The sequence below is a fragment of the Pradoshia sp. Z3_51 genome (assembly GCF_058215915.1).
In genome coordinates this window covers 288,358-403,700 of sequence record NZ_JBZAJC010000002.1, presented here as the reverse complement: position 1 = coordinate 403,700, position 115,343 = coordinate 288,358, and the positions used below count along the sequence as shown (strand labels likewise).

Annotated in this window: 118 protein-coding genes, 1 pseudogene and 1 other annotated feature (1 of these 120 running past the window's edge); of the genes and pseudogenes, 2 read left to right on the top strand and 117 right to left on the bottom strand. The window is 39.1% G+C overall.

Annotation, left to right across the window (positions count from 1 at the left end):
• Positions 1-51 precede the first annotated feature (51 nt).
• The 80 genes and pseudogenes from rseP to AC4BHA_RS05220 all read right to left on the bottom strand — a co-directional run bounded on the left by rseP (position 52) and on the right by AC4BHA_RS05220 (position 73,327).
• Positions 52-1,311, bottom strand: a complete 1,260-nt coding sequence (rseP, locus tag AC4BHA_RS05615; protein WP_140461282.1) for an RIP metalloprotease RseP — start codon at positions 1,309-1,311, stop codon at positions 52-54.
• A gap of 17 nt (positions 1,312-1,328) precedes the next feature.
• A complete protein-coding gene (gene dxr / locus AC4BHA_RS05610; protein WP_490558271.1) occupies positions 1,329-2,471 on the bottom strand; it encodes a 1-deoxy-D-xylulose-5-phosphate reductoisomerase in 1,143 nt (380 codons plus the stop codon).
• Between the two features lie 36 nt (positions 2,472-2,507).
• Entirely contained in the window at positions 2,508-3,299 is a 792-nt protein-coding gene (locus AC4BHA_RS05605) for a phosphatidate cytidylyltransferase (protein WP_490558270.1), read from the bottom strand.
• 22 nt (positions 3,300-3,321) lie between these two features.
• Positions 3,322-4,095 carry an undecaprenyl pyrophosphate synthase gene (gene uppS, locus AC4BHA_RS05600; protein ID WP_490558269.1) on the bottom strand — a complete coding sequence of 258 codons (774 nt, stop codon included), beginning with the start codon at positions 4,093-4,095 and terminating at the stop codon, positions 3,322-3,324.
• Between the two features lie 269 nt (positions 4,096-4,364).
• Complete coding sequence (frr, locus tag AC4BHA_RS05595) at positions 4,365-4,922, bottom strand: ribosome recycling factor (protein WP_066100363.1); 558 nt, start codon at positions 4,920-4,922, stop codon at positions 4,365-4,367.
• A complete protein-coding gene (gene pyrH / locus AC4BHA_RS05590) occupies positions 4,922-5,647 on the bottom strand; it encodes a UMP kinase (RefSeq protein ID WP_066100364.1) in 726 nt (241 codons plus the stop codon). Before pyrH ends, frr begins: the two co-directional genes overlap by 1 nt.
• A 152-nt stretch (positions 5,648-5,799) precedes the next feature.
• Entirely contained in the window at positions 5,800-6,684 is an 885-nt protein-coding gene (tsf, locus tag AC4BHA_RS05585) for a translation elongation factor Ts (RefSeq protein ID WP_066100367.1), read from the bottom strand.
• 131 nt (positions 6,685-6,815) lie between these two features.
• Positions 6,816-7,580, bottom strand: coding sequence for a 30S ribosomal protein S2 (rpsB, locus tag AC4BHA_RS05580; RefSeq protein WP_066100370.1), 765 nt, complete (start codon positions 7,578-7,580; stop codon positions 6,816-6,818).
• A 155-nt stretch (positions 7,581-7,735) separates the two neighbouring features.
• Positions 7,736-8,266, bottom strand: coding sequence for a hypothetical protein (locus AC4BHA_RS05575; protein WP_066100372.1), 531 nt, complete (start codon positions 8,264-8,266; stop codon positions 7,736-7,738).
• 11 nt (positions 8,267-8,277) lie between these two features.
• Positions 8,278-8,592: a hypothetical protein gene (locus tag AC4BHA_RS05570; protein ID WP_066100375.1), complete on the bottom strand. Its 315-nt coding sequence runs from the start codon at positions 8,590-8,592 to the stop codon at positions 8,278-8,280.
• A 16-nt stretch (positions 8,593-8,608) separates the two neighbouring features.
• On the bottom strand, positions 8,609-9,943 hold the full coding sequence (locus AC4BHA_RS05565) for a flagellar assembly protein A (protein ID WP_490558268.1): 1,335 nt from the start codon (positions 9,941-9,943) through the stop codon (positions 8,609-8,611).
• Between the two features lie 24 nt (positions 9,944-9,967).
• Complete coding sequence (locus AC4BHA_RS05560) at positions 9,968-10,741, bottom strand: FliA/WhiG family RNA polymerase sigma factor (RefSeq protein WP_140461277.1); 774 nt, start codon at positions 10,739-10,741, stop codon at positions 9,968-9,970.
• 108 nt (positions 10,742-10,849) lie between these two features.
• Positions 10,850-11,353 carry a chemotaxis protein CheD gene (locus tag AC4BHA_RS05555; protein ID WP_490558267.1) on the bottom strand — a complete coding sequence of 168 codons (504 nt, stop codon included), beginning with the start codon at positions 11,351-11,353 and terminating at the stop codon, positions 10,850-10,852.
• The gene (locus tag AC4BHA_RS05550) at positions 11,350-11,988 is read right to left on the bottom strand and encodes a chemotaxis protein CheC (RefSeq protein WP_490558266.1); all 639 of its coding nucleotides are present in this window, start codon (positions 11,986-11,988) and stop codon (positions 11,350-11,352) included. The genes AC4BHA_RS05555 and AC4BHA_RS05550 overlap by 4 nt, the downstream gene beginning before the upstream one ends.
• An 18-nt stretch (positions 11,989-12,006) precedes the next feature.
• On the bottom strand, positions 12,007-12,468 hold the full coding sequence (locus AC4BHA_RS05545) for a chemotaxis protein CheW (protein ID WP_139891235.1): 462 nt from the start codon (positions 12,466-12,468) through the stop codon (positions 12,007-12,009).
• 29 nt (positions 12,469-12,497) lie between these two features.
• On the bottom strand, positions 12,498-14,537 hold the full coding sequence (locus AC4BHA_RS05540; protein ID WP_139891558.1) for a chemotaxis protein CheA: 2,040 nt from the start codon (positions 14,535-14,537) through the stop codon (positions 12,498-12,500).
• A gap of 12 nt (positions 14,538-14,549) precedes the next feature.
• Positions 14,550-15,644 (bottom strand): protein-glutamate methylesterase/protein-glutamine glutaminase, encoded by a 1,095-nt coding sequence (locus AC4BHA_RS05535; RefSeq protein WP_139891236.1) that lies wholly within the window; start codon positions 15,642-15,644, stop codon positions 14,550-14,552.
• 3 nt (positions 15,645-15,647) lie between these two features.
• Entirely contained in the window at positions 15,648-16,511 is an 864-nt protein-coding gene (locus tag AC4BHA_RS05530) for a MinD/ParA family protein (protein ID WP_490558265.1), read from the bottom strand.
• The gene (gene flhF / locus AC4BHA_RS05525) at positions 16,504-17,676 is read right to left on the bottom strand and encodes a flagellar biosynthesis GTPase FlhF (protein WP_139891237.1); all 1,173 of its coding nucleotides are present in this window, start codon (positions 17,674-17,676) and stop codon (positions 16,504-16,506) included. The genes AC4BHA_RS05530 and flhF overlap by 8 nt, the downstream gene beginning before the upstream one ends.
• Positions 17,673-19,710 (bottom strand): annotated as a pseudogene (flhA, locus tag AC4BHA_RS05520) (flagellar biosynthesis protein FlhA). Before flhA ends, flhF begins: the two are co-directional and overlap by 4 nt.
• A 111-nt stretch (positions 19,711-19,821) precedes the next feature.
• Complete coding sequence (gene flhB, locus AC4BHA_RS05515) at positions 19,822-20,904, bottom strand: flagellar biosynthesis protein FlhB (RefSeq protein ID WP_490558264.1); 1,083 nt, start codon at positions 20,902-20,904, stop codon at positions 19,822-19,824.
• A gap of 1 nt (position 20,905) precedes the next feature.
• Positions 20,906-21,682, bottom strand: a complete 777-nt coding sequence (gene fliR, locus AC4BHA_RS05510; protein WP_490558263.1) for a flagellar biosynthetic protein FliR — start codon at positions 21,680-21,682, stop codon at positions 20,906-20,908.
• A 3-nt stretch (positions 21,683-21,685) separates the two neighbouring features.
• The gene (gene fliQ, locus AC4BHA_RS05505) at positions 21,686-21,955 is read right to left on the bottom strand and encodes a flagellar biosynthesis protein FliQ (RefSeq protein WP_066100423.1); all 270 of its coding nucleotides are present in this window, start codon (positions 21,953-21,955) and stop codon (positions 21,686-21,688) included.
• Positions 21,956-21,970: 15 nt separating this feature from the next.
• Positions 21,971-22,636, bottom strand: a complete 666-nt coding sequence (gene fliP, locus AC4BHA_RS05500) for a flagellar type III secretion system pore protein FliP (RefSeq protein ID WP_490558262.1) — start codon at positions 22,634-22,636, stop codon at positions 21,971-21,973.
• On the bottom strand, positions 22,629-23,315 hold the full coding sequence (locus tag AC4BHA_RS05495; RefSeq protein WP_490552005.1) for a flagellar biosynthetic protein FliO: 687 nt from the start codon (positions 23,313-23,315) through the stop codon (positions 22,629-22,631). Before AC4BHA_RS05495 ends, fliP begins: the two co-directional genes overlap by 8 nt.
• A gap of 24 nt (positions 23,316-23,339) precedes the next feature.
• Positions 23,340-23,702: a response regulator gene (locus AC4BHA_RS05490; RefSeq protein ID WP_139891240.1), complete on the bottom strand. Its 363-nt coding sequence runs from the start codon at positions 23,700-23,702 to the stop codon at positions 23,340-23,342.
• A gap of 16 nt (positions 23,703-23,718) precedes the next feature.
• The gene (gene fliY, locus AC4BHA_RS05485; protein ID WP_490558261.1) at positions 23,719-24,945 is read right to left on the bottom strand and encodes a flagellar motor switch phosphatase FliY; all 1,227 of its coding nucleotides are present in this window, start codon (positions 24,943-24,945) and stop codon (positions 23,719-23,721) included.
• Positions 24,942-25,934 (bottom strand): flagellar motor switch protein FliM, encoded by a 993-nt coding sequence (gene fliM / locus AC4BHA_RS05480; protein ID WP_139891242.1) that lies wholly within the window; start codon positions 25,932-25,934, stop codon positions 24,942-24,944. The genes fliY and fliM overlap by 4 nt, the downstream gene beginning before the upstream one ends.
• Positions 25,935-25,979: 45 nt before the next feature.
• The gene (fliL, locus tag AC4BHA_RS05475; protein WP_139891243.1) at positions 25,980-26,396 is read right to left on the bottom strand and encodes a flagellar basal body-associated protein FliL; all 417 of its coding nucleotides are present in this window, start codon (positions 26,394-26,396) and stop codon (positions 25,980-25,982) included.
• On the bottom strand, positions 26,386-26,607 hold the full coding sequence (locus AC4BHA_RS05470) for a flagellar FlbD family protein (protein WP_139891244.1): 222 nt from the start codon (positions 26,605-26,607) through the stop codon (positions 26,386-26,388). The genes fliL and AC4BHA_RS05470 overlap by 11 nt, the downstream gene beginning before the upstream one ends.
• Before the next feature lie 46 nt (positions 26,608-26,653).
• Positions 26,654-27,445: a flagellar basal body rod protein FlgG gene (gene flgG, locus AC4BHA_RS05465; RefSeq protein ID WP_140461272.1), complete on the bottom strand. Its 792-nt coding sequence runs from the start codon at positions 27,443-27,445 to the stop codon at positions 26,654-26,656.
• Between the two features lie 83 nt (positions 27,446-27,528).
• Positions 27,529-27,918 carry a TIGR02530 family flagellar biosynthesis protein gene (locus AC4BHA_RS05460; protein ID WP_139891246.1) on the bottom strand — a complete coding sequence of 130 codons (390 nt, stop codon included), beginning with the start codon at positions 27,916-27,918 and terminating at the stop codon, positions 27,529-27,531.
• An 18-nt stretch (positions 27,919-27,936) separates the two neighbouring features.
• Positions 27,937-28,572, bottom strand: a complete 636-nt coding sequence (flgD, locus tag AC4BHA_RS05455; protein WP_225983672.1) for a flagellar hook assembly protein FlgD — start codon at positions 28,570-28,572, stop codon at positions 27,937-27,939.
• Positions 28,573-28,583: 11 nt separating this feature from the next.
• A complete protein-coding gene (locus tag AC4BHA_RS05450; RefSeq protein ID WP_490558260.1) occupies positions 28,584-29,909 on the bottom strand; it encodes a flagellar hook-length control protein FliK in 1,326 nt (441 codons plus the stop codon).
• A gap of 34 nt (positions 29,910-29,943) precedes the next feature.
• Positions 29,944-30,561, bottom strand: a complete 618-nt coding sequence (locus tag AC4BHA_RS05445) for a MotE family protein (protein ID WP_490558259.1) — start codon at positions 30,559-30,561, stop codon at positions 29,944-29,946.
• Positions 30,562-30,575: 14 nt separating this feature from the next.
• Entirely contained in the window at positions 30,576-31,016 is a 441-nt protein-coding gene (gene fliJ, locus AC4BHA_RS05440; protein ID WP_139891250.1) for a flagellar export protein FliJ, read from the bottom strand.
• 4 nt (positions 31,017-31,020) lie between these two features.
• Positions 31,021-32,331 (bottom strand): flagellar protein export ATPase FliI, encoded by a 1,311-nt coding sequence (fliI, locus tag AC4BHA_RS05435; protein WP_139891251.1) that lies wholly within the window; start codon positions 32,329-32,331, stop codon positions 31,021-31,023.
• A complete protein-coding gene (gene fliH, locus AC4BHA_RS05430) occupies positions 32,328-33,092 on the bottom strand; it encodes a flagellar assembly protein FliH (RefSeq protein ID WP_490558258.1) in 765 nt (254 codons plus the stop codon). Before fliH ends, fliI begins: the two co-directional genes overlap by 4 nt.
• Positions 33,085-34,104, bottom strand: a complete 1,020-nt coding sequence (gene fliG, locus AC4BHA_RS05425; protein ID WP_490558257.1) for a flagellar motor switch protein FliG — start codon at positions 34,102-34,104, stop codon at positions 33,085-33,087. Before fliG ends, fliH begins: the two co-directional genes overlap by 8 nt.
• A gap of 13 nt (positions 34,105-34,117) precedes the next feature.
• Positions 34,118-35,710, bottom strand: a complete 1,593-nt coding sequence (gene fliF, locus AC4BHA_RS05420; RefSeq protein ID WP_490558256.1) for a flagellar basal-body MS-ring/collar protein FliF — start codon at positions 35,708-35,710, stop codon at positions 34,118-34,120.
• 107 nt (positions 35,711-35,817) lie between these two features.
• Entirely contained in the window at positions 35,818-36,126 is a 309-nt protein-coding gene (gene fliE, locus AC4BHA_RS05415; protein WP_490558255.1) for a flagellar hook-basal body complex protein FliE, read from the bottom strand.
• Between the two features lie 19 nt (positions 36,127-36,145).
• Positions 36,146-36,664 (bottom strand): flagellar basal body rod protein FlgC, encoded by a 519-nt coding sequence (locus tag AC4BHA_RS05410; protein ID WP_490558254.1) that lies wholly within the window; start codon positions 36,662-36,664, stop codon positions 36,146-36,148.
• A 2-nt stretch (positions 36,665-36,666) separates the two neighbouring features.
• A complete protein-coding gene (flgB, locus tag AC4BHA_RS05405) occupies positions 36,667-37,059 on the bottom strand; it encodes a flagellar basal body rod protein FlgB (protein ID WP_066100443.1) in 393 nt (130 codons plus the stop codon).
• Positions 37,060-37,611: 552 nt separating this feature from the next.
• Positions 37,612-38,388: a GTP-sensing pleiotropic transcriptional regulator CodY gene (codY, locus tag AC4BHA_RS05400; protein WP_066100446.1), complete on the bottom strand. Its 777-nt coding sequence runs from the start codon at positions 38,386-38,388 to the stop codon at positions 37,612-37,614.
• A gap of 132 nt (positions 38,389-38,520) precedes the next feature.
• Positions 38,521-39,936: an ATP-dependent protease ATPase subunit HslU gene (hslU, locus tag AC4BHA_RS05395; protein WP_140461266.1), complete on the bottom strand. Its 1,416-nt coding sequence runs from the start codon at positions 39,934-39,936 to the stop codon at positions 38,521-38,523.
• 16 nt (positions 39,937-39,952) lie between these two features.
• Entirely contained in the window at positions 39,953-40,495 is a 543-nt protein-coding gene (gene hslV / locus AC4BHA_RS05390) for an ATP-dependent protease subunit HslV (RefSeq protein WP_140461265.1), read from the bottom strand.
• A 38-nt stretch (positions 40,496-40,533) separates the two neighbouring features.
• Complete coding sequence (gene xerC, locus AC4BHA_RS05385; RefSeq protein WP_490558253.1) at positions 40,534-41,433, bottom strand: tyrosine recombinase XerC; 900 nt, start codon at positions 41,431-41,433, stop codon at positions 40,534-40,536.
• 63 nt (positions 41,434-41,496) lie between these two features.
• Complete coding sequence (trmFO, locus tag AC4BHA_RS05380) at positions 41,497-42,801, bottom strand: FADH(2)-oxidizing methylenetetrahydrofolate--tRNA-(uracil(54)-C(5))-methyltransferase TrmFO (protein ID WP_139891257.1); 1,305 nt, start codon at positions 42,799-42,801, stop codon at positions 41,497-41,499.
• Between the two features lie 165 nt (positions 42,802-42,966).
• Complete coding sequence (gene topA / locus AC4BHA_RS05375) at positions 42,967-45,042, bottom strand: type I DNA topoisomerase (protein ID WP_066100462.1); 2,076 nt, start codon at positions 45,040-45,042, stop codon at positions 42,967-42,969.
• A gap of 269 nt (positions 45,043-45,311) precedes the next feature.
• Positions 45,312-46,181, bottom strand: a complete 870-nt coding sequence (dprA, locus tag AC4BHA_RS05370) for a DNA-processing protein DprA (protein ID WP_066100468.1) — start codon at positions 46,179-46,181, stop codon at positions 45,312-45,314.
• A 75-nt stretch (positions 46,182-46,256) separates the two neighbouring features.
• The gene (sucD, locus tag AC4BHA_RS05365; protein WP_066100471.1) at positions 46,257-47,159 is read right to left on the bottom strand and encodes a succinate--CoA ligase subunit alpha; all 903 of its coding nucleotides are present in this window, start codon (positions 47,157-47,159) and stop codon (positions 46,257-46,259) included.
• An 18-nt stretch (positions 47,160-47,177) separates the two neighbouring features.
• Complete coding sequence (sucC, locus tag AC4BHA_RS05360) at positions 47,178-48,338, bottom strand: ADP-forming succinate--CoA ligase subunit beta (protein WP_490558252.1); 1,161 nt, start codon at positions 48,336-48,338, stop codon at positions 47,178-47,180.
• Positions 48,339-48,678: 340 nt separating this feature from the next.
• On the bottom strand, positions 48,679-48,969 hold the full coding sequence (locus AC4BHA_RS05355; RefSeq protein WP_066100479.1) for a hypothetical protein: 291 nt from the start codon (positions 48,967-48,969) through the stop codon (positions 48,679-48,681).
• A gap of 105 nt (positions 48,970-49,074) precedes the next feature.
• On the bottom strand, positions 49,075-49,344 hold the full coding sequence (locus tag AC4BHA_RS05350) for an EscU/YscU/HrcU family type III secretion system export apparatus switch protein (protein WP_066100482.1): 270 nt from the start codon (positions 49,342-49,344) through the stop codon (positions 49,075-49,077).
• A complete protein-coding gene (locus tag AC4BHA_RS05345; protein WP_490558251.1) occupies positions 49,341-49,724 on the bottom strand; it encodes a hypothetical protein in 384 nt (127 codons plus the stop codon). Before AC4BHA_RS05345 ends, AC4BHA_RS05350 begins: the two co-directional genes overlap by 4 nt.
• A 70-nt stretch (positions 49,725-49,794) precedes the next feature.
• A complete protein-coding gene (locus tag AC4BHA_RS05340; RefSeq protein ID WP_490558250.1) occupies positions 49,795-50,820 on the bottom strand; it encodes a hypothetical protein in 1,026 nt (341 codons plus the stop codon).
• A gap of 18 nt (positions 50,821-50,838) precedes the next feature.
• Positions 50,839-51,609, bottom strand: coding sequence for a ribonuclease HII (gene rnhB, locus AC4BHA_RS05335; RefSeq protein WP_066100499.1), 771 nt, complete (start codon positions 51,607-51,609; stop codon positions 50,839-50,841).
• Between the two features lie 81 nt (positions 51,610-51,690).
• Positions 51,691-52,554 carry a ribosome biogenesis GTPase YlqF gene (gene ylqF, locus AC4BHA_RS05330; RefSeq protein ID WP_066100502.1) on the bottom strand — a complete coding sequence of 288 codons (864 nt, stop codon included), beginning with the start codon at positions 52,552-52,554 and terminating at the stop codon, positions 51,691-51,693.
• Positions 52,555-52,573: 19 nt separating this feature from the next.
• Positions 52,574-53,131, bottom strand: coding sequence for a signal peptidase I (gene lepB / locus AC4BHA_RS05325; RefSeq protein WP_066100505.1), 558 nt, complete (start codon positions 53,129-53,131; stop codon positions 52,574-52,576).
• Positions 53,132-53,271: 140 nt separating this feature from the next.
• Complete coding sequence (rplS, locus tag AC4BHA_RS05320; protein WP_066100509.1) at positions 53,272-53,616, bottom strand: 50S ribosomal protein L19; 345 nt, start codon at positions 53,614-53,616, stop codon at positions 53,272-53,274.
• Positions 53,617-53,751: 135 nt separating this feature from the next.
• Positions 53,752-54,492: a tRNA (guanosine(37)-N1)-methyltransferase TrmD gene (gene trmD, locus AC4BHA_RS05315; RefSeq protein WP_490558249.1), complete on the bottom strand. Its 741-nt coding sequence runs from the start codon at positions 54,490-54,492 to the stop codon at positions 53,752-53,754.
• Entirely contained in the window at positions 54,492-55,010 is a 519-nt protein-coding gene (rimM, locus tag AC4BHA_RS05310; RefSeq protein WP_139891559.1) for a ribosome maturation factor RimM, read from the bottom strand. Before rimM ends, trmD begins: the two co-directional genes overlap by 1 nt.
• Positions 55,011-55,026: 16 nt before the next feature.
• Positions 55,027-55,413: a YlqD family protein gene (locus tag AC4BHA_RS05305; protein WP_066102285.1), complete on the bottom strand. Its 387-nt coding sequence runs from the start codon at positions 55,411-55,413 to the stop codon at positions 55,027-55,029.
• Positions 55,414-56,198: 785 nt separating this feature from the next.
• Positions 56,199-56,429: a KH domain-containing protein gene (locus tag AC4BHA_RS05300; RefSeq protein WP_066100515.1), complete on the bottom strand. Its 231-nt coding sequence runs from the start codon at positions 56,427-56,429 to the stop codon at positions 56,199-56,201.
• Between the two features lie 14 nt (positions 56,430-56,443).
• Positions 56,444-56,716, bottom strand: a complete 273-nt coding sequence (gene rpsP / locus AC4BHA_RS05295; RefSeq protein WP_066100518.1) for a 30S ribosomal protein S16 — start codon at positions 56,714-56,716, stop codon at positions 56,444-56,446.
• Positions 56,717-56,811: 95 nt separating this feature from the next.
• Positions 56,812-58,158, bottom strand: coding sequence for a signal recognition particle protein (gene ffh, locus AC4BHA_RS05290; protein ID WP_066100520.1), 1,347 nt, complete (start codon positions 58,156-58,158; stop codon positions 56,812-56,814).
• Between the two features lie 11 nt (positions 58,159-58,169).
• Complete coding sequence (locus AC4BHA_RS05285; RefSeq protein WP_066100523.1) at positions 58,170-58,508, bottom strand: putative DNA-binding protein; 339 nt, start codon at positions 58,506-58,508, stop codon at positions 58,170-58,172.
• Between the two features lie 349 nt (positions 58,509-58,857).
• On the bottom strand, positions 58,858-59,847 hold the full coding sequence (ftsY, locus tag AC4BHA_RS05280) for a signal recognition particle-docking protein FtsY (RefSeq protein ID WP_490558248.1): 990 nt from the start codon (positions 59,845-59,847) through the stop codon (positions 58,858-58,860).
• A gap of 13 nt (positions 59,848-59,860) precedes the next feature.
• Complete coding sequence (smc, locus tag AC4BHA_RS05275; RefSeq protein WP_490558369.1) at positions 59,861-63,430, bottom strand: chromosome segregation protein SMC; 3,570 nt, start codon at positions 63,428-63,430, stop codon at positions 59,861-59,863.
• 42 nt (positions 63,431-63,472) lie between these two features.
• The gene (gene rnc / locus AC4BHA_RS05270; RefSeq protein ID WP_066100529.1) at positions 63,473-64,198 is read right to left on the bottom strand and encodes a ribonuclease III; all 726 of its coding nucleotides are present in this window, start codon (positions 64,196-64,198) and stop codon (positions 63,473-63,475) included.
• Between the two features lie 169 nt (positions 64,199-64,367).
• The gene (locus AC4BHA_RS05265; protein WP_066100531.1) at positions 64,368-64,601 is read right to left on the bottom strand and encodes an acyl carrier protein; all 234 of its coding nucleotides are present in this window, start codon (positions 64,599-64,601) and stop codon (positions 64,368-64,370) included.
• Positions 64,602-64,674: 73 nt separating this feature from the next.
• A complete protein-coding gene (fabG, locus tag AC4BHA_RS05260) occupies positions 64,675-65,421 on the bottom strand; it encodes a 3-oxoacyl-[acyl-carrier-protein] reductase (RefSeq protein ID WP_066100536.1) in 747 nt (248 codons plus the stop codon).
• Positions 65,414-66,373 (bottom strand): ACP S-malonyltransferase, encoded by a 960-nt coding sequence (fabD, locus tag AC4BHA_RS05255; RefSeq protein WP_139891561.1) that lies wholly within the window; start codon positions 66,371-66,373, stop codon positions 65,414-65,416. Before fabD ends, fabG begins: the two co-directional genes overlap by 8 nt.
• A 49-nt stretch (positions 66,374-66,422) precedes the next feature.
• Positions 66,423-67,400, bottom strand: a complete 978-nt coding sequence (gene plsX, locus AC4BHA_RS05250; protein ID WP_139891265.1) for a phosphate acyltransferase PlsX — start codon at positions 67,398-67,400, stop codon at positions 66,423-66,425.
• Positions 67,397-67,981: a transcription factor FapR gene (fapR, locus tag AC4BHA_RS05245; RefSeq protein WP_066100552.1), complete on the bottom strand. Its 585-nt coding sequence runs from the start codon at positions 67,979-67,981 to the stop codon at positions 67,397-67,399. The genes plsX and fapR overlap by 4 nt, the downstream gene beginning before the upstream one ends.
• A gap of 102 nt (positions 67,982-68,083) precedes the next feature.
• Positions 68,084-70,132 carry an ATP-dependent DNA helicase RecG gene (gene recG / locus AC4BHA_RS05240; protein WP_490558247.1) on the bottom strand — a complete coding sequence of 683 codons (2,049 nt, stop codon included), beginning with the start codon at positions 70,130-70,132 and terminating at the stop codon, positions 68,084-68,086.
• A 1-nt stretch (position 70,133) separates the two neighbouring features.
• Entirely contained in the window at positions 70,134-70,478 is a 345-nt protein-coding gene (locus AC4BHA_RS05235; RefSeq protein ID WP_490558246.1) for a hypothetical protein, read from the bottom strand.
• A 32-nt stretch (positions 70,479-70,510) separates the two neighbouring features.
• Positions 70,511-71,173, bottom strand: coding sequence for an L-serine ammonia-lyase, iron-sulfur-dependent subunit beta (gene sdaAB / locus AC4BHA_RS05230; RefSeq protein ID WP_066100561.1), 663 nt, complete (start codon positions 71,171-71,173; stop codon positions 70,511-70,513).
• A 96-nt stretch (positions 71,174-71,269) separates the two neighbouring features.
• Positions 71,270-72,946 (bottom strand): DAK2 domain-containing protein, encoded by a 1,677-nt coding sequence (locus AC4BHA_RS05225; RefSeq protein ID WP_066100564.1) that lies wholly within the window; start codon positions 72,944-72,946, stop codon positions 71,270-71,272.
• A gap of 18 nt (positions 72,947-72,964) precedes the next feature.
• Positions 72,965-73,327 (bottom strand): Asp23/Gls24 family envelope stress response protein, encoded by a 363-nt coding sequence (locus AC4BHA_RS05220; RefSeq protein ID WP_066100567.1) that lies wholly within the window; start codon positions 73,325-73,327, stop codon positions 72,965-72,967.
• A 244-nt stretch (positions 73,328-73,571) separates the two neighbouring features.
• Here AC4BHA_RS05220 and rpmB point away from each other — a divergent pair, with 244 nt between their 5' ends.
• The gene (rpmB, locus tag AC4BHA_RS05215; protein ID WP_066100570.1) at positions 73,572-73,760 is read left to right on the top strand and encodes a 50S ribosomal protein L28; all 189 of its coding nucleotides are present in this window, start codon (positions 73,572-73,574) and stop codon (positions 73,758-73,760) included.
• A gap of 212 nt (positions 73,761-73,972) precedes the next feature.
• Here rpmB and spoVM read toward each other — a convergent pair whose 3' ends face one another.
• From spoVM to AC4BHA_RS05130, 17 genes are all read right to left on the bottom strand, one after another.
• Entirely contained in the window at positions 73,973-74,053 is an 81-nt protein-coding gene (gene spoVM / locus AC4BHA_RS05210) for a stage V sporulation protein SpoVM (protein ID WP_049671465.1), read from the bottom strand.
• A 73-nt stretch (positions 74,054-74,126) separates the two neighbouring features.
• A complete protein-coding gene (locus tag AC4BHA_RS05205; protein ID WP_139891268.1) occupies positions 74,127-74,771 on the bottom strand; it encodes a thiamine diphosphokinase in 645 nt (214 codons plus the stop codon).
• Positions 74,772-75,019: 248 nt separating this feature from the next.
• Positions 75,020-75,667 carry a ribulose-phosphate 3-epimerase gene (rpe, locus tag AC4BHA_RS05200; RefSeq protein WP_139891269.1) on the bottom strand — a complete coding sequence of 216 codons (648 nt, stop codon included), beginning with the start codon at positions 75,665-75,667 and terminating at the stop codon, positions 75,020-75,022.
• A 2-nt stretch (positions 75,668-75,669) separates the two neighbouring features.
• The gene (rsgA, locus tag AC4BHA_RS05195; protein WP_139891270.1) at positions 75,670-76,551 is read right to left on the bottom strand and encodes a ribosome small subunit-dependent GTPase A; all 882 of its coding nucleotides are present in this window, start codon (positions 76,549-76,551) and stop codon (positions 75,670-75,672) included.
• An 18-nt stretch (positions 76,552-76,569) separates the two neighbouring features.
• Positions 76,570-78,606, bottom strand: a complete 2,037-nt coding sequence (gene pknB, locus AC4BHA_RS05190) for a Stk1 family PASTA domain-containing Ser/Thr kinase (RefSeq protein WP_066100585.1) — start codon at positions 78,604-78,606, stop codon at positions 76,570-76,572.
• A gap of 5 nt (positions 78,607-78,611) precedes the next feature.
• A complete protein-coding gene (locus AC4BHA_RS05185) occupies positions 78,612-79,364 on the bottom strand; it encodes a Stp1/IreP family PP2C-type Ser/Thr phosphatase (protein WP_066100586.1) in 753 nt (250 codons plus the stop codon).
• A gap of 4 nt (positions 79,365-79,368) precedes the next feature.
• A complete protein-coding gene (gene rlmN / locus AC4BHA_RS05180) occupies positions 79,369-80,454 on the bottom strand; it encodes a dual-specificity RNA methyltransferase RlmN (protein WP_490551826.1) in 1,086 nt (361 codons plus the stop codon).
• Between the two features lie 3 nt (positions 80,455-80,457).
• Positions 80,458-81,804 carry a 16S rRNA (cytosine(967)-C(5))-methyltransferase RsmB gene (gene rsmB / locus AC4BHA_RS05175; protein ID WP_148629556.1) on the bottom strand — a complete coding sequence of 449 codons (1,347 nt, stop codon included), beginning with the start codon at positions 81,802-81,804 and terminating at the stop codon, positions 80,458-80,460.
• 3 nt (positions 81,805-81,807) lie between these two features.
• Positions 81,808-82,749 carry a methionyl-tRNA formyltransferase gene (gene fmt, locus AC4BHA_RS05170; protein WP_490558245.1) on the bottom strand — a complete coding sequence of 314 codons (942 nt, stop codon included), beginning with the start codon at positions 82,747-82,749 and terminating at the stop codon, positions 81,808-81,810.
• Positions 82,746-83,231: a peptide deformylase gene (def, locus tag AC4BHA_RS05165; RefSeq protein ID WP_066100599.1), complete on the bottom strand. Its 486-nt coding sequence runs from the start codon at positions 83,229-83,231 to the stop codon at positions 82,746-82,748. Before def ends, fmt begins: the two co-directional genes overlap by 4 nt.
• Before the next feature lie 22 nt (positions 83,232-83,253).
• Positions 83,254-85,668 carry a primosomal protein N' gene (gene priA, locus AC4BHA_RS05160; protein ID WP_490558244.1) on the bottom strand — a complete coding sequence of 805 codons (2,415 nt, stop codon included), beginning with the start codon at positions 85,666-85,668 and terminating at the stop codon, positions 83,254-83,256.
• Positions 85,665-86,879, bottom strand: coding sequence for a bifunctional phosphopantothenoylcysteine decarboxylase/phosphopantothenate--cysteine ligase CoaBC (coaBC, locus tag AC4BHA_RS05155; RefSeq protein WP_490551829.1), 1,215 nt, complete (start codon positions 86,877-86,879; stop codon positions 85,665-85,667). The genes priA and coaBC overlap by 4 nt, the downstream gene beginning before the upstream one ends.
• 178 nt (positions 86,880-87,057) lie before the next feature.
• Positions 87,058-87,276 carry a DNA-directed RNA polymerase subunit omega gene (gene rpoZ / locus AC4BHA_RS05150; RefSeq protein WP_066100606.1) on the bottom strand — a complete coding sequence of 73 codons (219 nt, stop codon included), beginning with the start codon at positions 87,274-87,276 and terminating at the stop codon, positions 87,058-87,060.
• A gap of 1 nt (position 87,277) precedes the next feature.
• The gene (gene gmk / locus AC4BHA_RS05145; RefSeq protein ID WP_066102291.1) at positions 87,278-87,895 is read right to left on the bottom strand and encodes a guanylate kinase; all 618 of its coding nucleotides are present in this window, start codon (positions 87,893-87,895) and stop codon (positions 87,278-87,280) included.
• Positions 87,896-87,904: 9 nt separating this feature from the next.
• Entirely contained in the window at positions 87,905-88,168 is a 264-nt protein-coding gene (remA, locus tag AC4BHA_RS05140) for an extracellular matrix/biofilm regulator RemA (protein WP_066100607.1), read from the bottom strand.
• A gap of 59 nt (positions 88,169-88,227) precedes the next feature.
• A complete protein-coding gene (locus tag AC4BHA_RS05135; protein ID WP_139891274.1) occupies positions 88,228-89,103 on the bottom strand; it encodes a YicC/YloC family endoribonuclease in 876 nt (291 codons plus the stop codon).
• A 94-nt stretch (positions 89,104-89,197) separates the two neighbouring features.
• Positions 89,198-91,867: a calcium-translocating P-type ATPase, SERCA-type gene (locus tag AC4BHA_RS05130; protein ID WP_148629555.1), complete on the bottom strand. Its 2,670-nt coding sequence runs from the start codon at positions 91,865-91,867 to the stop codon at positions 89,198-89,200.
• A 136-nt stretch (positions 91,868-92,003) separates the two neighbouring features.
• Between AC4BHA_RS05130 and AC4BHA_RS05125 the strand changes: the two genes are divergently transcribed.
• The gene (locus tag AC4BHA_RS05125; RefSeq protein WP_139891276.1) at positions 92,004-93,707 is read left to right on the top strand and encodes an Rqc2 family fibronectin-binding protein; all 1,704 of its coding nucleotides are present in this window, start codon (positions 92,004-92,006) and stop codon (positions 93,705-93,707) included.
• 347 nt (positions 93,708-94,054) lie between these two features.
• On the opposite strand, the gene AC4BHA_RS05120 is transcribed toward AC4BHA_RS05125, so the two are convergent.
• The 20 genes from AC4BHA_RS05120 to AC4BHA_RS05025 form a co-directional block, all read right to left on the bottom strand.
• Positions 94,055-94,801 (bottom strand): SDR family NAD(P)-dependent oxidoreductase, encoded by a 747-nt coding sequence (locus tag AC4BHA_RS05120; RefSeq protein WP_139891277.1) that lies wholly within the window; start codon positions 94,799-94,801, stop codon positions 94,055-94,057.
• 138 nt (positions 94,802-94,939) lie between these two features.
• A complete protein-coding gene (locus AC4BHA_RS05115; protein WP_139891278.1) occupies positions 94,940-95,776 on the bottom strand; it encodes an Fpg/Nei family DNA glycosylase in 837 nt (278 codons plus the stop codon).
• 258 nt (positions 95,777-96,034) lie between these two features.
• Positions 96,035-96,664, bottom strand: a complete 630-nt coding sequence (gene pyrE, locus AC4BHA_RS05110; RefSeq protein WP_139891279.1) for an orotate phosphoribosyltransferase — start codon at positions 96,662-96,664, stop codon at positions 96,035-96,037.
• Entirely contained in the window at positions 96,661-97,374 is a 714-nt protein-coding gene (pyrF, locus tag AC4BHA_RS05105) for an orotidine-5'-phosphate decarboxylase (RefSeq protein ID WP_139891280.1), read from the bottom strand. Before pyrF ends, pyrE begins: the two co-directional genes overlap by 4 nt.
• Entirely contained in the window at positions 97,346-98,290 is a 945-nt protein-coding gene (locus AC4BHA_RS05100) for a dihydroorotate dehydrogenase (RefSeq protein ID WP_139891281.1), read from the bottom strand. The genes pyrF and AC4BHA_RS05100 overlap by 29 nt, the downstream gene beginning before the upstream one ends.
• Entirely contained in the window at positions 98,287-99,048 is a 762-nt protein-coding gene (locus tag AC4BHA_RS05095) for a dihydroorotate dehydrogenase electron transfer subunit (RefSeq protein WP_139891282.1), read from the bottom strand. Before AC4BHA_RS05095 ends, AC4BHA_RS05100 begins: the two co-directional genes overlap by 4 nt.
• On the bottom strand, positions 99,045-102,257 hold the full coding sequence (gene carB / locus AC4BHA_RS05090) for a carbamoyl-phosphate synthase large subunit (RefSeq protein ID WP_490558243.1): 3,213 nt from the start codon (positions 102,255-102,257) through the stop codon (positions 99,045-99,047). The genes AC4BHA_RS05095 and carB overlap by 4 nt, the downstream gene beginning before the upstream one ends.
• A complete protein-coding gene (locus AC4BHA_RS05085; protein ID WP_140461243.1) occupies positions 102,254-103,342 on the bottom strand; it encodes a carbamoyl phosphate synthase small subunit in 1,089 nt (362 codons plus the stop codon). The genes carB and AC4BHA_RS05085 overlap by 4 nt, the downstream gene beginning before the upstream one ends.
• Positions 103,339-104,625 (bottom strand): dihydroorotase, encoded by a 1,287-nt coding sequence (gene pyrC, locus AC4BHA_RS05080; RefSeq protein ID WP_490558242.1) that lies wholly within the window; start codon positions 104,623-104,625, stop codon positions 103,339-103,341. Before pyrC ends, AC4BHA_RS05085 begins: the two co-directional genes overlap by 4 nt.
• Positions 104,588-105,526 carry an aspartate carbamoyltransferase catalytic subunit gene (locus tag AC4BHA_RS05075; protein ID WP_490558241.1) on the bottom strand — a complete coding sequence of 313 codons (939 nt, stop codon included), beginning with the start codon at positions 105,524-105,526 and terminating at the stop codon, positions 104,588-104,590. Before AC4BHA_RS05075 ends, pyrC begins: the two co-directional genes overlap by 38 nt.
• A 149-nt stretch (positions 105,527-105,675) precedes the next feature.
• The gene (gene uraA / locus AC4BHA_RS05070) at positions 105,676-106,980 is read right to left on the bottom strand and encodes a uracil permease (protein ID WP_490558240.1); all 1,305 of its coding nucleotides are present in this window, start codon (positions 106,978-106,980) and stop codon (positions 105,676-105,678) included.
• A gap of 114 nt (positions 106,981-107,094) precedes the next feature.
• Entirely contained in the window at positions 107,095-107,634 is a 540-nt protein-coding gene (gene pyrR, locus AC4BHA_RS05065) for a bifunctional pyr operon transcriptional regulator/uracil phosphoribosyltransferase PyrR (RefSeq protein WP_066100653.1), read from the bottom strand.
• A gap of 183 nt (positions 107,635-107,817) precedes the next feature.
• On the bottom strand, positions 107,818-108,732 hold the full coding sequence (locus AC4BHA_RS05060; protein ID WP_066100655.1) for an RluA family pseudouridine synthase: 915 nt from the start codon (positions 108,730-108,732) through the stop codon (positions 107,818-107,820).
• A complete protein-coding gene (gene lspA, locus AC4BHA_RS05055; protein ID WP_066100658.1) occupies positions 108,725-109,198 on the bottom strand; it encodes a signal peptidase II in 474 nt (157 codons plus the stop codon). The genes AC4BHA_RS05060 and lspA overlap by 8 nt, the downstream gene beginning before the upstream one ends.
• A gap of 278 nt (positions 109,199-109,476) precedes the next feature.
• Positions 109,477-112,251, bottom strand: a complete 2,775-nt coding sequence (gene ileS / locus AC4BHA_RS05050) for an isoleucine--tRNA ligase (RefSeq protein WP_066100661.1) — start codon at positions 112,249-112,251, stop codon at positions 109,477-109,479.
• Between the two features lie 69 nt (positions 112,252-112,320).
• Positions 112,321-112,555 (bottom strand) — a binding site (T-box leader).
• A gap of 59 nt (positions 112,556-112,614) precedes the next feature.
• Entirely contained in the window at positions 112,615-113,127 is a 513-nt protein-coding gene (locus AC4BHA_RS05045; protein WP_066100664.1) for a DivIVA domain-containing protein, read from the bottom strand.
• 86 nt (positions 113,128-113,213) lie between these two features.
• Complete coding sequence (locus AC4BHA_RS05040; RefSeq protein WP_490551841.1) at positions 113,214-113,987, bottom strand: YlmH family RNA-binding protein; 774 nt, start codon at positions 113,985-113,987, stop codon at positions 113,214-113,216.
• 59 nt (positions 113,988-114,046) lie between these two features.
• A complete protein-coding gene (locus AC4BHA_RS05035) occupies positions 114,047-114,307 on the bottom strand; it encodes a YggT family protein (RefSeq protein ID WP_066100670.1) in 261 nt (86 codons plus the stop codon).
• A 7-nt stretch (positions 114,308-114,314) separates the two neighbouring features.
• Complete coding sequence (locus AC4BHA_RS05030) at positions 114,315-114,758, bottom strand: cell division protein SepF (RefSeq protein WP_066100673.1); 444 nt, start codon at positions 114,756-114,758, stop codon at positions 114,315-114,317.
• Positions 114,759-114,774: 16 nt separating this feature from the next.
• A protein-coding gene (locus AC4BHA_RS05025; RefSeq protein ID WP_066100674.1) for a YggS family pyridoxal phosphate-dependent enzyme crosses the window boundary here: on the bottom strand, positions 114,775-115,343 show its 3' portion. It continues 106 nt past the right edge of the window; the window shows 569 of its 675 coding nt (coding positions 107-675); its start codon lies beyond the right edge, outside the window; it ends in the stop codon at positions 114,775-114,777.

Genomic DNA, 115,343 nt, shown 5'->3' with positions numbered 1-115,343 from the left:
TTTATGTATAGCAGGAGCTTAACACGTGTTTAGCCCCCGCTACTGACTATTTTAAAAGAAAAATCGCTGTATATCATTCCAGGTGACGACGATCATTAATAGCATCAATAAGGCAAATCCAATAAAATGGAACATACCTTCCTTTTGCTTATCAACCGGTTTCCCTCTAATTGCTTCAATTGCAAAGAATAACAGCCTTCCTCCATCCAACGCGGGCAACGGCAAGAGATTCATAATCCCAAGGTTAATACTTAAGACCCCTGCCCATTTTATCAAGTAAAAAATACCTGATTTTGCCACCTCTTCTGTGGAAACATATATACCCACAGGACCTGATAATGCATCTATGGAGAATCCTCCTGTGATTAAATCACCAAGTACAATGAAAATTTGTTTAGTCCATAAATACGTTTCCGTAAATCCATAACCGATCGCTTTGATAAAGGATTTTTCCGTCGGAGCATAGACCCCTATGATTCCCCGTTTGCCGGCTGAATCATCCACTAATTTAGGTGTGACATTTATCTCCTTATTTTGGCCATCACGTTCAACCTCAAAAGTCAGTTCATTATTGGCATTCTTTTGAATAGTTGATTGAATATCACTCCATGAATCAACTTTTTCGCCATTAATGGAGTGTACGATGTCTCCTGCCTTAAGTCCAGAGCTAATAGCAGGTCCATCTTCTGTCAGTTTGCCAAGTTTCGGCTCATCGACCACAACACCTTGGGCAATCCCAATAATCATGAATAACACAGCTGCTAAAACAAAATTCATCATCGGTCCGGCAAAGATTGCCATCGCTCTTTGCGGTAATGTTTTTGAATTAAACTGGCGGTCATATGGTGCTATTTGAAGCTCAAGGCCATCTTCTACCATTACCGCTTTTGGATGAACCTTAAAGGTTTGGATAGCTTCATCATTTCCATCTTCATATCCACGAATGATTAACTGATGATCCAGATCTGCTTGTTCCACCTCAATAATTCTTGCTTCAGGATATTTATCCTTGTTAGTGACAATGATTTTGTTAATTTCCTGATTTTCGTTAAACAGTACCCCAATTCGGTAGCCTGGTTTCAACTCAACTGTTTCTGCGTCTTCACCAGCCATCCGTACAAAGCCTCCAAGCGGAAGTAAACGAATGGTATAGACAGTTTCATTCTTTTTTATTGTAAAGATTTTCGGCCCAAAACCGATGGCAAACTCTCGACAGAGTATACCAGCTCTTTTTGCAAAGATTAAGTGGCCTAATTCATGAAAAAACACTAATCCTCCAAAAATAAGTATAAACGCTAATATTGTTTCCACTTAATCGACCATCCCTTTTAATATAGTGACTCGATATACCTTCTTGTCTCCTGATCGACTTCCTGAATAGTCTCGAGTTCAGGTTTTTTGATTAGCTGATGACGCTCCATAGCTTTTTCCACCAGTGCCTCAATTTCCAAGAATGGAATCTTGCCCTGTAAGAACAATTCGACTGCCACCTCATTGGCAGCATTTAAAACAGTCGGCATTGATCCGCCAATTCTTCCGGCATTATAAGCGTATTGTAAACATGGATAGCGGTCAAAGTCCATCTTTTTAAAATGTAAAGTTGCCGCTTCTGCTAAATTAAGTCTCTTTGAAGAGATAAGCGGTAACCGATCCGGATATGAAAGAGCATATTGGATAGGCACACGCATATCTGGGGTCCCCAGCTGCGCCATCACACTTGAATCGTGAAATTCCACCATAGAATGGATAATGCTTTCCTGGTGCAATAGGACATCAATCTGTTCATATGGCAAATTAAACAGCCAATGGGCTTCAATCACTTCAAGTCCCTTATTCATCATTGTGGCAGAATCTATTGTTATTTTTGCGCCCATAGACCAATTTGGATGATTGAGTGCATCTTTAACTGTAACATTCTTTAACTCATCTCTTGTTCGGTCTCTGAAGCTTCCTCCAGATGCTGTGATAATCAAGCGTTCAATATTTTTAGCCTTTTCACCCTGTAATGCCTGGAATATAGCAGAATGCTCACTGTCAACCGGCAGTATAGGCGTTTGAAACCTCTTGGCAGCCTCCATAACTAAATGTCCGGCTGTCACCAATGTTTCCTTATTAGCAAGGGCAATTTGTTTACCAGCTTCCATCGCCTGCATGGTAGGAATTAAACCAATGCTTCCCATTACGGCATTCACTACAATATCTCCGTTTACATAAGTAGCTGCCTCTATTAAGCCTTCATGTCCGTATACAATTTTCCTGCCCGGATATTCCGTCTTCAGTCTTTCCGCATCTTCTTTTAGCTGTACACAAATCAGTTCGGGCTGGAATTCCTGAATGATTTTCCGAATTCCGTCCACATTTCTTCCGCCTGAAACAGCTGTTAAGTTAAATTCCTCTGGATGATTGCGTACAATATCTATCGTTTGCATACCGATAGACCCTGTAGCCCCTAATAAATTGATCCTTTTCAAACTAAAGCTCCTCCCCCAGCAATTGTATAGTTACGTTTAAAAAATGAAGAAGTGCAATATGGGAAGAATAAAAATCAAACTATCAAATCTGTCCAAAATTCCTCCATGTCCCGGTAAGATATTACCGGAATCCTTAACACCATAATGCCTTTTATATGCAGATTGTACAAGATCACCCAACTGCCCAAAAATCGAAATTAATAATGCCATTATAATCAGCTTACTTATATTGTAGTCCAAATTAGAGAAAAAATAGAACAGAATTGCAACAACTAATGCACTTCCAACTCCACCAAGGAATCCTTCTACTGTTTTATTTGGGCTGATTTCCGGCCAAAGCTTTCGTTTTCCTAAAGATCGCCCTACAAAATAGGCACCTGAATCAGTAACCCAAATCGTAATTAATACAAAAAGTATCATTAAGAGGCCATTCTCAACATCTCTTGTCCCAAAAAAGTAATAAAAAGCTACACCTATGTATAGAGAAGACAACAATAGAAAAGCCGCATCATCAAACGTAAAAGCATTTTTAGAAATTACCGTAATCACTAATAACAAAAATGCAATGATAATAACTATATCCATTTTATCGTATTGAATCATATCAAAGAAACTACTGTAACGATCAGGTATCAATAAAACCCATACTAATAAAAACGATAGTAACGATGATATCGTCATTAGCGGCATTTTCTTCATCTTAAGTAGTTCATATAATCCAATTGTCGCCATCGCATAGATTAAAATAAGAAACGGAATATTTCCATAAATTAATATCGGTAAAAATAATGCAATCGCGACTATCGCAGTAATGATTCTTTGTTTCATCCTAAAACCCCTGCCTTCCTCATTATACGCCGCCGTATCTTCTCGATCTGCCCTGGAATTCTTCAATTGCATTGAGCAATTCATGGTCATTGAAGTCCGGCCACAATACATCTGTAAAATAAAACTCCGTATAGGCTAATTGCCATAACATAAAGTTGCTCAGTCGAATTTCGCCGCTCGTTCTGATTAATAAATCCGGATCCATCAGCTGATTGGTCATCAAATACTCAGAGAATCGTTCTTCTGTCAAATCGCTTTCTTCCAAACGACCATCTTTCATATCAGTTGCGGCTTTTTTTACACCTTCGAGGATTTCTGCACGGCTTCCATAATTAAGAGCGAAATTTAAAATTAGACCATCATTATCTTTAGTTTGATCTAATGCTGTAGTGACTGCATTGACAGTATGCAAAGGCAGCCTCTTTTGATCACCCATAATTTGCACCTTAACATTTTCCTCCATTAATTCCGGCAAAAACGTTCCTAGAAATTCTTCGGGTAATTTTAACAAATAATCTACTTCATCTTTTGGACGTTTCCAATTCTCAGTTGAAAAGGCATAAACCGTTAAAACCTTAACTCCCAATTCATTAGCTAATTTAGTCGTTTTACGCACGACCTTCATACCCTCATGATGTCCAGCTACTCTTGGCAGTGCTCTTTTTCTTGCCCACCGGCCATTCCCATCCATAATAATGGCAATATGGTCTGGTATTTTATTTTGTTTTACCTTTTCTATTCTTTCTGGTATAGAATACTGTTTCCCTTTTTTCTTAACTATCTTCCATCCAAACATGTTATTTCCTCCAAAAGGAATTAATCTTCCCTGCTTATGTATATTTGATCATTTAGCCTTAGTACAAATTCCATAACCTATCATACCACATTTAATTGTCACAAACATTTCTGTTTGTATGTTTGTTTCCTGGCAGTTTTATGGATTTCTAACAGTTAACCTTTTTGGACACACTGTATGATTCTGTTATTATATAATTTCGTCACCTAATACATACTAGGTGTAACAAAAAAGCCCCTTTAGATAAAAGGGGCTTTATGATATAAAAATCAAACTTCCATGATTTCCTTTTCTTTATCTTTAGCAAGAGCATCGATTTTCGCGATATGATCATCCGTCATTTTTTGAACGTCATCAGAATATCCACGAAGTGCATCTTCTGTAATTTCCCCGTTTTTCTCTAGCTTTTTAAGGTCATCATTACCATCACGGCGTACATTACGAATCGCAACTTTCGCTTCTTCAGCTTCCTTCTTCACTTGTTTAACAAGGTCACGACGACGTTCTTCGGTTAGTGCAGGAACACTTAAACGAATAATATTACCATCGTTCACTGGGTTAAGTCCAAGATCAGATTTCAGAATTGCCTTTTCAATATCACCAAGAATGGTTTTGTCATAAGGTGTAATAACCAGCATACGAGCTTCCGGAACGTTGATTGACCCAAGCTGATTTACAGGTGTAGGTGCTCCATAATAATTTACAGTCAATCTGTCTAAAAGGGATGCACTAGCACGACCTGCACGGATAGAGGCTAATTCTCTGGAGAATGCCTGAATTCCTTTATTCATCTTTTCCTTCGTATTGTCTATAACTTGTTTTGCCATTATTCTTTCCCCCTAACAATAGTACCTATAGTTTCACCCATAACGGCACGTTTAATATTTCCTTCTTCCATTATTGAGAAGACAATTAGTGGAATGTCATTATCCATACATAAAGATGATGCTGTGGAGTCCATTACAGATAAACCATCCTTAATTAAATCAAGATAAGAAAGTTTATCATATTTAACGGCAGTGCTATCTAATACAGGGTCTGCACTATATACACCATCAACATTATTTTTACCCATAAGAATGACATCTGCTTCTATTTCGGCAGCCCGTAAAGCTGCTGTCGTATCTGTAGAGAAATATGGATTTCCAGTACCTGCAGCAAAGATAACCACACGTGTTTTCTCTAAATGGCGGATTGCTCTGCGACGGATATAAGGCTCAGCTACTTGTCTCATTTCAATAGATGTTTGGACACGTGTCTCAATCCCTTGTTGTTCCAAACTATCCTGAAGCGCAAGTGAATTCATGACTGTTGCAAGCATTCCCATATAATCGGCAGTTGCACGGTCCATTCCAAGTTCACTGCCTGTTTTGCCGCGCCAAATATTTCCGCCACCAACCACTACTGCGACTTCTACACCAAGCTCCGCAACTTCTTTCACTTGTTTAGCAACTGAAAAAATTATGGTTGGGTCAATCCCAAATCCTTGAGCACCGGCAAGTGCCTCTCCACTTAACTTTAATACAACTCTTTTATACTTTACGCTGCTCATAGTAACCTCCACCGTCATTAGTTATCGATCTATCGCAAGCTTTAATAGTCGATATCCTCATCTAATACTCTGTTTATTTTAAGGAAATGTATTCTTGAAAAATAGGGAACACAACGTGTCCCCTATTTTTATGCTATACACATGTAATTAGATTAGTCTTTTTTAATTTGGCTCATTACTTCTTCAGCGAAGTTATCTTGTTTCTTCTCGATACCTTCTCCTACTTCGTAACGTACGAACTCAACGATTGTAGCGCCATTAGCTTGTACAAATTGACCAACTTTTTGATCTGGATTTTTAACGAATGTTTGATCCAGTACACAAATTTCTTCAAAATATTTACCTAGACGGCCTTCAACCATTTTCGCAACGATTTTTTCAGGTTTTCCTTCGTTTAATGCTTGTTGTGTTAGAACTTGACGCTCATGTTCAACTTCTTCAGCAGTAACTTGGTCACGTGATACGTATTTAGGGTTTAAAGCAGCGATGTGCATAGAAACATCTTTCGCAACCGCTTCTTCAGTTGTACCTTCAACGATAGTTAATACGCTGATACGTCCGCCTTGGTGGATGTAAGCTCCGAAAGCTCCGTTTTCAGGTTTTGTTTTGATTTCAAAACGACGAAGAGTGATGCGCTCACCAATTTTTGCAATAGCAGCATTGATGTGGTCAGCAACAGTTGCACCGTTAGTCATTGTTTGAGTTAAAGCTTCCTCAACATTTGCAGGTTCATTTGTTAAAAGATGTGCAGCCAATTCTTTTACAAGAGTTTGGAATGCTTCATTTTTAGCAACGAAATCTGTTTCAGCATTTACTTCAAGGATAACTGCTTTATCGCCTTCAACAACGATAGAAGTTAAACCTTCAGCAGCAATACGATCGCCTTTTTTAGCCGCTTTCGCAATACCTTTTTCACGAAGGTAATCGATTGCTTTATCCATGTCACCGCTTGTTTCTTGTAGTGCTTTTTTGCAGTCCATCATACCTGCACCAGTTTTTTCACGTAATTCTTTAACCATTTGAGCAGTAATAGCCATTTGGTCTTCCTCCTTTATATCATCCGATAAAATCAGTATGTAGCAGTGTGCGAATCCGTATACACCACTCTATTTTATTTCAAAAAAAGGTGATAAAAGGCACTGTCCTCTTATCACCTTTAAAAAATCAATTAAGCATTTTCAACTGTAGTTGCTTCTTCTGCTTCAACAGTTTCTTCAACTACTGTTTCTTCTGCAACTGGAGCTGTTTCTTCACCTTGTTTACCTTCAAGGATAGCATCAGCCATTTTACCAGTAAGCAATTTAACAGCACGGATTGCATCATCGTTTGCAGGGATTACATAATCGATTTCATCCGGATCACAGTTTGTATCAACGATACCTACGATTGGAATATTCAATTTATGAGCTTCCGCAACAGCGATACGCTCTTTACGTGGGTCAATGATGAACAATGCATCAGGGATTTGTTTCATATCCTTGATACCGCCTAAGAATTTTTCAAGACGCTCTTGTTCTTTTTTCAATTGAATAACTTCTTTTTTAGGAAGAACTTCAAATGTTCCGTTTTCTTCCATTTTTTCGATTTCTTTAAGACGTGCAATACGTTTTTGAATTGTTACGAAGTTTGTTAATGTACCACCTAACCAACGTTGGTTAACATAGTACATACCAGCACGGCCAGCTTCTTCTTTTACAGAATCTTGAGCTTGCTTTTTAGTACCAACGAAAAGCATAGTACCGCCATCAGCAGCCAAGTCTCTTACGAAGTTATAAGCTTCTTCTACTTTTTTAACCGTTTTTTGAAGGTCAATAATGTAGATACCATTACGCTCCGTGAAAATATATTTTTTCATTTTTGGGTTCCAACGACGAGTTTGGTGCCCGAAGTGTACACCTGCTTCAAGCAGTTGTTTCATTGAAATTACAGACATGTTTGTTCCTCCTATGTTTTGTTTTTCCTCCGCTCAAATCATTTTCAGGCTGAAACTGTAGGTTTACAGCACGATCAGTCCAAATCCTCAAGCGTGTGTATTAACACCATGTCATAATATAGCATAATCTCAGCATACAATCAAGTCTTTTTACTTTACTTTTGATTTAATTTAAATAAAAGGTCAATTTCTGTTTTGCCACGGCCCATTTTTTTTGCAATTTCCTCAATTGTTTTCCCTTGATTCTTCATATTCTGGGCCTCAGCCAATATAGGGACTCGTTCTAAATCTTGGTCGATAACATCTGATTCCGTTTTTTCTTCCTTAAGATGATTCGTAACGGATTGCCGGCTCGTATTTTCGTAGGCATTCCGTGCACTCTGCTGTCTATATCCATTTGGTAACCCTGTCATAGTGTGATCTATTTTCTCTTCTTGATCAGATAGCTTTCGAGGTCCTTCAGTGCGTGATATCTTACCAGTATCACCCACAAACAACTGTTTAATTTCATCGTTTTCTTCCTTCATTTCGATTATAAACGTATGGATTAGTTCCTCAACTTCTTTTTGATATTCTTTACATTCCTTCTCGAATTGAATAAGACGATTCTGCCTCAAATAAAGGATAACAATTGCTAAAACAGCCACCATATTGACCATGATGCTTACTATGAGTATAAATGTCATTTTGTCTCCTCTTATCCCGAAAAATCTATTCTCTTTCCCTTATAAGGTTGGGTTTCTGCTTGCGAAAAGGCAGAATGATTTTTAGTAGATTCATCATTCTGCCGCCGTTTTTCCTGCTGCCGGCCCTTGGAATGATTATTCCAATCAACCGAGCTATTCTTTTCTTGCCTAAGTACTGTTTCATTTTTTGCTCTTGTACTCTTTTTTTCCTGTTCGGAAGCATGCTCAATCAGTTGTTGACTACGATTCTGCAACAGCTCCTGGATTTTACCTGCATCCTGCGTTCTGGGTATTGCAACTTGCAATTCAATCGCTTTTAAACTCATGATTCATTGCCCCCTTTTAGAGCGGATAAACAGATATCTCGTTTCCCTTATCAGTAAATCTCACTGACTGGTAATTTTGATTCAGAGGCATGCTATACTTACCCATTTTTATATAAAGATTAGGGTAGCATGCACCGTTAATAATTAATTCCTCATCGATTTGCAGCTCATAATCTAACATTAATCTCTCTTGCTTAAGTTTTTTCATTTCATCCACTAAAAAATCTTTTGTTTTCCTTTGTTTTTCCAGCAAAAGAGCATCCTTTTTGTCATTCGATAACCTTGTTTTTTCTTCAAGCTTCACAGCTATATACGAGAGTTTCGAGAGTGTTTTTTGCATTTTTTGATAACGAGAATCCAAATCCTGCTTAATCATTTCAATTGCATCATTATTTCCGATATGTATTTCAGTACGTGTATAGTGTAAATTCCCTGCATCCATCAGTTCCACTCTCTTGCCAGCCCTTAAAACTCCGCCTATTAGATGTCCTTTTTTACAGGTTACAGATTTCATGGAAGTTACAAAACTATGGAGAATAGCATGTTGAATAATGATATTACCGCTTGATATTACATTTGCATAGTTTATGTATAAGGCGTATAGATCTCCGCCTGTTCGAATACTGCAATTCTTTTCCCCAGTAATTCCGCCCTTGACAATAACCGAGCCGCCAACATTAATGTCTGATCCCTCAATCATACCGAAAACTTTTAAATCGCCACCGCACGAAATCGTATAACCGACGGGTATATTGCCCTCAATATACACATTTCCAACAAAATCAATATTGCCTACCTCCAGGCTCAAATCTCCTTTTACATAAAAAACAGGATTAACCTGTATAGTATGACCTACTATACTGATTTGTCCGTTAATCGTTGAATAGAGGCTTGATTCATGTTCAATGACATTGGGTCCCAATTTATAGACGGCTCTTTTGCCTGGTTTCGGTTTGATTTCATTTCCGAAAATATCCATTCCAAATAGACCATAAGTTGGTTGAGATGCAGCCGCAATTTTATCTCCTGTAGAGAAGGATGGGATATCCATTACATTTCGGAAGTTAAACAGTTGCTCCCCTGTGTCTATTCCCTTTGTATATTCGAGTTTTAATTCTCCATCCTGTCCGTTTTCCGGTAATTTCCCTTCAGCAATCAATAAAGGAAAAACAACCTGCTCCGTATTCAGTAAATGTACTTTTGTTTCCTTTTTTATGCCAAAGATAATCGGCAAAGAAACAAGCCATTCATCTATTTGTCTATCAGAAACCGATTGTGCCTGATTCCCTATAGGTATAATCCAGGCCTTCATTTTATCTTGGGAAACCTCTAGTTTATATGGAAAATCCATTATTCCACTCCCAAACCAATAGCTTTAGCGGTAGATTGTTTTTGCTAATAACTCTTTTAATTTAAATAGTGCACGTGAATGTATTTGTGAAATTCTCGAAGTCGATAGCTTCAAAATGTAGCCGATCTCTGTAAGAGTCAGCTCCTGCCGATAAAATAAGTCCAACACTAATTGTTCTTTTTCACTTAGCCTATGAATGAGGTCTCCCATCTCTTTGAGCAATTCTTTTTTAACAAGGGCTTCTTCAGGAGATAGCATGCGCTCGTCTTTCACTGTATACGATTGCGCTTCCTGTTCCGAGTGAGTATCATGCGGCTGTTCATCCATTGATAAAATATTGGAAAAGAAATTCTCATTCGTGATTTTGACAACCTCATCCTCTGTAATCCCTAATTCTTCGGCAATTTCAACAGGTGTGATATTACGCATATTCTTCTGCTCTAACGCTTCTATAGTCGAATCTATTAATTTTGCTTTTTCTCTCGTACTTCTTGGCAACCAATCTTCTTTACGCAATCCATCTATAATGGCTCCCCTAATTCGAAAGGAAGCATAGGTCTCAAATTTTAAATCACGGGATGGGTCGAATTTTTCTAAAGCATCAAATAGACCCATATTCGCTAAACTTCTTATATCATCTCTATTCACATTTTTAGGCAGGTTCACTGAAATTCGTTGTACATGATAACTGACCAATGGCAAGTATTTTTTTGCCAATATGTCTCCAGCCTGCGCGTCCCGGCCTTCAAGCCATTTATGCCAATACGTCTGTTCTTCACCGGTACTCACTTGAGACATTTTGACCCTCCCCTTAGTTGGTTTATTATGGTAATTAAATTATAACAAAAAACAACAGATATACATCCGACAAATTTCCCTTAATTTCGCTCTTTACCGAATGAAAACTTAAATAGAGCAGGAACCCTGATTAACCATACGAATGTGCAATATACTTGTAATCGGATTAAATTCAATTGTTCTTCCACTGTTTCCGCCAACATCTTCAGCAATTATCTGGATATGATTTTCCATAAGCTGAATTTTCACAGCATCTACATTTCGCGGTCCGATTCTCATCAGATCACTTCCTGAACTGAATTGAAACATTTGCGCTCCACCTGCAAGTTTTGCCTTGAGCAATTGACTTTTTATTCCCTTATTCTTGAATTGTTTAATAAGCTCTGGTATTGCAGTATCTGCATATTTTGCTTTATTAAATGTTTTACCTCTCGCAAGTGAGGAATCCGGCAGCATAACATGAACCATTCCTGCTATCTGTTGAGATGGGCAGTAAAGGACAACACCAACACAAGATCCAAGACCGGCTGTTCTAATAATGGAACCCTTATAAGCAAAATTCATATCTGCAATTCCAACGCGGATAATTTCCTGTTCGTGACGAGGATTCATTCCATATTCACTCCCAATGTGGAAAAGAGTGTATCAACTGATTCAGGATCAGGCAGTAAGAAAAAGTGCCCATTTACATCTTTTTCTTCCTTACTATCAGACTCGGTAAAATCCGTATCAATGATAATCGCATAATCGCCAACTTGGGAAAATTCCAGTAATCCATACCCGAGCAAGGCTCCCACCATATCAATCCCCAGCACAGGAACAGAAGGATATATTTTCATACCAGTAAAATCAGACAAGGAAGATAAATACGAGCCAGATAGAATATTGCCCATTTCTGTCAGGGCAGATAAAGAAATTTCATCATCCAATGAATGATCAAAGGAAAATTGATTGGAACCGGTCATTTGGTTAATAAATCTGGTTGCCTGCGATAAAGAAAGGATAAAATACATATTGCCGGTGATGTCACCTTCTATTCTCATGTAAACACTGGCTACAACATTATCCGCTCCTCCTGCAAGCTCCATTGTTTCGTCAAATGTTGCAATTTTCACGGAAGGGACACTCATCATAACCGGTTTGTTCACTAATAGAGATAAAGCAGTCGCAGCATTACCTGCACCGATATTACCAATTTCCTTTAAGGTATCCAGTTGGAGATGTGTTATGGAATCCAGATATGACATGTCCTGCCCGCCTTCTTCCTATATAGATTGTGTTGTTCCAAGTACTTGTAAAATTCGTTCGAGTTTGATTAATATCAACAAACGTTTATCAACCTTCACAACGCCATTTATAAAATCAATCTCCTGCATACCGATAACTTTAGGCTGCGGTTCAATTAAATCAGCCGGAAACTCTAAAACATCCCTGGCTGAATCAACAATCAATCCCACTTCAAATTCATTAAAGGAAATAATGATAATCCTTGAAGACTCATCATATTCTTTTTGCTCTAGGCCAAACCGCATTCGAAGGTCAATAATCGGTGTAATCGTCCCTTTAAGATTAATTACTCCCATCACAAAGGGTTCTACACCCGGAACTCTTGTAATAGTTGATACTTTTTCGATAGACAGCACATACTCGACAGGTATTGCATATTCTTTATTCACTAACTCAAAGACTATAACTTTCTGCATCTGTCTATTATCATTGTCAGCCATATAAACTCCTCCTTATCTTACAGCCCTGCTTACTTAACAAGAGAATTGCAATCTATAATCAATGCAACTTGACCATCCCCGAGAATCGTAGCTCCTGAAACAGCGAAGACAGAATTTAAGTAATTACCCAATGATTTTAAAACGATTTCCTGCTGACCAATGAATGAATTGACAACTAACCCGGCCATCTTGTCTCCATTACGCACAATTACTAATGACAAAAAGTCTTCCTCCTCCCGACAAACAGGGATAGAAAGAATTGAATGCAGATACACGAGCGGGATAATCTTACCTCTAAAGTCAATGACATCTTGATTATGTGATCTTAATACTTCTTCTCTTTGGACGATATACGTTTCAATTATGGAAGATAAGGGAATTGCGTACTTTTCATCCTGAACTTCAACTAGCATGACTGATATGATTGATAAGGTAAGTGGCAATTTCACAGAAAAAATAGATCCATATCCTAGGCGTGAATTAATAGACACACTTCCACCAAGAGATTCGATGGTATTTTTCACAACATCTAAGCCAACCCCCCGGCCTGATATATCAGAAATCTCCTTAGCTGTGGAAAAACCCGAAGCGAAAAGAAGTTCGTTTTTTTGACGTTCTGTCATGATTTCAGCTTGTTCTTCTGTAATAATTCCTTTATCCACTGCTTTTGTTACAACCACATCTGTATTAATACCAGCGCCATCATCTTCTATTTCTATAAAAACGTGGTTGCCACTATGATAAGCCTTCAGGATGACTGTACCCTCTTCAGGCTTGCCCTTGTCCCGTCTAGCTTCCGGTGTTTCAATACCATGATCCAAAGCGTTTCGTAAAAGATGCAGCAGAGGATCACCAATTTCGTCAATAACAGTCCGGTCTAACTCCGTTTCCGCACCAATAATTTCAAGACGGATGTGTTTATTCAGATTACGCGCAAGCTGCCTGACCATACGCGGAAACCGATTAAAAACTGTTTCTACTGGTACCATCCTCATATTTAGGATTATTGTTTGCATATCACCAGAAATTCTTGTCATATGTTCAACTGTTTCAAACAGCTCTGCATCTTTTAAATCCTTCGAAATTTGTTCGAGTCTTCCGCGATCAATCACTAACTCTTCAAATAGATTCATTAATATGTCAAGGCGCTCAATATTGACCCGTATCGTCTTACTATGAGCCACTGCAGTATTAACAGAGGAAGCTTTTTCATCTTCCTTACCCTTTACCTGCTTTGTTGAATGCACCTGCAGCTGATTCGCATTTTCCAGATCCTTTGTGGCTTTATATTCCTGATCCTTAGATGTCTTATTCGGCACCAGCGAAACTCGTACAGACTCAAGCTCTGATACTTTTAAGATTCTCTGTTCGATATCTATTGCAGATTGTTTTGATAGGATCGTTGCCGTAAACTCCTGCCCAAAATCTTCTTCCTCAAGAACATCGACGGGAGGAACCGACTTAATTACTTCTCCCAGTTCAGCAAAAATTTCATAAACCATAAAAACACGGACTGCTTTTAAGATACAATCATCATTTAAAATCACCTTAACAGAGTAAGCTTTAAAGCCTTGGTCGATTGATTGTTCCATGACCGCCCATTCGTATTCGTCATAAATATCCGCACGGGATTCCATTTCTACCGGAGCACCAGGATGTTCTCTATCTGCAGAACCTATCATAACGATTTGACCTGCTACTATGTTTTCTAATTTTTCTATTGTTAAAGAGACATCTCTTTTTCCGTTTCCACCATCTGCAACCGATAAAACCATTGCTTCCAAATCATCAACAGCTAAAAATACAATGTCTAAAATGTCGGTATTAACTTTTATTCGCTGATTTCGGATCTCATCCAACACATTTTCCATTTGATGAGTTAATCGTGCTAAATCATCAAAACCCATTGTCGCAGACATTCCTTTTAATGTATGGGCTGACCTAAAAATTTCATGCACAATCATGACATCATCAGGATTTTTTTCGAGCTCCAATAATAGTTCATTACAAGTTTGTAAGTGTTCCTTGCTTTCTTCTATAAAAACCTCTAAATATTGATCTAAATCCAAGCTCATTTACCTTCACCTCTCACCCTTACAAATTTCATTCAATACTCCAGCTATATGACCCAGAGGAATTATTTCATCCACCAATCCCGTAGCGATTGCCGCTTTTGGCATACCATAGACCACACAAGTTTCTTCAGATTCAGCAATAATTCTGGACTTTTTAAACTTTCTTAAATTCATAATTCCCTTCGTACCATCTGATCCCATACCTGTCATAATAACGGCTACACATTCGTATACAGGGGGCAGTTCGGAAACTGAATCAAACAAGACATCCACCGATGGACGGTGGCCATTAACGGAATTAGTTTTATCCAATTTGGCAATCAGCACACCAGCTTGAACTGAAGCTTTTAAATGAAATCCACCAGGTGCAATATAGGCTGTTCCATTACATAAAATTTCTCCCTCTTCAGCTTCCTTCACAGTTATTTCTGACAACTCATTTAGTCTCTCAGCCAAGTGTTTTGTAAACCCTTCCGGCATATGCTGTACAATGAGAATAGGTACCGTAATCTTTTTAAGTAATGGCAATACGGTATACAGTGCTCGCGGTCCTCCCGTCGAGGTTCCGATACAAATAATTTTTTGCAAGGGAACATCCGTATTTTTTTCTTTGACATTTTCAGTCAGATTCAGTTCCTGTGAAATTTCAGCGATTGGCGGCACATTCATCAGGCGATTATTTTGGTCAAACACGCTCATATTTACTTTGGCAGCCTCTTTCACTTTCTGAATCATTAGACTCTTAATTCTGTGTAAATCCTGTGAAAATGAACCAGAGGGCTTTTCGATAAAATTGACTGCACCAAGCTTCATGCTCTCCATAATCATATCTACACCCGATCTGTTAGTACCGGAAAGTATAACCACAGGCATTGGATTTTTTTCCATGATTACCTGCAATGTCGTTATACCGTCCATTACAGGCATTTCTATATCCAGTGTAATGACATCAGGTTTCAGCTTTTCCATTTTCAAAAGCCCATCTGCTCCATTTCTAGCAATGCCCACCACTTCAATTTGTTCATCTTCTTGTAAAAATTCAGTTATCAACTTTCTCATAAAAGGTGAATCTTCAATGATTAGAACTTTAATAGCAGCCAAATCTTAAGCCTGCCTTTCGGAAAGAAAATTCTTCATCTTTTTCATAAACGAAGCAGGTGAATTGCCCTCTTTATCCACGCTTCCCATATACTGAGCAATGATTTTGTTTAGTGCTTCACTAGATGGAGCCCGAGAATTCAAGAGGATAAATGGAATTTGTCTTATGACTGCTTTTTGTACCGTTTTATCATCTGGCAAAATCCCAAGTGCCACGATTTCTTTATGTAAAAACTGTTGCGCAGCTCTCGTTAAACGTAAAATGACCTCATTGCCTTCTTTCCGGCTTGAAGCCCGGTTACAGAGAAGATAGAACGGTGCATCCGTTCTGCTAACAAGATATTTCATCATGGAATAAGCATCCGTTATTGCCGTTGGCTCTGGTGTTGTAATATAAATCAATTCATTCGCAGAAACGATAAATTGCAAGGATTGTTCTGATATTCCCGCACCCATATCCAAAATAATAAAATCATATTCTTCCAGAATGCTTTGAAATTGATGGCTAAAGTGAGCAAATTGTTTTTGATCCATTTTAAAAAAATTTGTTAAACCTGTACCCCCAGGAATATAATGGATTCCTTCAGGCCCAGCAGAAATAGCCATCCTTAGAGGGATCCCCTCATTAAAATGATTTGCTATTGTATATCTGCCCGTTTGGCCTATTAAGATATTGATATTTCCCATTCCTACATCAATATCTATAATCAATACTTTTTTATTTTGCTTAGCGAGTCCAATTGAAAAATTTAATGAAAAATTGGATTTACCGACTCCGCCTTTTCCACTTACAACTGCAATTACTTTGGCAGATGGCTCTTCTTTTTTATATTGTATCTTTTGTCGAAGCAGTTCCGCTTGGTCATACATATAAATGACCTCCACATACCATTTTGACAATTTTGTCCGGGGTGGCAGCAATAATATCATCGGGAACATCTTGTCCATTTGTCATATAAATAACTGGAACATGATGTTTAAGAATAAAATTCACCACGGAACCATGATAGGCAGTTTCATCTAATTTGGTAAAAATAGCTCCGTGAATGGGTATTATGGAAAACTGGTTATAGATCGCTGTCATATCAATCTCTTTGGAAGTAGCGGAAAGGACAAGATATGTCAGCATATCGATATTAAAATCAATCAGCCCTTTAAGTTCCTCAACAAATTCCTGATTTCGAAAATTTCTGCCTGCTGTATCTATAAATACATGATCGTAATGGGCAAAACGCTCAGCAGCTTGTTTAAAATCATCACTGTTATACGCCACTTCGACTGGTACTCTCAATATCTCTGCATATGTTTTCAATTGTTCAATAGCTGCGATTCGATAGGTGTCCGTAGTGATGAACGCAATTTTTTTATTATGCTTAATCACATATTCAGCTGCAATTTTTGCAATTGTAGTGGTTTTCCCAACACCAGTCGGACCTACAATATTTATATATTTTCTCTTAAATAATTGCTCACCATTAACGGCAAAATTCTTTAATTGTTCAAGTAAGTAGATATGGACCAGCTCTGATAGGTCCGCCTTAGTTATTTCAGCAGACCTTTGATTATTCCTCCATTTTCCCAATAGATACTCCAACAGTTTGTCGATTATATGCTTATCCAACTCCATTACAACAAGCTGATGGTGTAATTCTCTTAATGGATCTGGAAAGTGATTGTATTTGGATTCTAGTGATAACATTTGTTTCATATCGTGCAATTTTTTAAGTATTTCATTAGATGGGTTATCGATATCTTTTTTTGTTGAATTGGAAAATTGAACAGGTTGTTCAATTGATTCCTTTTTTATGGATGGAATCGTATCTTTATTTACCTTCGTGAATGTTGTTTTTTTACTTTCCACTGAATCGGTATCCAATGCGGCAATCACTTCAAATGATTTCTTTTTAAATAGACCAAGAATACCATTGCTATTGACTACTTTTGAATTTAATATGACGGCATCATTTCCAAATTCCGCCCGTATTTTACTCATCACTTCTTGCATGGATATCCCTGTAAACTTCTTCACATTCATTCAGCATTCACCACCCCTACACTTTGTACCTCTATATTTGCTTCCAATTCGTTATATGATAGCACCGGAAGCTGCGGGAAATATCTCTCTGTCAGCTGGCGCACATACATCCTTACAGCTGGTGAACATAACAATACAGGTGCCTGATCAAGTAAGGCATGCTCCTCCAGCTTTCCTGCTACTGATTCAAGGATTTTCTGTGAGTTAGTCGGATCTAGCGATAGATAATTACCTTGTTCTGTCTGTTGAACACTGTCGGCAACGATTTTTTCAACTCTTCCAGAAAGAGTTAACACTTTTAAATTATCACCCGTTACATATTGGTTTGTGATTTGACGGGCAAGTGCCTGTCTAACATATTCCGCTAAAATGTCAGTATCATTTGTCATCCTTCCAAAATCAGCTAAGGTTTCAAAAATAACTGGTAGGTTCCTAATTGAGACCTTTTCTCTCAATAATTTAGCCAGAACTTTTTGTATATCACCTACAGATAAAGGATTAGGCGTAACTTCTTCTATTAAAATTGGTGCAGACTCTCTGAGATGCTCAATTAATTGTTTTGTTTCCTGACGCCCAATCAAATCAGCTGCATTTGTTTTAATGACTTCAGTAATATGTGTGGAAACAACTGATGGTGGATCCACAACGGTATAGCCTAGCATTTCAGCATATTCCTTGGTCTCTTCCGTAATCCACTTGGCCGGCAGCCCAAAGGAAGGTTCTATCGTATCAATTCCTTCAATAGAATCATCATCCATTCCTGGAGCCATCGCTAAATAGTGATCTAACAAAAGCTCACCCCTGGCCATTTCAGCACCTTTAATTTTCAGCCTATATTCATTAGGCTTAAGCTGAATATTATCTCTGATTCTTACAACGGGTATAACAAGACCCAATTCAATAGCAAGCTGCCTGCGAATCATAACCACCCTGTCCAAAAGGTCTCCGCCCTGATTGGCATCCGCTAATGGAATTAACCCATAACCGAATTCAAACTCAATCGGATCAATACTGAGAAGACTAATGACGCTTTCCGGACTTTTCATTTCTTCCGCTTCTGCGGTATCATCTGGTTCCAGTTCAGAAACAGTGCTTTCTTTTTGTTGAATAGATGTAGCTTTATAAGCCCCCAAAGCCAATAGACCAGAAATAAATAATGTTAGAAAATTATTAATCGGTGTAAAAAGCCCTAATAACAGAATAGTTCCGGCAGCAATATACAGCATTTGTGGATAAGCAAAAAGCTGAGATGTAATATCTGAAGCAAGATTGCCATCTGATGCTGCTCTCGTCACGATAATACCTGTCGCAGTTGAAATCAGTAAGGCTGGCACCTGACTGACAATCCCGTCCCCTACAGATAAAAGTGAAAATTTCACAGCCGCCTCACCAAATGATAAATCCATTTGCATAACACCGATAATCATTCCGAATATCAGGGTTGATTAAGACAATAATAATACTGGCTATGGCGTCACCTTTAACAAACTTGCTGGCACCATCCATCGAACCAAAAAAATCAGCTTCTCTCGACACCTTATCACGTCTGGTTCTCGCCTCTTGTTCAGAAATCATTCCGGCATTTAAATCGGCATCAATACTCATTTGTTTACCTGGCATTGCATCAAGCGTAAATCGGGCTGCCACCTCTGCTACACGTTCAGCCCCTTTTGTAATGACAATGAATTGAATAATGATTAAGATTAGGAAAACGACCAATCCAACGATCACTTGACCGCCAACTACAAAGTCACCGAATACATGAACGACTCCACCGGCATCCCCGTGTGTCAGGATTGCTCTAGTCGTAGAAATATTAAGGCCGAGTCTAAATAACGTGAGGAGCAACAGTAAGGAAGGGAAAATAGAAAATTGCAAAGGTTCCTGTGTATTCATTGAAGTCAATAATACTAATAAGGCAAGAGAAATATTGACCATGATTAAAAAACTTATCAACCATGTTGGTAAAGGGATAATTAACATGGCTACAATCATTATGACGGCTATTAAAACTGATAAATCTCTTGCTCGCATGCTACTTCTCTCCTAACGGGTAATTAATAGAACGTGAATCTATCAATATCTTAGATTAATTATGCTAACTATAATCAAACGGCAAAAATGATATCAGGCTAATCATATTTCCTACGACTTGCCTTTCAGTTTATAGACGTACGCAAGAATCTCAGCCACTCCTTTGTAAAACTCTTCAGGGATTGCCTGACCGATATCTGCCTGATTGTACAATGCTCTTGCTAATGGTCTGTTTTCCATCATCGGAATATCATTTTCTTTAGCGACAAGCTTTATTTTCTGGGCAACAAAATCCAGCCCTTTTCCTACTACATATGGTGCATCCAGCTGATTTTTGTCATATTTTAAAGCAATCGCATAGTGGGTCGGATTCGTAATTACTACATCAGCTTTTGGTATCTCCTGCATCATTCTCGACATGGCCATTTCTCTTTGTTTTTGCTTGATTCGAGACTTTATTATCGGATCTCCTTCGATTGTTTTATACTCTTGTTTAATTTCCTGTTTGGACATTCGAATGCTCTTTTCAAAATCGAAACGTTGATAAAGATAGTCCAACAGGGCTAAAAACAATAAAGCTCCCGAAGCAAACAAACCGGTTTTGACTGTAATATCTGCAAGTGTAATTAAGGATGCCCCCATCGTTTTAGTTGAAAGCATCATAATTTCATCCAACCGCGACCAAATAGAATAAAAGGTTATAACTCCAATGACCGTAATCTTTAATATAGATTTGAGCATTTCGACGAGCGCTCTCATTGAAAAAATCCGTTTAAACCCTTTTATTGGGTCAATTTTTTCAAGCTTAAATTGTATAGTTTCGGTTGAAAACATGGCTCCTACCTGCGCAAAATTAGCGATAATTCCGGCTATAAAAGCCGCTAACATAATAGGTCCCAAGATAATAGCCATTTGTTTAAGAAGTTCAATAAACATTAAATATAAATCCGCTTCTGAATATGAGAAGGTAGCAGATAGATTGATTGGATACTTAAAAATAACTAGTAATCTATCTTTTAAAAAACCACCTGCTATATATAAAATGAGAAATACCCCTAACAAAACAACTGCTGTATTGATATCCTGACTTTTGGCAACCTGCCCTTTTTTCCTTGCATCCTGTCTTTTTTTAGGAGTAGCCTTCTCTGTTTTCTCCCCTGAAAAAAATTGCAAATCCAGTTTTAGTAGGCTCATTCTAACTTCCTCCAAGCAGATGCATAAGCGAACGCATTCCTTCTAATGTTGTATTCAAAAGCCCTTTTACCAGAAGTAAGATGGTTCCCATCGTAATAGTTAACAAAATTAAACTGACAAATATTTTGATTGGAAAACCAATAACAAATATATTCATTTGCGGCACCGTTCTTGCTACAATACCTAGTGCTATATCTACCAAAAATAAACTTCCAACAATTGGGATAGACATTTGAAAAGCAATGATAAATGACTGTGTAAAGAATTGAATCATCAATGTGAGGATTTGCTCATTTCCAAACGGAAGAAAATCTGTTGACAAAGGGATGAATTCATAGCTGTAAAAAATTCCGTCCAATAACAAATGATGTCCGTCAATCGCCAGCAAAAAAAGGAGTGCAAATGTATAAAGATATTGACCCATTAAGGGACTTTGAACCCCTGTCTGCGGATCAATGACATTAGCCATTGAAAAGCCCATCTGAAAATCAATGAATCCTCCGGCTGTTTGAACAGCTGAGAACATCATATACGCAAAAAAGCCAATCATTAATCCGACTAAGGCTTCTTTTAACACCAATAAAAGATATAAACCGTCAATTTCAAAGACTGGAGAAGATACCGTATAATACATAATCCAGGCGAGCAGAGCACTGATTCCTAAGCGATGCTGTGCAGGAATCGTTCTATATGAAAAGATAGGCATTGTAATAAAAAAGGATGCAAGACGTACAAAAATCAATAAGTATACACTAAATTTGGGAACAATCTCTTCCATAGCCTATCCTACAAACTTCGTTAGATTATTAAAAATGTCAGCCGTGTAAGAGAGCATTTTACTCAGCATCCATGGCCCAAAAAATACAATGCCCAACAAAACAGCGACGATTTTCGGAATAAAAGCTAACGTTTGCTCCTGGATTTGTGTGGTCGCCTGAAAAATACTGACAATTAAACCAATCCCAAGAGCTAGGATCAGTAAGGGAGCACTTATGATTAATACAGTATAAATCCCCTTTTCAGCCAACGAAATTACTGCTTCTGATGTCATCTTTCTCTCACCTGCCTAAAAACTTTGTAATAAAGATTTAACAACTAAATACCATCCATCGACCATCACAAACAGTAAGATTTTAAAGGGTAATGAGATCATGACCGGCGGTAGCATCATCATACCCATGGACATTAGAACACTCGCCACAATCATGTCTATCACCAGAAATGGGATAAAAATCATGAAGCCAATTTGAAAGGCTGTTTTCATTTCACTGATCGCGAATGCAGGTACCAGCGTAGTTAAAGAAATATCTTCAATTGATTCAGGTGTATCCGCATTAGAATATTCCAGGAATAGCTGTAAATCCTTTTGCCTTGTATGTTTACTCATAAACTCCTTAAAGGGCCCTGCTGCCTTTTCATATGCTTCTTCCAGCTTTATTTCATCCTTAAAAAGCGGTTGAAGCGCCTCATCATTCACTTCAGATAAAACCGGTGCCATTACAAAAAATGTAATGAAGAGCGATAATCCGATCAACACTTGTGTAGGGGGCATTTGCTGTGTCGATAAAACTGTCCTTACAAAGCCCAGAACAATAACAATTCTTGTAAAACAGGTCATTAAAATTAAAATGCTTGGTGCAAGAGAAAGAACCGTTAATAACAGGAGCAGCTTAACTGATGTAGAAACGGTATCGGCATCCCCACTGCTAAAGAGAGTCATTAAGTCATTCATCTCGGTGTGTTCCTTTCTTGCTTATTTCTTTTGTAATCTGTTTGCGGTCTTCCTTTAGTTGTTTCAACTGTTCATTAAATTGACTTTTGAACGACTTCTCCGTTTGCCTGGAAGTTTTTATTTTCCATTTATCAATGAGCTTGCCTGCAAGGTCCATTGAGGCAATCTGAGTTTCTAATTTCTGATTATGTTCTTCAATTAGCTTGCTGTATTCTTCCTTATCATCAATCACATTGAGTAATTGAACCGAGTCTCCAACACCTACAATGTAGATTTTCTCCCCAACCCTTACCATCTGGACAGAGCGATTTCCACCTAACGGAGTCCCTCCCAGGTTTTCAATAGTTTGGCCGTGCTGATATCCACGATTCTTTTTATTAATGACGCGCAGAAGAATGTACATTAATCCAGCAACAAATAGTAGGGCGAATACCATTCTAAAGATATCTCCAATTGTAATTCCAATGTCATTTGTCTCATTTTCAGCTGAATCAGAGATACTGTTATTATTGGTCTGGTCGATATCCCCTGTCTCTGTCTTACGATCTTTAGTATTGTAATAACTGTCCACACTTTGGCTGCCATTGTCTGGCGCTGCATTTACTGCAATTTCTTTGAATGGTGCAGTAATGGCAAAACACAAAATGAAGAAAAGAATAACCTTTATATAGCTTGGCATCCGTTGCACGTTTACTTCCCCTCTTTACGATAAAGCTTTGCTGATTGCCTCCAAAACTCGGTCAGCTGCAAAAGGTTTTACAATAAAATCCTTTGCACCTGCCTGAATAGCATCAATAACCATTGCCTGCTGACCCATTGCCGAACACATAATAACCTTGGCATTTGGATTGATTTTGCGTATTTCTTTTAATGCTGTAATTCCGTCCATATCTGGCATCGTAATATCCATTGTGACCAAATCAGGATTTGTTTCTTTATATAGCTCAATAGCCTGATGACCATCCGCTCCTTCTCCCACAACATCATATCCATTCTTAACCAGGATATCTTTAATCATCATTCTCATAAATGCAGCATCATCGACTACTAAAATTTTGTGTGACATTCTTTCTTCCCCCAGCTTACTTTAATTTTTTCAGACGGTCAGTTCGGCTAATAATATCTGTAACCCGAACACCAAAATTTTCATCAATTACAACGACTTCTCCTTTGGCAATCAAACGCTTATTCACCAAAATATCGACCGGTTCACCGGCTAATTTATCCAATTCAATAATAGATCCTGATGATAGCTCAAGAATTTCTTTGACGGACCGATTCGTTCTTCCCAGTTCTACGGTTACCTGCAAAGGAATATCCAATAACATATTGAGGTTATTAACCTCTTTTTCATCTAACCGCTGCGTGTGCTCAAATTCAGAAAACGTGGCAGGCTGTACCTGAACCGGCTGGCTATAGGGAGCAGAATTCGTTCCTAGATATTGATTGCTTTGCATATTTATCTCTGTTTTATCTCCCAACAGTGCGTCGTTGATGTGCTCCGCTTGATACGATTGATCAGATGCCGTTTTAGCTACTCTCTCATTACTGGTTCTCACAGTTGGTTCCACTCCACTCATGGAATAGGCAGCTGGTTGATTCTGTTTAATTGTCTCTCCCATCTCAGGAGAAGTTTTCTTCATCAATTCATCTACTAAACTTCTGGCAAAATGCGCAGGCAATAATTGCATGATATAGGAATCTATTAAGTTCCCTATCGTTAATCTAAAAGACACTTTCACAAGCAAATCAGCTTTTGGAAAAACATCATGTCCAGAGCCTTCCATTAAATCTATAAGCTCTATGGATGGAGGCGAGATATCTACACGCTTATTAAAAACAGTCGACATGGAGGTTGCAGCAGAACCCATCATTTGATTCATCGCTTCCTGTACAGCGCTTAGATGAATCTCAGATAAATCCTCAGCTGGAGAATGCCCATCTCCACCCAGCATGAGGTCAGCAATAATAGCAGCATCTGTCTGCTTTATGACCAACAAATTAGAACCAATAAAACCATCTGTATATTCCACCTGAATGGCTACATATGGCTGTGGAAATTCTTCCACTAATTTTTCACTGGCAACTATAGAAACGCAAGGTGTCGTAATATCCACTTTGTGATTTAATAGTATAGATAAAGCAGTTGCTGAGCTTCCAAATGATATATTGCCAATTTCACCAAGAGCATCCTGTTCCATTGATGAAAAATAATCACCTATCGCTGGTGAAGCAGGAAACACTTCCTGATTAGAACTATCTAATAATGCATCAATTTCTTCCTGAGTAAGTCTTTCATTGTTCATCATTCTAAGCTTCCCCCTTTCAAGTTCTCCAATATTTGAATGCCTATCTTCTTATTTACCTTTCCTGCCTGTCCAAGGAATTTAGGAACATCTCCTATGGACAACACGATTGGGCTGTCTATTGGCTGACCTAATTCAATAACATCCCCCACAGTTAGATTTAAGAAGTCTTGGATTAAAATATCAGCAGTTCCCAATTGAGCAATCAGGGGTAACTCTGCTGTTCGAACTTGTTGTTCTATCGCTTGTACTTCATTTGGTTCTCTTTTCTTTTTGTTTGTATGCATCCAATAATGTACAGATAAATTAGGAATAATAGGCTCTAATACTACATGCGGTATACATATATTTATCATCCCGCTAACTTCACCGATTGTAATATTTAATGAAATTACAACCACCGTATCATTTGGGGAAACCATCTGTAAGAATTGTGGATTAACCTCAAACTCTGATAGCTCCGGGTTTATATCGGCTATGTTAGCCCACGCTTCCTTTAGATTCTCAAATGCACGTTCAAAAAGATTGGACATAATTTTGGTTTCTATCTCTGTGAGGCTCTCAACTTTATTAAGACTTGAACCTCTGCCGCCTAATACACGATCGAGCATGGTATAAGCGATAATCGGATTAACTTCCATCAAGATTCGTCCATCTAAAGGAGGAACCTCAAAAACATTCATAATTGTCATTTTAGGAATTGAACGTATAAATTCTTCATACGGAAGCTGATCAGCTGTCGCAACATTGATATTGACATACGTGCGTAACTGCGCTGAAAAATAAGTGGTCAGTAAACGAGCAAAATTCTCATGTATTCTTGTTAAATTTCGAATTTGGTCTTTCGAAAACCGTAAAGCTCTTTTAAAATCATAAACTCTTACTTTTCTTTCATTCTCTTCCTTTTTCAATTCATCTGCATCCATTTCACCTGTTGAGAGGGCAGATAATAATGCATCAATTTCATTCTGTGATAAAACCTCGCCAGACAATCGAATCACCTCCGTAGTTTCAGATACTTTTATGTCCGTCGCTTTTTATTGGAGAATAGACGAGGTAGTATAAACTTGAATAACCTTACCTTCCTGCATCAACTCATTCACTTGTTCCTTAAGTTTATTTTCAAATTCCAGTTTGCCCTTTTTATCATTCAGTTGTTCAGCTTTCATCTCAGATAATTCTTTAATGACAATGTCATTTACTTGGAAAATTCTTTTTTCTAATTCCTCTTTTGCCTTTTTACCGTCTGTTTCCATCATATACGTTACTCGAATTAACGTATTATCCGTTAAGTTAGTCGTAATTTCCGGTATTTCAACAGAATATTTAATAACCTCATCAATACTCGGTTCTTTATCTGCAGAGTCGCCTGTGTAATTCATTAACACAACAACCGCGATGATCCCCAGCAAAGAAATAGCTGACAAAAATAAAAGTATTAATTTATTCTTCATCGGTATCCTCCCGGTTCTGCTGATGTCCTAAAACGTTTATGCTGCGATAAAAATGATTAATCATCTGTATAAGTTCTCTTTCCTCAGTTGCGACGATTAACTTTTTTCCATTGGTAAGTGTTATAGTCGTATCTGGATTTGCTTCTACAGACTCTATGAATAATGCATTTAAAAAGTATTTTTTTCCGTTCAATTTGGTTACCTGTATCATAATTTGGAGGGCTAAAGGATTTCTTTAGCCCCTGCCTCCTTTACCATTACCTTTTCAAATTAACTAATTCCTGAAGGATTTCATCAGATGTTGTGATAATGCGGGTATTAGCCTGAAAACCACGCTGTGCCACAATCATATCTGTAAATTCTTCAGATAAATCCACATTTGACATTTCAAGTCGACCTGATGTCAGTTTCCCTCTACCTTCGGTGTCTGCTGTTCCTATGTCGAGTACCCCAGAATTTGCAGATGCTTGAAATGTATTATTACCCGCCTTCGTTAATCCGGCCGGGTTAGTGAATTTAGCTACTCCAATTGTTGCTATAGTGTCACTAGCTCCATTTGCATCGACACCCGTTATTTCGCCGCCCTGTCCAATACTGAAGCTGACTATATTTTGCGGGATAGTGATCTCCTGTTCGTCTATATCTAGAACCTTAAATCCTTCACTTGTCACAAGTGCCCCATCCTGATCTAAATAAAAATTCCCTGCACGTGTATATAATTGTTGATTTCCATTTTTAACTACGAAATATCCATCACCTTCAATAGAAAAATCCAGTGTTCGATTCGTCGTTTGGGCACTTCCCTGTGTATCAATATTATCAATCGAAGCCAGTGAGCTTCCGAGGCCTACCTGAATAGCATTCGTACCGCCCTTATCAGCAGTGGCTCCGCTGGCACCCGAAACAGTTTGGCTCATAGTATCTTTAAATGTAACCCTGCCTTTTTTAAAGCCATATGTGTTCACATTTGCGATGTTATTACCGATTACATCCAATTTTGTTTGGAAGTTTTTTAATCCGCTAATGCCAGAATACATGGAACGTAACATATTATTATTTTTCCCCTTTCAGCTTGGCTGTATCAGTCGATCAACAGCCTGGCTTCCTCTCATGAGGTCCAGCCATCCAGTTTTTATTTTAAAATGATTGCCCCATTAATATTTGTGAAAATTTGGGCTCCCGCTTCGTCTCTATCCATTGCAGTAATGACCGTATTATTTTTTGCATTTACAATGAGGGCTGCATGATCCATCAACACCAATGAATCATTTAAACCCTTGCGCCTTGCTTCAGCCAATTTTACTTCCAGCTGGCCCCATTGATGTTCATCTATCTGTAAATTTCGTTGTTGGATGCGCTGTTGGGCATGCTTGCTGATTGTAATACCTTTATTTGCAGCGTCCAGTTCAGGCCTAAGAAAGCTTTCAAAAGAATCATTTCCACTTTTCATTTGGTTTTTTTGCGCACCTTTAAGTGGATTGGCAATTGGCACTTGTGGCCTGAATATAATTTTTTGATCCATTGACTTCGCCTCTTATCTTTATCCTACTTTAATCAACTGATTGAGAAGCAGAGAGGTTTTCGCTTCATCATTCACCTCTAGTTTAACTTTTCCGTCTCTTTGAAAGACCGAAGATACTTCTGCCGTGTGTTCTTCCCCTTTATCATCCAGCCAAGTCACTTGTTTCCCTATTAGACGACTCGCTTCGGCAAGATTATTGCCCTCTGATAGCTGATTTATGGAAGAAATATTTGCAGGCTCTAATACAGTCCCGTCTTCTAGAATAAATTTCACACTCTCATCAACAAATTGGATGGATTTCACAACACCCTTTCCTTCCACAACCTCCGTGTCCCCACCTTCGTTATCTGGGTTGGCCAGTTTATGATAGGTCACTTCCTGCCCCACAAACTGCGAATAGGTGATTAATAGATTTTGATTTTGTGAGTTCACAAAGCTCTCTAACGTCGTATTCATATTCGTCATTTGCTCAAGACTTGAGAAGGTTGCCATTTGCGCTATAAAGTCCGTATCGTCCATTGGACTGGTTGGATCCTGATTTTGTAGCTGTGTCAGCAATAATTTCAGAAAATCATCCTTATCCAGGTTATTTTTTACTTCCCTCGTTTGATTCTGTAAGGAACTATATAAAAGACTTGTATCAATCGTTGTCAAAATGACTCCTCCTATATTTCCTGATTAATGATTGATTCTTCCAGAACACTTGAAAATCCTGAAAATAATTCTTCATCATGATCCCTAACATTTTGATCTTCTTGATGTTCATGCTGATTTCTTCTCTCTTCCGAAGGAGATTCTTCCTGGAAGTGCGTATCCTGTGATTGTTCTAGGTCTATTTCGTCGAAATCAATTCCCTGTGCAGCCAATGAAACTCTTAGTCCTTGAATCTGAGATTCTAATAGCTCTTTTCCTTTTTGTGTATTGGCAATAATTTTGGCTACCAGCTGGCCGTCTTTTTGTATTAATTCAATTTGCAAGGTACCCAGGTTCTCCGGTGTCAATCGAACAAATAATCTTTGAACACCATTTTGGTTAGTAAAATTCGCTTTAGATAAGAGAGATTCAAATGATTTAATGAATTCATCTGCACCTACTGCTTGTCCACCTTTTTCAAGGGTCAAGACAGGACTCTGCTGCTGTGTTTGTAACTGAAGGTCTCCAATCATCACTGTTTGGTTTAACGGAATATCTGCACTTTTAGCAGACATAGGATTGAATCCGACAATGGAACCACCATTTTTAAAGTTTAATGAATAGGTTTTAGATTGCAGATTGTATGTGTTCATGCCTATATCTCTTAATGAAGCAGGATTGTTTTTTACATCAGACAGAATTGTTTTTTTTGTTTCATCCAAGGCTGTCAATTTGTATTTCCAGTTCATTAAAAGAGCATCTAATTGACCAACATTTTCTGCTCCTTTTTGATTGAACGTATGCTTATGGCTCATCACAACCAATTTTCCGAAATTCAACAGAGTAAGAAATGCATTTCTTTGATCATTTGTTAAACCTTCAAATGGTTTTGCTAACCCATTAGTTAATATGCCATTAAGTGTTTCAATATCATCTTCAACAGGAGGCAATTGAGTAAAATCGATCTCCTTAAATGTATCCTTTGAATCTAATAAATTCCTTAATGCCTCTTTAATTGCTTCAGAAGGATTTTCACCCAGAAGCTGTTGAATAAACTCTGATTCTGGAAGAGCTTCCTGGTTATTGGCTAGCAGCATATTTAACAGCTCAAATGCTCCTTCCAACTCTTCAAGTCCCTCTTTTTCCAGGAAACTCAAAGTATCATCTACTTCAACTCCATCATGCAGTATTTCATATACTGGATCCTCTGTTTTCTCTGCTTTGTCCAAGCTCTTTTCATCTTGGAGCATTTTATGAAAAGATTTATCCTGAGATTTTTTATTTATTTGCACTTGGTCATTAGGTAAAGCAGTTGTTTTTACATATTGGTTGTTAGGCAATACACCCATCTGATTCATTTATTCACCTCCTTTCAATCTTTCTGCTTTCCCCTTAAGAATCCTCGGCACCATTACTTTTCTCGGCCGAGATTTTTTCCATTAATACGGCAGCTTTTTTAGCTTCCATCTTTTCCATAATGTCAGCCAAGGCTTCTGTAGTAATAGAGGATAGGATTTTCACCGCTTCTTTCTCATTCATTTCTGCTACTATTAAGGCCGCCTGTTTGGGCGCCATTTTCTCATAGGTATCAATGATATCTTTTGAGGATCTTGAGTTTTGTTCTTTTTTTTGATCTAGTTCTGAAATCGTCTGTTCCAGTTGCTCTACGGATAACTGACTGCGCTTGAGTTCAATCTCCTTGTTATCCAGCAATTTTTCAAGACTTTCCATTTCTTTCTCTTTATCCTTAAGCTCTGACTTAAGACTAGCAATTTCTTTCACATAGTCCGCTTGATTTGTTTGATTTGTCTGTTTTTCTGCCTTTTCCTCACTCTCACCTAAAAAGGGAATATTTTCAGCAAGTTTTCCAGCTTGTTCCCCTATACTTTTACCTGAGAAAGTTACGGTGATTACCAGAATTCCAGCTATGAATATCAGAACAATCAATATAGTAAGGAACAAATTCAGTTTACTAAATCCTTTGTTTTCCTTTTCTTCCATACGATCCAACTACTACGCCTCCATCATGAACGGCTCATATATTGTTGAATAGATATTTCATCCATTTGCCGATTTTCTTCGTATTTCATTGTATTAAAATATCTTTGAAAATCTTTCTCTTTGATTTTCTCGTATTTTTTAACCTCTACATTGCTTTCTATCAGAAGCTGGTGATAAAAGTGCATTTTAGATCGTGTATCCATCACACGCTTTTGATAATGGGCAATCATCTTTTCATGATTATCCAAAAAATGCTGATTATATCTGACCTGCTGTACGGACAATCCCTGTTTTAATTGTTCAGATTGTGAATCCAATAACTCTTCTTTCTTTTTCAGCACTTGATAGAGATTTTCGGCTTCTGATTCAAACTCTTTTACAGCTTCTGTATATTTTGACTCTGAATCATTCTTTTCTTTTTCTTTTATCGTTAATATTTTTTCGAATTTATACTGATAGTGCATTGAATCATCCACCCATCTCTACTAATAAGTGCAGTTGTTCGATACTTTGCTGTTTCGTCACTTTTTCATTTACATCCTGTTTTAAATACTCAATGATTGCAGGATATTTAGTAATAGCTTCATCAATGATTGGGTTGGAGCCCTTTTTATAGGCACCAATATTAATTAAATCTTCTGCTTCCAGATAAGCAGCTAAGGATTGTCGTACCTTTTCAGCTGCTTTAGCATGAGCCGGTTCTATAATATGAGCCATTATTCTGCTGATACTTTTTAAAATATTGATTGCTGGAAACTGTCCCTTATTAGCAAGGTCTCTGTCTAAAACAAAATGTCCATCTAATATCCCACGTACTGTATCAGCAATAGGTTCATTCATATCATCACCATCTACCAATACCGTATAAAAGGCTGTAATCGTTCCCTTACTGTTCGTTCCAGTTCTCTCTAGCAATCTTGGCAGAATACTGAAGACAGATGGAGTATACCCTTTAGTTGTCGGCGGTTCCCCAACAGCCAGACCCAATTCTCTCTGTGCCATAGCAATCCTTGTAACCGAGTCCATCATCAGCATGACATTCATCCCCCGATCGCGAAAAAACTCAGCTATGGCTGTTGCCGTATAAGCAGCCTTTATTCTCATTAAGGGCGGCTGATCTGATGTGGCCACAACTACTATAGATCTTTTTAATCCAAGAGGACCTAAATCTCTTTCGATAAATTCTCGGACTTCTCTCCCACGTTCACCAACAAGAGCTATCACATTTAAATCAGCTGTCGTATTCCTGGCAATCATTCCTAATAATGTGCTCTTTCCTACTCCGCTTCCCGCGAAAATTCCAACCCTCTGACCTTTTCCAACCGTTAGTAAACTATCAATCATGCGGACACCTGTTTCAATTCCCTCATTAATGGGCGGACGTGACATTGGATTTGGAGGATCCTGCTCCGTTGCTGTAGAGGATAAACCGTATGGAAGTGACCCTCCATCAAGTGGGTTTCCGATAGCATCAAGTGCCTTGCCTATTAAACCTGTTCCTACTTTGATCTCGAGCGGTTTACGAGTCGCCTCGACAATAGAGCCGGGTGCTATCTCACTTACAACACTATAGGGCATTAAAATGACAATCTCATCCCGGAATCCTACTACTTCAGCCTTTACCTTGTTCTTTTTGCCGGTATGGATCAAGCATACATCTCCAATTGAGCTGGCCGGCCCCTGAGACTCAATCATAAGACCTACCACTCTTTTAATTCGCCCATATCTCTTAAACGTATCGAGAGTATCAATTTGATCTATTAATTGAGAGACTTTCATGAGAGGTCCTCCTCAAGGATTTCCTGAAGCTTAATTCTGATTTGTTCCAGCTGTTCATCCACACTTGCTACCAAACGTCCATTGGATGATTCAATTACACATCCATTTCCTTCTAACTCATCATTCGGATAGATATAAAACTCTGTTTCTCTTGGAAATAAGGTCATTAATTCTTTTTTATGTGTTAAGACAAAAGAGTAATGAAGCGGAGGAATATGTAGTTCAATATTTTTATATTCTCGCGCTTCCTTAATTGCTTTTTTCACAATAAATAAATAATCTTCCTCATTTTCGTCTAAGTGCTGATTCATAATTTTTTCAGCTACCTTTATTCCGAGGTTGAGGATGGTAAACTCAGACTTTTCCACAACAGATTGGTATTCTTTTTTAGCTTGGTTCATTGTCTCTTGTGCAAGGTTCAGCATGTGCTGATATTCTCTTTTTGAGTCCGAAGCACCCTGTTCCTTGCCAATGAGATACCCTTCCTGTCTGGCCTCTTCAATGAGAATTTGTTTTTCCTTATCCCATTGCTTTACTTCTTCCTGTATCTTTAGATAAACTTGATCAGCCTGTTTCTGAGCTTCTAAAACAATTGCCTCAGCTTTTTGATTAGCTTCCATCAAGAGCCGATTTAGATCAGAAGCTACTGACTCTTCTTGAAAAAGGGACTCATTCTGTTCATTCATTATTTTTTTAATCTGGATTATTTTCTTCTCTTGCATATGTGTTTCTGTATAATGGGACTTTATAATTCTAGACAATAATGTCATCTCCCCCACCACGGGCTAGGACGATTTCACCGGCATCCTCAAGGCGTCGAATAATCGCAACAATTCTTGACTGCGCTTCTTCTACATCCCGTAAACGAACCGGTCCCATAAATTCCATCTCTTCTGTAAATGTATCGACCATCCGTTTGGACATGTTTTTATAAACAATTTCCTTAACCTCTTCACTGGCGACTTTAAGAGACAGCATTAAATCTTCGTTTTCTACATCTTTAATCACCCTTTGGATGGCTCTATTATCCAAGGTGACAATGTCTTCGAATACAAACATTCGTTTCTTAATTTCTTCAGCCAATTCAGAATCCTGTATTTCTAAAGCATCCAAAATGGTTCTTTCTGTTGAACGATCAACGCCATTTAACACTTCTACAACGGCTTCAATTCCACCGGTTTGCGTATAGTCTTGCGTAACAGTAGCAGATAGCTTTCGTTCTAGAATTTGTTCTACCTCATTGATGATTTCAGGCGAGGTGCTGTCCATTAAGGCAATCCGTTTTGCTACATCTGCCTGCATATCCTGAGGAAGCTCTGATAAAATCTGTCCTGCCTGTCCCGCTTCCAAATAAGATAGTATTAAGGCAATCGTTTGAGGATGCTCATTCTGTATAAAATTCAGAATTTGACCTGGATCTGCTTTTCTAACAAAATCAAAGGGCTTCACCTGCAGAGATGATGTTAAGCGATTGATAATGGCCTGTGCCTGGTCACTGCCCAATGCTTTTTCTAATACAGTTTTGGCATAACCAATTCCACCCTGAGAAATGTAATCCTGTGCCAGCGCAATCGTATGGAATTCATCTACGATGTCTTCCTTCTCTTTTGGGCCTACCTTTCGTACGCCTGAAATTTCTAAGGTCAGCTTTTCAATTTCCTCTTCCGATAAATGCTTATAAACATTTGCAGATACATCCGGCCCCATTGAAATGAGCAGGACTGCAGCCTTTTGTTTTCCCGTTAGACCACTTTTTTTATCTCTGATAGACATGTCTTCTTACCCCCTAGTCTTCCGTAATCCATGATCTTAAGAGTTTCGCAAATTCATCAGGCTTTTCTTTCGCCAATTTTTCTAGTTGCTTTCTTTTAACAGTGGCTTCTGATTCTGCTTCGTCTTCAATATCGGCTACCAAAACAGGAGGGATCGGTTCTTCATATTGTTCTATCTCAATTTCTTTATTTTTTCTGGATTTGATAATAAAAATCAAAAGCAGAATAATCGCTAAACATAATACACCGCCTATGACATAAATCCACCACGGAGTACTGTTTTCCTGCTGTTCGTCAAATGTAACTTTCCCATTAAATGGCTGGATGGAAATCGCAATTTTTCCCTCTAATTGATTATCTGTTAGAGGATTTTCATTTTCTGATTTATCGATACTTGTTCGCACAATCGTCCCCAAAATATCTCTTATATCAGTTATTCTTTCTTCTGGGAGAGAGTTGGTGTCATTAGCATCAGGTGGTTCAACCATAACCTGAATCCCCAAATCTCTTACTTTGTATGGAGATTCACTAATCTCTTTACGTATTCGGTTAACCTCTGTGTTTACTGTTTCCTCAGTCTTCTCATAATCACCATTTCCATTTGATCCTTCAAGATACTGCGATCCCAGTGAGTCTGAAGGATCTTCAGTAACAGGTGTACCGCCTTCTGCTCCTGTTTCGCCTGTATAGGTCTCTGATAGTTTTTGGGCACTGATCGTCAGGCCTTCCATATTCTCTTCATCCACGGGTTCCACAAGATTTTCTTCTCTATTTTCTTGGGTAAAATCCACATCAGCTGTTACAGAAACAACAACTTTATCGTTACCCATGATCGTTCCAAGCATACTTTGAACTCTGCGTTGTATATCCTTCTCAATCTCTTTCTTTATTTCATTTTGGGATGCAAAACTATCCGTACTATTGCTGCCACTATTATTTAAATCAAAGTACTCAAAGTATTGATTCATAATGACGATATTATCTGTAGGAAGATTTGGGACGCTTTTTGATACTAAATGATATAAGGCTTGTATTTGCTTCTCTTCAAATTCCTGTCCAGGCTTTGTATTTAATACTATGGAAGCCGAGGCCTCCTCTTTTGTATCACTAACGAATACCCCCTTATCAGGGAGGGTGAGAATAACCTCAGCACCTTGAACTCCTTCTATCCCTTTAATAAGGCCTGCTATTTCATTCTGCATAGCATCCTGTTTAATGACATTAAATTCATTATCAGTCATACCAAAGCTTGCATTTTCACTGAAATATGAATAATCTATGCTTCCTGACTTCGGAATACCCTCTGCAGCAAGCTCAACTAGCAACGTATCTGCCATTTCACTTGGAACTAGTATCGTACTGCCATTATCAGCGATTTCCGACGTGATTCCTCTGCCATCCAGATTCTCTTTTATAGATCCAGTTTCTGTTGGTGAAAGATCACTATATAGAGGAACGAGCGTTGTTCTTGAAGTAAGAAAAACAACCGCTGCAGCAATTAGTATTACTGCAGCCATCATACTGATATAGAGTGTTTTCTGTTTACTTGAACGGCTCTTCCAAAAATCTTTTATTTGATTTCCAATTTTTATGAACGTTTCCTTCATCGTGATCCCCCGAACTTAGCTTTTGCATCAATATTAACGTCCACAGAGACTTCCCTGTCATATGTAGGGAATATTAATTTCGTTGGGACAATGCATATATTATTTTTCTACATGCTCATTCTCATTATTTCCTGATAAGCTTCGACTGCTTTATTGCGGACTTCCATAGCCGCCTGCAGCGTTATATTCGCTTTTTGGGATGTAATCATTACATTATGCAAATCAACATTTTCACCAAGTGCTAATTTTTGTGTCATCGTAGCTGATTCTTGCTGAGTCGTATTAATTTCTTCAATAGATTTCTTTAGGACGGACGCAAAAGATTTTTGAGATTCGTATGGTGTAGTATTGGGTGAGTTAGGTAGTGTTTGAGTAAAAATTGAAGAAACAGAGTTGTTTAATTGAATTGGTTCCATCCCTTATAGCCCCCTAATTTTATTTTCCTATTTCAAGTGCTTTCATCATCATCCCTTTGGATGCATTGAATACTGTAATATTCGCTTCATATAACCTTGTTGCACTGATTAAATCAACTGTCTCACGCAATGGATCAACATTGGGCATTTTAACGTACCCCGTGTCTGGATCAGCATCTGCATGGGCTGGATCATAGACCAGTTTATAATCGGGCTCCTCGATATAACCAGCTTCATTGGCTGCCTGATTGCCAGGGTCGTAAACCATATTGACATCTTCCTTAATCGCAGCAACTCTAACACCATTACCAACAGAAGAATTATTTGTTTTATTCATAGCTGTATTCAAAAAATTAGAAAACCCATTATCCTTTGTTTGCAATTCAATTGATTTCCTTTGATAAGGTTGCCATTCACCATCAACATACTTGCCTCTTGTTGTTTCAGCGTTGGCCATATTGGATGAAATCACATCCATACGCAGTCGCTGTGCTGTTAACGCACTGGATGTAATGTTCATGCCAGTGAACAAACCCATACCTACTTACCTCCCTGTATAACACTTTTTAATGTTTGAAAATTGCCATTCAGCCGTTCAATCAATGCATTGTAATAGATTTGGTTAGTAGCCAAATCGCTCATTTCACTATCCATATCCACACTGTTTCCTGTACTATTGTAATTCCGACTGTTACTGGTTACTTGAATGGCACTGCTTCCTGTTTTCTTAAATTCAAAGTGCCTGCTATCGGTTTTAAAGGATTGATTATTTATTTGTGCTGCTTGATCTAATTCAGATTTAAAACTCACATTTTTTGCTTTATAGTTAGGCGTGTCGACATTTGCAATATTTTGGGAGATAGCTTTTGATTTTAATGACGAGTAATTCAACCCTTGTTCAAGCAAGCTGACTGTGTTGGAAAAAAGCTTCATTTTATCACCCTTTCATACTTAGAGAGTTTTCCCTACTCTATTAGTTAATTCATTTTCTACGACAAATCCTTCTATATATTGAACATATATCCAATATACTACTATATTCACTATTATTTTACAGAGTAATATTACATATTTCTTTATTTTAAGTATAAATAAGACAAAATAGTCACATTTATAAATTATTTGTCATAATTTATATTAAAGAAAATTAACATAAAATGATAAGTACAATAGTCCTATTTTGACCAAGAGTTTTTGAATTTACCTGGCTATTTTCACATTTTGTTCAAATTTCAACTAACAAAAAAACGAACCCATTTTTAGGAGTTCGTTTTTTTTCATTACTAATAGAAGTAAATAAAGTAAGTTTGAAAACCCTTCATTGATTTCCCATTATTAAGTAATAAGAGTGCAATAACAATTACTATCAACATCTTACGTTAAATGATATTGTATTGATGTTAATTACAAGTCCAACCGACTTCTTTTATCCAGTAACAAAAAAACCGAAGTCACTTTTTGACTTCGGTCTTTCTATTTGCTGTATTAGCGTTTTAATCCTTCAAGCTCGTTTAAGAATTTAGCATTCAATACTTTGATATAAGTACCTTTCATACCTAAAGAGCGAGATTCGATAACACCGGCACTTTCTAACTTTCTTAATGCGTTAACAATAACAGAACGCGTAATTCCTACTCGGTCAGCTATTTTGGAAGCAACTAATAAACCTTCATTACCTTTTAATTCTTCAAAGATATGCTCAATAGCTTCTAATTCACTGTAAGATAATGAACTGATAGCCATTTGAACAACAGCCTTGCTTCTAGCTTCCTCTTCAATTTCTTCTGCCTTTTCACGCAAAATTTCCATTCCAACAACAGTAGCACCGTATTCACCTAGAATCAAATCATCGTCAGCGAATTTTTGTTCTACACGGGATAGAATTAATGTACCAAGGCGCTCACCGCCGCCTACGATAGGAATAATTGTAGTCCAGCCTGATTTAAATAACTCTTTGTTTTCTACAGGGAAAGCTGTATATTCGCTTTCAACATCAAGATTGGAAGATGTTTCTTTAATATTGAAAAGATTATTTGTATATTCTTCAGGAAATTGACGATCTTCGAGCATTTTTTTCATACGCTCATTTTCAATTTGTTGGTTTATTTGAAAACCAAGTAATTTTCCTCTGCGGCTAACTACGAAGATATTCGCCTGAATTACTTCGCTTAAGCTTTCAGCCATTTCTTTAAAGTTAACTTGCTTTCCGCCTGTTTGTTGCAGCATCGAGTTTATTTTTCTTGTTTTATTCAGTAAATCCATTGTTTACTTCCTCCTATAATGTCTTCTTTTATGGATATTTATCAAGTTTATTGAGTGAACAGGATAATGGAAAAGAGTAAAATGTAACTAATTAGTTGTACCCTTGAGCAATAATCTGAAACATCAAACTACTTATAATATAAACTCACTTAAGTCTTTATTTTTAGATATTGCGCCCAGTTTTTCATCCACATACTTAGGGGTAATCATAATATGCCCCATAGAAATTTCAGGAGCTTCAAATGATAGGTCCTCTAAAAGCTTTTCCATAATAGTATGTAATCTTCTTGCTCCAATGTTATCCGTGTTTTGGTTCACTTCAAAGGCAACCTCGGCTATCCTACGAATAGCTTCGTCTGAAAATTCAATTTCTATACCTTCTGTTTCTAATAATGCTATATATTGTTTAATCAAAGCATTGTCAGGTTCTATTAACACTTTATAAAAATCATCCACAGATAATTTTTTAAGTTCTACTCTGATTGGAAAACGACCTTGCAGTTCAGGAATAAGGTCAGAAGGCTTTGCAATATGGAAAGCACCTGCAGCAATAAATAACACGTGATCCGTTTTAACAGTACCGTATTTCGTTACGACTGTCGAACCTTCAACAACAGGAAGAATATCTCTTTGGACTCCCTCTCTCGATACGTCTGCTGAAGAGGCACCGCCGCTCTTACTCGCTATTTTATCGATTTCATCAATAAAGATGATACCAGTCTGTTCAGCTCGTTCAATAGCTACCTGTGTTACCTCATCCATATCAATCAATTTTTGCGCTTCTTCATTTGCCAATACCTTACGTGCATCTTTAATAGCTAGTTTTCGTTTTTTCTGCTTTTTAGGCATTAGATTACTGAATGCATCCTGCATATTCATACCCATTTGTTCCATACCGGATCCCTGAAGCATATCGAACATTGATGGAGGCTGTTCTTCTACCTCTACAGTAATTACTTCTTCTTCTAACTCACCTTTTAATAAACGCTCTTTGATTAATCTGCGTTTTTCATATATATTTCTTTCATCTTCCTGATTATCTTGATCAGATGGATTGGAAGTATCACCTGAACCGCCGAATATCATCTCAAAAGGATTTTTAAAGGAAGACGACTTTTTGCCTGAAGGTACTAACAATTCTACAATTCGATTGTTAGCATTTTCTAATGCTTTATCCTTCACTTCCAGCATTCTTTCTTCTTTTACAAGTCTAACAGAAGTTTCAGCTAAATCACGCACCATGCTTTCTACATCACGTCCGACATAGCCAACTTCTGTGAATTTTGTTGCTTCCACTTTAATAAAAGGGGCTTTAACAATTTTAGCAATTCGACGAGCTATCTCAGTTTTCCCAACACCAGTCGGTCCAATCATAAGGATATTTTTCGGTACAACCTCATCACGCATGTTTTCTTTTAAGAGACCGCGTCGATACCTATTTCTTAATGCAATAGCGACTGCTCTTTTAGCATCCGCTTGCCCAATTATGTATTGATCCAATTTCTCAACTATTTGTCTCGGCGTTAGATTTTTGTTGTCCTGTTTCATTATGACCCTCCTTTGTTCATAGCTCTTCCAAAATAATATTAGAATTCGTATATACACAAATTTCAGATGCAATTGTTAACGAAGCATGAGCAATTTCTCGGGCTGTCATATTTTCACCGGAAAAACGTTTCAAGGAACGTCCAGCGGCCAGCGCATAATTCCCACCGGAACCAATCGCCAATATACCATCATCAGGCTCAATCACTTCTCCGGTACCTGAAATCAGCAGCATATGATTCGTATCCATTACGATTAACATAGCTTCAAGCTTACGTAAAACTTTATCGCTTCTCCAGGATTTAGCAAGTTCAACCGCTGCACGCTGTAAGTTTCCATTATATTCATGTAACTTACTCTCGAACATTTCAAATAAAGAAAAAGCGTCCGCAACTGAGCCTGCAAAACCGGCTAACACTTTTCCATTAAATAATTTTCTCACTTTTTTTGCAGTGTGTTTCATTACAACGGCATTTCCCATTGTTACCTGACCGTCACCAGCCATAGCACATTCCCCATTATGTTGCACTGCAAAAATGGTAGTAGCATGAAATTGTTCCATAATACAACTCTCCCTTACTAAAATTAAGGCAAATATCTTTAAGCTCTCGGATGGCTGTTTCTATAAACCTCTCTTAGTCTTTCCTTACTGACATGCGTATAAACCTGCGTCGCCTGTATGGAGGAATGACCGAGAAGTTCCTGTACAGAGCGTATATCCGCACCGCTATTTAATAGGTGTGTTGCAAAACTATGCCGCAGCATATGTGGATATAGATGTTTATTAACGGAAGCTTTATCTATAATATTCGTTAAAATATACCGAACACCCCTTGGAGTTAAAGGGTTACCTCTTTGGTTAACAAACAGAAACGCGTGCTGTTGTGAAGATTTTTGTATTAATTCATTTCTGGGTCCTTCAATATATTCCTGCAATGCTTTTTTAGCATGTTCGCCAAAAGGAATATAACGATCCTTCTTCCCCTTCCCATGAGCAAGAACAGTCATAAGAGAAAAATCCATATCGCCCAGTTCCACACTGCAACATTCACTTACCCTCATACCTGTTGCATACAAAAGTTCTAAAATAGCCAAGTCCCGCTTTCCTATAGTAGAAGTATGATCGATAGCTGAAAATATCGCTTCCATCTCTTCTTCATACATAAACCTAGGCAGCCTCTGTTCCTTTTTTGGCAATGAAAGCATTGCAAATGGATTTTCATCCACCATATTTTCCCTCATGAGAAACTTATAAAACGATCGTAAGCAAGATATTTTTCTGCTGATACTTCTTTTAGACAAATTACGTTCAGTGAGATTCGTAACATATAATCGAGCATCGGGATATGTGACTGTTTTCAAACTGGAAATAACTTGTTCACTCATGAACAAGAAAAATTCCTCTAAATCCTGTTTGTAATATGCAATAGTATATTTTGAATAGTTTTTTTCGATTTGTAAATACTTTATATAAAATTCTAAAGAAGTTCCATTATTCAAAAAAGTCACTCCTTATCAAGGGCTACTAAATACTAACATATAATAGTAACCCTTGCAATTATTTTACAAACTATTCAAAAAGTTCCGAATTGTTTGTAAAGCACGTTCAGCGTGAGCTTCAGCTCGTTCTTGTTTGGATTTAATTTTCCTTCCTAAATCCGGGAATAAGCCAAAATTAGCATTCATAGGTTGGAAGTTTTTGGAATTAGTTGAGGTGATATAGTGAGCCATGCTTCCCATTGCTGTTTCCTGAGGGAAGGTTAATGGTTCCTGTCCTGAAGCCATCCGAGCTGCATTAATACCTGCAATTAAGCCTGACGCTGCCGATTCTACATATCCCTCTACACCTGTCATTTGACCTGCGAAGAATAAATTAGGCTTTTCTTTTAGCTGATATGTAGCTTCCAGCACTTTAGGCGAATTGATAAAGGTATTTCTGTGCATAACACCATATCTTACAATTTCAGCATTTTCCAGACCTGGAATTAATCTAATCACTTCTTTTTGCGGGCCCCATTTTAAATGAGTTTGGAAGCCAACAATATTATACAATGTTCCAGCTGCATCATCCTGACGAAGCTGCACAACTGCATACGGTCGTTTTCCCGTTTTAGGATCTTCTAGGCCAACCGGCTTCATCGGGCCAAACAGCATGGTTTTCTTTCCTCGCTTTGCCATCACTTCAATAGGCATGCATCCTTCAAAGAAAATTTCCTTTTCAAACTCTTTTAACGGAACAGTTTCTGCTTCAATTAGCGCGTCATAAAAAGTATTAAATTCCTCTTCAGTCATTGGGCAATTTAAATAAGCTGCTTCCCCTTTATCATAGCGTGATTTCAAATAAACTTTGTCTAAATCAATACTGTCTTTTTCAATAATCGGTGCAGCCGCATCATAAAAATAAAAATAGTCCTCTCCTGTTAATTGGCTGATTTCACGTGATAATAATTCACTGGTAAGAGGCCCCGTCGCAATAATCGTTATCTCATCTTTTGGTATTTCCGTTAATTCCTCATTATGAATCGTTACATTTGGATGATTTCTTAATGTTTCTGTTACTCTGCCTGCAAACTCATGGCGGTCAACAGCCAGTGCTCCTCCAGCCGGTACAGAACAGTGATCTGCAGAATCAATAATAAGTGAGTTTAATTGACGCATTTCCTCTTTCAATACTCCAACCGCATTGGTTAAAGTATTTGCTCGCAAAGAATTGCTGCAAACCAATTCAGCGAACTTATCTGTATGATGTGCCGGAGTTTGTTTCACAGGTCTCATCTCATATAAATCAACCTGTATGCCTCTCTCGGCCAATTGCCAGGCCGCTTCGCTGCCAGCTAATCCGGCACCTACTACTATTACTCTTTGCATTATGTATACCCTCCAGCTATATTTATTACGTAAATCGTTATATCATGTAACACATTTAAAAACAATATGTTTTATAAGTCATACGTATCTGTTATTAAAAAGTTTCAGGATATTTCACGTATTTTATTGAGATTTAAGAAGGAAGAGCCTCAGCTCTTCCTTCCTTTAACTTTGTGGTTCTTCCTTATAATTGCAATCAAGACATGTAACTTGAATGCCTTTTTTAAGTTTTTTCTCAACTAACGGTCCTTGACATTTTGGACAAGGTCGCTGTATTGGCTTATCCCAAGAAATGAATTCACAGGCCGGGTAACGATCACAGCCATAAAAGATGCGGCGTTTTTTGCTTTTTCGTTCAACGATATTGCCTTCATGACATTTAGGACATTTCACACCGATTTCTTTGACAATCGGCTTGGTATTCCGGCAATCCGGGAAATTACTGCATGCAGCAAATTTTCCGTAACGTCCCATTTTATACACCATCGCCGATCCACATTCCTCACATGATTCGCCTGTTGGTTCATCCTTTATTTCGATTTCTTTCATCTCTTCTTCAGCCTTGGCTAAATCCTTTTCGAACTCTTTGTAGAAATGATCGATAATATTAACCCATTCAACTTCACCATCTTCTACATTATCCAGTTCGTTTTCCATTTTAGCTGTGAATTCTACGTCCAGGATGTCAGGGAAGAATTCACTCATAACTTCAATAATAATCTCGCCAAGCTCTGTCGGAACAAAGCGCTTATTATCTAGAGCTACATAGCCTCTCTTTTGGATAGTGTCAAGTGTTGGCGCATAGGTTGATGGTCTGCCAATGCCTAATTCCTCAAGGGTTTTAACCAGCCTTGCTTCTGTATAACGAGGAGGCGGCTGAGTAAAATGTTGATTTGACTCGATGTCCTTCGAAAATACAACATCCCCTTCTTTCAGATCTGGCAGTAAATTTTCCTTTTCTTCATTATTATCATCATTGCCTTCAATATATACTTTCATAAAACCGGCAAATTTTACTTTTGACCCATTTGCTCTGAATACGACATCACCGTTTTTTAAATCTACGGCCATCGTGTCCATAATGGCAGGCGCCATCTGGCTGGCAACAAATCGTTCCCATATTAATTTATATAAGCGGTATTGGTCCCTGGAGAGATATTGCTTCATCATAGAAGGTTCCCTGATCACCCCGGTCGGCCTTACTGCCTCATGGGCATCCTGTGCTCCAGATGTTTGCTTATCCTTCCTTTGGGTCTTTGGTAAGTACTCTTCCCCAAACTGAGATGTAATCCATCCGCTTGCTTCTTTTTGAGCAGTTTCTGAAATCCTGGTAGAGTCCGTTCTCATATACGTAATCAGACCCACAGTTCCTTCTTTGCCAATCTCAATACCTTCATACAGTTGCTGAGCAATCATCATGGTTTTCTTTGCTCTGAAATTAAGTTTACGAGCTGCTTCCTGTTGCAGGGATGATGTTGTAAACGGAGGAGCTGGATTACGTTTTCGCTCCTTCTTCGTTACCGATTGTACTAAGAATTCGTTTCCATTTAATTTTGAAAGTATATTATTTACATCGTCTTTGGATTGCAACGGAACTTTCTTGCCATTCAAAGATTGAAAGTTAGCTTCAAAATCCTTCTTGCCTTTCAGAAACGATCCATTAATGGACCAATACTCTTCCGGTTCAAATGCCGCTATTTCTTTTTCACGATCGATAATTAGACGTACAGCAACGGATTGAACACGTCCGGCACTTAGGCCTTTTTTTATTTTTTTCCATAGAATTGGGCTTATGCTGTATCCCACAATACGGTCTAATACTCTTCTCGCTTGCTGTGCATCTACCAGATTCATTTTAATAGGCCTTGGATGTTTAAATGACTCTTTAATTGCGTCTTTTGTTATTTCATTAAATACGACACGGCAATCAGAGCTTACATCCACACCGAGACTATGAGCTAAATGCCACGCGATTGCTTCCCCTTCTCTGTCGGGGTCAGCCGCGAGATAGACTTTCTTAGCTTTTTTTGCGGCTGTCTTTAAATCTTTTAGTACATCACCTTTACCGCGAATGGTGATATATTTCAATTGATAATTGTGTTCAAAATCTACACCCATCTGGCTCTTCGGTAAATCACGTACATGGCCCATGGATGCTTTCACTTTATATTTTTTTCCTAAATATTTTTCAATGGTTTTCGCTTTAGCAGGCGATTCCACTATAACTAAATAATCCGCCATTTCTTTCCTCCTTAAGAGGGTATCATTCTCTATATTCATGCATGTATGATTATGAAGGTTTAGATTTACTTCTGTCAATGGTATGTTCTAATGATTTTTTTACTATTAACAACAATCAATATAATCTGAATAATTACCCTGACCAAAAAACCTTGTCTGAAGCACAATGTATAACAGAAATTATAATTTTGCAACTTAAAGAGTTTTAAAATAGCCTAACTAACAAAATGGTAATCTTCATCCATCATGTCCCGAAGCTCTGTTTAATGTCACCACTCATAGAGAATGTCATTCGCATGATTGATTAATTTGGCACCCTCTTTAATCAGTTCATGCGGACCTGCAGACAGTTCAGAAAACACACTTCCCGGTACCGCATAGATATCTTTACCCTGTTCTAATCCATGCTGGATTGTGATAAATGTCCCACTTCTTTGTTTTCCCTCTACCACTAGTATCGCCCGTGATAAACCACTAATAATTCTGTTTCTCATAGGAAAATGCCAGGGTTCCGGTTTCATAATGGGTGGATATTCAGACAATACTACACCATTTTTCATAATTAATTCAGCAAGTGCTGTATTTTCCTTTGGGTAAATATTAAAAAGCCCACCACCAATAACAGCTATAACCTTTCCACCGCTTTGGAGAGCTTTAATTTGTGCATGTGAATCGATCCCTCTTGCTAATCCACTTGCAATACATACATCCGCCTTAACTAAATCGGGAATTAGATAGTTAACCATCTTTTTTCCGTATTCAGTAGGGGCACGGCTACCTATTATGGCTAATATCCTTGAATTATGCAAGAGTTCAAGATTTCCTTTGCAATATAAAATCCATGGTTGTTGATAAATAACAGAAAGTTGTCCGGGATATAGGTCATCGAGGAATGTTATACAACGGATGTGGTTTTTCTCATATATAGAAGGCATTTTTTGAAGATCTTCATTGTGGAGGTCTTTCATGAATAAGGAGATTTTTGACGAGGGTAACTCCAATGTTTCCACCCAATAACGGTAGGGCTGATCATACATCTTCTGAAGGTTCGGATCATCTTTCAATATGCGAAATTTAGCTTTCCAACTCATACCCCGACAATGATCCAGGTGCACAAGCCTATTCTTCCATTCATCCATAACAGCTTCACCTCTTAATATTTAATATATAAAGACGCTCCCCTTAAAAAGGATAAGGGGAGGCTTGTCTTATTATTAATGCGTTTTACATTTATCGTATAGCCCTTTTTCTTTTAATACGCTTAGCATCGTTTCACCCATTACAGCCGGAGTTTCCGCCACTTTTATACCGCATTCATTCAACACACGAATTTTCTCATCGGCTGTTCCTTTTCCACCGGAAATAATGGCGCCTGCATGGCCCATTCGTTTCCCTGGAGGAGCAGTACGGCCTCCGATAAATCCGGTAACCGGTTTTGTCATATTTTCTTTCACCCATTGGGCTGCTTCTTCTTCCGCTGTACCACCTATTTCACCGATCATAATCACCGCATACGTTTCAGGATCTTCATTAAAAGCTTTTAAAACGTCGATGAAATCAGTTCCATTGACAGGGTCGCCACCAATACCAACTGCTGATGACTGTCCAAAGCCCGCCTGAGTTAATTGATGCACCGCTTCATAGGTTAATGTACCCGAGCGAGAAACAACGCCAATATGCCCTTTTCTGTGGATATAACCAGGCATGATCCCTACCTTACATTCTTCAGGAGTAATAACGCCCGGACAGTTCGGCCCGATTAGACGTGTTTTCTTCCCTTCCATATAACGTTTTACTTTTACCATGTCCAATACAGGGATATGCTCTGTAATACAGATGACGAGATCAAGCTCTGCATCAACTGCTTCAAGAATGGAATCTGCAGCAAAAGGAGCTGGTACATAGATAACTGATACATTGGCACCTGTTGCTTCTTTTGCTTCAATTACGGTATTGAAGACAGGAACACCTTCAGCCTCAGCGCCGCCTTTACCAGGTGTTACACCGCCCACAATATTCGTGCCGTATTCTAACATTTGCTTCGTATGAAAACGGGCTGTAGATCCTGTAATACCTTGTACAATCACTTTTGAATCTTTATTAACAAATACGCTCATTTCATATATCCTCCAGTCTTAGCCTATTAACGAAACGATTTTTTGTGCACCATCAGCCATTGATTCTGCAGCTGTGACATTAATACCGGATTCCTCTAATATCTTTTTACCAAGGTCTACATTCGTACCTTCTAGGCGTACGACCAGCGGTACCTGTAAGCTAACCTGTTTAGCTGCTTCAACAACGCCCTCAGCAATAACATCACATTTCATTATGCCGCCAAATATATTTACAAAAATCCCCTTAACATGGCTGTCTGAAAGGATAATCTTAAATGCTTCCGTAACTTTTTCAGCCGTTGCACTGCCCCCAACATCGAGGAAGTTGGCTGGAGTGCCACCATAGTGATTAATAATATCCATTGTTGACATCGCAAGTCCTGCGCCATTAACCATGCAGCCGATATTGCCATCAAGAGATATATAGCTTAGGTCGTATTTGGAAGCTTCGATTTCTTTTGGGTCTTCTTCCTCAAGATCTCGATAAGCGACAATATCCTTGTGGCGATAAAGCGCATTTTCGTCAAAATTCAACTTAGCATCCAAAGCCATCACTTCTCCGTCGCCTGTAACGACCAAAGGATTGATTTCAGCAATAGAACAGTCTTTTTCAATAAATGACGTGTAAAGACTAATCATAAATTTAGCTGCTTTGTTGATTAATTCATTTGGTATATTAATATTAAAAGCTATTCTTCTAGCTTGGAATGGTGTTAATCCGATTACAGGATCAATAACTTCCTTGAAGATTTTTTCCGGTGTCTTTTCAGCAACTTCTTCTATTTCTGTTCCGCCCTCTTCAGAAGCCATTAACACAACTCTTGAAGTTGCTCTATCAAGAACAAGCCCAACATAATATTCTTTCTTGATGTCACAGCCTTCTTCAATAAGTAAGCGTTTTACTTCTTTACCATCCGGACCCGTTTGATGCGTTACCAATACTTTGCCGAGTATTTCACCAGCATATGTACGAACCTCATCCAGCGATTTGGCAACCTTGACACCGCCAGCTTTCCCTCTTCCACCCGCATGGATTTGAGCTTTCACAACAGTAACCGCAGTTCCAAGTTCACTTGCTGCGTTAACTGCTTCCTCAACAGAAAAAGCGACTTTTCCATTTGGAACATTTACCCCGTATTGTCTGAGGATCTCTTTACCTTGATACTCATGGATATTCATTTCTTATCCTCCCATCAAAACTTTCAGACTATAAAAAATATATTGCGTTTTCATTGTATTAAAACTAGTATTCAAAGTCCAATAATTTAAAGCGATTTCACCAAATATCGGTAATTTTTTTACACTTATTACATAAAATGATAAAGAAAGCATACTAAAAGAAAGGCTGAAATCATCATTTTCAGCCTTCAAAAAAGATATATATTTTGGCATTCCGTAGAAAACTTCTTCGGATAAGTTACTATAGTAATAGAAGATAATTCTATCCACTACTCCCTCAAAATCTCACAACTTTTCTTTTTAGCTTTGCGCTTCATCCCAACTTCTGGAGCTATATCCATTAGGTTTGTTTTCGATACAATTTAACAAGCGAAACGATGATGGCAATCAAAAAGACGGCGATACTATTCCACAGCAAAATAGCTGCTATGTTAAATCCGTAAAAGAACGCAAATCCATCTTCTATCAGCCAGACGGCTAACATTCCAGCGACTAAACCAAACACACCGGCCAATAATAAAGTGACTAATGCAGCTAGATACAAATTGCGCTTTTTATTAAAAACAAAGAACGCAATTAAATTCGCTGCCAGAATGAAAATAATCATTAGAAACAGAAAAAAATCGATCACGCCCACTCCTTATTTACCCATATTTTTCAAACTAAAAGACCTGTCCACAATACACAGGTATTCTATGGCGAAATTCTCTATCTCTTAGGAAACCCTTTCTATAAATTATTTACTAGTTTTATGGTCAACCTTATATATAAAGGCAAAAACCTCTGCAACTGCCTGATAAAGTTCCTCAGGAATCAATTGATTAATCTCAAGCTGTGATAGTAATTCTGTAAGACTAGGATCCTTTCGGACAGGAATCTCATGTTTTACAGCTTCCTTTAAGATATGATCAGCTACAATACCTTTTCCCTTAGCTATTAATTTTGGGGAGACATCCTGATTTTCCTCATATTTTAAAACAGAGGCAGATTTTCTGCTTTTTTTCATATTTTATAATCAACCCCGGTATACCCAAAAGAGGGATAATATGATTTACTTATTTCAGAACTTACAGACTTCTCCTGCGAAAAATCAGCAATTTTTACAGTTGATAGAATATACCCCTTCTCCTCTAAATTTTCCTTCAGTATGGTCACCAGGGAACTGGCAGCAATATTTGCCTCCTTTTTCTCCCCAGTCCATATCTTTAAACTAATGATCCGGTTTTGGATATTCATATCAATAACGGTTTCTTTTAAGTGGGCTAGCTCTAAATAAAATACAATTCGGCAATATGCTGGATCAATTGTCCCATCTTCTCGTTTTCGACCAGTCCATTGCAATGTCAAATCACCTTTAACCGAAGTTAAGGGAACTGGAATCTGCATAAATACATTCTGCAGTGGTCCGGTTTCCTGGGATAATAATTGAAACGCGGCTAACCTTGTCAGAATGGCTTCAGCCTGGTTTTTTTAGTTGGATGGGTGTTTTTTCGGCCGTCAATTGTATCAATGTATCCTTTACTATACTTGTCTCAGGCTGTTTTGATTGATCCTTAATTCCTAGTGATTGCATGATGGAGTTCATCGCTTTATATAAGGTGTTATTCTTATCAAGATGACTAAACAGATCACTTTTCAAAATTTTTTCCTGAACCTTTTGCCATTCTTCTGCTGTTAGTTCAGGGGGACGTGTGCTATTTCCACTAAATACCCTTTCTATCCATTCCTGTAATCTATTATGACTAGAATTCGATAAAATTACCTCTCCTTCCTTAAGGATCAACCCAGCCTTTTGAAAAATTTCCATATTCTCGTCCATAAGAGACATAGCTATCCCTTGAAAGGCTTCCCTCTTACCTGTCTGAAGAAATTCCTCTAATCTATTTATTATATGAGCATATTTACCTAGATTGTCGGAAGTCTTAAGATATTTTGTCAGGGAATCAAGCATACTAGTTAATGATTCTCCAGTTTTCAGTGATAAAAGAGCATCCAACACAGTTTTATGTATCGGAAGCTGGTTCATGTACGCTAATTTAATGGTTGGCATTCCTATTGATGGATCGCCTGTTGAATTCAGCCAGTTTAAAGCCCTGGTAAAGCTATCTTTCGTCACAGCCAGCTGGTTGGCAATCACCATTTCAGCCAGATTTCCCCCCGCCCTTGATGCCTTTATCTGGAATGCACTTAATAGTTGAGCGGGCAAATCGGGCTTTGATATTCCACTGCCAAAAGGCAATACCTTTAATTGCATCAAACCATTTTCTGTTTGCCTGACCTGAAATAATTGGCGCACATGCGCTTCCACTGATACATCCAATTTCGCTATCATTTTTGTTCCATTTACGAGAACTTCCGCCATATTATGAGGATAAAATTTCGTGATTTTTCCAGCAAATATTTGGCCATCTCTGAAGCCTGTTGATACCTTGCTATAAGCCAGTTTATTGATCCATGAATCTATATTTATGACAGGCTGCAAAAAATCACACCTCTCTTATCAGTAATTATTCTTTAAAGGAGCAAATGTCATCCTGTGCCAATCAACCGGACCATACTTTTCGATAGCTTCTAAATGACTGCTCGTTCCATACCCCATATGCTTATCAAATCCATATTGTGGATAGATTTCTGCATATTCCTTCATAAGTCTGTCTCTCGTTTCTTTGGCAATGACTGAAGCAGCTGCAATAGAGATAGACTTGGCATCCCCTTTAATCAGCGACATCTGTGGTATAGGCAAATCTAACTTCATAGCATCTATCAATGCATATTCCGGGAATACTTTTAACTGATTCACTGCTGAAAGCATCGCCTTTTTGGCAGCTTCATAAATATTTATTTTGTCGATTTCCTCACTGTGTATAATGCCAACCCCAACCGCAAGCGCATTTTCCAGTATGTACTCGTAGTATTGCTCTCTTTTTGCAGCAGAGAGTTTCTTTGAGTCAGTAAGGCCGGCTAAATAAAAGTTTTCAGGCAAAATCACAGCCCCTGCTACTACAGGACCAGCAAGCGGCCCTCTGCCAGCTTCGTCTATGCCCACTATATATTGATATCCTTCATCCCTTAGTTGGTTCTCAAAAACCGATATGGAGTCGAAATGGCGTCTTTCCTCTACTTTCCTGGCAATTGCTCTTTCAAAGCCTGAGAGGGCAACCTGGACGCCTTTACGCTGATCCTTGCGGCATTCCTGAACAAACGGATCCTCGATGGTTTCTAGCTCTTTAAGCTTATTTTTTATTTCTGAAATGGTAAGTGAATTCGTCATTTCTGCTATCCTTCCTAATTAATATCGGTTTTGGCACACAAATGTAAAGACCCCCAAACAAGGGGGCCTTCTAGTTTTTTATTATATATCAGATTCCAATTCAAATGGAGATTCAAACGTTAATCTTCCAAATTTTTGTGTACGGATATCTCTTATAATCAATTCAGCAGTTTTATCATAATCCACTATGCCACCGCCAGCTAAACATCCTCGCAATTTCCCTACTTGGTCAAAGGCTTCCACAATTTCTTCTGGAATTTCCTCAAGCTTATACCCATCGAGCAAACGCGCTGGATATTCCCTCTCCAAAAATTTCAATCCATAGATTGCAATATCATGAAGATTTAAAATGGTATCCTTAATAGCTCCTGTTACAGCTAGTTTACAGCCGACTTCCTGATCCTCAAACTTCGGCCATAGGATACCAGGAGTGTCCAATAGTTCAAGCTCCTTACCAACTTTAATCCATTGCTGCGCTTTTGTCACACCTGGCATATTACCGGTTTTGGCAATATTTTTTCCAGCAAGCCTATTTATTAATGTAGACTTCCCAACATTGGGAATTCCGACAATCATGGCACGGATTGCACGTGGTTTTATTCCTCTAGATTTCATCTTTTCTATTTTTTCTTTAAGAACTTCTTGAGCTCCCGCCATAATACTTTTCAAGCCTGTCCCTTGATGTGCATTTACGGCTACGGCTTTAATTCCCTTAGCTTCGAAATAGGCTAACCATTGATTTGTTTTACTTTGATCTGCCATATCTGCCTTATTTAAAATCACCAGCCGCGGTTTATGCTGAATAATTTCATCAATCATAGGATTTCTAGATGATTGGGGAAGCCGAGCATCTACTAGCTCAAATATTATGTCTACCAGCTTTAATTTTTCTGTTACTTCACGCCGAGCTTTAGCCATATGCCCGGGAAACCATTGTATCGTCATACTTTCACCTTTTCAGTCATTAGTCAACAATTCTAAATTCTTTTAACGGCCAGTACACTAGACTGGTTTTGCCCAAAATCTCACTTTGCTTGATCGTTCCAATATGGCGGCTATCTTTCGAGTATCTTCGATTATCCCCCATCACAAACACTTCACCCTCGGGAACCGTTTCCTGGCCAATAATTTCTTCCAGTGTAAATGGTTCTGTCAAAGGTCCTTCAATCATTTGTTCCTTGGCTTCATCCAGGTAAGGCTCTTCATATGCCTTGCCATTAATATATAAAGTATCATCTTTATATTCTATTTTATCTCCAGGTAAGCCAATTACTCTTTTAATGTAATCTTTTTCTTCTGTAGCGTGAAATACCACTATATCAAATCGCTCAGGTTCACCGATTTTATAGGACATTTTATTGACTACCATTCTATTTTCATTATGAAGGGTTGGCATCATCGATAAACCATCAACCAATATAGGTGCAAATAGGAAATATCGGATGATTGCTGCCAATACTATTGCAATAACTAAAGCTTTAACCCACTCGAGGATTTCACTTTTCCCTTTAGACTTAGCCATATTCGTACACCGCCTATATCTTCTCTATATATGTATAAATATATACTTTTCACATAAAAAAGCAATAATTTGATGTTTAATGTGAAAAAGGAGCTTGTGTCAGCACAAGCTCCTTGTATCCACTCACGTTAAACACGTAATTATCGGATTTCTTTAATACGTGCTGCTTTACCGCGTAGGTTACGCAAGTAATAAAGCTTAGCACGACGTACTTTACCGCGACGGATAACTTCCAATTTAGCGATACGTGGTGTGTGCAATGGGAATGCACGTTCAACACCTACACCATAGGAAATTTTGCGGACTGTGAAAGTTTCACTGATTCCGCCTCCACGACGCTTGATTACTACGCCTTCGTATACCTGAATACGTTCACGAGTTCCCTCAACAACCTTAACGTGTACTCTTACAGTATCACCGGAACGGAAAGTAGGAAGATCAGTTCTTAATTGATCCTTCGTGATTTCTTCGATTAATTTATGCATCGTATTCAACTCCTTCCACCCAATGCTCTTGCCACCCCTTCTCGAGATAATGACAGCGGAACATTGTTATAAAAGCAAGGCTTTACAGCCTAACTCACAAAATGTATCTTATCATATAAAACACCTAAAGCGCAACTATCTATCTTCATTTTTTATTTCTTCGAGCCATTTTTTTTCTTCTTTGGTCAGATCATAATGATTCAATAAATCCGGACGCCTTTGCCAGGTTCTGCGCAAAGATTCTTTCTTTCTCCATTCCTCAATATATTTATGGTTTCCCGAAATGAGAACATCCGGGACCTTCATCCCGCGAAAATCAGCCGGACGCGTATAATGAGGGTGTTCCAAAAGACCTGAACTAAATGAATCCAGTACAGGTGAATCCTCATTCCCCAGCACCCCTGGCAATAGCCGCACTACACTATCGATGATCACCATTGCTCCAAGCTCTCCACCCGTTAATACGAAATCACCAATTGATATTTCGTCTGTTACCGCATGTTCGCGTATCCTTTCGTCATACCCTTCGTAATGCCCGCACACGAAAATAAGCTGATCTTCCTTTGCCAGTTCCTCTGCTTTAGCTTGGTTATAGCGTTCCCCCTGTGGACATAAAAGGATGACCCGAGGCTTTTTCTTCTGCTCTTTTGGAGTGATTTGCTCCAAGCAATCAAAAATCGGCTGAGGTTTCAGTACCATTCCTGCCCCACCGCCATATGGGTAATCATCAACAGATTGATGCTTGTTATCTGAATACTCCCGGAAATTATGGGTATGGTATTCAACTGCCTGTTTTTCAACAGCCTTCTTAAGGATGGAGGATCCAAACACTCCGCTGAACATTTCAGGAAATAAGGTTAGGATATCGATTCTCATTAATCAAGCAGTCCTTCCATCGGATCAATCGAGATCATTTTTGCATCTACATCAATTTCTTTAACAACATCATCAATATAAGGAATCAATACTTCTTTACCGTTTTTCCCGCTGATGACCCATACATCATTTGCTCCAGGTGAAAGGATTTCTTTTACCACACCCAATTCGGCACCATCTGCAGTACGTACTGTGCATCCGATGATTTCATGGTAATAATATTCCCCTTCATCAAGGCTGCCCATTTGTTCCTCTGATATCTTTAATACGCCTTCTTTATAAGACTCCACTGATTCTATCGTGCCATGCCCTTCAAACGTCAATAAATAAAAGTTTTTGTGTTGTCTTGAAGATTGAACAGTGACTTCAACAGGCTCATTTGAGCTCTTTTTAAAGATATATAAAGTGCTCCCATTTTTATATCGTTCTTCCGGGAAATCAGTGCTTGAAATAACCCTGACCTCGCCTTTTATTCCGTGGGTATTAACAATTTTGCCAACTTTAAACCATTTTTGCATTTCTTTCTGTTCACCTCTATTTAAATTCATCAATGATTCCATCTTTAATAATGATGGTTTTAGTTTGTACAACTTCTTCCCAATTTTGCCCGACTTCAACATCAATTATTGCCTGAACTTCTCGTTCCTTTAATTCACTCCCATAGGGGAGAATATCAAGCTGTTGAATTTGAAAGTCCAGCAGCTTCACTTTTTCCTTACGCATATCGATTTCTTTCTCAAAATGCGTTTTTAAGCTTGCGGGTTGAAATTTCTTTGTTTTTTCCAGCTTCTTTAATTCAAAGCGCAATTGATCACATTCTTTATTCAAAACGCTTTTTTTATATTCAAACTGCTCCAACAGCTGTATTTTACTCTTCTCAGTTAATACCTGTTTCACTATAACATTTTGAAGTATTTTCATTATGGCACCTCTTTCATACATACCAATCCACCAATTGTATTACGGTACTGAAGAAATCCTGAAACTTATCAACTCATCATCATTATAGCTACTTTCAAATAACGGTACTATGTATGGATTATACACTTCACACTTTAACCAACCCAAAACCCTCATAATTCATAACTTAATACTATCCCGAACCACAATAAATGACAACCAAAAGCTGAGGCGACTGTTCAGACCCGACAAGCATAAGAGGAGGCACGTAGGGAGGCATCCTTTCCTCCCGCAGTGGCTACACTTATGTCTCGAGGGTCTAGGAGCCGAAGCTAGATGACAACCAAAAGCTGAGACGGCTCGCCCAGAAGCGAGGAGCATAAGACAGGGGTTCGGAGGGAGGCGCTCTCCCCTCCAGAAGAGACCATGCTTATGTCCTGAGCTTCTAGCCGTCGAAGCTAGATGACAACCAAAAGCTGAAAGAGCTCACCCAGGAGTGAGGAGCATAAGACAGAGGCTCGGAAGGGGGGATAAGGTACAAAGACTAAGAACGCCACATCGTGTCGCAACGTCTTTGTGTCCAACATCCTGTTGCCCTCCTGTAGAGGCTATGCTTATGTCCCGAACTCCTAGCTCATGAAGCTGGATGACAACCAAAAGCTGAAGGGCCTAATTCAAGGAACGAAGACTAAAAACGCACATCCTGTGGCAACATCTTCGTTACCTCATCTCCTTGCCCTCTTGCTCAGCCCTTAGTGAGTATGCATGAATATATAAGAAAAAGGAGGGATTGCTCCCTCCTTTTTTCAATCGCGTATTTCCAGATAGACTTTTTTGTCATTCTTGGATGCAGCAGTATACACTACTGTTCGAATAGCTTTAGCTACACGCCCCTGTTTGCCGATTACCTTCCCCATGTCTTTCTTATTGACCGACAGGGTAAAGACAATCTTATTGGCTTGTTCATCCATTGCTACGGTCACGTCATCCGGATGATCGACAAGAGGCTTTACGATTGTTTCAATCAATTCTATCATAACGGACCTTTATATTACTTGCTTTGCTTCGCGTTGTGGAATTTTTCCATGATGCCTTCTTTTGACAACAAGTTACGAACTGTGTCAGATGGTTTAGCACCATTTTGAAGCCATTGTAAAGTAAGTTCCTCGTCAATTTTCACTTCAGCTGGGTTTGCAACTGGGTTGTAAGTTCCAACTGTCTCAATGAAACGACCGTCACGAGGAGAACGAGAATCTGCTACTACAATACGATAGAAAGGAGTCTTTTTAGCTCCCATACGTTTTAAACGAATTTTTACTGCCATTTTATACTTGCACCTCCGAATAGTATCACACAAGATAGTATAATACCAAATCAATATACCCTTGTAAAGTGTTTTTTCTTAACACCCATATTTTTTTACATAAAAGGTAGCTTAAAGCCGCCTTTTTTCTTACCTTTTTGCTGCATGCCAGTCATTTGCTTCATCAACTTCTTCATGTCTTCAAATTGCTTTAGAAGTCGGTTTACTTCCTGAATCGGTCTTCCGCTTCCTTTAGCAATCCGTTTACGTCTGCTGGCATTAATAATTTCAGGCTGATCCTTCTCTTTCTTCGTCATTGATTGAATGATTGCCTCAACATGAGCAATTTGCTTATCATCAATGGAAAGATTGTTCATCCCTTTAATTTTGTTTGCACCTGGAAGCATTTTTAAAATGTCATCCAGCGGTCCCATTTTTTTGACCTGTGCTAGCTGTTCGAGGAAATCATCAAATGTGAAAGAGTTTGTACGCATCTTCTTCTCGAGTTCGCGTGCTTTCTCCTCATCAACATCAGTTTGGGCCTTCTCAATCAGCGTGAGAACATCGCCCATCCCTAGAATCCTTGAAGCCATTCGTTCCGGGTGGAATGGCTCTAATGCATCCATCTTTTCACCCATACCGACAAACTTAATCGGTTTTTCAGCTACTGAACGAATTGATAATGCTGCACCACCACGTGTATCTCCATCCAATTTGGTTAAAATAACACCGGTGATTTCGAGTTGGTCGTTAAAGCTTTTAGCTACATTGACCGCATCCTGTCCTGTCATGGCATCTACAACTAAGAAAATCTCATCTGGTTTTACAGCTTCTTTAATTTCAGCCAATTCGCCCATCAGATTTTCATCAATATGCAAACGCCCTGCTGTATCGACTAAAACATAATCGCAATGCTCTTCTTTAGCTTTGGCAACCCCTTGCTTGGCAATTTCTACAGGACTCACTTGATCTCCCAAAGAAAAGACAGGCATAGAGAGCTGACCGCCTAAAGTTTCAAGCTGCTTAATTGCTGCGGGACGATAAATATCGGCTGCAACTAGCATTGGTTTACGATTATATTTCTTGCGGAGCAGATTAGCCAGTTTACCTGTGGTTGTTGTTTTACCGGCACCCTGTAAACCAACCATAAGGATAACAGTTGGAGGACGATTTGAAACAGCAATCTTGCTTTGTTCGCCACCCATTAATTCCGTCAATTCTTCCTTAACGACCTTGATTACCTGTTGACCAGGTGTCAAGCTCTTTAAAACTTCTTGACCAATAGCCCTTTCATTGACACGTTTGATAAAATCCTTAACTACTTTAAAGTTAACGTCTGCTTCAAGAAGTGCGAGCTTTACTTCTCTCATCATTTCTTTTACATCAGCTTCCGTCACTTTACCCTTGCCTCGGATTCTTTGCAAAGTGCCCTGCAGTCGGTCGGCTAAACCTTCAAATGCCATTATGCCGCCTCCTAATCTAACTTTTCAAGAGATGCTATAATCTCAATCAGTTGTTCTTTAACATCATTTTCATTCATCTGTTCTGTTAAACTTCCTAACTTATTGAGCAAAAGGCTGCGTTCCTGTGATTTATAAAACAGTAAAAGCTTAGCCTCGTATTCTTCAAGCATCGCTTCTGTTCGCTTAATATTATCATAAACGGCCTGGCGGCTCACCTCATATTCATCGGCAATTTCACCCAGGGAATAATCGTCCAGATAATAAAGAGACATATAACTTTTTTGCTTTGGTGTCAGCAATGATTGATAGAAGTCATATAGGTAATTCATCCGCATTGTTTTCTCGAGCATTACTGACCCTCCAACTCTGTTAAGTGAAATACCTTTACAATATACAAGTTTAATCGGAAAATCAAAGAATGTCAAGAACCCTTTCCTGAAGAGGCAAGGCTTGTATTACCAATGCTTTACTGTCATATTTCAGTTTTAAAAACACATGCAAAAGAGCGCAGTTTTTATTTAAATAAATAGATTCTAAGGTGACACCAATGGTAAATCTCTTCTATCCTTGCTCCTTTCGAACCAACTGCCTTTTCCCGAATGATTATCCCTGTCTAAAAATCCTCTAAAATTACGACATAGACTCCATAAAAGAGAAAAGAGCCCGTATAAACACAGGCTCTCCCTTCAAAATAATGGTTTACTCTTCTGCTTCATCTACTAACTCGGCAAATAATCCATATACAAATTGTTCTGCATCGAATTCCTGCAAATCATCCATTTGCTCACCCAGGCCAGCGAATTTAACTGGAATGCCGAGCTCATTGCGAATGGCAATGACAATTCCGCCTTTCGCTGTTCCATCTAGCTTTGTTAATACAATCCCGGAAACATCTGTGGCTTCCTTAAATGTTTTGGTTTGAATTAACGCATTCTGTCCAGTGGTGGCATCGAGAACCAACAACACTTCATGCGGCGCACCCGGTACTTCCCGTTCAATAACCTTCTTAACCTTTTCAAGCTCTTTCATAAGGTTAACCTTGTTTTGAAGTCTTCCTGCTGTGTCACATAGAAGGATATCCGCTTTACGTGATTTAGCAGCCTGCACAGCATCAAACATAACAGCAGCTGGATCTGAACCTGCTCCCTGCTTAATGACCTCTACACCAACCCGATTGCCCCATACTTCTAATTGTTCAATCGCACCGGCACGGAAAGTATCTCCCGCTGCCAAAAGGACCTTCTTACCCTCACTCTTATATTTATGAGCAAGTTTTCCAATCGTTGTCGTTTTACCCACACCATTCACACCTACAAACAGAATAACTGTCAGTTGATCTTCCTGAATGTTTACAGCAGTGGATTTCTCCTCACCAGCCTGATAAATTTCAACAAGCTTCTCAGATATAACACTTCGTACATCTTTTGTATCTTTTATATTGCGGCGTTTCACTTCAAATTTCAGCTTATCAATCAATTCCATTACGGTTTCAACACCGATATCCGCCTGAATCATGACATCTTCAAGCTCTTCAAAAAAGTCTTCATCCACCTCTCTGTAGCGGGCAACTAAATCATTGACCTTTTCGGAAAATGAATTTCTTGTTTTAGTCAATCCCTGTTTAAACTTTTCAGATGTACTAGTTGTTTGTTCACTAAATTTTTCTTTTAGCTTCTTAAAAAAACTCATGTATTTACCACCTTTAAGTTGATTCAATTAATTCCTTTGATTCCTCTAACCTGACAGAAACAAGCTTCGAAACTCCTGATTCCTGCATGGTAACACCATACAGGACGTCCGCTTCTTCCATTGTTCCTTTGCGGTGCGTGATTACGATAAATTGCGTTTCTTTACTGAATTGCTTTAAGTATTGGCTGAAACGGTACACGTTCGCTTCATCAAGCGCTGCTTCCACTTCATCCAATATACAAAACGGAACAGGTCTTACGCGTAAAATAGCGAACAAAAGAGCGATGGCTGTCAGCGCACGTTCCCCGCCTGATAATAAACTGAGATTTTGCAGCTTTTTACCAGGAGGCTGTGCAATGATATCCACACCGGTATTTAGTATGTCCTCTGGATCTGTCAACTTGAGCTCTGCTCGACCTCCGCCAAACAGTGAAGGGAACACCAAATTGAATTCTTTCTTAATTGCATTGAAGGTAATCTCGAAACGGCGCTTCATTTCTTCATCCATTTCATCAATCACATCAAACAATGTATCTTTTGCTTCCTGCAAATCATCTCTTTGAGCTGTTAAAAATTCATATCGCTCTGAAACGCGATCATATTCTTCAATCGCTCCAATATTCACTGTACCAAGCTCTTCGATAGAAAGCTTAATTAATTTCACTTTCCGTTTTGCTTCTTCAGGTTCAACCGTAAGTGGATATTGTTCTTTAGCTGCTTCAAAGGTAAGTGCATATTCCTCCCGAAGCGTATCCAAACGGGTGTCCATTTCCACATCTAAACGATTGAGTTTAATCTCTTCGTCTTTTAATGTTTCTGATAGTCCTCTATGCTGGCGTTTCCACTCTTTTAGTTCCATTTCATTTTCTTCAACAAGCTCTAATAGTTCCTGTCGCTTTGCTCGTGAAGCTTCAATTTCACGAACCGCTTGTTCCTTTTGTTCCAGCTTCTCTGCTGCAGTTTGTTCCAGATTAGTTTCACCTGTGGAGCTTGATGACATTTCACCATTTAACAGAGAAAGGTCTTCTTCATTTTCACGAATGTTTTGTTTTACCTCATTTAATTCTGATGTCAACCGCTCTACTTCATTTTGCTGATGCTGAAGCTGTTCGGTTTTTGATGCTAATTGAATCTTTAATTCATTCAATTCCTCTACAAGGGAATCCTTGCTCGATTGATCCATCTGCTTTTGCTCGGTATACCTGCTAATATCAGCATCCATTTGTTTAATGGATTGTTCATAGGAGGAGAGACTGTTTACCAATTCCTTTATACGACTTTCTTTCATATGGCGTTCTTCATCAAGTGACGATTTTTCCATATCATAAATCGTTAATCGTTCATTGACATTGCGTTCTTCAAGCTGCAGCTCTCTTATTTGCCCTTTAATAGATTCTTCATTCAAACGAAGCGTTTCACCAGCTTCACGAAGACGGGTGACTTGTTTCTCAGAATCAGCCAAATCTGCTTTGATTTTCTTTACATGAGCTTCCAGCTTGGCTGTCTGCTCGTCCATTTGCGCAATTTTCTCGACAAGTTCCTCTTTTTCTCCCTTACGTGAAAGAATAGATGAACCCGACTGTCTGTTCGCTCCACCTGTCATTGCTCCACCTGGACTGACAATATCCCCTTCCAGGGTAACAATTCTATACCGATATCCTGTAAGCTTTGCAATTTCATTAGCTCCGATCAAATCCTGAACAATGAAAACATTGCCCAAAAGACTCGTCATAACTTCTTTATACTTCTCATCATACTGAACAAGATCAGCAGCAAGCCCAATAAAAGCTTGATGAGACCCAGCAGTCTGTAAAACCTGAGAAGGGACAGACTTACCTTTTATTGTGGATAAAGGCAAGAACGTAGCTCTTCCAAGTCGATTTCGTTTTAAGAAAGCAATCGCTGTACGTGCATGATGTTCTTCTTCCACTACAATATTTTGCAGGGCTCCACCCAGAGCAGTCTCAATGGCAACCGCATAATCCTTCGGCACATTAAGTAATTCAGCAATAGCGCCTTCAATTCCATGTAATTTTTTATTCTTTTCTTTAAGAATTTCTTTTACACCCTGGAAAAATCCGGAGTAATCCTCTTCCATTTCTTCAAGCATTTCTTTTCGTGATTTCGCTTTTTGCAAATATTGATATGCCTGATAAAGAGTTTTTTCCTGTTTTTCATATTGGGTTTTTAAATTTTCATGCGAATGCTGTAATTCACGATAACGATAAATTTGGTTCTCTAGATCCTGCTGAACGGCATGGAGTCGGATTTCCGTTTCTTTCAAGCGAGCCGTCACCTGTTCCCTAGAAGACAATAATTTGCCATTATCAAGGTCTAATTTTGCATGCTTACTTTGCTGTTGACTTAATTGCTGTTCTAAATAGGTCAGCTCATGTTTCGCCGCAGCCTGTTGGTTTAACTGTTCAATATACTCACTTTTCAGAGCATCAATTTTAGCTTCCAGGTCTCCCGCAAAGTTACTAAGCAAATTTTGTTTTTCCTGTAATTTTTGTTTAAAGTTTTTCGTTTCTGCCTGAAGAAGATGCAATGTACCCACTTTTTCATCTCGGATACGTGAGACCTGAATCAATTTATCTCGCCAGTTTTGCAGACTTTTTTCAAGATGCTGCTTGTTTTGGCTTGCATTCTTCATTCTTTCAATTAAAACTTGTTTACGGCCTTCTACCTTTTCAAGTTCTTCACTGACAGATAACAAAGTAGACTGTAAAGACTGAATACGATTATCTAGCTCAGTCAACTGCAAGCGAGTCGCTTCTACTGCGGATTCCTTTTTCTGAATTAATAAACTGAATTCAGAATCCTTTATTTGATGCTCTTCAAGCTGCTTTGATAATGAAGTCCATTTTTCGTGAAGGACTTCAATTTCATATACAAGCAAGGCAGCTTCAAATTCCTCAAGTTCCTCTTTTTGCTGAAGATAATCGCGGGCAATGGATGCCTGTATCTTGAGTGGCTCCACCTGTCCCTCCAGTTCATGTAAAATATCATGAACACGGTTCAGGTTAGCCCTTGTTTCCTCAAGCTTAACCTCCGCTTTCTTCTTCCTTGTTTTATATTTTAATACACCAGCTGCTTCTTCAAATATAGTGCGGCGTTCCTCCGCTTTACTGCTTAAAATCTCTTCTACTTTCCCTTGGCTTATAATTGAAAAAGCTTCCTTCCCAAGTCCTGAATCCATGAATAAATCAACGATGTCTTTCAAACGACATGGTTTTTTATTAATGAAAAAGTCACTGTCACCAGAACGGGTCACCCTTCTTGTGACACTAACTTCATGGAAATCAATCGGAAGGAACTGACTTTCATTATTTAATGTAAGTGTAACCTCTGCAAAGTTAAGAGCCTTTCTGGAGTCACTTCCAGCAAAAATAATATCCTCCATTTTGGAGCCCCTCAACGATTTTGCAGATTGTTCACCCAACACCCAACGGATTGAATCTGTGATATTGCTTTTTCCGCTTCCATTCGGACCTACTACAGCAGTTACACCCGAAACAAATTCAACGGAAATGCGTTCAGCAAAAGATTTGAAACCTACTATATCCAATCGTTTCAAAAACAATTGTTTATCTTCTGACATGGTACCCAACTGCCTTTTAATCATTTATTTACTGCTTTTCTGCAAGTGCATCAATGCTTGCTGCGCAGCATGTTGTTCTGCTTCTTTTTTCGATTTGCCCTTACCTGCTCCAAATTCCTTCCCATTCAAGGATACTCTGGCGATAAATTCTCTGTTGTGTGCAGGACCTTTTTCATTAAGAATTTTGTATTCCAATGTACCAATTCCGTCTTTCTGAACCAATTCCTGTAACTGGCTCTTAAAATCCATCACATGAGAAAAAGCACCGTTATCTATTTTTGGATAGACTGATTTTTTGAGGAACTCAATTACGACATCTAACCCCTGGTCTAAATATAATGCCCCGATAAAAGCCTCAAAGACATCTGCCAGAAGAGCCGGACGTTCCCTTCCTCCAGTCATTTCTTCCCCTTTTCCAAGTAATATTAAAGGACCAAAGGAATATTCAGTGGCAAACTTAACAAGTGAAGGCTCACAAACGATAGCAGCTCTAAGCTTTGTTAATTCTCCTTCACTCATCGTATTGAATTTTTTGTATAAAAATTGTGATACAGTCAATTCCAATACCGCATCCCCCAAAAATTCCAATCGTTCGTTATCTTCATATGGCTTGCGACGATGCTCATTCACATAGGATGAATGTGTAAATGCTTGTTTTAATAAATTGATGTTTTCAAATGAAACACCAAGCCGATCCTGAAATGCGATAAAATCTGCATCATTGTTTATCTTTCTTTTACTCTTCTGCATATTGACCCCCTGCTAAATCTGACTAAAAAGTTTCTCACATTTTAGTATATATAAATCCAAAGAATTGGAAAAGGTACAAATTGATAACGAAATTCTTTGATATATACAGACTTTTATTATAATAGCATGAAAAGCCCCGTATTTATACGGAGCTTTTCATAAGAACTAATTAGTTTTGGCTTTTTATGTAGTTCACAGCATCGCCAACTGTTGAAATTTTTTCAGCATCATCATCTGAAATTTCCATACCGAATTCATCTTCAAGTTCCATAACCAATTCCACAACATCAAGGGAATCAGCACCAAGATCATCTTTAAAAGAAGCTTCAAGTGTTACTTCGGATTCATCTACACCAAGGCGATCTACGATTATTTTAGATACTTTCTCTAATACGTCTGACACAACTTCACCTCCCTTCAAGATTGCATCTAGTATATTGTACAAGGGTTAATCGACATATTCAATCTTTGGGTTATTACATAACCATTCCGCCATCGACATGAATCGTTTGGCCAGTAATATATCCGGAATCTTCCGCAGCCAGGAAAACAGCTGTTTTAGCCACGTCCTCCGGCTTACCAAATCGGCCCAATGGTATTTGCTTCAACATTTGCTCTCCAACATTCTCCGTTAATGCATTGGTCATATCTGTTTCAATAAATCCAGGGGCAATCGCATTTACAGTAATCCCACGTGTTGCCAATTCTTTAGCCGATGTTTTGGTTAACCCTATGACTCCTGATTTAGCAGCTACATAATTGGCCTGACCGGCATTTCCGCTCACACCCACCACAGACGAAATATTAATAATCCGTCCCTGCCTTTGCTTCATCATTTGCCTGGATACAGCTTTTGTACAAAGGAAAACACCTTTTAAGTTTGTATTGATGACAGAATCCCAATCATCTTCCTTCATACGGATCAACAAATTGTCACGTGTGATTCCTGCATTATTTATCAAAATATCAATCTTGCCAAATTTTTCAGTTACAATTTTCACCATATCAGTAACAGACTCAGCATTTGTCACATCCCCCTGGATGGATATTGCTTCTCTGCCAATCTCCGTTATTTCTTTAACAACATTTTCAGCTTTTTCGCTGTTCCCGGCATAATTAACAGCAACTGAAGCCCCTTCTTTTGCCAGAGCAATAGCAATGGCACGACCGATTCCTCTAGATGCGCCCGTCACAAGCGCAATTTTCCCATCCAATTTACCCATTTGCTTTAACCTCCGCATCAAGTGAACTGACCACATTTTTACATGATTCAATATCTTTGACTGAGTATACTTTAACACCGCGGTTGATTTTCTTAACTAGGCCTGAAAGAACAGTTCCAGGACCAAATTCGATAAAGGTTGTCACACCTTCATGAATCATATACTCAACAGATTGCTGCCATTTCACTGGAGAATACAGCTGTTTGACCAGACTGTCTTTTATTTCATCACCTGTTCCAGCTAGGGTTCCCGTATAGTTCGATATGATTGGATAATCAGGAGTCCTAATTTCTATTGTATTGAGTGTATCCGCAAGCTTACTCGCTGCGGGTTTCATCAACGAAGAGTGAAAAGGACCGCTGACTTCCAGGGGAAGCACTCTCTTTGCTCCTTTTTCCTTTGCAAGCTCTCCTGCCAATCTTACCCCATCCATTGTTCCAGAGATAATAATTTGGCCTGGGGAATTTAAGTTTGCTAATTGTACAGGTTCACCTTGATTCGTTATCGTTTTCGTTACTTCTTCTAGACTTGACTCATCCATACCAAGAATAGCACTCATCGTGCCTATCCCAGATGGAACAGCCTGCTCCATATATAAGCCTCGATTTCGTACGAGTTTTACCGCATCCTCGTATTGAATGGACCCAGCTGCAGCATAAGCCGTATATTCACCCAGGCTGTGGCCTGCCATATAATCAGGTTTTAAATCAGACATTTCACGAAATACGCTAAGAAGCGCTAAACTTGTAATTAACAGACTCGGCTGAGCATTGTATGTACGTGTCAATTTCTCTTGCGGTCCTTCGAAAATAAGCTTACTGAACTCTTCAGCCAAGCATTCATCTGCTTTTAAAAAGAGATTTTTCACATTTTGATAATTGTCGTAAGCATCTTTTCCCATACCTACAGTTTGTGAGCCCTGACCCGGAAAAATAAAAGCAAATTTAGTCATCATATCCCCCTCACTATTCGTCCCCTTACATTTGTTCCCTTTTCTTCGTTTATTTTATTGCCTCATGAATCGTTTCTGCAACATGATGTTCTACCATAATTTTCGCCTGACGAATGGCATTATAGAATGCATTTGCATCTGAGGAACCATGTGCTTTTATGACAGGAGCTTTTAATCCAAATAGACCTGCACCACCGTATTCAGAGTAATCCAGCTTATTTTTCAGTTCTTTAAACCCTGGCTTTAAAACAGCTGCGGCCAGTTTGCTCTTTAGATCGACCATCATCGCTTCTTTTAACATTTTAAATAAAGCAGAAGCCGTACCTTCAGTTGTTTTTAAAACCATGTTTCCGGTAAACCCGTCGGTTACGACAACATCAGCTACTCCATTTAACAAATCCCGAGCTTCCACATTACCGATAAAATTAAAGTCAGCATCCTTCAATAAAGCAAATGCCTGCTTGGTAAGCTCATTTCCTTTTTTATCCTCGGTACCAATATTCAATAAACCAACTCGCGGTTTTTCAATATTGCGGACCTTCTCAGCATAAACAGACCCCATCAAGCCATATTGGTAAAGATGCTCCGGCTTCGCATCAGCATTGGCTCCCACATCCAACAGAACAAATCCTTTTCCATCAATTGTCGGTAACGTTGGGCTAAGTGCAGGTCGATCAATTCCATCAATTCTTCCAACCACAAAGAGACCTGCGGCCATTAGAGCTCCCGTATTTCCTGCTGAGATGCACGCATCGGCCTGTCCATCTTTTACATACTGAGCAGCAAGTACCATAGAGGCATTTTTCTTTCTTCGCACGGCTCTTACCGGTTCATCATCACCAGTTATAACCTCATTCGTATGGATAATGGTTATCCGTTCATCTGAAGTTAAATGCTTTTTAATTTCAGCTTCATCGCCAATAAGCATAATTTCTAGTTCCGGGAAAGATTTAATCGCTTTTTCTGCGCCTTTCACAGACTCTTTTGGTCCGTGGTCTCCACCCATAGCATCTAATGCAATTTTCATTCTTGTTCATCCTTTTTCTCTGTAGTCGTTCGGTACATGGAAAACTCCCCTTTAAATACAAGCTCCTTACCTACATAGCTATGCACAGTAATCAGGGATCTTCCTTTATCGTTATCCACTTCAATAACCTTGGCTTTGGCAATCACACGATCGCCTTCATACACAGATTTTGTGAAGTGGATGGCAGCTTTTGCTGTTAACGCCAGTTCCTCATTAGTTACCGCAACGGCCAATGAATTGGCTTGTGCGAATAAATGATGCCCTCTGGCTATTTTATTTCTCTTAAATACATGTTCAGGTTTTATATCCAACAAGGAAATAGCACTGTTATCTAAATCAAGATCAATAATATCCCCGATTATTTCATCAACAGGTAAAGATTTAATCTCGTCTGTCATTCTTTTCTCGGCGACAGACTTTATTCTTTCTCTCAATTCCGGGATGGATAGTTCGAGGCGATCCAGACGAATCGTTTGGATACTAACCTTTAATTGTTCAGCCAATTCCTCATCGGTAATAAAAGGATTATCCTGTATCATATCCTTTAATATAGCTTGTCTATCCTTCTTGTTTCTTTTCAAAAACCTTCACCTTCCGAAGTATTATGACTAGGTACTAATAGTAGTATATAATTTAAAAAACCAGATTGCAAGAATTTTTCGGGTTATCATGCAATCTGTTAATCAATCTAATTTCTCTCCCTCTAGAATCCCAGAGCCAGCCAGATAATCTCTTAGATATTTATACTTTTCGTCAGTCCAGAATTCATTTCCGGAAATTAATTCTTCAGCATCCTTCCTGGCCGTTTCAAGCGCGCGGTAGTCATGCACCATGTCTGCTATCTTAAATTCAGGTACCCCACTCTGCTTTCTGCCAAAAAAGTCCCCTGGTCCTCTTAACTCTAAATCCTTCTCACTCAATGCGAAACCATCAGTTGTATCGCACATTGCATTCAACCGTTCAATTCCCACCTCTGTTTTTGGGTCTGCTATTAAGATACAATAGGATTGTTCTGCACCCCGTCCTACACGGCCTCTTAATTGATGAAGCTGCGACAAACCAAATCTTTCGGCATCATAAATCACCATCACAGTCGCATTAGGCACATTCACCCCCACTTCCACGACGGTCGTTGATACGAGGACTTGAATATCATTATTTCCGAAACCGCGCATGATTTCATCCTTTTCATCTGAATGGAGCTTACCATGCATAAGCCCAACAGAATATTTCGGGCTAAAATACTGTGTCATAGCCGTATGAACATCCAATACATTTTGCAAATCCAGCTTTTCTGATTCCTCAATCAGTGGACAAATCACATATGCCTGCCGTCCATTGTCCAATTCCTTGCTCATAAATGCCAGAATTCTGTCTAACATATTATGCTTGGCCCAATACGTTTCTATCTTTTTCCTTCCAGATGGCATTTGATCAATGATTGATACATCCATTTCACCAAACACCGTTATCGCAAGAGTTCTGGGAATAGGCGTAGCGGTCATGAATAATACATCGGGACTCTCCCCTTTTTCCCTCAATATACGACGTTGCTCCACACCAAACCGATGTTGTTCATCTGTAATGACAAGGCCGAGGTTTTTGAAATTAACATCCTTTTGTATTAAAGCATGTGTTCCTATTAATATATCGATTTCACCTTGTTCAAGCATCTCCATCATTTCTCTCCGGCGTTTTCCCTTCACACTCGATGTTAGCAGAGCTACATTTACACCAAAGGGCTGCAGAAGTTCAAACAGGGAATTGGCATGCTGCTCTGCCAAAATTTCAGTCGGTACCATTAAGGCGCCTTGATACCCGGCAGTCACTACAGCATAAAGAAGGATTGCTGCCACTACCGTTTTTCCAGAACCAACATCCCCCTGGAGCAGTCGATTCATACGATAAGGAGACCGTAAATCCTGCGCAATTTCATTTACGACCTTTTTTTGAGCATCTGTCAGCTCAAATGGTAAAGAAGCGATAAACTTCTTCAATTTCGTATTATCGTACATATGAGACTGTCCATTTGAATTTTCCCTTTTAACTTTCCTAAGGGCCTGCATTTTAATTTGAAACAATAAAAATTCCTCGTAGACAAATCTCCTGTGTGCATGCTTTACTTCAGCGGCGTTCTGAGGAAAATGCAAGTAACGTAAAGCAAGACCTCTTTCCGGTAATTTATATTGGGTAAGATAATGTTCAGGTAAAATTTCTACAAGATCTTCTCTATGAGCAAGATACGCATTTTTAATCCATTTGCGCAGTGATTTGACAGAGATATCACCTTTTGTATGATAAACTGGTTCAAATTCCTGTTCCCTCGCCTCTGAACCCAGTTTATATTCAGATGCCGTCAGGGTTAAACGGTTTTTATCCCATTTCCCTGTTACCGTTATCGTTTCATTCAGTTTTAATTTGTTTTTCATATAGGGTTGATTGAAGAATGTAACAGTAATAATGTGGCGTCCCGTTAAAAGTTTAACATTTAAGCGGGATTTTTTTCGTCCGAAATAGGTTAAATTTGGGGCTGATTGAATAACACCCTCAATCGTTAGACGTTCATCATGGGCTGCTTCCACGATATCTTTAATTCGAAAATCTTCATAGCGATACGGAAAATATTCAAGCAAATCCGCAACTGTATAAATGCCAAGATTATTAAGCTGCAGAGCGGATTCAGGTCCTATCCCCTTTACTGTATCTACTGATAAATCATTTAGTCTACTCATTTTATATCCTTTGAAATCCTAAGTATTTTTCATTTATTTCTTTGCCCGTTGGTGTAGCAGCTAATCCACCTTGAGCTGTTTCATGCAATGATATCGGCAACATTTGTATGATGTTAACCATTGCTTTAATTCTTTCATCACAGAGGATGCTAAACCGTATATGAGAACGAATGTCATCCCATCCTCTTTCGATAGCTTGTTCCAAAACGGCTAGAATTTGATTCATCTGCCTGATAAGCATTTCCTTTGATATGACGATGCACTTCATTCCCTGCTGAATCATGTCAAATATCTTCTCACCTTTATTTTCAGCAAGTTTAACTAATTCGGCAACATTGCGAAACATACAGTAACCTCCTAATAAAGGGTAGTCTGCTTTTAATCTGAAACTTTTGTAACTTGTGTCACATGATTCAGCAATGAAATTTCCTCTACTATATCATCACCGATATTTTGATCGACCTCAATTGTCATTAGAGCCATTTTTCCTACATCTTTTCGCGATACTTCCATATGACCAATATTAATTTCATGCTTGGCTAGGACATTAGAAACACTTGCTATAGCTCCGAAACGATCGTCGTGTACAACTAAAATGGCCGGGTGATGGCCTGATAAACGTAATTCAAACCCATTCAGTTCAAGTATTTCTATTTTTCCACCGCCTATCGAAATGCCGACTAATTCCATTTCTCCGGTATCATCGCCCATTCTAATTCTGGCTGTATTTGGATGATCAGTTACAGCATCTTCTTCTACAAATGTGATTTCTATGTTCTGCTCTTTTGCTATGTCAAGAGATTGAATAAGACGTGTATCCGAAGTATCGAAATCTAATAACCCAGCCACAATGGCGACATCGGTTCCATGTCCCTTGTACGTTTTGGCAAATGAACCATAAAATGAAATAATCGCCCATTTAGGCTTTCTATTAAACAGGCTTCTCGCCACCCGCCCTATTCGTGCAGCCCCAGCCGTATGAGAACTGGAAGGACCAACCATGATTGGGCCGATTATATCAAATCCACTTTTATATTTCATTTCTTATCCTCTCCCAGTAAAATCAAAAAAAATCTTTACATACTGAAATAGAAGGGGTATCCCCCTTCTATTAATGTGATGATTTATATATGCTTTTTATTCAGCAGCAAAAATATAGGAGTACAACGGCTGTTTTCCGTTATGCACTTCAACTTCTACTTCTGGGTAGCTATCCGCACAGTATTGAACTAGACGGTCCACTTCATCCTGTGAGCTCTCTTCACCATAAAGAATCGTTAAGATTTCAGCATCATCCAGAATGTTTTCAAGCACCTGTTTAGCCGCTTCCACTCTATCCTTGTTTTTCACTTTTATCTTACCATCAATTAGGCCCATATAGTCGTTTTTCTCGATTTCAAGACCTTCAATGTTTGTGTCACGTACCGCAAACGTAACTTGTCCTGTTATAACACTCTCCAGCGCGTCTTTCATTATACCTTCATTCTCGCTTGCTGAAGCAGCAGGATTAAAGGACAACAAGGCAGTTAACCCTTGAGGTATCGTCTTACTTGGAATCACTGTAACAGCCTTTTCCATTACATCGGAAGCCTGTTCAGCTGCCATAATAATATTTTTATTATTTGGAAGGATGTATACATGATCTGCATTAACAGATTCAATTGCTTTTACGATATCTTCAGTTGAAGGGTTCATAGTTTGTCCGCCTTCAATCACCACATCTGCACCGATGCTTCTGAACAAATCAGCAATTCCTTCGCCCATAGCAATCGCTACTACACCAAAATCTTTCTTCTCTGTTTTTACAGGTGCAGTTTCTCGTAAGTCATTCGCAGTTTCATTTAAAATCGTTGAATGCTGTTCACGCATATTCTCGATTTTGATTTTAATCAAGCTGCCGTATTGTTGAGCGTAATTTAAACAGTTCCCAGGATTTTCTGCATGAACATGGACTTTTACGATATCATCATCTGCAATGACAAGCAGGGAATCACCGTACTGGCTCAAGTCATTTCTGAACTGCTCTTCATTGAAAGGATTCTCAGCAATCTTTTCAGGTTCAAAACGGACCATGAACTCTGTGCAATATCCAAATTCGATATCTTCTGTTTTCATATGTCCCTGAACATTGATATGATGCTCTGCTTTTACAAGCTCATCCATCTTAGGCATGGATTCAGGTGTTTCAGCAAGCTTTTCACCTTTTAATTCAGCCAGAAATCCTTCATAAACGAAAACTAATCCCTGACCACCACTATCTACTACGCCTACTTCTTTAAGCACTGGCAATAAATCTGGAGTACGTTTTAATGAAGCTTTAGCTTCTTTCAAAATAGCTTCCATAATTGCAATGATATTTGTTTCCGTTTCAGAAGCTGCAAGGCCTGCTTTTGATGCTTCTCTAGCAACCGTCAGGATCGTTCCTTCAACAGGTTTCATAACCGCTTTGTAGGCAGTTTCTACACCAGCTTCAAATGCCAAAGCAAATTCTTTACCATCAATGGTCGCTTTTGGCTCAATATTTTTTGCAAATCCCCTGAATAATTGGGATAAAATAACGCCTGAGTTTCCACGCGCTCCCATCAACAATCCTTTAGCTAAAGAAGAACCAACCTTACCAATATGGTCCTGTACATTATTTTTCACTTCTTTAGCACCTGATGTCATGGAAAGATTCATATTTGTTCCTGTATCACCATCAGGCACAGGAAATACGTTTAATGAATCAACTAATTTAGCGTTGGCAGACAGCCTGTTCGCACCCTGTATGACCATTTCGGCGAATCTTTTGCCGTCAATAGATGTTATAGCCACTCAAATTTCCTCCTTAAATTACGGATTCGTAACACGAACCCCTTGAACAAAGATATTAACGGATTCTACCGAAAGTCCAACAGTTTGGCTTAATGTATATTTAACCTTAGATTGAACATTATGAGCTATTTCGGAAATTTTTGTTCCGTAGCTTACAATGATATACATATCAATATGTAATTCATCTTCAACCTGTCTGACTACGACTCCTTTGGAAAAGTTCTCTTTACGCAGTATCTCACTGATTCCGTCTTTAATCTGATGTTTTGAAGCCATACCGACGATCCCGTAACAATCTACGGCTGCTCCACCAGCAATGATTGCTAATACATCATTAGAAATATCTATTTGTCCGTATTTTGTACTCATTTCAATGGACATGTTTGTTCCCCCTTTATAGTAACCATAGCTAGAATCCATTTTACTATAATCACTTTTGAATGGAAAGCCTTTATCCTTTTCCAATTAATCAAAGATAAAATAGTATGTCAAGGTTTTTTTCTTGAAAGACCCTTTCAATTGTATTGCATTATAGCGATAGGTATGTTAAATTATTAAAGTATCTTTTGAAGAGACCGACTAAAAAAGAAATGATTAATATAGGCAGTAAGGAGGGAATTGGGCTATGTCACGCAAATGTGTTATTACCGGCAGAAAAACAACTTCCGGAAACCATCGTTCTCATGCCATGAACGCTAACAAACGTACATGGAAAGCTAACGTTCAAAAAGTTCGTATTCTTGTTAACGGAAAACCGAAAAGAGTATACGTTTCTACAAGAGCGTTAAAATCTGGTAAAGTTGAACGCGTATAATAAACGAAAACAAGCATCCTTTTAAAGGATGCTTGTTTATTTTTCCCATCATAACCCCTGTTTAGTCTTGTGTTCTTGAATATTTTTATGAAAATAAAACCACCGAAGGAAAATTTTTATAATTTCCAGGACTTAGCCTAAGACAAGAAATTTTATAAAGAATTAAATTAAACATAAGAAAAACACCCTTTTACAGGGTGCCATATATTTAATTATCCTTTCTTAAAAGCTCCCAACATCGCCTTGACGATTCCTCCCAAAAAGCGGGGCAATTTAATTGTATAAAATTTCATTGTGTCCCTCCTTAGCTCTGCCCGGTTCTCATTATACATTTTCATTTATATAGTAAAAATTCCAACACATAAATCAATCTCTGCTTCTTACCACCAATAATATGCCTTTCAAAAACGAAAAAGTACCAGTTTTAAAATTTAATTCATTGCTAACCGATAATGTCCGGCCACGGTAAAGAGTGACATTTGATAATGGATATTTAAAGTTTACAAGGGTGATTCCCTCTATTTCTTCTGTTATTGGTATAAACGATATGTATTTAAACTCAGTCTCATCCAATACATAGGAACCAGGTTTAAAAAGTCTGATCTCATTGTTACGATCCACTATTCTTGTAGGAATTCCTTCTTTCATATGCTTCTCATCTGCAAGCATCATGATATTGGCCAATGTATGGTCCATTCTGCCGCCCGTTGCCCCATAAATCGTGATTCTGTCCGGCACTTGCTTATAAGCCCATTCAAGAGCTAATTCCAGGTCGGTAGCATCTTTTTCAGGAGGATACTCATAAAAGTGTTCACTGTGCTCTCGTACACGGTTGAGCTCATCCTTAGAGATTGAATCGAAATCACCAAACACACTATGTAGATGAATACCCGCCTCTAAAATTTGTAGCGAGCCCCGATCAACACCAACCCAAATCATCTCTTTGCTATTTAACTTCCTTAAATCCGGAATATATATATCAGGACCGCCTGCGACGATATTTATTTCCATAAAGTCAGCTCCTTTACTTATTTTCACAAAAAAAGGGTTATCCTCTTTTAGCGAATGGACAACCCTTTACTTTTTTATTATATGATTCTTTACTAATTCAGATACCAGATCGGTTTCCCCCTGGTATACAAATCCTGCTCACTTCTTTTATACTTACAATGATCTGGCTAATAGACTTAGAATCATTTATAGACCACATAAACTGCTCTTCTAACTGAATTTATAACAGGGAAAAAACTCACACAAAATTATTCCCCACGAATGGCAGCGATTGCTTTCTTTCTATCATCCTTATTATATATAGCCGAACCTGCCACAAGAACTGTTGCACCTTTTTCAATGCACAACTTGGCAGTTTCCTCATTTACACCGCCATCAATCTCAATTTCGATAGACAAGCCTTTTTCTTTGATCATTTTATCCACCTGCTCGATTTTATCAAGGACACTTGGAATAAAGGCTTGTCCACCAAAGCCAGGATTGACCGACATTAAGAGGACCATATCAAGATCATCCAAAATATATTCCAAAACGGCAGGTGACGTCCCTGGATTTAATACTACCCCTGCCTTAACCCCATAGGATTTAATTAATTGGATCGTACGATGCAAGTGTGTACAGGCTTCCGCATGAACTGTTATATAGTCAGCACCGGCCTTTGCAAATGCTTCAATATATTGGTCAGGATTTTCAATCATGAGATGAACATCAAGCGTTAATTTAGTGATGGGGCGTACAGAATCAACAATAAGTGGACCAATCGTTATATTAGGAACAAAATGACCATCCATAACATCGATATGAATCCAATCTGCTCCCCCTCTTTCTACATCCCGTATTTCCTCTCCCAATTTCGAAAAATCAGCTGATAATATGGATGGAGCAATTTTAACCATCGTTAATACCTCGGCTTTCTATCTTTTATTTCCTCCAGAAACTGCAAATAATGCTCGTATCTATATTTCTGGATTTCCCCAATTTCAACACCATGCTTTACAGCACATTTTGGCTCTTTTACATGCAAGCAGCCTCTAAATTTGCATTCTGAGCTTCTTTCCCTGATTTCAGGGAAACAGCCTGGCAGCTCCTCTGCTTCAATTTCAGTAAATTCAAGCGAACTAAAACCAGGTGTGTCAGCTAATAACCCATCACCAAGGTCAATAAGCTCCACATGTCTTGTTGTATGCTTCCCCCTGCCCAAATGGGAGGAAATGATATTAGTTTTCAAATTAAGAGAAGGATCAAGCACATTCAACAAAGAAGACTTGCCTACTCCGGATTGTCCTGCAAATACTGAGATTTTCCCCCTCAAGAAAGGCATTAACTCTGATACTCCTGCTTCTTCCAAGGAAGACGTTAATATAACATCATAGCCAATTGCCCTGTACTGATCGGCATATTCATGAATCCTTTTTTCATCTTCAGGTTCCAGTAAATCCATTTTACTGATACAAATAATTGGAGCAATATTCTTCGATTCAACCAAAACTAAAAATCGATCCAATAAACTCGTACTGAAATCCGGTTCTGCAGCGGAAAATACGAGAATCGCTTGATCCACATTTGAAATAGGAGGACGTACCAATTCATTTTGGCGTTCTTTAATTTCCATTATATATCCATCTGTTGGATTTTCCGCTTGATAAATAACTGTATCTCCAACAAGCGGAGTTACCTTTTGTTTTCTGAAAACACCTCGGCCTCTGCATTGAATGATTTGACCTTCATCCGCTACATAATAAAAGCCGCTCAGTGCTTTAATAATTTTTCCTTCAGGCATATGTTCCCTCCTTCAAAGTTAACTATCCGAATAACTAATAACGCCCTCATCATAAACACTGTTATCCTTTATAATCTTATACCCTGCTTTTCCATCATGCGGGATAGTAAATTGCAACGTTTTTTTGACAGTTGAAGTCATTTCAAACGTTTCAACAGGTTCTGTCATATTGTTATTTAAGTCCTCAATTAGGATGGTCACGGTTTGTGGCACACCGGCTAATTCTTCATCATACGTTATGGTAACCTCTTTACTCATAACCTTAGGAGGAATTTCTTCTTCTCCTTTTGAAACTGTTACTTTGACTTCCGACCCAATCTCAACAGCAGTGCCGGCAGCCGGTTCCTGGGAAATGACTTGTCCCTCTTTAATTTTCGAACTGTACTCCTCTTTTGCGATTGTAATCTTTAACCCGGTATCAGCCTCATAATCATCCAGTGCTCTCTGGTTGTAATCCGTTAAATCTTTCAGGGTGATTTTGGCTGGGCCGCTGCTTAGCGTTAATTTCAAAATGGTTTCCGATGGGATGACCTCATCCCCTTGCCTAGGATCCTGTTCAAGTACAGTCCCTACTTCTGAATCATCATTTACCCGCTCTATCTCAATATCTTTGAATCCGAAACCCTCAATGAGTGATTTAATATCTTCATAATTCCGATCCTCATAATCGAGAACTTCTACCTGCTCTTTGCCACTGCTGAAAAATACATTAATAACTGAACCTTCCTTAACGGTATCACCTGCTTCAGGATCAGTGTTTATAACATTTCCCGCGGCGATTTCTTCATCAGGCTTTTCAACCGTCTCACCGATTTCAAAACCTTGCTCAATTAGAGTCGACAGAGCGTTTTCCAATTGTTCATCCCTTACATCAGGTACTTTAACATCCTTTGCTGCGAGCATTCCCGGCAAAAACAAGACAGCCAGAACAGCAATCAAAATTAGACTGGCTAAAATAACCCCAATTATTTTAGGCCATTTTTTCTTTTTCTTAGGCTGTTGCTTTTGCTTTTTTGTTTTATCTTTCTTTTGCTTTTGTTTTTGCTTTTTGTTTTTTAACAATCCCTTTTTACCGCTTGATTGTTCCGCTGGTTCCATCATCACGGTATCTTCGTCCAGAGTCAGGATTTTCGTCTCATCATGATTTCCAAACATTTCATCGTTTGTAATAATCGGAATCGCTTTTGTCGCGTCATCATCACTTGGGATGATAAATTTGCTTTCATTTAATCTGTCTGGATTCAAGGCCGTTTCTATGTCTTGTTCCATTTCCTCCACACTCGAATATCGGTGAAATGAATCCTTTGCGGTTGCCTTTAGGATAATATTTTCCACACTTTGAGGTATAGCTGGATTCCATCGTCTTGGAGACGGTGTCTCTGATTGCAGATGCTTCAGGGCAATCGAAACAGCAGACTCACCGGAAAAAGGCAATCGGCCTGTAAGTAATTCAAACATCACTATCCCCAAAGAATAGATATCGGACTTTTTATTCGCCATACCGCCTCTTGCTTGTTCAGGAGACAAATAATGAACCGACCCAAGAACAGAGTTCGTTTGAGTTATGGACGTTGCACTAAGAGCCATTGCAATCCCAAAGTCAGTGATTTTCACATTGCCGTCATGATCAATTAATACATTATGCGGCTTAATGTCTCTATGTACAATATGGTTCTGATGGGCATGTGTGACCGCTGATGTAATTTGTTTCATAATATCCAAGGCTTTCTCAACCGGAATTGGCGAATAGGCTTGGATATATTGCTTTAAGGTCATACCATCGACAAATTCCATCACAATATAATATATATCGCCTTCTTCTCCAACATCATAAATACTAACAATGTTTGGGTGAGTCAGGCTTGTGGCTGATTGTGCCTCCCTATGAAAGCGCCTGATAAATTCCTCATCGTTGGAAAAGTCCATACGAAGAATTTTTAATGCTACATCACGATCAAGAATCATATCTCTTGCCAGATAAACATTAGCCATACCGCCTCCGCCAATCATACGGAGGATTTTATATCTATCGCTAATTCGTTTGCCGGTCAACATATAACTCACCCTCTTTCACTTTCAAAGCTGTGCAGAAGGATTACTAGAGTTATATTATCTTCTCCTCCGTTTTCATTAGCTTTTTGAATAAATGTATCTGCAATATGGTCTAAAGAATCATTGCCTGTAATAATGGTTTCTATTTCAGTTTCAGATAGTTTATCAGAGAGGCCGTCTGAGCATAATAACAGACGGTCCCCTTCCTCAAAACTGATTGTTTTAATATCTACATCCACACTATTTTCTGTTCCAAGAGCGCGAAGGATGACATTTTTTCTAGGATGATGTGCGGCGTCTTCTTTAGATATTTGACCGGAACGGACAAGCTCATTAACCAGGGAATGGTCTTCAGTTACTTGTTTAAACCCACTATCATTCAGCAGATAACATCTCGAATCTCCAACATTCACAATGGTGGCTGATTTGTCTGTACAAACTACGCCAACTATTGTTGTCCCCATTCCTTCACATTCCTCGTGTGCCATGGAGTGCTCAAAAATTTCATGGTTAACCCTTTTAACCTGCTCCTCCAAAAACAATTCGATTGAACTTGGTGAATCAGACTGCAACTCGGTTTCCCATGCTTCTTTTAGTTTGGAAACAGCCATTTCACTTGCTACATCACCAGCTTTGTGACCACCCATTCCATCGGCAATGACAGCAAAAACCATTTGAGAATTTTCCTTGTAAAATATACCGCCCTGATCCTCATTATGGATTCTCACCTTGCCCCGGTCTGTCCTAAAAACTGCCTTCATCCCATCACCTCGTCTCTTCTTTCCTCTCTTTTGCTCTTAGTTGTCCGCAAGCCGCATCAATATCATGCCCTTGCTCTCTTCTCGTAGTAACATTAATGCCTTGATCCTTCAATGTTTTTTCAAACAGATCGATTTGCTCTCTTGGTGTCCGGACATAATCCCGTTCTGGAACATAGTTGACCGGTATTAAATTCACATGGCATTTTATATCCTTGATAAGTGCCGCAAGTTCAAGCGCATGCTCTACTTGGTCATTTTCACCACCAAAGAGACCATATTCAAATGTAATCCTTCTGCCCGTTTTTTCAACATAATACTTAACAGCTTCCATTAACTGCGGAAGCTTGTAGGCTCTGTTAATAGGCATAAGCTTACTGCGAAGCTCAGTGTTTGGCGCATGCAGGGAAATCGCAAAATTAATTTGTAATTTTTCATCTGCAAATTTATATATTTTAGGAATGATTCCGCTAGTTGAAACCGTTATATGACGCGCTCCGATATTTAACCCTTTATCATGGTTAATGATTCGTAAGAATCCCATCATATTATCATAGTTATCGAATGGTTCCCCGATACCCATGATTACTACGGAACTAACACGCTCATTAGTTTCATCAAGGGCCTGCTGCACTTTTACAACCTGTGCAACAATTTCACCTGCTTCAAGATTTCGCTTTAACCCGCCCAGAGTGGATGCACAGAATGTACAGCCTATTCTGCAGCCAACCTGTGTGGTTACACAGACTGAGTTTCCATAATCATGGCGCATTAATACGGTCTCGATTGAATAACCATCCTTCAATTCAAATAAGAATTTAATCGTGCCATCTTTTGATGTTTGCTTGATTAGTGTATTTAAAGTGGTTAATGTAAATGATTCTTCCAATTTTGTACGTAAATTTTTGGAAAGGTTCGTCATATCTTCATAAGTAGAAACCCTTTTTTCATATAACCATTCAAAAATTTGTGTTGCCCGGAATGCTTTTTCTCCGTTTTCTTCAAGCCATTCTTTCAGTTGATCTAATTGTAAGGAATATATAGATGGGAGTTGCTCCTGTTTCTTTACTTCCTTAGCTGTTGTTTGTTCCATTCCTTATGCCTTCTTTCGAATAGAAGCAATAAAAAATCCGTCGCTTCCAAAATATTGAGGTAGTACTTGCAAACTATTATCCATTATATAAGGTCTTACCGGTTCCGGCATTCTTTCCTTTAGGGTAAGATCCTTTTCAAACTCAGGATGCGCCTGTATAAACGCATCAATCACATCATTATTTTCATCATTGCCAACAGTACAAGTACTATAAACTATTGTACCGCCTTTTTTTACCAATTGGGATACTTGATGTAAAATATCAAATTGAATTTTCGCAAGCGCGCTCAAATCGTTCTCGCTTTTTGTATACTTGGCATCCGGTTTACGCTTTAACACTCCTAGTCCTGAACAAGGAGCATCCACAAGGACTTTATCAAACATCTCTGTTTCAAAAAATTCTTGAGTTTTTCTGGCATCCATTTGTTTGGTTACAATATTCGATAAACCAAGACGTTTTGCCTGCATATCAATTAATTTAGTTTTATGTGCATGAAGGTCAAGTGCGTAAATTTGCCCGGTATCGTTCATCTTTTCTGCCATATGCATGGTTTTCCCGCCTGGAGCCGCACAGCTATCAAGAATCGTATCATTTTCTTTCGGTGCTAAAGCATAAGCCACAAGCATGGAGCTCTCATCCTGAATACTAAAAAGCCCTTCTTTAAAGCTTGCTGACAAAGCCATATTACCTTTGAGGCAGCGAATTCCTTCTTCTATTAAAAGACTTGGTTCAACCATGTATCCTTCGCTTTTCAGCTTTTCCATCAATTCTTCCCTGCTGATTTTCGTCAGGTTTACTCTGCCGGTTTGAACAGGAGCGTGCAAGTTCTCCTCACACATTTCCTTGGTTTTAGCCACTCCAAATTCCTCTGCCCACTTTCTTACAAGCCATAATGGATGGCTTGTTGAGACTGAGATTTTTTCCAGGGGATCTTTTATGTCATCCAATGATGGAACTCCTTCACGTTGGATAGACCTCAGTACACCATTAACCAATGAGGCAATTCCGCGATGGCCGCGTTTTTTTGCAATTTCCACTGCTTCATGGATAGCAGCCCGATCAGGAACCCGATCAAGATAAAACATTTGAAAAACTGTCATTTCAATGAGCAATAACACCCAGGATTGAAGCTTTTTAGGGTTTTTGATAAACGGTTTAACATAGTATTCCAATGTCATTTTCCGTTGTATCGTTCCATACGTCAGCTCGGTCAACAACCCTACATCCTGTGGGGAGAGTTCATTTTCTTTTATGGCATGGTTTAATGATAGATTACTGTATGCCTGGCTTTTTTCGACAGACACCAGAATATCAAGCGCAACTTCTCTTACATTCTTTTTTTGTGGCATTCTTTATTCTCCCAATTTCATTCCTGTTGATATGATTGCAGTACCTCGGAGCATCTGTTCAGCAGTCATTCTCTTTTTACCAGCTAGTTGTAAATCAGTAATTTTGATTGCTATATCATTTCCTGTCTTCACAACGAAACCATCTTTTTCGATATCAAGCACTTCACCGGCACTACCTTGCTTGGCGGTCTTCACTTTTTCGCCCCACCAAACCTTTAAAACTGTTCCATTTAACAAAGTATAGGCTACAGGCCATGGATGTAAACCGCGGATATGGTTATAAACCTCTTCTCCGCCTTGTGCCCAATCGATTAATTCCTGTTCTCTTTTAATATTGAAAGCGAAGGTAGCATCTTCCTCATTTTGTTTAATTGGAGTGATTTCTCCATTCAATAATTTTGGAATGGTCTCAGAAACCAGTTGTGCACCAGCTTTACTCAATTTATCATGTAAACTGCCTGTATGGTCAGTTTCCTCAATTGGAACTTCTACTTTTGACAGCATGTCACCTGCATCCAGCTTTTCTACCATGTACATAATGGTTACACCTGTTTTTTCTTTCCCTTGCATGATTGCATAGTGAATAGGTGCACCACCACGTAATTCAGGCAGTAAGGAGGCATGAACGTTTATACAACCATACTTTGGAGCCTCTAATAAACGATTCGGCAGGATTTGTCCAAATGCCGCGGTAACAATTAAGTCTGGATTTAAAGCAAGTACCTTGTCAACTTCTGAATCCACACGAATTTTTTCTGGCTGGAGAACTGGAATACCATGTTTCTCGGCTGTCACCTTTACAGGAGGTGGTGTCAAAATGCGTTTCCGTCCAACCGGACGGTCAGGCTGGGTTACGACACCAACGATTTCATATCCATCATTTATTAAACGTTCTAATACACCGACAGAAAAATCAGGTGTTCCCATAAATATTATTCTAGTCATTCTACTTCATACCCTTCTAACTCTTCTTCACTTATATAACGCACAACTTTTGAAGTAAATAAGATTCCTTCCAAATGATCCATTTCATGTTGAATAGCTCTGGCCAAGTAATCCTCAGCTTCTAAAATATACGTTCGTCCCTGACGATCCTGTGCTTGTATCTTAACATATGCAGGTCGTTCAACCTCTCCATACAGATTGGGAAAACTTAAACAGCCCTCCACATCACGATCCTTACCCTTCGTGGAAAGAATTGTCGGATTAATTAATTCAAATGTTCCAGACTCATCATCTACATCAACAATCGCTACTCTAATATTTTTGCCGATTTGCGGCGCAGCCAATCCCACGCCATCCGCGTCTATCATTGTGTCGTACATATCATCAAGTAACTTCGCTAATTTACGATCAAAAACTTCAACCTTTTTACAGGGAGTTTCAAGAATTTTATCCGGATGTTTTACTATAGGTAATACTGCCACTTATTCTTTTCCGCCTTTCTATTTACATCATAATGAACGGATTGACATCAATCGATAATTGTAACCCTGATTGGGTGGCATTACGTCCATATGTTTCATTCAATTTTTTTAAAATTGTACTTAGATTAGGTTCCCGCTTGTATTTTATCAGACATTGGTACCTATATCTATTGTTGATTCGAGACATTGGGCAAGCAGATGGTCCAAATACAACCGTTTCCGGCCCTACCTGCCGCTTAATAAATGCTGCTATTTTCTCGGCTGCTTCCACCGTTTTCATCACATCTTCATGAGAAATTGTTAAAAGCGCGATATAATAATAGGGAGGATAGTCATTTTGTTTCCGTAAGAACATCTCTCTCATAAAGAAACCGTCATAATCCTGCTCTGATGCCAGTTGAATGCTGTAATGTTCAGGAGTATAGGTTTGAATTACCACTTCGCCTGGCAATTCATGTCTTCCGGCACGCCCACTGACCTGCGTTAGTAGCTGAAAGGTACGTTCTGATGAGCGGAAGTCAGGTAAGTGCAGCATTGTATCTGCAGTAAGAACCCCTACCAAAGTCACTCTTGGAAAGTCGAGGCCTTTGGCAATCATCTGCGTACCAAGAAGAATATCTGCTTGTCCATCTTCGAATTTTTTCAGCAACGCTTCATGTGCTCCTTTGCGTCTGGTTGTATCCACATCCATTCGAATGACTCTGGCATGCGGCAGCAATTTCCCCAGCTCTTCCTCAACCTTTTGAGTTCCTGTACCAAAAAAACGGATATGGTCACTGCCGCAGTCAGGACAAACCTCTGGAACCCGTTCTTCAAGACCGCAATAATGGCATTTCATAAGCGCTTGAACACGATGATATGTCATTGATATATCACAATTTGGACATGTAACTACTAGTCCGCAGTTTCGGCACATCACAAAGGATGAATGTCCTCTTTTATTTAACAAGAGAACAGTCTGTTCCCCTTTGTCTACACGATCCTTCAGCTTTTCAAATAATAGGCCGGAGAACATCGAGCGGTTTCCCCCTCTCATTTCATCCCTCATATCAACGACTGAAATAGCTGGTAAAGCCTGATCGTTTACTCTGCTATTTAATGTTAACAACGTATATACACCTTTTTTCGCTCTTGCAAAACTCTCCAGAGACGGTGTAGCACTGCCGAGGACAACCGGACAATTGTGATAGGCCGCCCGTTTAAGTGCTACATCGCGTGCATGATAACGAGGTGTTTCTTCCTGTTTATAACTACCCTCATGCTCCTCATCAATAATAATCAGACCTAAATTAGTAAACGGTGCAAATACAGCGGAACGGGCACCAACTACAACCTTAACTTCTCCGCGTTGTATTTTGCGCCATTCATCATATTTTTCACCATGAGACAGGCCGCTATGTAATACAGCTACCAAATCTCCAAATCGTCGCTTAAATCTAGTCACCATCATGGGTGTTAAAGAAATTTCAGGCACCAAAACAATGGCTTCCTTCCCTTTATCTACGATTTGCTTGATGGATTGTAAATAGATTTCTGTTTTGCCGCTTCCCGTTACACCATATAATAGGAAATTTTCATTCCGATTTTCCTTTATAGCTAACTTAATCGGATTAATAGCTGCCTGTTGGTTATCTGTTAACTTCAGGCATTGATCCTTTGTAAATTGGCCTTCCGCATAAGGATTACGATATTCCTCTTTCTCAGTAATCTGAACGATTCCTTTTGAAACAAGAGGTTTGATGGCAGAGGAACTGTTAATATTTGTTTCTTCCAGCACTTTTGCCAGCAATTGCTCCCCAGGATGTTCTACCAGATAGGATACTAGTTTTTTCTGATTGCTGGCATTCGCATTTAAGTGGTCTAATTGTTCAAGCAACTCGTTCCTTGTTAGCAATGACGCTATATATTTTTGCTTTTTTATTTTTGTTTTATCAGATACCTGAACAGTAATTTCAAGATTTCCATTGTCAATTTCAGTCTTTATACAGGACAAAAGCTGCTCATTTTGAATCTTAATCCAGCTGACGGCTTCCGCTTTACTGAACAAATACTGAATTTGTTTTGGGAGATCATTTGTCTGCTTACCTGGAGCAAGCCGGATTTGTTTTTCATACTTTGCTTTCAATGCTGCTGGAAGCATTGCCTGGAATGCTGATATTTTAAAACACATCGTCTCATCCGCGAGCCAATGTCCTACATCCAACAATTCGTTATTTAGCGCTGGTTCAATATCCAATAAACTGCTGATTGATTTTAAGCCCTTTACTTCTGTATGCTCCTTTAGTCTTACGACGAAGCCAAGCAATTTCCTTGGGCCAAAAGGAACTGTCACTCGCATTCCCTCACGAATAATGCCGGCCCATTTTTCCGGGATTTTATAATCGAATGGACGGTCCGTTTGCTGGGCCGGTACATCTACGATTACTTCTGCTATCATAAAGAGTGATCCTCATTTATTTGAAGTGATTCTATTTCTTTAAATATTTCTTTGGCAACTTCAGCTTTACTTAGTAAAGGAAGTTCTCTGAAACTGCCATCCTTTTTATATAAGGTAACAATATTGGTATCCGTTCCGAACCCGGCACCTTCATGGGTCACATTATTAGCGACAATCATATCAGCATTTTTCTTAACCAGCTTTTTCTTTGCATACTCATCCAAATCATTCGTTTCAGCTGCAAAACCTATCAAGATTTGGTTTGTTTTTCTCTTACCAACCTCTCGGAGAATATCTTTTGTACGAGTCAGTTCAAGCGTACTGTCGCCTGCTTGTTTCTTCACCTTTTGATTCTCATAAACAGCTGGTTTATAATCAGCTACAGCAGCTGTACCAATAATAATATGCTGCTCATCCATTACATCCATTACCGCTTCATACATTTCGGAAGCACTTTCTACTTTAATTACTTTGACACCTGCAGGAGCGTCCAATGACACCGGGCCTGACACCAATGTAACCTCAGCTCCCATGCTTCTTGCCACCTCCGCTAAAGCATATCCCATTTTACCGCTCGAAAAATTGGATATATAACGTACCGGGTCGATTCGTTCACGAGTTGGACCAGCTGTAATCAGGACTTTTCTGCCACTTAATGATTTCTTTTCTTCAGCAAAAAAATCTTCTAAATTAGCAACAATTGTTTCGGGTTCTTCCAGCCTTCCCTTACCAACATACCCACAGGCTAAATAGCCTTCTGAAGGCTCCATAAATAAATAGCCATCTTCCCGTAGCTGCGCCATATTTCGCTGTACAGCTTTATGGTGATACATATGGACATTCATAGCCGGGGCAATCATAACAGGCGCCGTTGCTGCCAGCAAGGTAGTTGAAATCATATCATCGGCAATTCCATTTGCCAATTTCCCTATAATATTGGCTGTAGCAGGTGCAACCAGAATGACATCCGCCCAGTCAGCGAGCTCAATATGTGCGATTTTACCAGGGATTTTCTCGTCGAATGTATCTATATAAACATCGTTTTTGGATAAAGCCTGAAAAGTTAACGGCATCACGAATTTAGTTGCTGATTCACTCATTATTACCTTTACTTGCGCACCGGCCTGAACAAGTTTACTTGTTAAGGCGGCCGATTTGTATACAGCAATACCTCCTGTTACACAAACAAGTATCTTCTTATTATCAAGCATCTAATCACTCCATAACTGGTATTCTTGAGAATTCCTTTATATACATCTTTTATATCATATATTATCTATTAAATTTGCACTAATATGTTTTACTATAATTCGAAAACATATCATCAGCCAGCAAAAAAAAACAACCTTATTATCAATCGTAAGGTTGTTTTTTCGAAAGCATTGCCTATTAAAAGTCTTGACGACCTTCAGTTACCACTCGATACGTTAAGTCACCAGAATGGATTTCCTCAAGCGCTTTTCCAACATATTTATGAGATACCGGCTTTGCAATTTTTGTGCTTTCTCCAGATTCCTGCATATAACGTGCACGTTTAGCTGCAACGGATACCAAAGAATATTTAGAATCAATTTTTGTCAATAGTGAGTCAATAGATGGGTATAACATATTATTTATCATCCTCCAATAATTTTTTGTATCTTTTTTCTACTCGTTCACGGCGTAGATGTTCAGCCACCACGATTGCATTGATGCGCTCGCACGCATGCTCTACACGATCATTTTCAACTACATAATCGTAAAGATTCATCATTTCGATTTCTTCCCGAGCCGCTTTCATTCGGTTACGGATTAACTCATCTGTTTCCGTGCCTCTTGTTACGATTCGATTTTCAAGCTCCTTAAGGCTTGGCGGAGCAAGGAAAATAAATAAACCGTCAGGAAACTTCTCACGAACCTGACGCGCTCCTTGTACTTCTATTTCAAGAAATACATCCTTGCCTTCATTTAACGTTTGGCGAACGTATTCAATTGGTGTTCCATAATAATTTCCCACATATTCAGCATGCTCCAAAAGTTCATCATTGGCAATCATATCTTCAAATTGTTCCTTTGATTTAAAGAAATAATCCACCCCATCAACTTCTCCCTCACGAGGTTTTCTGGAAGTTGCTGAAATTGAATATTGAAAATCAACATCCGGCTGAGAAAAAATCGCCTTTCTGACTGTACCTTTCCCCACTCCAGATGGACCTGATAAAACTATTAATAACCCTTTTTCCTCCAAAACAATCACCTATCCTTCCAACACGCTCTCATCACGGTCATGTAACCTCGCAGCCACGGTCTCCGGCTGTACCGCTGAAAGAACCACATGGTCACTATCGGTTATAATCACTGCGCGTGTTCTTCTTCCATATGTAGCATCTATAAGCGAACCCTTGTCCCTGGCATCCTGAATAATCCTTTTAATAGGTGCAGATTCAGGACTTACAATGGTAACAATGCGATTAGCAGAAACTATATTCCCAAATCCAATATTAATCAACTTTATGGACATTGAAGCAGCCTCCATCCCTCTTACCTAGTGTATGCTTGTATGTACTATCATAAACTGTATTATTCTACATTTTGAACCTGTTCCTTCATTTTCTCAAGAATTGTTTTCATCTCGACAACTTTTCTTGCAATTATTGCATCGTTTGCTTTAGAGCCGATTGTATTTGTTTCCCGATTCATCTCCTGGATGAGAAAATCAAGCTTTCTGCCAATCGGACCGCTTGCCTCCAATGATTCTAGAAATTGTGCAATATGGCTTTTCAACCTTGAAACTTCTTCATGTATATCTGCTTTATCTGTAAATAAAGCTATTTCTGTTAACAGCCTGTTTGGATCAAAGATATCTCCAACTGCTTCTTCAAGCTTTTGTTTGAGCCGGCTGCTATATTGCTTAACAACTTCCGGTGCACGCTCCCTGACATCCTCAACCTCTGCATCAAATTTTTTAATATGCTCAGTTAAATCGCTCTTTAGGAACTCACCTTCTGTTTCCCGCATATTTGACAAGCGAGAAGCAGCTTTTTCTACCGTACCAAGCAGCATTTTCTCAAGATCGGCATTAACTTCTTCCTTCTCATCAATAGAGATAATATGTTCGAGATGAAGCAAATCAGTCATCTCCGGTTCTGCAAACGCACTGTACTTATTATTGAATTCAGTAGATATATTCATGAATTGGTCAATTAAATCCCAATTAGGTGTCATCGTTCTTTTAACGGTTCCTTCACCCTGAAGGCTGATAAATACTTCTATTCTACCTCTATGCAGCTTTTGCTGAATAATCTTTTTAATCCTGTCTTCATACATGAGCAGTTGACGAGGTGATCGGATACTGCATTCAAAAAAACGATGATTCACACTTTTCATCTCAATGGTTATGGATAAAGAATCGTTTTCTGTCTTCGCTCTTCCATACCCTGTCATGCTTAAAATCATCCGGCCCCAGCTCCAATCAGTAACATTATACACGCTAATATAAAATAAAAAGGTAATAGAGCTCACTCTACTACCTTAAAAATTATATCACAATTTATTTAGATTTACTTACATAAAATGTACCCGCCAATAAAAAAGTTGGAATAGACGCCATTCCGACAATTAATAGCCAATCACGAGGGGCAATCGGCACCGTATGGAAAACGGTTTGTAAAGGTGGATAGTACAAGGCAATCAGCATAAGAATTAAAGAAGATACGACTGCCCATACAAGATACATATTGCCAAATGGGTTTCTTGAAAAGATTGATTTTTCACTTCTGCAGTCAAATACATGGATTAATTGTGCAAGAACCAAAGTTACAAAGGCTACGGTCTGAGCATATTGTAAATTATCAGGGTTTGATTTATATACAGTTATAAACGCAAGCAATGTGGCGATACCAATCAAGAATCCTCTTGATATGATTTTCCACCCCAATCCCCTAGCGAATACGCCTTCTTTTGGATGACGCGGACCCCGCTTCATCACATTTTCTTCAGGTTGATCGAGTCCCAGTGCCATAGCCGGCAATCCATCGGTAACCAGGTTTACCCATAAAATCTGGATTGGCAATAAAGGCAAGGGCAATCCCATGACCATCGCAAATAGCATAACTAAAATCTCTCCTACATTTGATGCTAATAAATAGCGTACGAATTTACGAATATTTTCGTAAATATTTCTGCCTTCTCTTATGGCCGATTTTATGGTTGCAAAATTATCGTCCAATAAAATTAAAGAAGATGTTTCTTTGGCCACATCTGTACCGGATATACCCATCGCTATTCCAATATCTGCAGCCTTTATAGCAGGTGCATCATTCACTCCGTCTCCTGTCATAGCCACTATATGTCCTACTCGTTGAAAGGCACTGACTATTTTTAATTTATGCTCTGGTGAAACACGGGCAAAAACAGTCGTCTCATCAACGATATTTTCCAAATCATCCACAGACATCGCATCTAAATCTTTACCGGTCAGCACACGGTCTCCTTCGCGGAATATCTCCAATTGTTTACCGATAGCCTTTGCTGTTATTAAGTGATCGCCGGTTATCATCACCGTTTTAATACCGGCATCGCGACATTCCAGCACCGCTTTCCTTACTTCTGGACGCGGTGGATCCATCATTCCTTCAAGGCCAAGGAATATCAATTCATTTTCAGCATCCGTTTGGTCAAGAATTGCTTGATTGGCTGGTACACTTTTGTAGGCAACCGCAATTGTCCTTAATGCTTGTTCAGCCATATGTTCAGTTGTATTCCCTATGGACTCACGAAGTTGCTCATCCATATGCTTCACTCTTCCATTGGACATAACCGTTGTACATTTCCCAAGTAAAACATCAGGTGCCCCTTTAGTAATGACAAATTGCCTTCCGTTATGATCCTTTACCAATACACTCATTAATTTACGTTCTGATTCAAAAGGAAACTCCTTTAAAATCTTATACTTTTCGAATAAAAGCTGGCGGTCAATTCCCTTCTTCATAGCGGCAACAAGCATAGCTCCTTCAGTCGGATCCCCATCTATATAATACTTTTTCTTTTTAAGCTTAAGCTCAGAGTTGTTACAGAGGATACCATAGGTTAGCAATTGCTTCAGCTCTGTATCATCCTGATGACCGCTCACACATTCAAACTTACCGGTTGGATCAAACCCCTTCCCAGACACTGACCACTGCTGCCCTGAAACCCAAACCTTAGTCACCATCATCTTATTCTCAGTCATCGTCCCTGTTTTATCAGAACAAATGACTGATGCACAGCCCAATGTTTCTACAGCAGGCAGTTTCCTTACGATTGCTTTCTGTCGAATCATTCGCTGGACTCCCAGGGATAAGGCTACCGTAACAATAGCCGGTAAACCTTCCGGAATAGCAGCCACGGCTAAAGATACTCCCGCAAGAACCATGGTGTATAAGTTATTTCCTTGTAAAACACCAATTCCTACAACCAATAAAGTCAGCAGTAATGCAACAACAATGAGTATCTTTCCCAGTTGTTCCAGGCGAAGCTGCAAAGGCGTCTGTTGCGTATTGGCATTTTGCAGCAGATCTGCAATTTGGCCCATTGCCGTTTTCATTCCTGTCGCAACAACTATACCCTCACCTGACCCACGTGTTACCATCGTTCCCATAAATGCCATATTAACCTGATCGCCGATTCCGTCTTGCCCATCTCTTTTTGGTTCTTCCGTTTTAGCAACAGGGAGCGATTCACCTGTCAATGCAGATTCTTCTATTTCAAGATTATACTGCTGGAAAATCCTCACATCTGCACCAATACGGTCGCCACTTGAAAACTTTACTATATCTCCCGGAACACATTCTTTAGCCGGAATTTTCGACCATAACCCATCACGTAATACAATCATTTGAGGTGCAGCCATTTCCTTTAAAGCCGACAGCGATTTTTCTGCTTTCCTTTCCTGAAAGAACCCTAATAAACCATTAATCAATACGATCATGATAATGGCAATTGCATCAATATACTCTCCCAGCAAACCTGAAACGAGAGTAGCCGCAAGCAGGATAAGGACCATAAAATCTTTAAACTGCTGAAAAAACAGAATTAAAGCAGATTGCTTTTCTCCTTCTGCTAATTCATTTTCTCCGTATTGGTTTAACCTTTTTTTTGCTTCCTGATGACTTAACCCTTTTTTTGTATGTACTCCAAAAGCGGATTGTAGCTTTTCTTTGTCCATTTCTGCAAGTTTCATGTGACGGATACAACCTCCTTAACAATCCGAATAACTTTCTTTGATACATGTTTATTCAGAGTTGTCCTAAAAAATGCTATACTTGTTTGAATGGAGATTTATAATTCGAATACTTACTAAAGAAGGTGTCACATATATGTCCTTTGACGGTTTTTTTACAAGAGCAATGACCGAAGAATTATCAGAGACGTTAACTGGTGGACGAATAACAAAAATTCATCAGCCCTATAGAAATGAATTACTGCTAGTCATTCGCGCAGGCAGAACCAATCATAAGCTTCTGTTGTCTGCACATCCCAGCTATGCTCGTGTACAACTAACAGAAGAAAACACGGATAACCCTTCAGAAGCACCCATGTTTTGCATGCTGCTTCGTAAACATTTGGAAGGCTATTTTATAGAGAAAATCGAACAGCCTGAATTGGAAAGAATCATTAAATTTGAGATTAGAGGGCGCAATGAAATCGGCGACATAACTCAAAAATTATTAATCATAGAGATAATGGGCAAACACAGCAATATTATTCTTGTTGATAAAGAAAGAAATATGATTATAGACTGTATCAAGCATGTACCGTCTGCTTTAAACAGCTACAGGACATTATTGCCAGGTCATTCCTACGTTTTGCCGCCAGCTCAGAATAAAATCAATCCGCTATCAGATATAGATAAAGGCTTGACACATATTGATTATTTTGCTGGCAAAATTGATAAACAATTGGTCACACAGTTTGCTGGTATCTCTCCTCTTCTTGCGAAAGAAATAACCTACAGGGCTGGACTTGTAAACAGGGAGACCGTTCCAGAGAGCTTCAATACAATAATGGAGCAATTAAAATCACATAATTATCAGCCAACATTGGTTACAGGAGATAAGGAAGCTTTTTACCTCATCCCACTTCAGCATTTGAAAGGTGATAAGAAGGAATTTCCTTCGCTAAGCTTATTGTTAGATCGCTTTTATTATCAAAAAGCGGATCGGGATCGTGTCAAGCAGCAAGCGCATGACCTGGAGAGAATTCTCTCAAATGAAAAAGAAAAAAATGAAAAGAAACTAATAAAATTAGAAGAGACTCTGCAGGATTCTGAGAAGGCAGAAATATTCAAGAAATACGGGGAACTGATAACTGGTCATATTTACGCTTTGAACAAAGGAATGAAGAGTGCTGAAGTAATTGATTATTATGATGAAAATCAACCTACTCTTTTGATTGAGCTCGATGTCCGAAAAACCCCTTCTGAAAATGCTCAATGGTATTTTTCTAAATACCAAAAGGCAAAGAACGCCAAATCCTTTGTAATCGATCAAATCGAAAAAACAAATGACGAAATTCAATATCTCGATAATTTAATCCACCAAATGAACACTGCCTCACCAAGAGATTTGCAGGAAATCCGTGAAGAGCTTGAAGAAGGCGGATATGTGAAAAAAAGATATACCAAAAAGCAAGGTAAGAAAAAAGATTTAAAACCTGTCCTTGATTCCTATTTGTCCAGTGATGGCATGGAAATTTTGGTAGGTAAAAACAATAAGCAGAATGAATATTTAACCAATCGCTTAGCGGCTAAAAATCAGCTTTGGTTCCATACGAAGGATATTCCGGGATCCCATGTTGTCATCCGCGATGCAAACCCTACCGAACAAACGATAAAAGAAGCCGCCATTCTGGCTGCCTATTTCAGTAAAGCCAGGCAGTCGAGCCAAGTTCCGGTAGACTCTACACTAATCAGGCATGTCAAAAAACCAGCTGGAGCAAAACCAGGCTTTGTAACCTATGATAATCAAACAACCTACTATGTTACCCCGGATGAAGAAGTGGTTTTATCCTTAAAAGCATAGATAAACGCAGCGGTTTTAATTTTCCGCTGCGTTTTTATTATATTATTATTCTTTTGTTATTACTCTAAATAGGAAATAAGATACTTCATCATTGCTGAGTGTCCAGGGCGTTCGTATCCCAACAAAAAAATCAGTTCCCGCTCGCTGCATATTACGAACAGTATCAAAGTATATCCACAGTTATATTAACCTGTTTTGTTATCTTCTTAAATTTCCTCCTTATACACACTTGCTAAAGTGGGGGGAGAAAAAGACTGCCAATAAAAAAATATCAGGGATCTTCCCTGATATTTTTTTGAGCCTCTGAAGACGGCCAGTCGGTTGATTTTCACCTGTCCCCGATTGAGCTATCTAGCTAATAGTCCCCCATCCACGACATATTCCGCTCCCGTTATATAGGAGGCGTCGTCAGAGGCTAAAAACAAGACTGGTTTAGAGATTTCTTGTGGGTCTGATAATCGTCCTATCGGAGATGTAGCATACATATCCAGTTGTTCTTGCGTATAGGTTTCTTTTAGCAGTGGGGTTAATACACCCCCTGGACATATCACATTGATTCGAATATTCTTGTCGGCGTATTCTACGGCTGCTGCTTTCGTCAACCCGTTAACCGCATGTTTGGCTGCCGTATACGCCACATTGGGGGTCCCATTGACATGTCTTAATCCTGCGGTAGATGAAATATTCACAATTGAGCCTCCCCCCGCCTCAATCATATGCGGAATTAACGCTTTCATCCCATAGAATGTTCCATGTTGGTCTATACTTATGATTTTGAGGTAGTCTTCATCTGCCAAATCGGTCAGCAAAGACACAGGACCAGCATATCCAGCATTATTCACCAAAACCGTAACAGGGCCAAAGGCTTCAACCGCTTGGTTTATGACATGTTTCCAATCGTCTGGATTGGTAACATCGTGTTTCACAAATAGTGTGTTCTCCCCGAGCTCTTTCGATAACGTCCTTCCTTCCGCTTCGAGTATATCCGTAATCACTACTTTAGCTCCTTCTTTGACAAACTCTCTAACGTGTTCAGAACCCATTCCTCGTGATGCACCCGTGATAATTGCCACTTTTCCATCCAGTCTCCCCATAATCTTTCCTCCTTTTTATTCACATTCACACTCACACCCTTACCCAATTTTTGGTATTTCCAAGCATTTTTAAGTGGGATTGTCTAACTAAAACGGATGTTCCCTGGATGAATACGATCAAGAAAAAGACAGAATATTTCATTCCGTCTTTGATAACCGCTGACACGCAGGGCAAATGTATGAAGTGGTGCTTCCTGTTTTGATTGATTGAATGGTCTCCCCGCATCTAGGGCAAGGTTCCCCTTTTTTATACGCAATTTGAAAATCACTCGTCAAGTACTCACCGTTATGTCCGTAAAAATCCTTTTCAAGAGAAAAACTCCCCTTGGATAAAGAATGGTGCAATTGTTTCTGCATATTGTTATAGAGGTTTTTGACCTCTTCTTCCGATAGGTCGGATACTTTCTTCTGAGGATGGATTCCGCTTTCAAACAAGATATCGTGAATATACATATTGCCGATTCCGCCGACGTTTTTTTGATTCAACAAGAAGGATTTAATTCCCGCTTTTTTCCCGTTAACCAACTGTCTGAAATAGTCATAGGTAAATTCCTTATCGAATGGGGTGAAGGCAATAGCTTTGATTATTTTTTCTTCTTTGATTTCTTGATCATTGGCGATATACACTTTTCCAAACCACCAAAATCGGATGGAAAACCCTGTCCCATCTTGAAATTGGATGAGGAATTGATATTTTTCCTGAACGGGATTGGATGAAATAGGTTCAAAATAAAGCAAATCCCCTCCCATCCCGAGCGAAATTAACATGTTTTCTCCATTCGATAGGGAAACGATGATCCATTTCCCTTTATTTTGAACCGCTTTAACCGTTGATCCTATTACTCGTGATGAAAATACCAACCCCGAAACATTGCAGCACTTTTCCTGCTTTATTTCCACCCGTTCGATTTGTTTGCCCGAGAGAGAGTCATTCATCTGGGTACTTAATTGATAGATTTCGGGTAACTCTGCCATTCTCCATTCCCCCTTTTATGCAAATTTACCTCATCGGAGACTATTCCGAAGAACCGAACGAACAAAAAGGCTGAATATAACCACTCAGTCTTTTTCATTATGATATTTCTTGTTGGCAGCTTGCTGCATACTCTTTCTCTAATTCTAGCAATCGGTCAATCAGATTATATATTTATCAACATCTAAGTTTAACAGACACAAATAAAAAGAGATAAAATCCAACTATTTCAGATTTTATCCCACTGATTCTTTATGTTTTTAGTTAACCCAGCTCTCATCATAAGGGTTTTGCTTCCATTTGCGGAGCTTATTCAGCTCCTCCTTTGTCACGTACTGATGTTCTTCCGCAACTTCGATAAGAGTTGAATAATCGCTTAAGGAGTAGTATGGAACCTCGCTATCAGCAAATGCAATTCTTGCTTTATCCATTTCATATGTAAAGATTGATACAACCCCTAGTACATCACAACCGACTTCACGTAATGCCTTGGCACATGTGATCGAACTTCCTCCTGTTGAAATCAAATCCTCCACGATGACTACTTTATCATTCTTTTCCGCTTTCCCTTCAATTTGATTTCCTTTTCCATGCCCTTTTGAACTGGAACGAACATAAATCATCGGCAAATCTAGCTGTTCACTTACCCAGGCAGCATGCGGAATGCCTGCTGTAGCTGTTCCTGCAATAATCTCAGCTTCAGGAAATTTTTCTTTTATTAATTGAGCTAGGCCTCTCGCTACATCCCGCCGTACCTCCGGGTAAGACATCGTTAATCGATTATCACAATAAATCGGGGATTTGATACCTGATGACCAAGTAAATGGATTGCTTGGCTGTAAGGCTACAGCTTGAATAGATAATAAATGCTCTGCTATTTTTCTTTTCATATCGGTCTCTCCCATTCTTCAACTATCTTATAATAGGCCTCTATTGGATTCTCTGCCGTTGTAATACTTCTTCCCACAACGATAAAATCACTGCCCTGCCTACTAGCCATAAACGGTGTAGCCACCCTTTGTTGGTCTCCTGCTGCATCACTGGCCAGACGAATTCCCGGAGTAACTGTTACGAAATTTCGACCAACCTGATTTTTAATTTGCTGTACTTCATGTACGGAGCAAACTACTCCATCAAGACCTGATTCTTTTGCTAATTGACTATAATGAATGACACTTTCAGCCAGGGTTGTCTGAATGAATTGCTCTCTTTGCATCTGCTCTTCACTTGTGCTTGTCAATTGCGTAACCGCTATACATAGCGGTCTTTTTTCTCCAGGAGGGGTACCCTTTTCAAGACCATCAAGCGCATATTCCATCATCTTTCTTCCGCCTGCTGCATGAACATTAACCATATCGACTCCCAGTCTTGCCACTGTCTCCATTGCTTTTCCAACCGTATTAGGAATATCGTGCAATTTCAAGTCCAAAAAAATGTCATGTCCCAATCCTTTAATTGCAGTGATGATAGAAGGACCTTCTCCGTAATAAAGCTCCATACCTACTTTAACAGCCAATTTTTCCTCATTAAATTTATGTAAAAATCGCAAGGTTAGCTCTCTATTAGGAAAATCAAGTGCGATGACCGGTGTATTCCGCATTCCTATTCCAGCTCCTTCCAACACATTCTGATATATGATCAAACCCGAGTGATAAAATTAGGTCTGGCAGAGCGTCAATAATCTCAGGCATAACAAACGGATTAATAAAATTGGCTGTTCCAACCGCAACCGCACTCGCACCTGCATAAAGGAATTCAATAACATCCTCTGCTGTTTCAATGCCGCCCATGCCAATGATAGGAATCGAAACCTGCGAGCTAACATCATGAATCATTCGAATCGCAACCGGTTTAATGGCCGGCCCTGATAAACCGCCTGTCCGATTAGCTAAAATCGGCTGGGCTGTTTTGAGATCAATACGCATTCCTATTAGTGTATTAATCATCGTCAGTCCATCAGCACCACCATCTTCAACTGCCTTCGCAATGGATACTATATCGCTGACATTCGGAGACAATTTAACATAGACTGGCACTGAAGATACTTCTTTTACCGCTTTAGTTAATTCTTTAGCCACAGACGGATCGGTACCAAATTGAATACCTCCGCATTTTACATTCGGACAGGAAATATTCAGTTCAAGAGCATGCACATTCGGAGCTGTACTGATCCGTTTCGCCGTCTCCACGTAATCCTCCATCATGGTTCCTGCCACATTAGCAATAATCGGTACATCGTACGTATCAAGCCATGGAAGCTCCTCATTCATCACATGCTCCAAGCCAGGGTTTTGAAGTCCAATGGCATTTAGCATCCCTGCATTTGTTTCCGCAACCCTTGGGGTCGGATTTCCAATACGCGGTTCAAGTGTCGTTGATTTAATGATGACGGCACCCAGCTTATCGAGATCATAAAACTGACTGTATTCCATGCCAAAGCCGAAACAACCAGACGCCGGCATAATCGGATTTTTCAACGCTAATCCAGGCAGCTGCATGCTTAATGGATTATTCATATGACGACCTCCTCTGAACGAAATACCGGGCCATCGATACATATCTTCCGGTATCCATTTCCCGGGGTACGGCACACACAGGCAAAGCACGCACCTATTCCGCAGCCCATTCTCTCTTCAAGCGAAATAAACACCTTTTTCCCTTTATATTTATCCTTAACGGCCTTTAGCATTGGTGTTGGCCCACATGTATAGACCACATCAATGTCCATTGGAACTGAAGCATTTGTTACATAGCCTTTTATTCCGTAAGTCCCGTCTTCAGTTGTGATAATGGTCTCCCCAAGCTCAGCAAATTCGTTTTCATAAAAAATATCTGCTGCGGTACGGAGGCCCAAAATATGAATCACAGATACACCTTTAGCCGTTAAATCTCTTGATAGCTGCAATAAAGGTGGTATTCCAATTCCTCCGCCTATCAAAAGCGCTTTTCCTCCCGGGTTCACATCCTCAACCGTAAACCCGTTGCCAAGCGGCCCAAGCACATCGACTTTTTCCCCTGTTTTTTTTTCAGAAAGAATCCTGGTTCCTTTCCCTTCCGCTCTGTAAACGATTGTAAAACGAGATTGCTCAGGGTCAATTTTACATATACTGATTGGCCTGCGCAGCAAAGGATCTATTCCGTTCGATACTTTGATATGTACAAATTGCCCAGGCATTGCCATGGAGGAGACAAGTGTCCCCTCCATAGTCATTTCAAATATATTCGGTGCAATCATTCGATGGCTGACGACGGTCATCATCTCTTTTTGAATCATAAACTGATTGCCTCCTTGGCCGTTTGCATATGGTTCATTTTAGTTGTCGAAAACGTTAGCGATTCCAGTACTGTTAAAATTGCATTGGCCGTATCCAAGGAAGTCATACAAGGAATCCCATTTTCAACCGATTCACGGCGAATTCTAAAACCATCACGTTCAGGCTGTTTTCCTTTGGTTAACGTATTAATCACCAGCTGTGCTTTTCCATTATGAATCATATCCAATAAATTCGGCTCTTCACTGCCAATTTTGCCAACAATTTGGCATGGAATATTCGCTTGATCTAACGCTTGAGCCGTACCCTCGGTAGCGATGATTTGATAACCAATTTCATTGAAACGTTCTGCAAATAAAACGGCTTCTTCTTTGTCCTTATCCGCAACAGTCAAGAGGACAGTTCCATATTGCTTAATTTGAATTCCTGAAGCAATCAACCCTTTATACAAAGCCTTTTGCAATGTATCGTCTTTTCCCAGTACTTCACCCGTTGATTTCATTTCTGGTCCGAGCGTAATTTCAACCTGGCGAAGCTTTGCAAATGAAAATACTGGTACTTTTACGAACACACCCGCCTTTTCAGGGACAAGGCCATTTTCAAGACCATAATCCTTAAGCTTTTGTCCCAAAATGACCTTAGTGGCCAAATTCGCCATTGGAACATTAGTGATTTTGCTTAAGAACGGTACCGTCCTGCTTGAACGGGGATTAACTTCAATTACAAACACTTCATTATTAGAGACTACATATTGGATATTAAACAGACCAATTATATTCAAACCCTTTGCTAGTTTAATCGTATAATCTATAATTTTTTCTTTCGTATTTTCTGACAGATTCTGTGGAGGGTAGACTGCTATAGAATCACCAGAATGGACTCCAGCACGTTCAATATGCTCCATGATACCCGGAATAACAACTGTTTCACCATCAGAAATTGCATCTACTTCAATTTCTTTCCCTGTTAAATAACGATCGATTAATACAGGATGCTTCGGATTTATCTTCACGGCATTTTTCATATAATGAAGCAAATCCTCCTGATCATCCACGATCTCCATTGCCCTTCCACCAAGAACATAGGACGGTCTTACCAAAATAGGGTATCCAATCTCATCAGCCACTTCGACTGCTTCCTCCACTGACAAGGCTGTTTTCCCTTTAGGCTGCGGGATATTCAATTCTGTTAAGGCTTGCTCAAACATATCGCGATTTTCAGATCGATCCACATCCTCTAAAGACGTACCCAGTATCTTAACTCCTCTTTCTACAAGGGCTGAGGCAAGATTAATGGCTGTCTGACCGCCAAATTGTACAATAACCCCTTCTGGTTTTTCTAAATCAATGACATTCATCACATCTTCAATCGTTAAGGGCTCAAAATATAGTTTGTCTGAAATGCTAAAATCTGTTGAGACCGTTTCCGGATTGCTGTTTATAATAATCGCTTCATAGCCGGCTTCTTTAATCGCCCAGACAGAATGAACAGTTGCGTAATCAAACTCAACTCCCTGCCCGATTCGAATGGGTCCGGAACCAAGTACAACGACACTCCTCTTTGGCGTTACGATTGATTCATTCTCATCCTCATAAGTGGAGTAAAAATATGGTGTTTCAGATTCAAACTCCGCAGCACAGGTATCGACCATTTTAAATACCGGTTTGATTTGATTGTCCATGCGCCACTGATACACTTCCAATTCAGAGCTTTTCCAAAGCTTTGCTAAGATATAATCAGAGAAACCAAGTTTTTTGGCTATTAATGTATATCTCGGATGGAAGGGGGCTTCTAACAGTTTAGCTTCCATCTCAACAATCTTTGCAAATTTATGCAGAAAGAATAAATCAATCCGAGACCATTCATGGATTAACTGAATCGTTAATCCGCGCTTTAACCCTTCAGCAATATAAAATAGTCGTTCGTCTGTTGCTATTTTAATTTGTTTTTCTATCTCTTCATCTGTGATCATCTCAGCCTTAGGCAGTTCAAAGTGCAAGATTCCAACCTCTAGGGAGCGAATTGCTTTTAATAGAGATTCCTCGAACGTTCTGCCGATTGCCATAACCTCACCAGTTGCTTTCATTTGCGTTCCGAGGGTTCTGTTCCCTTCCTCAAATTTATCAAAAGGCCAGCGTGGTATTTTGGTTACGACATAATCAAGTGCCGGTTCAAAGCTCGCATAAGTTTTTCCGGTTACGGGATTGATCATCTCATCGAGTGTCAAACCAACTGCAATTTTAGCTGCAAGCTTTGCGATAGGATAACCGGTTGCTTTAGAAGCAAGGGCAGACGAACGGCTCACCCTTGGGTTAACCTCGATAATGTAGTAATTGAAGCTATCTGGATCAAGAGCAAGCTGAACATTGCAGCCTCCTTCAATTTTTAAAGAACGTATAATTTTCAACGACGCATTGCGCAATAATTGGTATTCCCGGTCACTCAATGTTTGGCTCGGTGCCACTACAATCGAATCTCCCGTATGTATTCCGACAGGATCGATATTTTCCATGTTACAAACTACGATTGCATTATCATTCGAATCTCTCATGACCTCATATTCAATTTCCTTGAACCCTGCAATGCTTTTTTCCAGCAAGCATTGGGTGACAGGACTGCTCTTGAGACCACCGGCTACAATCTCGCGTAATTCCTCTTCGTTTGAACAGATTCCGCCGCCTGTCCCTCCAAGTGTATAAGCCGGTCGTACAATTACAGGGTATCCTACAGTCTGAACAAAAGCCTCGGCTTCTTCCAGATTATGAATAATTGCGCTGTCAGGAACCGGTTCATTCAATTCGTTCATTAAGGTTCGGAATAGATCACGGTCCTCAGCCTGCTCAATTGCCGATAGCTTTGTTCCCAGAATTTCAACACTGCATTCCTCGAGCACTCCAGAATTGGACAGTTCTACAGCCAGATTTAGTCCAGTTTGGCCTCCAAGTGTGGGCAATAAAGCATCAGGGCGTTCTTTACGGATGATTTTACTGACAAACTCTAACGTTAATGGCTCAATATAAACCGCATCTGCAATTTCCGTGTCTGTCATAATTGTAGCCGGGTTGGAATTTACCAGGACTACACGATACCCTTCTTCTTTTAATGCCAGACAAGCTTGTGTACCCGCATAATCAAATTCTGCTGCCTGGCCGATTACAATCGGTCCGGATCCAATAACCAGGATGGATTTAATATCTGTACGTTTACTCATTTTACTGCCTCCTTCAGTTTGGATCTCTCAATCATGCTAATGAATTGATCAAATAAATAATTTGCGTCCTCCGGGCCAGGCGATGATTCTGGGTGATATTGGACGGTGAAAGCATCGTAGTATTTATGTCTTAATCCCTCAATCGTTCCATCATTTAATGCAATATGCGTAACTTCCAAGTCTGTTTGTTCAATAGAGTCATATTTTACTGTGTATCCATGGTTTTGCGAGGTCAGTGCAATTTTACCTGTTTTTAAATCTTTAACTGGGTGATTGGAACCGCGATGCCCAAATTTCATTTTTTCAGTTTCAGCATTACATGCTAAAGCGAACAACTGGTGACCGAGACAAATACCGAACATTGGCACTTTTCCGATAATTTTTCTTATCATTTCAATCGCTTCCGGAACATTTTCAGGGTCTCCCGGTCCATTTGTCAGCATGATACCATCCGGACGCAGCGTCATAATTTCTTCAAAGGTAGTATTATAAGGAACAACGATTACATCACAGCCTCGATTATTTAATTCTCTTAATATTCCATGCTTCATTCCGAAATCCACCACGACTACTCGATAACCGCGTCCTGGACTGGGAAACGCTTTTTTTGTAGATACCTTTTGAACCTGATTACGAGGCAGCACAGTTGCTTTCACTTGGTGGAGCATCGTTTCAGCATCTTTAGTTATTGAACAAATTACACCTTTTACTGTACCTCTTTCACGAATCATTCTTGTCAATTTCCGAGTATCAATCCCTGCAATGCCAGGAATATTCTTTATTTTCATGTATTCATCAAGAGAAAAATCACTTCTCCAATTCGAAGGAAAATCAGCCACTTCTTTTACAATTAGGCCACTGAGACTCGGAGCGATTGACTCAAAATCATCCCTATTGATTCCATAGTTGCCGATTAAAGGATAAGTCATCGTAATAATTTGACCGCAATAAGAAGGGTCAGATAAAATCTCCTGATAACCGGTCATCCCCGTATTAAATACAACCTCACCAATTTTATCGCTTTCTCCTCCAAATGCTTCGCCAATAAAAATTGTTCCATCTTCTAAAATCAATTGTCTCTTCATTCAGTTAGACTTCCTTTCTGCCAAACTACTTTTCCTTCCACAATCGTCATGACCGGCCATCCTTGACAGCTCAGGCCAGCAAATGGCGTGTTTTTTCCTTTGGAAAGGAAGGTATCAGGATTAATCACTTGTTCTTCTTCTAAATCAAGCAGGACGAGATCCGCAGGCATCCCTATTTCTATTTTTCCGTAGTTAAGTTCAAATGCTTGCGCTGGTTTAATCGTCAAGAAATCAATTAATTGTTTCAGGGTCATCGCTCCCTTTTTTACCAAATATGTATACAACAGCGGAAAGGCTGTTTCTAATCCAACTATGCCAAACGGCGCAAGTCTGATATTTTGTGATTTTTCCTCTACTGAATGGGGAGCATGATCCGTAGCGATAAAATCAATCGTCCCGTCTAACAGGCCTTCTAGCAATGCTTTTTTGTCATCCTCACCTCTTAAAGGCGGATTCATTTTAAAATTAGGATCCAGCTCCTTAATGTCCATTTCGGACAGTAACAAATGATGGGGGGTTACCTCTGCTGTTACATGAATGCCTGCTTTCTTGGCATCACGAACCGTTCTTACAGACTCCTTCGTGCTGATATGACAAACATGATAATGGCACCCTGCTGTCTCAGCCAGTAATACATCCCTAGCAATATGGACCGCTTCACATACTGAAGGGATACCGGGTAATTCATGTTTTCTCGAATAGATTCCTTCATGCACACATCCACTTTGAATTAATGTATTATCCTCACAGTGAGCGACAATGGCCATATTCAGTTTTGCAGCTTTTTTCATAGCTTCAAGCATCATACCAGCTGACTGGATGCCGACGCCGTCATCTGTAAAGGCAAATGCTCCGGATTTTTTCAGAGATTCAAAATCAGTTAATTCCTTTCCAAGCTCCCTGATAGTAATTGAGGCATAGGGCAATACCCTTGTGCTCGCCTTTTCTCTAATTCTATTATTTAACGAACGTAATTGTTCGGCAGTATCCGGAACAGGTCGTGTATTCGGCATAGCAGCTACAGTAGTAAATCCACCTTTTGCAGCAGCCTGTGTCCCTGTTTCAATCGTTTCTTTATGCTCGCCGCCAGGCTCTCTTAAGTGAACATGCAAATCTATAAAACCAGGCGCCAGCAAAAATCCTTTAGCATGAATGATGTTTGCCTGCTGATTGGGCAATTCATCTTGGATATCGGAGATTACTCCGCTCTGAATTAAGATATCTTTGGTGGCCAGTGTTCCATCATCAGTTAAAAATTGCGCACTTTTTATAATTGTATTCATGATTTGCCGCTCCTCCCCTTTGCTCGATACTATTTTTTAAAGCAGCCATTCTCACATATACTCCGTTGGCCATTTGTTTAAATATTCGCGAACGAGCGCATTCAACTAATGAATCATCAATTTCCACACCTCTATTTACTGGCGCAGGATGCATAATTATACAATTACTCCTAAGACGTCTCTCCCTTTCAATCGTCAATCCATAACTGTTCAAATATTCCATTTTTCTCATTGGCATTTCCACTGAATGACGTTCATGCTGGATTCGAAGCAACATAACTACATCTGCGTTTTCGATGGCGTCATCAATTGGTTCATAGGCCACATTGCTTCCTGAGAGATTCGCCCAAGCTTGTGGGCCAGAGAATACAACCTTTGCACCTAATCTGGTCAGTGTTTCCGCATTTGATCGCGCTACGCGGCTATGCCTGGTATCTCCTATGATTGCCACTTTTAAACCTCGAAACGTTTGAAATTCCTGTTTAATGGTCATCAAGTCCAATAAACATTGCGTAGGATGATGCCCGCATCCATCACCAGCATTCATTATGGATAAATATACACCACTTTGTATTAAATTTGCAAAATAATTATCTTCTGTATGACGAATTACTACGGTTTCCACTCCAATCGCTTCTAATGTCTTCACTGTATCGGATAGGGTTTCACCTTTTAATACACTTGATGCTTGCACTTCAAAAGGGATTACATCCAACCCAAGCTTTCGCTGTGCCATTTCAAAGCTGATTTTAGTTCGCGTGCTCGCTTCAAAAAATAAATTTGCTACAAAGTGTCTTTTTGCAGGCATCCAGGTTTCCCCATTGGCAAATGCCTCAGCATCTGATAGCAAGCCTGTAATTTCCTCAATCGATAAATCTGTCATCGTAAGCAAATGTTTCACGATCAATCAGCCTCCCATATTCTAAAAAAAACCCTAATTCGTTTTTTACGAATCAGGGTTTTAGTTTATTTAGTCGATTCATCCCAATATCGCATACTGGAATTATCGCACTTAATCTAACCCCTGTATTTTACTTGTTGGATCTACTTTCAACCCTGACTTTCGCTGGTTTCCTTACCGGGAAGTACAAGATTTAAGATGACACCTACAATGGCGGCCAATGCCATTCCAGAAATGGAGGCATGATCGGTAATTTTGAGCATTGCACCACCAACACCAATGATTAAAATAACAGAGGATATGACTAAGTTTCTATTTTTAGATAAATCGATTTTGCTGTCGATCAACATCCGTAAACCGCTTGAAGCTATGATGCCGAACAGAAGAATGGACACCCCACCCATCACAGCTGATGGAATGGATTGAATAAGGGCTGAAATTTTTCCAATAAATCCGAACAAGATTGCGAATACCGCTGCTCCGCCTATTACATAAACACTGAATACTCTTGTAAGACCCATAACACCAATATTTTCTCCATAGGTTGTATTCGGAGGACCACCCAGGCAAGATGCAATCATAATGGAAACTCCATCGCCAAATAACGAACGATGTAGACCCGGTTTCTCAACAAAATTGCGTCCAGCAAGTTTACCAAGAACTAATTGATCGCCAATATGTTCTGATATTGGAACGATGGCAATTGGAATCATGATCAGAATAATTTCCCATGTTAAAGCCGGTGTATAGTCTACGAATGGCACCGTGAAATTTGGAAGCTGGAACCAGGCTGCTTCTTTTACCGGAGTGAAATCTACAATTCCAAAGAAGCAGGCGGTAATATAACCACCAATAATACCGATTAATACTGGAATCAGTGAAAAAAAGTTTTTAAAGACAACACTGCATGTGATTGTGATGGCAAGTGTAATTAAGGCAACCGTAATATGTTTTGTGCTGTAAACAAGCACTTCTGCATTCGGATTTTCATACATGGCCATATTGACTGCTGTTGAGGCAAGACCAAGACCAATTACCATAATGATAGGACCTACGACTACAGGCGGTAAAAAGTTTAGGATGGTTTTAGTGCCTAGTTTTTTAACTAATAAAGCAACGAGTGCATAAACAAGTCCAATCAAAAAGCCGCCTACTAAAGCAGAACCAACACCGCTGCTTTCATTTAGTAAAGTAATCGGATAGATAAAGGCAAAGGATGAACCAAGATAAGCAGGTATTTGCCCTTTGGTGATCAGAATGTAAACCAGTGTACCTATACCGCTTGTCAATAGGGCAATTCCAGGATCCAGCCCTGTTAGAATCGGTACAAGAATGGTTGAACCAAACATCGCAAATAAATGCTGCAGGCTTAATATAAACCATTGCTTCGGAGTAGGTTTTTCATTGACATCGTACCTTATTTGAGGATTGTTTGCTATTTCTGTAGAAGTCATAATTATTGCCTCCCTGATGAAATTAATAGGTTTCGAAGGGAGATGATTATTTGCATAAGCAAATATCGCATGCTCCCCTTTTCAGCCTCACAGGACTGAATTAAAAAGGTTTTTTTATTCAAAAATGGAGACTTGTTCACCATCATCCATTTCTTTTAATTTGACGACAATCTTTTCATTTTTTGCAGTAGGTATATTCTTGCCTACATAATCAGCTCGGATTGGAAGCTCTCTGTGCCCTCTGTCGATCAGGACAGCTAATTGGATTTGAGCCGGTCTGCCAATATCTATAAGAGCATCAAGAGCTGCTCTCGCCGTTCTGCCAGTATATAAAACATCATCAACCAGAATGACTTTCTTATCTTTTAAGCTAAATGATACATCTGATCCATTTACCTGTGGATCCCCACTTTTTGTCTTTGTGCTTAAATCATCCCGGTACAAGGTAATATCCAGTTCACCAACAGGAATTTCCGCTCCTTCAATTTCGTGAATTCTTTCTCCCAGACGTTTAGCAAGAAAAATACCACGGGTACGAATACCGATCAACACACAATCACTCACACCCTTATTTTTCTCGATAATTTCATGAGAAATCCTTGTTAACGCTCTTGAGATTGCCTTTTCATCAAGCAAGATTGCTTTCTCTAACATATCATCGTCCCTTTCCTAAAAAACGTAAAAAATCCTTTTGCCGTGTAGGCAAAAGGATATAATAAACCATAGAAAAAGACATACATCTTCCATTAGTTTTCACGTACCTTTTCAGCCTCACGGGACTGTATTTAAAGGACCCTATTCAGTTGTATCTATATTACTTTAGGATTGTTATCCTTGTCAACAGTCAATTCTTAAAGTTTCCAAATAATCGACAAAATATGCTGGTAATGGAGCTTCAAATTCCAAATATTCCTCTGTTCTAGGATGGACAAATCCCAGAACTGCTGCATGTAAAGCCTGTCCATTTAAATCAGGAGTTTTTCTTGGTCCATACTTAGGGTCACCAGCAAGAGGATAACCAATATATTTCATATGGACACGAATTTGATGAGTGCGACCTGTTTCAAGCTGACATTCAATAAAAGTAAAGTCTTTAAATCTTTCCAGTACATGAAAATGTGTAACTGCATGCCTAGAATTATCGTCTGTTACTGTCATGCTTTGACGATCTCGTTTATCACGGCCTATCGGCGCATCTACCGTTCCTGCATCATGTGGAATGATACCGTGGACAAGTGCCTTATACTTCCGGGTAACTGTTTTTTCAGTTAATTGCTTTACAAGTCTCTCATGCGCATAATCATTTTTAGCGACCATGAGCAATCCTGAAGTATCCTTATCGATACGATGGACGATACCTGGACGCATCACACCATTGATCCCTGATAAATCCTTGCAATGGTACATTAAAGCATTTACAAGTGTACCTGATCCATGTCCTGCTGCCGGATGTACAACCATGCCTTTTGGTTTATTGACAACAATGACATCCGCATCCTCATAATAAATATCAAGAGGAATGTTCTCAGCTACAACATCAAGTTCCTCTGGCTCTGATGGTGTGATTTCAATAGAGTCACCAGGCTGACATTTATAATTTGCCTTTATCTGTTTGTCATTCACCAGAATATTCCCTTCTTTTATCCACTGCTGGACTTGAGAACGTGACCATTCTTCATTTAAAACGGAAAGGACTTTATCAAGCCTTTCACCTTTTTGTTCTTCTGTTACTATCAGTCTTTGACTATCCATTCTTTAGCTCCTTAGCTCTTTTTTCCTCCATAAACATAGCAATAACCAATAATCCAACTCCTATACAAAGAGCAGAATCTGCCACATTAAAGACAGGAAAACTGTATGAGAATATATACGTATGCACAAAATCAACCACTTCATTGCGGAAAATCCGATCAATAAAATTACCAATCGCTCCCCCAAGAATAAGTCCAAGGGATATCCCCGTCAACTTATCGGTACTGAATTTTCTTATGTAAAAGACAATTCCAATAATAACCACGGTTGTTACGATGTAAAAAAACCACATTTGTCCCTGAAGAATTCCCCATGCCGCCCCTCGGTTTCTGTGCGAGGTGATGTATAGAAAGTTTTCAATGATTGGTATACTCTCCCCTAAGGTCATATACTTAACGACCAACCATTTTGTAAATTGGTCAATCATGATAATGAGCAACGCAATCAAATAATACATATATAACATAAGCTTGCCCCCTGCCTGCTTAAAATGTACACACTGCTTAACAAATTGTAGCATATCTATCTAACAAATGTTTTAGAACTTTAACAAAAATACAGGCCCTTTCGAATAAATGAAAGGGCCTATAGAAGGAATAGCATCCCAGTATTTTGGACAGGTTGGTCTATCACCTCTACTGCCCACACATAAAACTTATCTAACACTTCAAATGAGAGTATGCCTCACTTTTCGCTGATTGCTTAAGCACTCAGGAAATCGGTTCTCTATCATTTTAAATAACCTTATCCGAGTTCTGGATATTCGTTAACTACCACTGTGGAGCAGCGTTCACATAAAGTTGGGTGTTTTTCAATTGTACCAACCTCTTCACTGATATTCCAGCAACGTTCACAAGTTTCTCCATCTGCTTTTGTGACTAAAATTGCCGCATGCTCTAACTTAATAGCTTCTTCCGGTGCATCGTAAATGTATCCGGCAACTTCCACTGAAGAAACGATAAATAATTGTTCAAGGCTTTCTTCAATGCTTTCAAGCAAATCTTTTGTTTCTTCACTTACATACAATGCTACTTTCGCATTTAATGATTTACCAATTACTTTTGAATTTCTTGCTTCTTCAAGCGCTTTAAGGACATCATCACGTAAATTCATGAACAAATCCCATTTCGCTTTAACAGCTGTACTATTTGGATAATTTTCAACCGACGGCATATCTGTTAATTGTACGCTCTCTGCATCAGCATCATCGATAAAAGTCCAAACTTCATCAGCTGTATGCGGCAGAATAGGAGCAATCAATTTAACTAGCTTCATAACGCATTCATGCAGTACAGTTTGAATTGCACGGCGGCCATCACTGTTTTCCGCATCGCAGTATAGAATATCCTTTGCATAATCCAGATAGAAGGAACTTAAATCCTGTGTACAGAAATTATTGATACCATTATAGATATCAGCAAATTCATAATTGTCATAGGATTGTTTTACCTGATCAACCAAATCATTTAACTTAATGAGCATATATTGGTCCACTTCACGAAGATTTTCGTAAGAAACCGCATCATGCTCTGCGTTAAATCCGCTCAGGTTTCCAAGCAGGAATCTGAATGTGTTACGAATTTTACGATATACTTCGGATACTTGTTTCAGAATATTATCAGAAACACGTACATCAGCCTGGTAATCGACACTCGCAACCCAAAGACGCAGAATATCTGCACCCATTTGATTAATAACTTTTAATGGGTCAATTGTGTTTCCTAGGGATTTACTCATTTTACGGCCTTCTCCATCAAGTGTAAATCCGTGGCTTAATACTTCCTTGTAAGGAGCTTTACCAGTAACAGCAACTGACGTGATCAAAGAGGAATTAAACCATCCACGATATTGGTCTGAACCCTCGAGGTAAAGGTCAGCTGGTCTTCTCAAATCTTCTCTTGCTTCAAGAACTGATTGATGGGAGGAGCCAGAGTCAAACCATACGTCCATAATATCTGTTTCTTTCGTAAATAAGCCATTAGGGCTGCCTTCATGTGTAAAGCCTTCTGGGAGAAGATCTTTTGCGTCTTTCTCAAACCAAACAGTGGAACCGTATTGTCGGAATAAATCGGATACATGCTTAATCGTTTCATCCGTAATGATTGCTTCACCATTTTCTGCATAAAACACCGGAATCGGTACGCCCCATGCACGCTGACGGGAAATACACCAGTCTCCACGATCACGAATCATGTTAAATAATCTCGTTTCACCCCATGCAGGTACCCATTTAGTTTCTTTGATCTGCTGCAATAGGTCTTCACGGATATCATCAACTGAAGCAAACCATTGGTCAGTTGCACGGAAAATTGTTGGCTTTTTCGTTCTCCAATCATGCGGATAAGAGTGTGTAATGAAATCAAGTTTTAACAGAGCACCGACTTCCTCGAGTTTATCCGTGATTTCTTTGTTTGCTTTATCATAGAATAATCCTTCAAATCCAGGAGCATCAGAAGTCATATGGCCTTTTCCATCCACTGGGCAGAGTACTCCAAGATTATATTTCTGACCTACGATAAAGTCATCTTCACCATGTCCTGGCGCAGTATGAACACAACCTGTACCTGCATCAGTGGTTACATGCTCTCCTAAAATAACAAGTGAGTCACGGTCATACAATGGATGTTTAGTGACTACATATTCCAGTTCAGCACCTTTAACAGTCTTCTCAACTTCAGCATTCTCCCATCCAAGTGTTTCTTTAACGGAAGGCAATAATGTTTCAGCCACAATATATTTTGTACCATCCACATTCACAAGTACATAATCAAGGCGTGGGTGAACAGCAATTCCAAGGTTAGCTGGAATGGTCCAAGGTGTCGTTGTCCAAATAATGAACTTCGCTCCCTCTTCCACTACTCCTTTGCCGTCCTTCACATCAAATGCAACAAAGATAGATGCTGATTTCTTGTCGTGGTATTCGATTTCCGCTTCAGCTAGTGCAGATTCACTGGAAGGAGACCAATAAACCGGTTTTAATCCTTTATAGATATAGCCTTTTTTCGCCATATCACCGAAAACTTTGATTTGCTCAGCTTCATATTCAGGTTTCAGTGTGATGTATGGATTTTCCCAGTCTCCTCTTACACCTAAACGTTTAAATTGAGTGCGCTGCTGATCAATTTGTGTATAAGCATATTCCTCACAAAGTTTACGGAATTCAGCGATTGTCATTTCCTTACGATTTACTTTTTTGTTTTTAGTTAGAGCTGTTTCAATTGGTAAACCATGAGTATCCCAACCTGGTACATATGGCGCATTATAACCATTCATTGATTTAAAGCGAACAATAAAATCCTTTAAGATTTTATTCATTGCATGCCCGATATGAATGTTTCCATTCGCATAAGGAGGTCCGTCATGCAGCACAAATTTAGGAAGGTCCTTCGTGCGCTCCTGTACTAATTTGTAAATATTTTTTTCTTCCCAACCTGCTTGAACTTCCGGTTCTCTTTTTGGCAAATTCCCACGCATTGGAAATTCTGTTTTAGGCATCAATAATGTGTCTTTAAATTCCATTCCATTCACTCCTTAAACTTCGGTTAAACTATTTTCATAAATAAATACAAAAAAGCCTTTTCATCCCGGTAAAGGGACGAAAAGGCTATATTTCCGCGGTACCACCCTTTTAGAATATTGCCTGACAATATTCCTCTTGGTATTCGTAACGTGAATGACTCGCCGCTATTTACTGCCAGCCAAGCTGGGTTCAAAAGCAGACTCAGGGATGATCTTCCATCCAGATTCTTTTACCGGACTCCCACCTTCCCCGGCTCGCTACAAAAAGTATAATCTGATGTACTGTTCCCGTCTTCGTTTTATCATTTTTTGAATAGATTTGTTAAAATATTATATTCAATAACTTACGATAAAGTCAAGACCTTACATTTCTTCTTCATTCAGGTCGATATCAAATTCAGTGGCATCCACGTCATATTTAAGAAGTTTATCCCAATCTTCACTGTTTAATAAATCAAGCTGGGCTTCAACAAGCATTTTAAAACGCATTCTGAATACTTTAGATTGCTTTTTAAGGTCTTCAATTTCAATAGCAATTTTTCTTGCTTTAGATAATGCCTCATTGACAATTCGGTCAGCATTTTTTTCTGCTTCCTTCATAATCAATTTAGCCTCTTTTTGAGAATTTCGTTTGACATCTTCTCCGGCTTCCTGAGCAATGACGATTGATTTATTCAACGTTTCCTCAATGTTGGAGAAATGCTCAAGGCGTTGTTCCAACTCTTCCACTTTAGCTTCAAGATCTTTCTTATCTCGAAGGACCAACTCGTAATCTTTAATTATTTGGTCAAGAAACTCATTTACTTCATCTTCATCGTAACCGCGGAATCCTCTGCCGAATTCCTTGTTATGTATGTCTAGCGGTGATAATGGCATAGACTGCACCTCCGAATACTGATTCTTCTCTTAATTATTATACTATGCTTTCGACAGTAATGGTGATATTCCTTCTAAATTCCTGATTATTTTTGTATACCACACTTTATTTTCCATTTATCTTTCTTTGTTTTTCCTTCAATGGAAAATATCTTCATTCTCCCTATCCCACGAGTGGATAACACATCACTTTCTCTGATTTCATATGATGGATTATCGACTTGTTTCCAGTTTACCTTAACACGCCCCTGGTGTACGAGTGTTTGGCTCTTTTGCCTCGAAATATTGGCGATAGCCGACAATATCGTATCAATTCTCATGGAGGAAACTGTCACTTGGCATTCCTTCCATTGTTCCGTAACAGTCATGGCCTGATCAGCAGGTATTTCCTGAAACTTTACACCCGCATTGCCCATTTTAGATATATTCATCTCCAGATAGGATGCTACATCTTTTGCAACAACGAATTGTACTCGCTCGCCTTCAATCCATATATCACCAAATTTTTCTCTCTTTAAGCCAACAGACATTAACGTGCCAAGAATCTGCCTGTGTTTCAGTGTCGTAAATTTTGCAGAATAAAACAATTCATAAATGGTCAGTTCGTAATCCTCGATTTGCGGTTCATAATAGTCCGGATAGAGGAGCGCTCTTTGCCGCTCGGCCGCTTCGCTTCCTCCAAAAAAGGAAACAAGTACATCTCCATTTGTACCAATTAGCATCCTTACAATCTCTGATTCTCTGGGGTCAAGAAAATCTGTCAGTTTAGGGGCATATTGCTCCTGCACTTGATCAATCCATCCAAGCACCTGATCGATAAATTCTCTTTCTTCCTGACGAAAATGCTGATAAATATCCATTTACATCCTCCAGCTAAAATATAAAAGCTCCCTGTTTTGAAAGGGAGCTAACATTCTTCTTAAAAAATGCCTGCCAACGCGGAGATTCCTACTCGTGCCATATTTAACACAAGAATCGCTATAATTGGAGAAATATCAATCATGCCGAGCGAAGGTACAATTCTCCTGAATGGTTCCAAAAACGGCTCACATATGCGTGCTAAAAACATTCCAATTCCTGTATCCCTTGCATTTGGAAACCACGACATTAATATGTAAATAATTAAGGCCCAGGAATATATATCTACTGCTTTATAAAGTATATAAAAAACTATATCCATTATTTACTTACCACCTTATATCCTCCAGTTCATCTTCTTGAGCATATCCAGAGATGGAACCTGAAACATCAACATTATCAGGGGTACATAAGAATATATTTGACCCGATACGCTGAATATCCCCACCGATTGCATAGACTGTCCCACTTAAAAAGTCAACAATTCTTCTAGCCTGGTCTGGTGAAATCCTTTGTAAATTCACAACAACCCCACGGCGATTTTTTAAATGGTCGGCAATCTCCTGAGCATCTGCATACGCTCTTGGCTCCAGCAATACTAACTTAGAAGATTTCTGTATGCTTTGAAGACTCACTATATTTTGTTGTTTTTGCTGCTGATCATGTTTATTCACTTTTGCCGGAACTTTTTCTTCTTCAACATATTGTTCCTCATACTCATATTCTTCATCCTCGAGTGCAAAGAACGTTTTCATTTTTGATACGATAGACATCATTTACACCTCTCTTTTATTCATTCCCTACCAAGGCAGTTCCGATTCTAACCATGGTTGCACCCTCTTCAATGGCGATTTCATAGTCATTAGACATACCCATTGAGAGTTCTGTGCATGGGGCATTGGGCAACTTCATATTTTGTATCACTACTTGCAATTCTTTGAGTTTACGGAAACAAGTACGTATTTCTTCTTCATCATCTGTGAAAGGAGCCATCGTCATAAGTCCCATTACCCTAATTTTTTCAAATTCAGCAAGCTGTTGTACAAACTCAATTGCAACCTGAGGCTGTATTCCATGTTTAGTATCTTCTCCGCTTACATTTATCTGAACAAAACAGTCAATCGGGCGAGTGGCTCTCTTTTCTATTTCTTCAGCCAATGATAAGCGATCAAGAGAATGTAGAACGTCCACACGGTTTATGATCGTTTTTACCTTTCTCGTTTGAAGCGAACCGATAAAATGCCAAACTGGTCGTTCTTTTATACCCTCTTGCTTGGCTATTAATCCTTCCGGGCGGTTTTCACCAAAGTTTTTAATTCCAGCTTTATAGGCTTCTAGAGCACGTTTTGTTGAAACAT

Coding starts and splice junctions, on each gene's coding strand:
- rnhB (WP_066100499.1), bottom strand. CDS start 51,609: ATGACGAATTCACTTACCATTTCAGAAATAAAAAATAAGCTTAAAGAG.
- recG (WP_490558247.1), bottom strand. CDS start 70,132: ATGAGTAGACTAAATGATTTATCAGTAGATACAGTAAAGGGGATAGGA.
- rpsP (WP_066100518.1), bottom strand. CDS start 56,716: ATGGCAGTAAAAATTCGTTTAAAACGTATGGGAGCTAAAAAGACTCCT.
- fliI (WP_139891251.1), bottom strand. CDS start 32,331: ATGAAAGTCTCTCAATTAATAGATCAAATTGATACTCTCGATACGTTT.
- AC4BHA_RS05495 (WP_490552005.1), bottom strand. CDS start 23,315: ATGCCAAGCTATATAAAGGTTATTCTTTTCTTCATTTTGTGTTTTGCC.
- flgG (WP_140461272.1), bottom strand. CDS start 27,445: ATGTTACGTTCCATGTATTCTGGCATTAGCGGATTAAAAAACTTCCAA.
- spoVM (WP_049671465.1), bottom strand. CDS start 74,053: ATGAAATTTTATACAATTAAATTGCCCCGCTTTTTGGGAGGAATCGTC.
- AC4BHA_RS05185 (WP_066100586.1), bottom strand. CDS start 79,364: ATGAAGGCAGTTTTTAGGACAGACCGGGGCAAGGTGAGAATCCATAAT.
- AC4BHA_RS05285 (WP_066100523.1), bottom strand. CDS start 58,508: ATGCTCGAGAAAACAATGCGGATGAATTACCTATATGACTTCTATCAA.
- pyrF (WP_139891280.1), bottom strand. CDS start 97,374: ATGCGGAATACACCGGTCATCGCACTTGATTTTCCTAATAGAGAGCTA.
- AC4BHA_RS05570 (WP_066100375.1), bottom strand. CDS start 8,592: ATGAGTTTAAAAGCGATTGAATTGCAAGTTGCAATACCCAGAACGCAG.
- topA (WP_066100462.1), bottom strand. CDS start 45,042: ATGGCGGATTATTTAGTTATAGTGGAATCGCCTGCTAAAGCGAAAACC.
- trmD (WP_490558249.1), bottom strand. CDS start 54,492: ATGAGAATCGATATCCTAACCTTATTTCCTGAAATGTTCAGCGGAGTG.
- pyrH (WP_066100364.1), bottom strand. CDS start 5,647: ATGAGCAGCGTAAAGTATAAAAGAGTTGTATTAAAGTTAAGTGGAGAG.
- plsX (WP_139891265.1), bottom strand. CDS start 67,400: ATGAAAATTGCATTAGATGCTATGGGTGGAGACCACGGACCAAAAGAG.
- priA (WP_490558244.1), bottom strand. CDS start 85,668: ATGATAGCAGAAGTAATCGTAGATGTACCGGCCCAGCAAACGGACCGT.
- AC4BHA_RS05040 (WP_490551841.1), bottom strand. CDS start 113,987: ATGGATATTTATCAGCATTTTCGTCAGGAAGAAAGAGAATTTATCGAT.
- pknB (WP_066100585.1), bottom strand. CDS start 78,606: ATGTTGACCGGCAAACGAATTAGCGATAGATATAAAATCCTCCGTATG.
- tsf (WP_066100367.1), bottom strand. CDS start 6,684: ATGGCTATTACTGCTCAAATGGTTAAAGAATTACGTGAAAAAACTGGT.
- rpoZ (WP_066100606.1), bottom strand. CDS start 87,276: ATGTTATACCCATCTATTGACTCACTATTGACAAAAATTGATTCTAAA.
- trmFO (WP_139891257.1), bottom strand. CDS start 42,801: ATGCAAAGAGTAATAGTAGTAGGTGCCGGATTAGCTGGCAGCGAAGCG.
- dprA (WP_066100468.1), bottom strand. CDS start 46,181: ATGGATGAATGGAAGAATAGGCTTGTGCACCTGGATCATTGTCGGGGT.
- AC4BHA_RS05410 (WP_490558254.1), bottom strand. CDS start 36,664: ATGGGTTTGTTCACTGGCATGAACATTACATCCAGTGCGTTAACAGCA.
- sdaAB (WP_066100561.1), bottom strand. CDS start 71,173: ATGAAATATAAAAGTGGATTTGATATAATCGGCCCAATCATGGTTGGT.
- AC4BHA_RS05130 (WP_148629555.1), bottom strand. CDS start 91,867: ATGAAACTTGCAGAAATGGACAAAGAAAAGCTACAATCCGCTTTTGGA.
- AC4BHA_RS05045 (WP_066100664.1), bottom strand. CDS start 113,127: ATGCCATTATCACCGCTAGACATACATAACAAGGAATTCGGCAGAGGA.
- fliQ (WP_066100423.1), bottom strand. CDS start 21,955: ATGACATCAGAAGCAGTAATTTCGTTGGCTGAAAAGGGGATTTATACT.
- uraA (WP_490558240.1), bottom strand. CDS start 106,980: ATGACTTCTACAGAAATAGCAAACAATCCTCAAATAAGGTACGATGTC.
- AC4BHA_RS05350 (WP_066100482.1), bottom strand. CDS start 49,344: ATGAAAAAAAGCAGAAAATCTGCCTCTGTTTTAAAATATGAGGAAAAT.
- fliP (WP_490558262.1), bottom strand. CDS start 22,636: ATGAATGACTTAATGACTCTCTTTAGCAGTGGGGATGCCGATACCGTT.
- ylqF (WP_066100502.1), bottom strand. CDS start 52,554: ATGACGATACAATGGTTTCCCGGGCATATGGCTAAAGCTCGGCGTGAA.
- fliL (WP_139891243.1), bottom strand. CDS start 26,396: ATGAAGAATAAATTAATACTTTTATTTTTGTCAGCTATTTCTTTGCTG.
- AC4BHA_RS05605 (WP_490558270.1), bottom strand. CDS start 3,299: ATGAAACAAAGAATCATTACTGCGATAGTCGCGATTGCATTATTTTTA.
- AC4BHA_RS05235 (WP_490558246.1), bottom strand. CDS start 70,478: ATGTTTCGCAATGTTGCCGAATTAGTTAAACTTGCTGAAAATAAAGGT.
- hslV (WP_140461265.1), bottom strand. CDS start 40,495: ATGGAACAATTTCATGCTACTACCATTTTTGCAGTGCAACATAATGGG.
- lepB (WP_066100505.1), bottom strand. CDS start 53,131: ATGGCTAAGTCTAAAGGGAAAAGTGAAATCCTCGAGTGGGTTAAAGCT.
- AC4BHA_RS05135 (WP_139891274.1), bottom strand. CDS start 89,103: ATGATTTTAAGCATGACAGGGTATGGAAGAGCGAAGACAGAAAACGAT.
- lspA (WP_066100658.1), bottom strand. CDS start 109,198: ATGTTATATATGTATTATTTGATTGCGTTGCTCATTATCATGATTGAC.
- pyrE (WP_139891279.1), bottom strand. CDS start 96,664: ATGAAAAGAAAAATAGCAGAGCATTTATTATCTATTCAAGCTGTAGCC.
- fliE (WP_490558255.1), bottom strand. CDS start 36,126: ATGGAACCAATTCAATTAAACAACTCTGTTTCTTCAATTTTTACTCAA.
- AC4BHA_RS05450 (WP_490558260.1), bottom strand. CDS start 29,909: ATGAATCAGATGGGTGTATTGCCTAACAACCAATATGTAAAAACAACT.
- fliJ (WP_139891250.1), bottom strand. CDS start 31,016: ATGCACTATCAGTATAAATTCGAAAAAATATTAACGATAAAAGAAAAA.
- AC4BHA_RS05115 (WP_139891278.1), bottom strand. CDS start 95,776: ATGGCAGAGTTACCCGAAATCTATCAATTAAGTACCCAGATGAATGAC.
- fliR (WP_490558263.1), bottom strand. CDS start 21,682: ATGGAAGAGATTGTTCCCAAATTTAGTGTATACTTATTGATTTTTGTA.
- AC4BHA_RS05555 (WP_490558267.1), bottom strand. CDS start 11,353: ATGAATCCTCGTCACGAACAGGAAATTATCCGCGTTGGAATTGCAGAT.
- AC4BHA_RS05530 (WP_490558265.1), bottom strand. CDS start 16,511: ATGTATGACCAAGCGGAACTGCTTCGACAAAAGATACAATATAAAAAA.
- AC4BHA_RS05205 (WP_139891268.1), bottom strand. CDS start 74,771: ATGGAAATAAATATCGTCGCAGGCGGTCCTGATATATATATTCCGGAT.
- uppS (WP_490558269.1), bottom strand. CDS start 4,095: ATGTTTGGATGGAAGATAGTTAAGAAAAAAGGGAAACAGTATTCTATA.
- flhB (WP_490558264.1), bottom strand. CDS start 20,904: ATGAGCCTACTAAAACTGGATTTGCAATTTTTTTCAGGGGAGAAAACA.
- rimM (WP_139891559.1), bottom strand. CDS start 55,010: ATGCAAAAATGGTTTAAAGTTGGCAAAATTGTTAATACCCACGGAATA.
- AC4BHA_RS05575 (WP_066100372.1), bottom strand. CDS start 8,266: ATGACATTTATACTCATAGTAAGCATCATGGTCAATATGGTGGCTGTT.
- fliG (WP_490558257.1), bottom strand. CDS start 34,104: ATGTCTATCAGAGATAAAAAAAGTGGTCTAACGGGAAAACAAAAGGCT.
- AC4BHA_RS05100 (WP_139891281.1), bottom strand. CDS start 98,290: ATGAATAATCCATTAAGCATGCAGCTGCCTGGATTAGCGTTGAAAAAT.
- AC4BHA_RS05220 (WP_066100567.1), bottom strand. CDS start 73,327: ATGTCCATTGAAATGAGTACAAAATACGGACAAATAGATATTTCTAAT.
- rpsB (WP_066100370.1), bottom strand. CDS start 7,580: ATGTCTGTAATTTCAATGAAACAACTGCTTGAAGCAGGTGTACACTTC.
- pyrC (WP_490558242.1), bottom strand. CDS start 104,625: ATGAATACAATTATAAAAAGTGCGCAATTTTTAACTGATGATGGAACA.
- AC4BHA_RS05095 (WP_139891282.1), bottom strand. CDS start 99,048: ATGATTCAAAAAGAGATGATGACCGTCGTCAGCCATCGAATGATTGCA.
- AC4BHA_RS05560 (WP_140461277.1), bottom strand. CDS start 10,741: ATGTCTCAAGTGAGTACCGGTGAAGAACAGACGTATTGGCATAAATGG.
- rpe (WP_139891269.1), bottom strand. CDS start 75,667: ATGGTTAAAATTGCTCCATCCATATTATCAGCTGATTTTTCGAAATTG.
- ileS (WP_066100661.1), bottom strand. CDS start 112,251: ATGGAATTTAAAGACACATTATTGATGCCTAAAACAGAATTTCCAATG.
- fabD (WP_139891561.1), bottom strand. CDS start 66,373: ATGACTAAATTTGCTTTTATTTTTCCGGGTCAGGGCTCACAAACTGTA.
- sucD (WP_066100471.1), bottom strand. CDS start 47,159: ATGAGCGTATTTGTTAATAAAGATTCAAAAGTGATTGTACAAGGTATT.
- fliF (WP_490558256.1), bottom strand. CDS start 35,710: ATGAAGGAAACGTTCATAAAAATTGGAAATCAAATAAAAGATTTTTGG.
- AC4BHA_RS05490 (WP_139891240.1), bottom strand. CDS start 23,702: ATGTCACACAAAATTTTAGTAGTCGATGATGCTGCATTTATGAGAATG.
- fliY (WP_490558261.1), bottom strand. CDS start 24,945: ATGATGAACAATGAAAGACTTACTCAGGAAGAAATTGATGCATTATTA.
- AC4BHA_RS05085 (WP_140461243.1), bottom strand. CDS start 103,342: ATGAAGAGACAATTGATTTTAGAAGATGGAACAATTTTTATTGGCGAA.
- AC4BHA_RS05460 (WP_139891246.1), bottom strand. CDS start 27,918: ATGGATCAAAAAATTATATTCAGGCCACAAGTGCCAATTGCCAATCCA.
- rlmN (WP_490551826.1), bottom strand. CDS start 80,454: ATGGAACAAACAACAGCTAAGGAAGTAAAGAAACAGGAGCAACTCCCA.
- carB (WP_490558243.1), bottom strand. CDS start 102,257: ATGAGTAAACGTACAGATATTAAATCCATCCTGGTTATTGGATCCGGA.
- AC4BHA_RS05060 (WP_066100655.1), bottom strand. CDS start 108,732: ATGGATAGTCAAAGACTGATAGTAACAGAAGAACAAAAAGGTGAAAGG.
- pyrR (WP_066100653.1), bottom strand. CDS start 107,634: ATGTTAGAGAAAGCAATCTTGCTTGATGAAAAGGCAATCTCAAGAGCG.
- AC4BHA_RS05030 (WP_066100673.1), bottom strand. CDS start 114,758: ATGTCTATCGTATCAAAAATGAAAACGTTCTTTGCACTCGAGGATGAA.
- AC4BHA_RS05305 (WP_066102285.1), bottom strand. CDS start 55,413: ATGAAAATACTTCAAAATGTTATAGTGAAACAGGTATTAACTGAGAAG.
- hslU (WP_140461266.1), bottom strand. CDS start 39,936: ATGAAACAGGACAACAAAAATCTAACGCCGAGACAAATAGTTGAGAAA.
- rplS (WP_066100509.1), bottom strand. CDS start 53,616: ATGCATAAATTAATCGAAGAAATCACGAAGGATCAATTAAGAACTGAT.
- remA (WP_066100607.1), bottom strand. CDS start 88,168: ATGTCCATAAAGTTGATTAATATTGGATTTGGGAATATAGTTTCTGCT.
- rnc (WP_066100529.1), bottom strand. CDS start 64,198: ATGCAGAAGAGTAAAAGAAAGATAAACAATGATGCAGATTTTATCGCA.
- AC4BHA_RS05125 (WP_139891276.1), top strand. CDS start 92,004: ATGTCCTTTGACGGTTTTTTTACAAGAGCAATGACCGAAGAATTATCA.
- fabG (WP_066100536.1), bottom strand. CDS start 65,421: ATGGGTAAATTGGATGGGAAAATTGCGCTTGTGACGGGCGCATCTAGA.
- rsgA (WP_139891270.1), bottom strand. CDS start 76,551: ATGCCTGAAGGAAAAATTATTAAAGCACTGAGCGGCTTTTATTATGTA.
- sucC (WP_490558252.1), bottom strand. CDS start 48,338: ATGAATATCCATGAGTATCAAGGTAAAGAGATCCTCAGACAATACGGG.
- AC4BHA_RS05300 (WP_066100515.1), bottom strand. CDS start 56,429: ATGATAGAATTGATTGAAACAATCGTAAAGCCTCTTGTCGATCATCCG.
- flhF (WP_139891237.1), bottom strand. CDS start 17,676: ATGAATGTGAAGAAGTTTACAGGGATATCCATGCAAGAAGTGATGAGT.
- ftsY (WP_490558248.1), bottom strand. CDS start 59,847: ATGAGTTTTTTTAAGAAGCTAAAAGAAAAATTTAGTGAACAAACAACT.
- AC4BHA_RS05345 (WP_490558251.1), bottom strand. CDS start 49,724: ATGCAGATTCCAGTTCCCTTAACTTCGGTTAAAGGTGATTTGACATTG.
- flgB (WP_066100443.1), bottom strand. CDS start 37,059: ATGAAGCTTTTTTCCAACACAGTCAGCTTGCTTGAACAAGGGTTGAAT.
- rpmB (WP_066100570.1), top strand. CDS start 73,572: ATGTCACGCAAATGTGTTATTACCGGCAGAAAAACAACTTCCGGAAAC.
- AC4BHA_RS05550 (WP_490558266.1), bottom strand. CDS start 11,988: ATGTCATATCTGGATTCCATAACACATCTCCAACTGGATACCTTAAAG.
- fmt (WP_490558245.1), bottom strand. CDS start 82,749: ATGACTAGAATAATATTTATGGGAACACCTGATTTTTCTGTCGGTGTA.
- ffh (WP_066100520.1), bottom strand. CDS start 58,158: ATGGCATTTGAAGGTTTAGCCGACCGACTGCAGGGCACTTTGCAAAGA.
- AC4BHA_RS05545 (WP_139891235.1), bottom strand. CDS start 12,468: ATGGCTGACAATGATAATAGACAGATGCAGAAAGTTATAGTCTTTGAG.
- AC4BHA_RS05470 (WP_139891244.1), bottom strand. CDS start 26,607: ATGATACAGGTAACCAAATTGAACGGAAAAAAATACTTTTTAAATGCA.
- AC4BHA_RS05120 (WP_139891277.1), bottom strand. CDS start 94,801: ATGGGGAGACTGGATGGAAAAGTGGCAATTATCACGGGTGCATCACGA.
- frr (WP_066100363.1), bottom strand. CDS start 4,922: ATGGCAAAACAAGTTATAGACAATACGAAGGAAAAGATGAATAAAGGA.
- coaBC (WP_490551829.1), bottom strand. CDS start 86,879: ATGCTTGATAATAAGAAGATACTTGTTTGTGTAACAGGAGGTATTGCT.
- codY (WP_066100446.1), bottom strand. CDS start 38,388: ATGGATTTACTGAATAAAACAAGAAAAATAAACTCGATGCTGCAACAA.
- AC4BHA_RS05565 (WP_490558268.1), bottom strand. CDS start 9,943: ATGGATTTTCCATATAAACTAGAGGTTTCCCAAGATAAAATGAAGGCC.
- AC4BHA_RS05035 (WP_066100670.1), bottom strand. CDS start 114,307: ATGGATATAGTTTTTTATATACTTTATAAAGCAGTAGATATATATTCC.
- rsmB (WP_148629556.1), bottom strand. CDS start 81,804: ATGCCACAAAAAAAGAATGTAAGAGAAGTTGCGCTTGATATTCTGGTG.